The 115,343-nt window shown below is 45.5% G+C and carries 106 protein-coding genes, 1 tRNA gene and 1 pseudogene (1 of these 108 running past the window's edge); 64 read left to right on the forward strand and 44 right to left on the reverse strand.

Going from position 1 to position 115,343, the window contains the following annotated elements:
• Positions 1-64 precede the first annotated feature (64 nt).
• Positions 65-241 (forward strand): hypothetical protein, encoded by a 177-nt coding sequence (locus O3C58_01395; GenBank protein MDA0690518.1) that lies wholly within the window; start codon positions 65-67, stop codon positions 239-241.
• Between the two features lie 55 nt (positions 242-296).
• Here the strand turns inward: O3C58_01395 and O3C58_01400 are convergent, their stop codons facing one another.
• Together O3C58_01400 and rocD are read right to left on the reverse strand one after the other, a co-directional pair.
• The gene (locus O3C58_01400) at positions 297-1,022 is read right to left on the reverse strand and encodes a hypothetical protein (GenBank protein MDA0690519.1); all 726 of its coding nucleotides are present in this window, start codon (positions 1,020-1,022) and stop codon (positions 297-299) included.
• A pseudogene (gene rocD / locus O3C58_01405) lies at positions 1,019-2,214 on the reverse strand (ornithine--oxo-acid transaminase). Before rocD ends, O3C58_01400 begins: the two are co-directional and overlap by 4 nt.
• Positions 2,215-2,410: 196 nt before the next feature.
• On the opposite strand from rocD, the gene O3C58_01410 reads away from it, so the two are divergent.
• Entirely contained in the window at positions 2,411-3,376 is a 966-nt protein-coding gene (locus O3C58_01410) for a chlorite dismutase family protein (protein MDA0690520.1), read from the forward strand.
• Here the strand turns inward: O3C58_01410 and accD are convergent.
• From accD to ilvN, 5 genes are all read right to left on the reverse strand, one after another.
• A complete protein-coding gene (gene accD / locus O3C58_01415; GenBank protein MDA0690521.1) occupies positions 3,373-4,236 on the reverse strand; it encodes an acetyl-CoA carboxylase, carboxyltransferase subunit beta in 864 nt (287 codons plus the stop codon). The genes O3C58_01410 and accD overlap by 4 nt on opposite strands.
• A gap of 62 nt (positions 4,237-4,298) precedes the next feature.
• The gene (gene pssA, locus O3C58_01420; protein MDA0690522.1) at positions 4,299-5,084 is read right to left on the reverse strand and encodes a CDP-diacylglycerol--serine O-phosphatidyltransferase; all 786 of its coding nucleotides are present in this window, start codon (positions 5,082-5,084) and stop codon (positions 4,299-4,301) included.
• 45 nt (positions 5,085-5,129) lie between these two features.
• Entirely contained in the window at positions 5,130-5,846 is a 717-nt protein-coding gene (locus O3C58_01425; GenBank protein ID MDA0690523.1) for a phosphatidylserine decarboxylase, read from the reverse strand.
• 195 nt (positions 5,847-6,041) lie between these two features.
• Positions 6,042-7,043 carry a ketol-acid reductoisomerase gene (gene ilvC, locus O3C58_01430; GenBank protein ID MDA0690524.1) on the reverse strand — a complete coding sequence of 334 codons (1,002 nt, stop codon included), beginning with the start codon at positions 7,041-7,043 and terminating at the stop codon, positions 6,042-6,044.
• A gap of 23 nt (positions 7,044-7,066) precedes the next feature.
• Positions 7,067-7,555, reverse strand: a complete 489-nt coding sequence (gene ilvN / locus O3C58_01435) for an acetolactate synthase small subunit (GenBank protein MDA0690525.1) — start codon at positions 7,553-7,555, stop codon at positions 7,067-7,069.
• Between the two features lie 159 nt (positions 7,556-7,714).
• Here ilvN and O3C58_01440 point away from each other — a divergent pair, with 159 nt between their 5' ends.
• Complete coding sequence (locus O3C58_01440; protein ID MDA0690526.1) at positions 7,715-8,368, forward strand: endonuclease III; 654 nt, start codon at positions 7,715-7,717, stop codon at positions 8,366-8,368.
• Between the two features lie 53 nt (positions 8,369-8,421).
• On the opposite strand, the gene rph is transcribed toward O3C58_01440, so the two are convergent.
• Positions 8,422-9,144, reverse strand: coding sequence for a ribonuclease PH (gene rph / locus O3C58_01445; GenBank protein MDA0690527.1), 723 nt, complete (start codon positions 9,142-9,144; stop codon positions 8,422-8,424).
• Positions 9,145-9,444: 300 nt separating this feature from the next.
• Here rph and O3C58_01450 point away from each other — a divergent pair, with 300 nt between their 5' ends.
• Complete coding sequence (locus O3C58_01450; protein MDA0690528.1) at positions 9,445-11,502, forward strand: tetratricopeptide repeat protein; 2,058 nt, start codon at positions 9,445-9,447, stop codon at positions 11,500-11,502.
• On the opposite strand, the gene O3C58_01455 is transcribed toward O3C58_01450, so the two are convergent.
• The 3 genes from O3C58_01455 to O3C58_01465 all read right to left on the reverse strand — a co-directional run bounded on the left by O3C58_01455 (position 11,503) and on the right by O3C58_01465 (position 14,164).
• Positions 11,503-12,444, reverse strand: a complete 942-nt coding sequence (locus O3C58_01455; GenBank protein MDA0690529.1) for a calcium/sodium antiporter — start codon at positions 12,442-12,444, stop codon at positions 11,503-11,505.
• A 167-nt stretch (positions 12,445-12,611) separates the two neighbouring features.
• Entirely contained in the window at positions 12,612-12,932 is a 321-nt protein-coding gene (locus O3C58_01460) for a hypothetical protein (GenBank protein MDA0690530.1), read from the reverse strand.
• A 203-nt stretch (positions 12,933-13,135) separates the two neighbouring features.
• Positions 13,136-14,164 carry an SPOR domain-containing protein gene (locus O3C58_01465; protein MDA0690531.1) on the reverse strand — a complete coding sequence of 343 codons (1,029 nt, stop codon included), beginning with the start codon at positions 14,162-14,164 and terminating at the stop codon, positions 13,136-13,138.
• Positions 14,165-14,514: 350 nt separating this feature from the next.
• Between O3C58_01465 and O3C58_01470 the strand changes: the two genes are divergently transcribed.
• Positions 14,515-15,438, forward strand: a complete 924-nt coding sequence (locus O3C58_01470; GenBank protein MDA0690532.1) for a dihydroorotate dehydrogenase — start codon at positions 14,515-14,517, stop codon at positions 15,436-15,438.
• 50 nt (positions 15,439-15,488) lie between these two features.
• On the opposite strand, the gene O3C58_01475 is transcribed toward O3C58_01470, so the two are convergent.
• The 3 genes from O3C58_01475 to O3C58_01485 are packed head-to-tail and all read right to left on the reverse strand — an operon-like array spanning position 15,489 to position 17,908.
• Positions 15,489-16,232 (reverse strand): MBL fold metallo-hydrolase, encoded by a 744-nt coding sequence (locus O3C58_01475; GenBank protein ID MDA0690533.1) that lies wholly within the window; start codon positions 16,230-16,232, stop codon positions 15,489-15,491.
• A 9-nt stretch (positions 16,233-16,241) separates the two neighbouring features.
• On the reverse strand, positions 16,242-17,399 hold the full coding sequence (gene alr, locus O3C58_01480; GenBank protein MDA0690534.1) for an alanine racemase: 1,158 nt from the start codon (positions 17,397-17,399) through the stop codon (positions 16,242-16,244).
• A 26-nt stretch (positions 17,400-17,425) separates the two neighbouring features.
• On the reverse strand, positions 17,426-17,908 hold the full coding sequence (locus O3C58_01485; protein MDA0690535.1) for a DUF1566 domain-containing protein: 483 nt from the start codon (positions 17,906-17,908) through the stop codon (positions 17,426-17,428).
• Between the two features lie 225 nt (positions 17,909-18,133).
• Between O3C58_01485 and O3C58_01490 the strand changes: the two genes are divergently transcribed.
• A complete protein-coding gene (locus O3C58_01490; GenBank protein MDA0690536.1) occupies positions 18,134-18,418 on the forward strand; it encodes a hypothetical protein in 285 nt (94 codons plus the stop codon).
• A 127-nt stretch (positions 18,419-18,545) separates the two neighbouring features.
• Positions 18,546-19,604 carry a hypothetical protein gene (locus tag O3C58_01495; GenBank protein MDA0690537.1) on the forward strand — a complete coding sequence of 353 codons (1,059 nt, stop codon included), beginning with the start codon at positions 18,546-18,548 and terminating at the stop codon, positions 19,602-19,604.
• A gap of 278 nt (positions 19,605-19,882) precedes the next feature.
• On the opposite strand, the gene O3C58_01500 is transcribed toward O3C58_01495, so the two are convergent.
• Complete coding sequence (locus O3C58_01500) at positions 19,883-21,046, reverse strand: hypothetical protein (protein MDA0690538.1); 1,164 nt, start codon at positions 21,044-21,046, stop codon at positions 19,883-19,885.
• A 48-nt stretch (positions 21,047-21,094) separates the two neighbouring features.
• On the opposite strand from O3C58_01500, the gene O3C58_01505 reads away from it, so the two are divergent.
• Positions 21,095-21,940 (forward strand): SUMF1/EgtB/PvdO family nonheme iron enzyme, encoded by an 846-nt coding sequence (locus tag O3C58_01505; GenBank protein ID MDA0690539.1) that lies wholly within the window; start codon positions 21,095-21,097, stop codon positions 21,938-21,940.
• Between the two features lie 6 nt (positions 21,941-21,946).
• Here the strand turns inward: O3C58_01505 and O3C58_01510 are convergent, their stop codons facing one another.
• The 6 genes from O3C58_01510 to O3C58_01535 form a co-directional block, all read right to left on the reverse strand.
• Positions 21,947-22,291: a DUF2784 family protein gene (locus O3C58_01510; GenBank protein ID MDA0690540.1), complete on the reverse strand. Its 345-nt coding sequence runs from the start codon at positions 22,289-22,291 to the stop codon at positions 21,947-21,949.
• A 94-nt stretch (positions 22,292-22,385) separates the two neighbouring features.
• Positions 22,386-23,276, reverse strand: a complete 891-nt coding sequence (locus O3C58_01515; protein MDA0690541.1) for a pentapeptide repeat-containing protein — start codon at positions 23,274-23,276, stop codon at positions 22,386-22,388.
• Positions 23,277-24,071, reverse strand: coding sequence for a MotA/TolQ/ExbB proton channel family protein (locus tag O3C58_01520; GenBank protein MDA0690542.1), 795 nt, complete (start codon positions 24,069-24,071; stop codon positions 23,277-23,279).
• 8 nt (positions 24,072-24,079) lie between these two features.
• Positions 24,080-26,155 carry a class I adenylate cyclase gene (locus O3C58_01525; GenBank protein MDA0690543.1) on the reverse strand — a complete coding sequence of 692 codons (2,076 nt, stop codon included), beginning with the start codon at positions 26,153-26,155 and terminating at the stop codon, positions 24,080-24,082.
• 139 nt (positions 26,156-26,294) lie between these two features.
• Positions 26,295-27,128, reverse strand: coding sequence for an OmpA family protein (locus O3C58_01530; GenBank protein ID MDA0690544.1), 834 nt, complete (start codon positions 27,126-27,128; stop codon positions 26,295-26,297).
• 53 nt (positions 27,129-27,181) lie between these two features.
• Positions 27,182-27,889, reverse strand: a complete 708-nt coding sequence (locus tag O3C58_01535) for a hypothetical protein (GenBank protein ID MDA0690545.1) — start codon at positions 27,887-27,889, stop codon at positions 27,182-27,184.
• 333 nt (positions 27,890-28,222) lie between these two features.
• Between O3C58_01535 and O3C58_01540 the strand changes: the two genes are divergently transcribed.
• The 6 genes from O3C58_01540 to O3C58_01565 all read left to right on the forward strand — a co-directional run bounded on the left by O3C58_01540 (position 28,223) and on the right by O3C58_01565 (position 32,396).
• Positions 28,223-29,476: an MFS transporter gene (locus O3C58_01540; GenBank protein ID MDA0690546.1), complete on the forward strand. Its 1,254-nt coding sequence runs from the start codon at positions 28,223-28,225 to the stop codon at positions 29,474-29,476.
• Between the two features lie 72 nt (positions 29,477-29,548).
• On the forward strand, positions 29,549-30,217 hold the full coding sequence (locus O3C58_01545) for a hypothetical protein (GenBank protein ID MDA0690547.1): 669 nt from the start codon (positions 29,549-29,551) through the stop codon (positions 30,215-30,217).
• Complete coding sequence (locus O3C58_01550) at positions 30,214-30,810, forward strand: HD domain-containing protein (protein ID MDA0690548.1); 597 nt, start codon at positions 30,214-30,216, stop codon at positions 30,808-30,810. The genes O3C58_01545 and O3C58_01550 overlap by 4 nt, the downstream gene beginning before the upstream one ends.
• A gap of 62 nt (positions 30,811-30,872) precedes the next feature.
• On the forward strand, positions 30,873-31,313 hold the full coding sequence (locus O3C58_01555; GenBank protein ID MDA0690549.1) for a helix-turn-helix transcriptional regulator: 441 nt from the start codon (positions 30,873-30,875) through the stop codon (positions 31,311-31,313).
• Positions 31,314-31,469: 156 nt separating this feature from the next.
• Positions 31,470-31,820 (forward strand): hypothetical protein, encoded by a 351-nt coding sequence (locus O3C58_01560; GenBank protein ID MDA0690550.1) that lies wholly within the window; start codon positions 31,470-31,472, stop codon positions 31,818-31,820.
• A 9-nt stretch (positions 31,821-31,829) separates the two neighbouring features.
• A complete protein-coding gene (locus O3C58_01565; GenBank protein MDA0690551.1) occupies positions 31,830-32,396 on the forward strand; it encodes a response regulator in 567 nt (188 codons plus the stop codon).
• 10 nt (positions 32,397-32,406) lie between these two features.
• Here the strand turns inward: O3C58_01565 and O3C58_01570 are convergent, their stop codons facing one another.
• From O3C58_01570 to O3C58_01625, 12 genes are all read right to left on the reverse strand, one after another.
• A complete protein-coding gene (locus tag O3C58_01570; GenBank protein MDA0690552.1) occupies positions 32,407-34,614 on the reverse strand; it encodes an FdhF/YdeP family oxidoreductase in 2,208 nt (735 codons plus the stop codon).
• Between the two features lie 217 nt (positions 34,615-34,831).
• Complete coding sequence (locus tag O3C58_01575; protein MDA0690553.1) at positions 34,832-35,596, reverse strand: SH3 domain-containing protein; 765 nt, start codon at positions 35,594-35,596, stop codon at positions 34,832-34,834.
• Positions 35,593-37,386 (reverse strand): BatD family protein, encoded by a 1,794-nt coding sequence (locus O3C58_01580; protein MDA0690554.1) that lies wholly within the window; start codon positions 37,384-37,386, stop codon positions 35,593-35,595. The genes O3C58_01575 and O3C58_01580 overlap by 4 nt, the downstream gene beginning before the upstream one ends.
• A gap of 11 nt (positions 37,387-37,397) precedes the next feature.
• On the reverse strand, positions 37,398-38,276 hold the full coding sequence (locus O3C58_01585) for a tetratricopeptide repeat protein (protein MDA0690555.1): 879 nt from the start codon (positions 38,274-38,276) through the stop codon (positions 37,398-37,400).
• Between the two features lie 59 nt (positions 38,277-38,335).
• Positions 38,336-39,010, reverse strand: a complete 675-nt coding sequence (locus tag O3C58_01590) for a Bax inhibitor-1/YccA family protein (protein ID MDA0690556.1) — start codon at positions 39,008-39,010, stop codon at positions 38,336-38,338.
• Positions 39,011-39,216: 206 nt separating this feature from the next.
• Complete coding sequence (locus O3C58_01595) at positions 39,217-40,224, reverse strand: VWA domain-containing protein (GenBank protein ID MDA0690557.1); 1,008 nt, start codon at positions 40,222-40,224, stop codon at positions 39,217-39,219.
• A 1-nt stretch (position 40,225) separates the two neighbouring features.
• The gene (locus tag O3C58_01600; GenBank protein MDA0690558.1) at positions 40,226-41,224 is read right to left on the reverse strand and encodes a VWA domain-containing protein; all 999 of its coding nucleotides are present in this window, start codon (positions 41,222-41,224) and stop codon (positions 40,226-40,228) included.
• Positions 41,221-42,189 carry a hypothetical protein gene (locus tag O3C58_01605; protein ID MDA0690559.1) on the reverse strand — a complete coding sequence of 323 codons (969 nt, stop codon included), beginning with the start codon at positions 42,187-42,189 and terminating at the stop codon, positions 41,221-41,223. The genes O3C58_01600 and O3C58_01605 overlap by 4 nt, the downstream gene beginning before the upstream one ends.
• Positions 42,190-42,231: 42 nt before the next feature.
• Positions 42,232-42,714, reverse strand: coding sequence for a hypothetical protein (locus O3C58_01610; protein MDA0690560.1), 483 nt, complete (start codon positions 42,712-42,714; stop codon positions 42,232-42,234).
• 2 nt (positions 42,715-42,716) lie between these two features.
• A complete protein-coding gene (locus tag O3C58_01615) occupies positions 42,717-43,655 on the reverse strand; it encodes a DUF58 domain-containing protein (GenBank protein ID MDA0690561.1) in 939 nt (312 codons plus the stop codon).
• 105 nt (positions 43,656-43,760) lie between these two features.
• Complete coding sequence (locus tag O3C58_01620) at positions 43,761-44,273, reverse strand: hypothetical protein (protein MDA0690562.1); 513 nt, start codon at positions 44,271-44,273, stop codon at positions 43,761-43,763.
• Between the two features lie 131 nt (positions 44,274-44,404).
• On the reverse strand, positions 44,405-45,397 hold the full coding sequence (locus tag O3C58_01625; GenBank protein ID MDA0690563.1) for a MoxR family ATPase: 993 nt from the start codon (positions 45,395-45,397) through the stop codon (positions 44,405-44,407).
• Between the two features lie 324 nt (positions 45,398-45,721).
• Here O3C58_01625 and O3C58_01630 point away from each other — a divergent pair, with 324 nt between their 5' ends.
• The 20 genes from O3C58_01630 (at position 45,722) to trmFO (ending at position 66,557) form a co-directional block, all read left to right on the forward strand.
• The gene (locus tag O3C58_01630) at positions 45,722-46,630 is read left to right on the forward strand and encodes a hypothetical protein (GenBank protein ID MDA0690564.1); all 909 of its coding nucleotides are present in this window, start codon (positions 45,722-45,724) and stop codon (positions 46,628-46,630) included.
• 295 nt (positions 46,631-46,925) lie between these two features.
• Entirely contained in the window at positions 46,926-47,762 is an 837-nt protein-coding gene (locus O3C58_01635) for a hypothetical protein (GenBank protein ID MDA0690565.1), read from the forward strand.
• A gap of 87 nt (positions 47,763-47,849) precedes the next feature.
• Positions 47,850-48,059 (forward strand): hypothetical protein, encoded by a 210-nt coding sequence (locus O3C58_01640; protein MDA0690566.1) that lies wholly within the window; start codon positions 47,850-47,852, stop codon positions 48,057-48,059.
• Complete coding sequence (locus tag O3C58_01645) at positions 48,056-48,724, forward strand: HNH endonuclease (GenBank protein MDA0690567.1); 669 nt, start codon at positions 48,056-48,058, stop codon at positions 48,722-48,724. The genes O3C58_01640 and O3C58_01645 overlap by 4 nt, the downstream gene beginning before the upstream one ends.
• Positions 48,725-48,864: 140 nt before the next feature.
• Complete coding sequence (locus O3C58_01650) at positions 48,865-49,692, forward strand: hypothetical protein (protein MDA0690568.1); 828 nt, start codon at positions 48,865-48,867, stop codon at positions 49,690-49,692.
• A gap of 181 nt (positions 49,693-49,873) precedes the next feature.
• A complete protein-coding gene (trpE, locus tag O3C58_01655; protein ID MDA0690569.1) occupies positions 49,874-51,370 on the forward strand; it encodes an anthranilate synthase component I in 1,497 nt (498 codons plus the stop codon).
• A complete protein-coding gene (locus tag O3C58_01660) occupies positions 51,367-51,948 on the forward strand; it encodes an aminodeoxychorismate/anthranilate synthase component II (GenBank protein ID MDA0690570.1) in 582 nt (193 codons plus the stop codon). The genes trpE and O3C58_01660 overlap by 4 nt, the downstream gene beginning before the upstream one ends.
• Entirely contained in the window at positions 51,945-52,961 is a 1,017-nt protein-coding gene (gene trpD / locus O3C58_01665) for an anthranilate phosphoribosyltransferase (GenBank protein MDA0690571.1), read from the forward strand. The genes O3C58_01660 and trpD overlap by 4 nt, the downstream gene beginning before the upstream one ends.
• Positions 52,962-52,990: 29 nt before the next feature.
• A complete protein-coding gene (gene trpC, locus O3C58_01670; GenBank protein MDA0690572.1) occupies positions 52,991-53,803 on the forward strand; it encodes an indole-3-glycerol phosphate synthase TrpC in 813 nt (270 codons plus the stop codon).
• Between the two features lie 302 nt (positions 53,804-54,105).
• Complete coding sequence (locus O3C58_01675) at positions 54,106-54,735, forward strand: phosphoribosylanthranilate isomerase (protein ID MDA0690573.1); 630 nt, start codon at positions 54,106-54,108, stop codon at positions 54,733-54,735.
• 20 nt (positions 54,736-54,755) lie between these two features.
• Positions 54,756-55,967 carry a tryptophan synthase subunit beta gene (trpB, locus tag O3C58_01680; GenBank protein MDA0690574.1) on the forward strand — a complete coding sequence of 404 codons (1,212 nt, stop codon included), beginning with the start codon at positions 54,756-54,758 and terminating at the stop codon, positions 55,965-55,967.
• The gene (gene trpA / locus O3C58_01685) at positions 55,964-56,761 is read left to right on the forward strand and encodes a tryptophan synthase subunit alpha (protein MDA0690575.1); all 798 of its coding nucleotides are present in this window, start codon (positions 55,964-55,966) and stop codon (positions 56,759-56,761) included. Before trpB ends, trpA begins: the two co-directional genes overlap by 4 nt.
• A gap of 16 nt (positions 56,762-56,777) precedes the next feature.
• Positions 56,778-57,461 (forward strand): glycosyltransferase family 2 protein, encoded by a 684-nt coding sequence (locus tag O3C58_01690; protein ID MDA0690576.1) that lies wholly within the window; start codon positions 56,778-56,780, stop codon positions 57,459-57,461.
• 32 nt (positions 57,462-57,493) lie between these two features.
• Positions 57,494-58,297, forward strand: a complete 804-nt coding sequence (locus tag O3C58_01695) for a hypothetical protein (GenBank protein ID MDA0690577.1) — start codon at positions 57,494-57,496, stop codon at positions 58,295-58,297.
• Positions 58,298-58,320: 23 nt separating this feature from the next.
• On the forward strand, positions 58,321-59,628 hold the full coding sequence (locus O3C58_01700) for a glutamate-5-semialdehyde dehydrogenase (GenBank protein ID MDA0690578.1): 1,308 nt from the start codon (positions 58,321-58,323) through the stop codon (positions 59,626-59,628).
• Between the two features lie 22 nt (positions 59,629-59,650).
• The gene (locus tag O3C58_01705) at positions 59,651-60,457 is read left to right on the forward strand and encodes a site-2 protease family protein (GenBank protein ID MDA0690579.1); all 807 of its coding nucleotides are present in this window, start codon (positions 59,651-59,653) and stop codon (positions 60,455-60,457) included.
• Positions 60,458-60,881: 424 nt separating this feature from the next.
• The gene (locus tag O3C58_01710; protein MDA0690580.1) at positions 60,882-61,769 is read left to right on the forward strand and encodes a TolC family protein; all 888 of its coding nucleotides are present in this window, start codon (positions 60,882-60,884) and stop codon (positions 61,767-61,769) included.
• 64 nt (positions 61,770-61,833) lie between these two features.
• Positions 61,834-62,928, forward strand: a complete 1,095-nt coding sequence (gene dprA / locus O3C58_01715; protein ID MDA0690581.1) for a DNA-processing protein DprA — start codon at positions 61,834-61,836, stop codon at positions 62,926-62,928.
• 21 nt (positions 62,929-62,949) lie between these two features.
• Entirely contained in the window at positions 62,950-65,214 is a 2,265-nt protein-coding gene (gene topA / locus O3C58_01720) for a type I DNA topoisomerase (GenBank protein ID MDA0690582.1), read from the forward strand.
• 11 nt (positions 65,215-65,225) lie between these two features.
• Complete coding sequence (gene trmFO / locus O3C58_01725; protein ID MDA0690583.1) at positions 65,226-66,557, forward strand: methylenetetrahydrofolate--tRNA-(uracil(54)-C(5))-methyltransferase (FADH(2)-oxidizing) TrmFO; 1,332 nt, start codon at positions 65,226-65,228, stop codon at positions 66,555-66,557.
• A 24-nt stretch (positions 66,558-66,581) separates the two neighbouring features.
• Here trmFO and O3C58_01730 read toward each other — a convergent pair whose 3' ends face one another.
• The 5 genes from O3C58_01730 to O3C58_01750 all read right to left on the reverse strand — a co-directional run bounded on the left by O3C58_01730 (position 66,582) and on the right by O3C58_01750 (position 79,821).
• On the reverse strand, positions 66,582-69,446 hold the full coding sequence (locus O3C58_01730; GenBank protein ID MDA0690584.1) for an ATPase, T2SS/T4P/T4SS family: 2,865 nt from the start codon (positions 69,444-69,446) through the stop codon (positions 66,582-66,584).
• A gap of 1,165 nt (positions 69,447-70,611) precedes the next feature.
• Positions 70,612-73,710: a GspE/PulE family protein gene (locus O3C58_01735; GenBank protein MDA0690585.1), complete on the reverse strand. Its 3,099-nt coding sequence runs from the start codon at positions 73,708-73,710 to the stop codon at positions 70,612-70,614.
• A gap of 276 nt (positions 73,711-73,986) precedes the next feature.
• Positions 73,987-75,876: a DNA gyrase subunit B gene (locus O3C58_01740; protein ID MDA0690586.1), complete on the reverse strand. Its 1,890-nt coding sequence runs from the start codon at positions 75,874-75,876 to the stop codon at positions 73,987-73,989.
• Between the two features lie 11 nt (positions 75,877-75,887).
• Positions 75,888-78,206, reverse strand: a complete 2,319-nt coding sequence (gene parC / locus O3C58_01745) for a DNA topoisomerase IV subunit A (GenBank protein ID MDA0690587.1) — start codon at positions 78,204-78,206, stop codon at positions 75,888-75,890.
• A gap of 601 nt (positions 78,207-78,807) precedes the next feature.
• Positions 78,808-79,821, reverse strand: a complete 1,014-nt coding sequence (locus O3C58_01750) for a hypothetical protein (GenBank protein MDA0690588.1) — start codon at positions 79,819-79,821, stop codon at positions 78,808-78,810.
• A 762-nt stretch (positions 79,822-80,583) separates the two neighbouring features.
• Between O3C58_01750 and apbC the strand changes: the two genes are divergently transcribed.
• Both apbC and O3C58_01760 read left to right on the forward strand, forming a co-directional pair.
• A complete protein-coding gene (gene apbC, locus O3C58_01755; GenBank protein MDA0690589.1) occupies positions 80,584-81,678 on the forward strand; it encodes an iron-sulfur cluster carrier protein ApbC in 1,095 nt (364 codons plus the stop codon).
• A 3-nt stretch (positions 81,679-81,681) separates the two neighbouring features.
• Positions 81,682-82,041, forward strand: a complete 360-nt coding sequence (locus O3C58_01760; GenBank protein MDA0690590.1) for a DUF971 domain-containing protein — start codon at positions 81,682-81,684, stop codon at positions 82,039-82,041.
• Between the two features lie 197 nt (positions 82,042-82,238).
• Here O3C58_01760 and O3C58_01765 read toward each other — a convergent pair whose 3' ends face one another.
• Complete coding sequence (locus O3C58_01765) at positions 82,239-82,490, reverse strand: hypothetical protein (GenBank protein ID MDA0690591.1); 252 nt, start codon at positions 82,488-82,490, stop codon at positions 82,239-82,241.
• Positions 82,491-82,773: 283 nt separating this feature from the next.
• Here O3C58_01765 and O3C58_01770 point away from each other — a divergent pair, with 283 nt between their 5' ends.
• Positions 82,774-83,226: a helix-turn-helix transcriptional regulator gene (locus O3C58_01770; GenBank protein ID MDA0690592.1), complete on the forward strand. Its 453-nt coding sequence runs from the start codon at positions 82,774-82,776 to the stop codon at positions 83,224-83,226.
• Positions 83,223-83,534, forward strand: coding sequence for a hypothetical protein (locus O3C58_01775; GenBank protein ID MDA0690593.1), 312 nt, complete (start codon positions 83,223-83,225; stop codon positions 83,532-83,534). Before O3C58_01770 ends, O3C58_01775 begins: the two co-directional genes overlap by 4 nt.
• A gap of 83 nt (positions 83,535-83,617) precedes the next feature.
• On the opposite strand, the gene O3C58_01780 is transcribed toward O3C58_01775, so the two are convergent.
• The gene (locus tag O3C58_01780) at positions 83,618-84,190 is read right to left on the reverse strand and encodes a MarR family transcriptional regulator (GenBank protein MDA0690594.1); all 573 of its coding nucleotides are present in this window, start codon (positions 84,188-84,190) and stop codon (positions 83,618-83,620) included.
• A gap of 117 nt (positions 84,191-84,307) precedes the next feature.
• Here O3C58_01780 and O3C58_01785 point away from each other — a divergent pair, with 117 nt between their 5' ends.
• Both O3C58_01785 and O3C58_01790 read left to right on the forward strand, forming a co-directional pair.
• The gene (locus O3C58_01785) at positions 84,308-84,790 is read left to right on the forward strand and encodes a cytochrome P460 family protein (protein ID MDA0690595.1); all 483 of its coding nucleotides are present in this window, start codon (positions 84,308-84,310) and stop codon (positions 84,788-84,790) included.
• 64 nt (positions 84,791-84,854) lie between these two features.
• The gene (locus O3C58_01790) at positions 84,855-85,088 is read left to right on the forward strand and encodes a thioredoxin family protein (GenBank protein ID MDA0690596.1); all 234 of its coding nucleotides are present in this window, start codon (positions 84,855-84,857) and stop codon (positions 85,086-85,088) included.
• 44 nt (positions 85,089-85,132) lie between these two features.
• Here O3C58_01790 and O3C58_01795 read toward each other — a convergent pair whose 3' ends face one another.
• Together O3C58_01795 and O3C58_01800 are read right to left on the reverse strand one after the other, a co-directional pair.
• The gene (locus O3C58_01795) at positions 85,133-85,444 is read right to left on the reverse strand and encodes a nitrite reductase (NAD(P)H) small subunit (protein MDA0690597.1); all 312 of its coding nucleotides are present in this window, start codon (positions 85,442-85,444) and stop codon (positions 85,133-85,135) included.
• Positions 85,389-86,396 carry a rhodanese-like domain-containing protein gene (locus O3C58_01800; protein ID MDA0690598.1) on the reverse strand — a complete coding sequence of 336 codons (1,008 nt, stop codon included), beginning with the start codon at positions 86,394-86,396 and terminating at the stop codon, positions 85,389-85,391. The genes O3C58_01795 and O3C58_01800 overlap by 56 nt, the downstream gene beginning before the upstream one ends.
• Before the next feature lie 277 nt (positions 86,397-86,673).
• Between O3C58_01800 and O3C58_01805 the strand changes: the two genes are divergently transcribed.
• Complete coding sequence (locus O3C58_01805) at positions 86,674-87,645, forward strand: hypothetical protein (GenBank protein ID MDA0690599.1); 972 nt, start codon at positions 86,674-86,676, stop codon at positions 87,643-87,645.
• Between the two features lie 82 nt (positions 87,646-87,727).
• Positions 87,728-88,054 (forward strand): LapA family protein, encoded by a 327-nt coding sequence (locus O3C58_01810; protein MDA0690600.1) that lies wholly within the window; start codon positions 87,728-87,730, stop codon positions 88,052-88,054.
• A gap of 59 nt (positions 88,055-88,113) precedes the next feature.
• On the opposite strand, the gene O3C58_01815 is transcribed toward O3C58_01810, so the two are convergent.
• The gene (locus O3C58_01815) at positions 88,114-89,166 is read right to left on the reverse strand and encodes an agmatine deiminase family protein (protein ID MDA0690601.1); all 1,053 of its coding nucleotides are present in this window, start codon (positions 89,164-89,166) and stop codon (positions 88,114-88,116) included.
• Complete coding sequence (locus O3C58_01820) at positions 89,159-90,043, reverse strand: carbon-nitrogen hydrolase (protein MDA0690602.1); 885 nt, start codon at positions 90,041-90,043, stop codon at positions 89,159-89,161. The genes O3C58_01815 and O3C58_01820 overlap by 8 nt, the downstream gene beginning before the upstream one ends.
• Before the next feature lie 236 nt (positions 90,044-90,279).
• On the opposite strand from O3C58_01820, the gene O3C58_01825 reads away from it, so the two are divergent.
• The 22 genes from O3C58_01825 to metF form a co-directional block, all read left to right on the forward strand.
• Entirely contained in the window at positions 90,280-90,645 is a 366-nt protein-coding gene (locus O3C58_01825) for a hypothetical protein (GenBank protein ID MDA0690603.1), read from the forward strand.
• An 89-nt stretch (positions 90,646-90,734) separates the two neighbouring features.
• Positions 90,735-94,181, forward strand: a complete 3,447-nt coding sequence (gene mfd / locus O3C58_01830) for a transcription-repair coupling factor (GenBank protein MDA0690604.1) — start codon at positions 90,735-90,737, stop codon at positions 94,179-94,181.
• Positions 94,174-95,163: a peptidylprolyl isomerase gene (locus O3C58_01835; GenBank protein ID MDA0690605.1), complete on the forward strand. Its 990-nt coding sequence runs from the start codon at positions 94,174-94,176 to the stop codon at positions 95,161-95,163. The genes mfd and O3C58_01835 overlap by 8 nt, the downstream gene beginning before the upstream one ends.
• Positions 95,138-96,403: a peptidylprolyl isomerase gene (locus tag O3C58_01840; protein ID MDA0690606.1), complete on the forward strand. Its 1,266-nt coding sequence runs from the start codon at positions 95,138-95,140 to the stop codon at positions 96,401-96,403. The genes O3C58_01835 and O3C58_01840 overlap by 26 nt, the downstream gene beginning before the upstream one ends.
• 114 nt (positions 96,404-96,517) lie before the next feature.
• Positions 96,518-97,942 carry a tRNA lysidine(34) synthetase TilS gene (gene tilS, locus O3C58_01845; GenBank protein ID MDA0690607.1) on the forward strand — a complete coding sequence of 475 codons (1,425 nt, stop codon included), beginning with the start codon at positions 96,518-96,520 and terminating at the stop codon, positions 97,940-97,942.
• A gap of 84 nt (positions 97,943-98,026) precedes the next feature.
• Complete coding sequence (gene ftsH, locus O3C58_01850; GenBank protein ID MDA0690608.1) at positions 98,027-99,961, forward strand: ATP-dependent zinc metalloprotease FtsH; 1,935 nt, start codon at positions 98,027-98,029, stop codon at positions 99,959-99,961.
• Positions 99,962-100,124: 163 nt separating this feature from the next.
• Positions 100,125-100,946 (forward strand): dihydropteroate synthase, encoded by an 822-nt coding sequence (gene folP, locus O3C58_01855; protein MDA0690609.1) that lies wholly within the window; start codon positions 100,125-100,127, stop codon positions 100,944-100,946.
• A gap of 26 nt (positions 100,947-100,972) precedes the next feature.
• Complete coding sequence (locus O3C58_01860; protein ID MDA0690610.1) at positions 100,973-101,716, forward strand: pyridoxine 5'-phosphate synthase; 744 nt, start codon at positions 100,973-100,975, stop codon at positions 101,714-101,716.
• A gap of 110 nt (positions 101,717-101,826) precedes the next feature.
• Positions 101,827-102,618, forward strand: coding sequence for a hypothetical protein (locus O3C58_01865; protein MDA0690611.1), 792 nt, complete (start codon positions 101,827-101,829; stop codon positions 102,616-102,618).
• Positions 102,619-102,951: 333 nt separating this feature from the next.
• Positions 102,952-103,968 carry a type I glyceraldehyde-3-phosphate dehydrogenase gene (gene gap / locus O3C58_01870; protein ID MDA0690612.1) on the forward strand — a complete coding sequence of 339 codons (1,017 nt, stop codon included), beginning with the start codon at positions 102,952-102,954 and terminating at the stop codon, positions 103,966-103,968.
• 6 nt (positions 103,969-103,974) lie between these two features.
• Positions 103,975-104,730, forward strand: a complete 756-nt coding sequence (gene tpiA / locus O3C58_01875; GenBank protein ID MDA0690613.1) for a triose-phosphate isomerase — start codon at positions 103,975-103,977, stop codon at positions 104,728-104,730.
• A gap of 27 nt (positions 104,731-104,757) precedes the next feature.
• A complete protein-coding gene (gene secG / locus O3C58_01880; protein MDA0690614.1) occupies positions 104,758-105,069 on the forward strand; it encodes a preprotein translocase subunit SecG in 312 nt (103 codons plus the stop codon).
• 23 nt (positions 105,070-105,092) lie between these two features.
• Positions 105,093-105,174, forward strand: a tRNA-Leu gene (locus O3C58_01885).
• Positions 105,175-105,292: 118 nt separating this feature from the next.
• Positions 105,293-106,330 (forward strand): GGDEF domain-containing protein, encoded by a 1,038-nt coding sequence (locus tag O3C58_01890; GenBank protein ID MDA0690615.1) that lies wholly within the window; start codon positions 105,293-105,295, stop codon positions 106,328-106,330.
• An 879-nt stretch (positions 106,331-107,209) separates the two neighbouring features.
• Positions 107,210-108,589, forward strand: coding sequence for an NAD(P)/FAD-dependent oxidoreductase (locus O3C58_01895; GenBank protein MDA0690616.1), 1,380 nt, complete (start codon positions 107,210-107,212; stop codon positions 108,587-108,589).
• A gap of 141 nt (positions 108,590-108,730) precedes the next feature.
• Positions 108,731-109,300: a Rieske 2Fe-2S domain-containing protein gene (locus O3C58_01900; GenBank protein MDA0690617.1), complete on the forward strand. Its 570-nt coding sequence runs from the start codon at positions 108,731-108,733 to the stop codon at positions 109,298-109,300.
• A 73-nt stretch (positions 109,301-109,373) separates the two neighbouring features.
• Positions 109,374-110,207, forward strand: a complete 834-nt coding sequence (locus tag O3C58_01905; protein ID MDA0690618.1) for a cytochrome b N-terminal domain-containing protein — start codon at positions 109,374-109,376, stop codon at positions 110,205-110,207.
• Positions 110,208-110,251: 44 nt separating this feature from the next.
• Positions 110,252-111,004 (forward strand): cytochrome C, encoded by a 753-nt coding sequence (locus O3C58_01910; protein MDA0690619.1) that lies wholly within the window; start codon positions 110,252-110,254, stop codon positions 111,002-111,004.
• 25 nt (positions 111,005-111,029) lie between these two features.
• A complete protein-coding gene (locus O3C58_01915; GenBank protein ID MDA0690620.1) occupies positions 111,030-113,753 on the forward strand; it encodes a c-type cytochrome in 2,724 nt (907 codons plus the stop codon).
• A gap of 77 nt (positions 113,754-113,830) precedes the next feature.
• Positions 113,831-114,013 carry a hypothetical protein gene (locus tag O3C58_01920; protein MDA0690621.1) on the forward strand — a complete coding sequence of 61 codons (183 nt, stop codon included), beginning with the start codon at positions 113,831-113,833 and terminating at the stop codon, positions 114,011-114,013.
• Entirely contained in the window at positions 114,014-114,508 is a 495-nt protein-coding gene (locus O3C58_01925) for a restriction endonuclease (GenBank protein ID MDA0690622.1), read from the forward strand. It begins immediately after the preceding gene.
• Positions 114,509-114,706: 198 nt separating this feature from the next.
• Positions 114,707-115,343, forward strand: partial view of a methylenetetrahydrofolate reductase [NAD(P)H] gene (metF, locus tag O3C58_01930; GenBank protein ID MDA0690623.1) — the 5' portion only. Its footprint extends 227 nt past the window's final position; the window shows 637 of its 864 coding nt (coding positions 1-637); its start codon is at positions 114,707-114,709; its stop codon lies off the right edge, out of view.

Below are 115,343 nucleotides of genomic sequence, written 5' to 3' on the forward strand. Positions count from 1 at the left end.
ACAGGCAGGAAAGCCTGTCCTACTAAAACAAAAGACGCGTCTTTGAATTGGCGATTCGGCGTCGTTGTCAATATTTAGAGATGCCCATGATAGTATTTCTGTATTGGGTGAGGAAAAACACGCCCGGGAGATGTTGGCCAGGGAAACAAGATATCATCGGATCGTCATTGCGAGGAGCCAACGGCGACGAAGCAATCCAGAAAGCCTGGATCGCCGCGCCGCTTATAGCGGCTCGCGATGACGAGTTAGACGATTTGCAGATAACATGTGTGGCCAAACGGCTCAACCCCTTATGCTTAAGAATCTTCATTATTAGTTTCCCCAAAATGTATAAGGATAAATTTATCTTTCGGGTAGAGTTCTTTCATAGTGTTCCGAAATTCATCATGTGCTAATTTCAATGATTCTATATCTTCATCCACATTTTTTATGATGCCAGAGAATAATTGTTTTAGCATGTGGACTTTATCAATCCCAATAATCTTTTCTATTTCTGGTTGTGTGAGCTTCCCTCCAACATGGACCCCTGCGCCTCCTAGCGTAGGATGGACATGATTTAAAATAATTGATGACCGCTTTTCAATCAGTTGTATTGCCAATAGGAAACGCTCTTCTTCTAGCAATAGGTTTGAAAAAGTATTTGAATACTTGGTTTGCAATAAAAACGCTAATTCATCGGCTTGAAATGAAGTTAACCCATAACTTGGTGACTGTGGAGGGGATGCAGGCATATTAATCCATGTATCAGTTTTTTCTCGGCAGGGATCGATAATTTCCTTTTGGAACTGAAATAGAATGTTCCATAAGTTAAAAACTGTGTAAAGTGCTCGGTTAGCTGCCGCGATGTGTCGGCCTTTTGTTTCTTTCTTTCTCCTGTAATTTTCGAGTGCAAAGGCCAAGAATGCGCCAACGAAAACAGAAGATATAGTGGTAATTGAATTTACAATAAGATCGGAAGTTATACTCATTTTCTCAGTAGAACAATAAAGATTATCTAGCAACCACAGCTTGTCGAATATCAAGCCAAAACCTCCTCAATCCGCTCCAGTGCCCAGTCGATTTCCTTTTGCTGGATGATCAGGGGAGGGGCGAAGCGGATGACGTTTTGATGCGTCTCTTTGCACAGCAGACCTTTTTTGAGCAGGGCTTCGCAAAATTTCCTCGCGCCTCCGGCTTCGGGTTTCAGTTCCACGCCGATTAATAATCCTTTACCGCGCACTTCCTTGATATGCGGAGATTGGATTTCCTTCAGCTTCTTTTGAAAATATTCTCCTTGAGTGGCGGAGTTTTCGATCATCTTTTCATCGAACAGGACATTCAGGGCTTCCCGCGCCACGGCGCAGGCCAGCGGATTGCCGCCAAAGGTACTACCGTGATCTCCCGGCTTGAACACCCCCAGCACTTCTTTGTTCGATAATACGGCTGACACTGGATAAAACCCGCCCGATAGGGCTTTGCCTACCAGAGTCAGGTCGGACTGGATGCCTTCGTGTTCTTCGGCGAACAGTTTTCCGGTTCTGCCCAGCCCTGTCTGGATTTCATCCAGAATCAGAATCACGTCATGCCTGGTGCAGATTTCCCGCACGGATTTGAGATACCCTGCTGGCGGCACGATGACCCCGCCTTCGCCCTGAATGGGTTCCACCAGAAACGCCACGGTATTGAGGGTGATGGCCCTCTCCAAGGCTTCGGCGTCTCCATAGGGTATTATCTTGAATCCGGGGGTGAACGGGGCGTATCCGTCCCGGTAGGCGGGCTCACTGCTGAAACTGATGATGGTCAACGTTCTGCCGTGAAAATTGTTCTCGCAGACGATGATTTCGGCCTATCCGGGGCGACTTTTTTCATCTGATAGCCCCATTTGCGCACGGCCTTGATCGCCGATTCCACCGCTTCCGCGCCGCTGTTCATAGGCAAAACGGTATGAGATTTGGTCCGCGCGCAGATTTCCTGATAAAACGGCCCCAACTGGTCATTTCTGAAGGCTCTGGAGACGAGGGTCAGTTTTTCCGCCTGTTTCTTCATGGCCGCAAGGATTTTAGGGTGGCAATGGCCCTGATTGACGGCGGAATAGGAAGACAGGCAGTCCATGTATTTATTGCCTTCAACGTCCCAGACCCAGATGCCTTCGCCCCGGTTCAGGACGACATCCAGCGGCTGGTAATTTTTCGCCCCGTATTGATTCTCCAGTCGGATATAATCTTCTGTTTTCATAATCGGATTTAGTCATGTTTTGAGGTTGAAATCTTGCTGACCTCAATATATCATGGGTTCACGTTAAAATCCGGTCTGGATACTTGAAGCGTAAAGGGTTATTCCGCATTTGCCAGAGGCGAAACCTTGTTGGTACTTATGTTCTGGCTTTAGATTTGCACCTATTTCACTAACCTTTTCCAAAGAGAAAACAGTTATGGCTATTGATGCTAAAGAATTGGCAGAATTAATGCCCGCCACGGAATTAAACTGGACGGACGATGCCGTGGTGCGCATGAAAAATGTTCCGTTTTTTGTCAGGAAAAGTGTTGTTCGTGGGATAGAGCAGTTCGCCAAGGATAAAAATATCGATGTGGTGGATGATGGGGTGGTATCCCGAGCCCGTCAGGAACGGGAAGGCGCCGCCATGGATAACCTGAAAGCGCAACGAGCCGCCGAAGTCGAGAGAAGAAAACAAGCGGGTGAAAAAGAGGTGAAACGCCAATTCGTCAACTTTGCTTTTTATAAGCTGGACCCCGCATTCCGTCGTCTTCCCGAAGCCGAACGCGAAAAAGGAAAAAAGGAATTTTTGGATGTTCTTGAGGATTACGATACCAACGATGACATGATCGTTCTCAGCTATTCGATGGTGGGGATTCGCGCTGATACGGACCTCATGCTTTGGCGGATCAGTTATGAACTGGAAAAATTCCAGGAAATGTCCGCACGCATTTTTAGAACGGGGTTGGGGAAATATTTAAGCACCACTTATTCCTATCTGTCGCAGACCAAACGGTCCATGTATCAGGACATGTTGAACCCAGAGCACGAAGAAGACCGGACCCATATCATCCCCGGCAAAGCCAAATACCTGTTCATTTATCCTTTCGTCAAAACCCGCGAATGGTATTTGCTGACCCAGTTCACGCGCCAGGGAATCATGGACGAGCACATCTTCGTCGGCAATAAATTTCCCTCAGTCAAACTGAACACCAGCTATTCGTTTGGAATCGATGATCAAGAGTTTGTGGTGGCGTTCGAGACGGATTACCCGGATGACTTCGTTGATCTGGTCATGGAGCTCAGGGAAACGCAGGGAAGCCTGTATGTTGAAAGGGACGTTCCTATTTTTACCTGTATAGCTACGTCTCTGGAAGATGCGGTGGAGAGCCTGGGCTGCTAAGCCGCTAATTGCGGGATGGGCTTGTTGCCAAACAGGCTCAAGAGATTTCCCAGCATCTTTTTCAAGTCCCTGCGATGGACCACGTTGTCGATCAATCCGTGGTCGAGCAAAAACTCGGCCGTCTGAAATCCTTCCGGTAATTTTTGCTGAATGGTTTGTTCGATCACGCGGGGACCGGCAAATCCGATCAGGGCGCCCGGTTCAGCAAGGATCACATCGCCCAGCATCGCAAAACTTGCAGACACCCCTCCGGTGGTCGGGTCGGTCAATATCGATATGTAAGGGAGCTTATGCTCCGCCAGCTTTCGCAAGGCGGCGGAGGTTTTAGCCATTTGCATCAAGGATAAAATCCCTTCCTGCATGCGCGCCCCACCAGAACAACTCACAATAATCATGGGCGTTTTGTTTGCGATCGCCCGCTCAATACTTCGCGTTATTTTTTCTCCCACCACAGAACCCATACTGCCGCCCATAAACTTAAAATCAAAAATGGAAACCTCCACCGGATGATCGCCTAAAATTCCAGAGCCTGCGATGAGCGCATCGAGAGACAATCCCTTTTTTTTGGAGGCTCGAATCGTGTCCTTGTATTTTTTTTTGTCTTTAAATTTTAGCGGGTCCGTGGAAATCAAATCCTGATCGTGCTCAACAAATGTTCCAGGATTGATCAACTGACTGATTCTCTCTCTGGCGTCGACACGGAAATGGTAATCACAACTGGGGCAGACCTTGAAGTTTTTTTCAACCTCAGCGATATATAACTGGTCTCCGCAACCTTTACATTCAACCCAGATAACTTCCGGCTTGGCGATTTTTGTTCCGATGCCGGTTTTAACTTTAAGTGTGTCAAGCCAGGACATAGAGCAACCCTTAGAATGGGAGTGAATCAGAAATTGATGTGGTAATAACTGGTACTAGTTTATCAAGAATTTGTTGGAGGTGGGTGAATGTTTTCAGAAACATCTGTAACATCGATGGTTTTCTTAGGTATCAAATAACTCAAAGGGCCCATCATAACGTAAGTAAAACTCAGAACGAAAAGCGCGATTCTGGGAATGGTTGCCAGTACATAAATAAAGAGGATGACAAATAAGAACCGGGGAAAGGCCACCCGTTTTTTGAATTCCAATTTTTTCATGGCGGGATATTTGATATTACTGACCATGAGAAAGGCCAGCAAATAAACAACAATGACCATCACAATTGGATTGAGACGGGTCGCAAATAAATCCTCAAAACCGATGACGATGGATGCCAGAATCGCCGCTGCTGCCGGCGTTGGCAGGCCGAGAAAATGCTTGCCCTTGACATCCGGCTTGGTGACATTGAAGCGTGCGAGTCTTAGCGCCGCGCAAAGTAGAAACAGGAAAGCCGCCATCCAGCCCACGCGGTCAAAGGGTTGCAATACCCAGGAGTAGACCAAAAAGGCAGGAGCCATGCCGAAGGAAATTATATCGGCCAGTGAATCGTATTGAACGCCAAAAGCACTGGTGGTTTTGGTCATCCGCGCAATGCGTCCGTCCAAAATGTCAAAAACTATCGCCAGAACAATGGCCCATGCCGCCACATAATACATTTCCTTGAAAACGGCAATAAAGGCATAAAATCCGCAAAACACATTGCCTGTGGTGAACAGGCTGGGGAGAATGTGAATTCCCTTTTTCAGTTTTACTTGCATTTTTTGATTTGGTTTGCTGTAAGGTTTCATAATATCCTTAAACTCGTTGGGTTCAAATCAGATTGGATGACAACATTACGATCGATCCCCTGAATTCAGATACCCTATAATGCTTTTTCCGCCCGCAACTTTATCGCCCTCTTGAACTACGATTCGGGTGTCTGTGGGAAGCAGGAGATCGACTCTGGAGCCAAAACGGATCAATCCATAACGTTGCCCTCGTTCGCAGGAATCGCCTTCTTTGGCCCAACAAACGATTCTGCGAGCGATCAAACCGACAATCTGTTTGACGACGACGGTCGTGTCTCCATTTTTAATGACCAAAGCGTTTTGGACATTTTCCACAGAAGCGGCCGGCATGTCTGCAACCAGATACTTTCCGTCTTTTTTGAGATCAATCCGCTCAATGGTTCCCGCCATGGGAATGCGGTTGATATGCACGTCCAGCACGCTCAGAAAAATAGTGACTCGCTTGCAAGGCTTTCCTGTAAAGGGGTTGTCTTCATTTTCAATAATATGATTGATTGTCCCGTCAGCCGGCGACGCCAGGGCATCGGGGGAATCATCATCGATGGTGCGTTCCGGGTCGCGAAAAAAACAAATGATAAGACCCATGATGAGCAGACACACTAAAAAACCAGCAAACGGCGAACAAATGGAAATGACCAACAGAATAAATGCCAGTATTCCCAAAGGGAAAAGGAAAATGAAAGCGTCTTCCGCGAAATTTGGTACGAGCCTTAGAACTTTTTTCTGAAACAGTGCTGCCAAATCGGCAAATAATTTAACCATGAAAAAAAGAATTCCTTTAGAGCATCCCTAAATATTAGTTTTTACAGAAAGTAGAATCGTGTGCAAAATTTACTTAAATCAGTGGCACGGGCAACCTATCCTTAAATTTAAGGGTAGGTCGCCTGTCCTACTAAAACAAAAGACGCTTCTTTGAAGCGGCGATTCGGTGCCGTTGTCAATTTTTAGAAGTGCCCTTTATTTAAGTTTTTCACCAACGAATGGCATCATGCTCCGCAACTTTTCACCGACCGTCTCGATCATGTGATTCGCATCCTGCTTGAGTCGCGCGTTGAACACGGGTTGGTTTACCATATTTTCAAGAATGAATTCCCTGGCAAAACTTCCGTCCTGAATTTCTTTTAAAATTTTCTTCATTTCAGCGCGGGTTTCCTGGGTGATGAGGCGCGGACCACGGGTCACATCACCATAGGCGGCAGTGGTGCTGATCGAATACCGCATGTTGCCGATGCCACCCTCATATATGAGGTCTACGATCAACTTCAGTTCGTGCAGACATTCAAAATAAGCAAGGTCCGGATTGTAACCGGCTTCAACCAGCGTGTCGAAACCTGCACGAATGAGTTCGGTGACGCCGCCGCAAAGAACCGCTTGCTCACCAAAGAGATCGGTTTCGGTTTCTTCCTGAAAGCTGGTTTCCAGAACCCCGGCTCGTGTTCCACCGATTCCCTTGGCATAAGCCAAAGCGACATCTTTGGTGTTTCCACTGGGGTCCTGATAGATCGCCATGAGACAGGGAACTCCAGCGCCCTGTTCATACGTTCGTCTCACCAGATGGCCTGGACCCTTGGGAGCGATCATGAATACGTCCACATTTTTTGGCGGCACGATCTGGCCGAAATGAATGTTGAACCCATGCCCCCAGGCGAGAGCCATGCCTTTGCTCAAATTTGGTTCGATGTCTTTTTCATACATGGCCCTTTGTTTGTCATCAGGAATCAGGATCATGAGGATATCGGCGGCTTTGGTCGCTTCTGGCACGGTCATCACGTTCAAGCCGTCCTTTTTGGCCCGGTCCCAAAATGCGCTGTCTTTTCTCAACCCGACCACGACTTTGATGCCGCTGTCGTGAAGGTTGCGGGCGTGGGCGTGCCCCTGACTGCCATAGCCTATAATAGCTATTGTTTTATCCTGGATGTGCTTCAGGTCCGCCTGCTTTTCATAATAAATGTTCGTCAATTTTTTTTCCTTTTCGCAAAATTTTAGTTAATTGATTTGGTGCCACGGCTGATGGCAATTCTACCTGACCGGACCACTTCCTGGATTCCCAACGGTTGAAGAAGTTCCATGAAACCGTTTAATTTAGATTCGTTTCCTGTAATTTCAATCGTATAGGTATGGGCGCTAACATCCACTACTTTAGCCCGAAAAATTTCTACAATTCTTAAAATTTCTTCCCGAACACGGGGTTCAGCATTCATTTTAACCAGAATCAATTCACGGTCGACAAAACTTTCTTCAGTAAGGTCCACCACTTTGATAACATCAATGAGTTTGTTCAATTGCTTGGTGATTTGTTCTACTTTTGCTTCGTCTCCACGTGTGACGATGGTCATTCGCGAAACGTTAGAATCATTGGTCTCGGCAACATTCAAGCTTTCGATATTGAAACCCCGGCCACTGAATAAACCGGAAATTCTGGATAGAACTCCAAATCGGTTGACGACTAGAACAGAAATTGTGTGTTGCATATGTTTTATGAGTGGAGGGGATTCATGGCTGAACCCCCGGAGTTAATAAGCTTAAACAAATGAACGGGTTCCACTACTAATAGCCCCAATATTTTACTATAGATTGTGACGCCCCCGTTGTCAACGTGCCCTGTAAATTTAACATTAAAGGCCGATCAAGTGGAAAACTCACAAATTGCCAATATGATTCGCAAAATCAAACGCGCATCGGTTCATTGGAAAACACCTGTGGTGACCGAAATCAGTTGGAAAAATGACCCTTTTCGGGTACTCATCAGCTGCATCCTCAGTTTACGAACTCGTGACGAAGTGACGGGTGTCGCCTCGGAACGGCTGTTTGCATTGGCGGACAGCCCACAAAAACTGGTGGCCTTGCAAAAAGATGTCATCGAAAAAGCCATTTATCCCGCCGCCTTTTACCGCAAGAAGGCCGAGACTCTCACTAATTTGTGCCGGGAGCTGATCAGTCGCTATGATGGCGCGGTTCCCGCTACCCTGAATGAACTCCTGTCATTTAAAGGAGTGGGAAGAAAAACGGCCAATTTGACCCTGACCCTGGGCCACGGCAAACTGGGCATCTGTGTTGACACGCATGTCCACCGGATATCGAACCGCTGGGGTTATGTGGCAACAAAAAACGCAGACGCGACGGAAATGGCTTTAAGGCAAAAACTTCCCAAGAAATACTGGATTGAGTTTAACGATCTCCTGGTTTCCTTTGGGCAAAACTGTTGCAAGCCCCTTTCACCTTTATGCAGTCAATGCTGCGTGTCTGAACAATGTGAAAAAATCGGGGTCGGCAAGCATCGTTGATGGACCGGGAAATATTTTTTAGAAAGTATTTTCCTCCCCATTTTCAAGGGGTATCAATCAATCTCAATAACACTTTTCTGAATTTCAATCAGCTCCTTAACGCCTTTGTCCGCCAGAGAGAGTAAGGACGCTAATTGTTCGTTATTGAAAGGCTCTCTTTCTGCCGTTCCCTGGATCTCGACAAATCCGCCGGAACCCGTTTTCACAATATTCAAATCCACACCGGCGGTGGAGTCTTCACTGTAATCCAGGTCCAGAATGTTGTTGCCCTCGGCGATGCCCACGCTGATGGCCGCAACGTAATCCCTGATCGGGATCGTTTTAATTATATTATCATTTTTAAGCTTTTTAAGAGCCAGGGCAAGAGCGATAAAAGCTCCGGTGATGGAAGCACACCGGGTTCCCCCATCCGCTTGAATCACATCGCAGTCGATCCAGACGGTTCGTTCGCCCAACTGATCCATATCCACCACGGTTCGCAGGGAACGGCCTATCAAGCGTTGAATTTCCTGAGTTCTTCCTGATAATTTTCCCTTGCTGGCTTCGCGTTGCGTTCGTGTGTGCGTGGAACTGGGCATCATGGAATACTCAGCGGTGACCCAACCGGTTTTTTTGTCTCTCAAAAAGGGAGGAACCTTATTTTCCACGGTGGCTGAACAGCTGACCTTTGTGTTCCCCACCTCAATAAGTACGGACCCTGCCGGATAAATAATAAAATCCTTGATGATTTTAATCTTTCTCATTTCGTTATTTGCCCGACCTTCGTTTCTTGCCATATTTGTTCCCCAATAGTTCGCGTTGCAGATAATTTAGAAAAAATGGTAAAATTATAGAACCTAAATCCAAGTTGGCTAAAATAACAACAATTTTCTCTTTAATCAACCTTAGGGGGTAATTTCACCTAAATTTAATACCGATTGTTAAATTTTATTAAAAGGGGTTGATATAACTGCTTTTATGAATTACACTAGGGGTAAATTGAAAATTGTAACATATTAATAAATTTGGCATTACAATGAATATCCAAGCGTTTCCCATGGATTTATTCTTTCCCATTTGAACACAAAGGGCAGGTTATGGACGCTTATTTTGAAGGTGGAGTGAAGTTGAAGGGGACTCTCAAGGTCAAGGGAGCGGTTCATTTTGACGGAGAATTTGAAGGAGATGTATTTTCTTCAAACCACTTTATCGTTGGAAAGGCCGGTAAACTTTATGGAAATATAAATTCCCATAACTGTACAAATATGGGTTGTATCCAGGGTAATATTTTTGCTGAAAACAGGGTGACCTTGATGAATGGTAGCCAGTTGAAAGGGGATATTTCTTCCTATCATCTGGTTATAGACGAGGGTTCTAATTTTGAAGGCCTCTCGAAAATGATCAATCCCCCCAAAAACCCTAAAGAACCGGAAGTAATTCCCGAGCACCCCTCCGCTGCAGTTTACATTCCCAATACAGTCATTAAACCCGTTCTCAAAAACGCCAAAGTAAAAAACCAAAAAGCCAGGGCCGCTCTAGTGGGGTTGGGGCTTTTAGCGCTTGGGGGAGGGGGGTACCTTTATTTGACGCCGAACAATGATCTTGAAGCCCTTGTCAGCAAGGGCCACAGGCTAATGGCGGAAAGTAAAGTCGCCGATGCGGAGGCTTTGTTTAAAAAAGCGTTGAGGTTATCCAGGGGCAACCCGGAAGTTTATGCCGGTCTCGGTGAAGTTTATTACAGCAAAAATCGTTTTAACGAGGCATTGAATCAGTTTCAACGTTCCATAGACTTAAATCCTTCCAACAGTGATTATCGGGTCAAACTGGCTAAAACTCTGACGGCCACGGGGAAAATTAAAGAGGCCAAGCTTTCATACAAAACGGCGATTGAGATGGAGCCGGAGAATTACCGGGCGTTTTACGATCTGGGATTACTTTACCAAAAGGAGGGGGACTCCCAGAGTGCCTATGAAAACCTCCACATGACGGTTAAATTGAATCCGAATTATTATAAAACTTACGAGACCCTGAGTGAGCTTTATGCCGGGGAAAAGAAATTCCCGCAAGCCGTCGAGGAGCTTCGCACAGCCGTTCGTATTAAAAAAGATGACCCCAAACTGCATTTGGCTCTGGCAAAATTACTGGCAGAAAGTGGTGATGAGAAAGAATCGATCCAGGAATACATAAAAATTGCCGCAAAATTCCCTGAAAATATTGAGGCTCAAAAACGCCTGGGGGACTGGTATTACCAGCAAAAAGATCTGGAAAAATCCTTAAAATACTATGAAGCTTCTCAATCGGCGGATTCCAGGAATGCGGAGGCTCTCATTCATATGGGAAGAATCTATACCGATCTCAATCGTACCGATGACGCTCTTGGAGTTTATCAGAAGGCAGTCAAGTTACAAGCGAAGGACCCTGAAAGTTATTATCAGATAGGAAGGATTCTGGCGGACCGAAAACAATGGGAACAAGCTGAATCCAATTTAAAAACGGCGGTTACCCTGCGAAGCAATCATGCAGACTCAAATTATTACCTGGGAAAAGTATTGATGGCTTCTGGTCAGCAAGATGAAGCGGCTAAGGCGTTTCAAAACGCGGTTGACGTTGAGACAAAAAATCCCACGTATCTTTTGGAATTGGGAACGGCGTTGGTTGAAAATAAGAAAGTGGACGAAGGACTCAAAAGGCTTTTGGCGGCGATGGAGATCGAACCCGATAACCATGACATCGTTTTTGCCGTGTGCAATGTGTATAGCAAGAAACGTTATTTTTCAGTTGCCGTTGGTCACTGCGAAAAAGCGTATGAACTTGCTCCCAAAGATTTTTCGACGATGAACCGGCTCGCCTGGCTTTACGCGAAGAAGACAATCAATTTGGACAAAGGAATAAAGCTTTCTGAGGAAACCCTGGGAGCCTTTCCAAAAAAGGCTGAGTATATCGACACCCTTTCAGAGCTTCATTATGCAATGGGTGATGTGGATAAAGCCGTGGAGAACATTCAGGCGGCCATAAATCTTGTTCCAGACGAGCCGTATTATAAACAGCAACTCTGGAGATTTAAAAATGTGAAGCCGCCGGTTCGGTCCGTCTCTAAAAATAACAAAAAACCGGAGCAGGAAAAGGAAGAATCGAAAACGGAAATCAATGGTTGATTAAAAACCACCCACCCCTTTCATTCCCACATAAATTGCGTAGCAAACCAACAGGATAAATCCATCCCTCTTGGTCAATGCGTGCTCCATTCGTATCAGTAAAATAAGAAAACAGGAAAGTCCGGTGGTGAATATTAAATCCGCATGGATAGGTTCCTGGATGGCAAGCGGCTTGACCATAGCCGTGGTGCCAAGAACCATCAGTAGATTGAAGATATTGCTTCCAAAGACATTGCCGATAGCTAATTCGCCGTGGCCTCGTTTAGCGGCCAGGATCGAGGAAACAATTTCTGGCAGACTGGTGCCGACGGCAACGATCGAAATGCCAATAAACCACTCACTGACTCCAAGGGTATGGGCAATACCGACAGCACCTTCAACCATAAGCCTGGCTCCAAAAACCAATAAACCCAACCCAAAAATAATCAGCAGGAACTGAAAGAAGACTCCTTTTTCTGCCCAGAATCTTGTTTCTTCTTCGATTTCAATTTCCGTTTCCTCCTTTTTACGGAAAGAAATCCAAAGGTAGATGAATAACAGGAAGATCATGCATCCCCCTTCCCACCGGTTTAAATTAAAGTTCCAGAGTAGAAACGATATCAGGAAGGTGGTGAACAAAAACGCCGGGGCTTCATCCTTTAAGCATTTTTTGCCGATGGTGAGAGGAATGAGAACCGCCGTCAATCCAAGAACGAGTCCTACATTGGCCACGTTACTGCCGATCACGTTTCCCAGGGCCAATTCCGGCGCACCCTGAATTGCGGCCAGGACTGAGACGGCAAGTTCCGGAGATGAAGTCCCAAAACCGACGACCGTCGCCCCTATGATAAATGGGCTGAGCTTAAACCGTTGGCCCAGACGAATACTGCCAGTGACTAAAAAGTCGCCGCCGTAATAGAGTATGGGCAGGCCGGCCAGTAATTGCAGTAAATCGATCAGCATGGGATTTCCAAAATTGGGCTTGATGTGAGGGGCCTGGAACAGCGTTTCATTTTTTGTTTGAGTTTTATGGCTGGTGAGAGAGGTTGAAGAGCCCCCTATGGGGCGCTATCACTTTTTACTAGTCCGGCGGGTCCCTATTATGAGAACTGGCTTGGGTCTATTCGCAATCAACGGCTTCCGCTTCCTTCTTCCTTTTCATGAGATTCTTTTTCCATAGCCTTCTTTTCATTCATTTCTTTTCGATGGCGTTTATAGGAAAAGCTTCCCTCTTCTTCGGCTTCCTCATGACCGGATTTGTACTCTTTACCTTCGTGGGAGGGTTCCACTGCCGATGACCCGCTACCTTCTTCATATTGCTGACCTCCCTTGGATTCCTTGCCATGATCTGAAGATTTGTCATGCTCGCCTTCATGAGCGAAACTCATTGAAGGTAGAATTAAAAACAGGGAGAATAGAATTGTGGAAATTGATAAACCGACTTTTTTCATTAATCGCTCCTTTATTCAAGACAAAGATTTTTTGGGTTCCTGATAATATAGATTACCCCAAACCAGAAAAGAAAATTCCAGAAAAGTGAGGGAAGTTTCCGGTAAACAAACCGTCAGGTTTTTATTATATAACTAAAAGGATTCTCGAAAGGAAGAAAACCCCCGAATTTTCATTCAGGTCGTAATAAACGGGGATTCTGTTCTCAACGAATAAAGGTGTTCTTGAAGCCTGCGCGTTCTATAGAGTCTTTGGATTTTTGGGCTTGAGGTAGGCTGGTGAAGGGTCCGAGTTGAATGATGTGGATTTTTGTTTGACCCTGAGTTTTTTTGGCACTGGAGAGAAAGCCATGAATACTCAGTTTATCTCTGAGAGCAGCCGCTTGACCCACATTTTTGAATTTCCCGAGGACGATGGTATTGGAATTATCTTCAAATTTTTCCATAACCGGTGAATATCCTTTGGATTTTAATTCCGAAATTGCCTGATTTCCGTCCTCTTTGTTTGAAAACCCACCCAAAAATACTACATACATGGAAGCCTCGGTTGACTTCGTTAGAATGGACGGTTTGAAGCCTTTGGCCTTGATATTATTCAGCAGTCTGTTGGCATTTTCTTCAACTGAAAAAACACCCAACTGAACATGATATTGTTTTGCGGATGTGACCGGTGCGACTGCCGCAGGTGAAGGTTTGACAGGTTGCTTTATGACTTCCGCCACTTCAGGTATTTTCGCCGGTTCAGAGGCCGGAGCTTTAGGTGGCGCTTGAACCACGACAGGCGCTTCCAGTTTTTCTACAGGAACTACAGGTGCCGGGATTTTAGCTTCAGCGATAATCTCTTCGGTTTTCGGTGTTGCCACATTTTCATCGCCAGCAGTTGCAGGCTTGGTTTCATTTTCAGTTATTGGAGCCTGAGCGATACTGGGGATTTGCTCAGGGGAAACAGGAGCTTGCTCAACAGCAGGAGCCTGTGCCAGTTCGGGAAGAGGGCTGGTCTCATTACTCTTTGGCGAAGTGGCTAGAAAGCCGGTTTTAACCTGCAAATATAAAAAGGCGATCAGAGCGATGGCGACCAATGAGATGGTTAAAAGCCGGGTATTTTTCGACCGGACCTTTTTTTCAGTCTCAATTTCCGCTTCAATCTCGGCATCTTCTAATAAATCTTCGATGCGCTTATGATAGATGCTGTCCTCTTCCTTTAATTCTTCCTGTTTCTGGCTGACTTGTGGCATAGGAAAGTGTAGTTGAGTTTATTAAAATTTATATTAATTTTATGATTCAAGTTATTAAACATTCTGCGGTGAGTCAATTAAAAAATTTAATTCAATTCTGGTTAAGATACTGTTTTTTGAGGAATGTTGTGGGCGTGAGTGTTAGGATGTTTTTTATTTTCTTGGAATTGCATCCACCCACCTAACTATTGATAATTATATATTTGTTGTTAAGTAGAGTCAATACTTTGATAACAATTTTTACGGTCAATCTTATTGTAAAAATGAAGGTTATTTTAAAGCCCGTCCTGATTTCCGGGTTTTCCACGAATGATTGTTACACCTTAATCAGCCATTAAATTGAGAGGGAAATGACAACTCGCGGCAATGTAGATCTTTCAGTGAAAATAAAGGGGCTGGAGTTTGATAATCCCGTGATCGCGGCTTCCGGCACTTTTGGCTATGGTCTGGAGTATCGGCCGTTTGTGGATTTGAACCGTTTGGGAGGCTTTGCCACCAAGGGGCTTTCCATGCAACCAAGGGTTGGAAACGCCGCTCCCCGCATGGTGGAAACCGCGTCGGGCATGTTGAATGCCATCGGTCTGGAAAATATCGGTCTGGAAAAATTCCTCAGCGACAAACTTCCCCTCCTGCAAAATTACAATACCCGCATCATCGTGAATTTTTTTGGCGAAAACAAGGCCGAATATGTGGAACTGGCCGCCGCTTTGTCGGATGTCGATCGGGTGGACGCGCTGGAGATGAATATTTCCTGCCCGAATGTAAAAGAAGGCGGTGTGCGGTTCAGTTCCGATCCCGCCACGGTGCGGGATCTGGTGGGAGCGGTGCGAAAAGTTACCGAGAAATTTCTGATCGTAAAACTCTCTCCCAATGTCACCGATATCACCGTAATCGCCAAAGCCGCCGAAGAAGGTGGAGCCGATGCGCTTTCCCTGATCAACACCAAGATCGGCATGTCCATTGATCTGGAAACAGGTAAACCCTGGCTGGCCAACAAAACCGGAGGGCTCTCCGGTCCCGCCATCAAACCCATTGCGCTTCACATGGTGTACCAGACCGTCCGTGCCGTAGAGATTCCGGTGATCGGCATCGGTGGCATCGCATCGACCGAAGACGCGCTGGAATTTTTAGCCGCAGGCGCCACAGCCATTCAAATCGGCACCGCCAATTTCATCGACCCTGCGATTACGATGAAGGTCATCGACGGTATTCGCGACTACTGTCAAACCCACGGCATTCAAAAGATAGGCGATTTAAAACTGAAGGAGGAGTGAAGTTAATTTCCTTTGTCGATAATGATCAATGAACCTAATTGGGTAAAAAGTTAAAGGGCACTTTCTGATAGGGAGTCGGCGAGAGCGCGGAGAAGTTTGGAACCGTCGCCTCGCCACGTGCTGCCGTGCATGCAGGCCAATGTGGTGGGTGCGGTCGAGGCCAGCCGCTCCAGAAGGGTGCGGGCGTTCTTGGTATGAGAAAAATAATCCATCTCTCTGCGAAAAGCTTCGCTGGGACCCAGGATATCTGCCTCCGTTATAGCGGGGAGGTTGTCTCCCTTCTGCGTGAAAAGGTCGCCGCACAGGAGGGTTTTGGTATGAGTTTCAAACAGAAAACCACATTCCCATGCATGCGGCAAGTGCGGAGTATCGAGCCATTGTACGGAATGCTTTCCAAGGGCAAGCACTTCTCCGTCCTGCAGGGTTCGAGGCGGTCGATCCGCGATGTCACCGATCGAAACCATGGCGGCGACTTGCCCGCACAAGGGCACGGAATTCGGGGCCGCAGCCAGCCATTCATTCAGTGAACCGCATTCATCCGCCTCCACGTGGGAGAAAGAGATGTAACGAAGACGTTCAACCGGCATCACTTGCTTCACAGCTTCCTGCACCAGAGGGAACATTTTACGAGGTCCGGTGTGGAAGAGCAGGGGATCGTCGTCCACAATCAGAAACTGGTTGAATGAAAAACCGCCTTCCATTCCAGGAAAAGAAACCGGGGTATTGATCCGAAAAATTCCCTCGGCAATTTCGAAAATATTAGTCCCTGATTGAGCATTGGTGATCACCGGCATATAGGCTCCTTAGAGTTTTCCATTAGTCAAATACACCCTCGGCACCCGCTTACTCACGTTGCACAGAATTTCATAAGAGATGGTTCCGCACTGCTCGGCCATTTCATCGACGGTGATCGTTGCCTCTCCCTGCTGGCCGAATAGGACCACTTCGTCTTCGCATTGCACGCCCTCGATATTCGTCACATCGATCAAACACAGATCCATGCAGATCACGCCCACTTGCGGGGCTCGCTGCCCCCTTATAAGAACGTCCATGTTGTTCGATAGTGCGCGGTTCAGGCCATCGCCATAGCCGACGGGGAGGGTGGCAATCAGGCTCACCCGCTCAGTGATGAATTGCCGGTTATAGCTTAACGGAGTCCCTTTGGGCACTTTATTGATCTGTATGATTTTAGTTTTCCAGCGCATGACCGGACGGAATTGAACGTCGTGAGCTTTCAGCGCGTTTATCGTTGGTTTCAGGTCGGGCGAGGGAAGGGCGCCGTAAAGGATGATTCCCGGTCGCACCATGTTGAGGTGACTGTCGGGAAACATCAAAATCGCCGCGCTGTTGGCGGTGTGAATCAGTGGCAGAGATATACCCTTGGCCTTCAACGGAGTCAACGCATCAACCAGCCGGGAAAATTGAAACTGGGTGAATTCCGGGTCGCCTTCGTCAGAGGAGGACAGGTGAGTGAAGATCCCCTCAATGCGCAGGTTGTTTGAATATTGGATCTTCTCCACAAAGGCGAGCAAATCTTCAGGATGCATCCCCAGCCGCCCCATACCGGTATCGACTTTCAGATGCACACCGACCGTTTTGCCTTGTTTTTCCGCTTCTTGGGAGAGACTCTCAGCCAGAGGCAGAGTGCTCACGCTGGTGGACAGATCGTGGCGGATGAGATCCGCAACCTCATTGGGGAAAATACCTCCCATCACCAGAATGGGCGCGGAGACGCCGTTTTCCCGCAGCTCGATACCTTCTTCGAGGATGGCGACACCGAGCCAGTCGGCGCCCGCTTCCAACGCGGCTTTAGCGCAGGGGACCGCGCCGTGCCCATAGCCGTCTGCCTTGACGACGGCCATGATCTTGACCTTGGGAGCCAGAAGGGAACGAATCGCTTTCAGATTGTGCCTGATGGCGCTGAGGTCGATTTCAGCGACGGTTGCCCTGTGTTTTGCCATAGAAGTGAAAGGAATTAAGGTTCAGGTCATTCGCGCCGGGATCTTCCCGTGGCGGAAAGACGGCCCTGCTTTTTGACATCAGGACCGGAGGACCGAATGGGTCGGCACGTCATATTGCCTTCATCCGATGATTTTTTGCGCACCTGATACCCCCGGTCGCTGTAAAAATTATAGGCCATACCGTTGATCCCCGATTCCTCGGCGCACCAGTAGGTGGAACCTCCGCCCTCCGGGAAAATATAGTCGATGTGGACGATGTCCCCGTCGAAATCGGTGTTTTTGCATTCGTGATCGTACAGATTCCGGCATTCCTGATTATTGGGCACGCGCCAGTCGTCGTAACCGGCGAATTGCTGCTCGTTCAGCCAGTTGACGAATTTGTGGGAGCCTTTCCAGGTCAGCCATTTGCCGCGCATCTGGTAGCTGTCCTCTTTCATCCACATCTTATTGTATTTGGTGTCCGTGATGGTGCCGTCGCCGTTATCGACGAAGCGTTCGCCTTCTGCCATAGATACGACCTTTATTTCAATAAATTAAGTGTTAAACTTGAGCCCATAATGATTATTGCAGGAAAAATCGCGATTTCTTACGGAATATATTAATATTAATGAAAAAATAATGCGAAAAAAAATAATCCCTTGTCGGTTACGGCGTTGTTGCCTCGCAAAGGCAGGGTGCATTTTTCAAGCTGATAATACTTCCAATAATCTCCATTTATTAAATAAAGGTGATCCATGGCCAAGATTGAAATCCAAAGCTTTTTTTACGACCTGCTCCACTGCAAAGACAAAATTCTATCCACATTCGAAGAATTTGATGAAAAATATGAGGATGATGAACGCGGTCCTCTGGTCGCGGGGATGCGGGAGATCCCGGATGCCAAACTCATCACCCTGCTGGTCAATATTCAAAAACTGGCGGCAGGATACGAGCGCATCAAGGAACTGATCGACCAGGCCGAACAAGCCCAGGTGGACGAAGCCATGATCGAAGAAGATGACGACGACGATGATTTTTGATTAATGGAATCGTTTAAGGTGTAAAAACTGAGACTTTATCTGATAGACGGTGTCAGATACCGAGTGACCGGATTCGAGCTATAGTGGACATAATTTGAACTTTTAAGTAAAAAGGCAAAACTGCTCTATGGACCCTGTACTTAAAGATTCGAGAAAAATAATAGCGACCTTAGCTAACCTTTTAAAAAGGGAGGAGTTGATCGCTGAGTTTCAGGTCTTATCTCAAGGATCACCAATAATTGAAGAGGAAGGATACGATAATTGGAATGGAGGAACCACGGAGTATGGACTATTTTGTAAAGTTCCACTTGACCTCTATTCTAATATACAAATGAATTTACAGGCAATTGAACAAAACATTAAAAACAAAGCTGAAACCTTGTTTAGGGCGTATCCCCAATCATGGATAGGAAAAGTTACAATATCCCCCGAGCTAACCAATGAAATCCACGGCAAGGTATATAAAACCACCCACCAAGAGCTAACAAAACTCTTGGAGTCACAGAAAAGCATAATGGTGTCAGTCTCAACTGGTGGCGCTCGCATACAAAGTGAGAACGATGATTATATAACAAGATTTCAGGAAACCTCCGAAGGATTAAGAGAAAGAGGGCTGGAAAACCCCAATCCTTTTAAAGATCTTTGGGCGTGGTATGGAAAGTGGAATGATGGAAGTCTCCCATCATATCAATCTCGGCGCAACTTTCTTGGAAAGATGTTTGATCCACTGATTGAAGTATTAAAAGGCATGCAATCAGCTTCTATAAATCCAGTATTCGAAAAGCCAACAGGCTGGAATCGTGTTGATCGAAGTATGGGGGAAATTAAACTCCAGCTTGCGCGGGCGTCCTCTGAGGAAAATTTTCAAGCAATTGGATTCCTAGCAAGGGAAACGTTGATTTCCTTGGGGCAGGCAGTTTATGATAGCAGGTTGCATCCAACTTTAGATGGAATAGTAGCCAGCACAACGGATGCTAAACGCATGCTTGCGGCTTATATTGCTAAGGAGTTGGAGGGAAAACCAAACGAGAATATTCGGAAACACGCTAAGGCAGCGTTAGATTTAGCTAATGATCTGACCCATAGGCGCACAGCAGATTTTCGTTTGGCTGCTCTGTGCGCTGAGTCAACAAATGCAGTAGTCAATATAATCTCTATCATTTCGGGAAGACGAGATCGTGAATAAAATCTCTAGGACTTGCACATCTCTCCTCATCGAGATCCTCTCCTCAAAGGGGCAAGGGATTTATAATAATTTCCTCTCCTCTCAGAGGAGAAGATTAAGGTGAGGATTGATTTAATTATTATTGGTTTCTCTGCGTCCTCTGCGTCTTTGCGGTGAAATCACCCCTCCCAGCCGTCACCCTTCACAGAAGGGGGAGCATGATTTCCCCCCTTTACTAAAGGGGGTTAGGGGGATTTTTTTTTATCTTGTCTATCCTGTTAATCCTGTCTAATTTTTTTTCAATCCATCTTCATCAACCCGCGACCCTCAGGGGCAAACTTGAAACGGTTCATGCCTCTATGACTCCCCATCCACAAGGAGTGGTCCTCCCCAAAGGCGATGCTGAATACATAGGCGCCGATCATGCCGTTATGCTCGGAATAGTTTGTAAACGCCTTCCCGTCAAAGCGGCTCAAGCCGCCGTTGGAGCCGATCCACAGATCTCCATAGGGGCCTTCTTCAATCGCCAGGACGTAATTTCCCGGCAGTCCGTCCTGCACGGTGAAATTACGGAAGGTTTCCGTGCGGGTGTCGAGTACGCTCAAGCCTCCGCCCCAGGTCCCGATCCACAGCCGTTGTTTTTCATCCAGCAGCATGGAGACGACATAGTTGGGGCGGTAATCGGCGTTCTCCACATTGGGCAAGTCAGTTGCGTGCTGGCTGTGGTGGTTGCCTGCGAATTGCGACATGACGCCTTGATTGTCGCTTTTTACGTGTTTGAGTTCCGCCCCCATTCCATTCGCATGACTCCACGATTTCCACTTTTTCCCATCGTACATTGAGACGCCGGATTCAGTGCCGAACCACACGCGCCCGTCATCGCCCACGTCAATGGCGTAGACCCAGTCGTCGATCAACCCGTCGTTGGTATTTTCCTTGGTGAAAGACTCCCAGGACTTGCGATCCCACAGGTCGCCGCGTACTCTATTCGCGCCGCTCCAGGTAGCGATCCATAATGTGTTATCAGCCGGTGAAAACTCCAGATCGTAGACGAACGAATCGCACAGCCCCTGCGGGGTGTTGATGTTGTGCCACTGTGCCCCATCGAAATGACTGAGGCCGCCGCCGTAGGTGGCGATCCAGGGATTGTCGTTGCCATCCAGGACGATGCCGAAAATACCGTTGCTCAGAAGGGCGTTCTGGTTATCGAAAATTTCATAATGGTTGGCGGTGGTGGTATCGTATTTGATGACTCCATTTGAGGTGCCAACCCACAGGGTTTTTCCCTGGGAAGTAAGTACTTTTACATTGCGGGTGTTCAGTGAAAATTCATCAGACTTCAGAATATGCGGGGAGGCATTTCCCGTGGTTTTATCGGCAAGGGGTTTTTCAAAAGCCTCGGCCTGAACAGCCGGAAAACCCGCAAGGATTGAAATTATTAGGAGAACGAAGAATCTTTTCATATAGTGATACGTTTGGTAGTTATATTCAAAAATTAATGGGACTTGAAAATGTTTGTGCTTCGAAAAGTTATTATACCTTGTTTAATTTGTCTTTTGATTTTCCTGCCGGGATGCGGCGACGGGCCTTTAAAACCTGTAAAAATCTCCCCGATTGATAACAAGGAAATGGTTTTGATCCCTGCCGGAGAATTTATCATGGGGACGAACAAAACCGACCTTGAAAATACCCAACAAAAAATCGGCACAGTGAAACCGCTGTTCCTCGATCAGCACCCGGAGCTAAAGGTTCATCTTGGCGACTATTATATCGACCGTTATGAAGTCACCAATGCGGAATACAAGGTGTATATGGAAGATACCAAATACCCGGACTATCCAGCGCATTGGGTGGACGGTACGTACCCTGAAGGCCAGGGCGATCACCCGATCACCAATGTTATCTGGCAGGAAGCTTTAGCGTATGCATTGTGGGCGGGCAAGCGACTGCCGAGCGAGGCGCAATGGGAGAAAGCTGCCCGTGGCCCAAACGGACTGTCTTATCCCTGGGGCAATGAGTATGTGAAAGGAAAAGCCAATGTTGGCGTTGAAGGAGAGAAGACGACTCTTCCCGTGGGGAGCAAACCGGAGGATGTCAGCCCTTATAATGTTTATGATATGGCCGGTAACGTCATGGAGTGGACGCTGGACTGGTATGAGGCGTATCCTGGGAATACCCATAAAGACGCTCGCTTTGGAAAACAATTTAAGGTCCTGCGGGGGAACGGGTTTCAAAAATCCGGGCACTATTTTCTCGATGCCTACCGTTTCGCCTTCAACCGCACGGAAGTGCCGCCGGATGAATTCTTTGAAAATGTCGGTTTTCGCTGTGTGACTGCAGTAATTCAGAAGAAATAAATTTTCTCATTTCCCTTTCTTTTTGATGGGGTACCAGATGAAGGATGAAAACACGAGCAGGGCGAAACATACGTCCAGAATCAAAACATGGACAGGTTCGAACCACTCCAGATAAATAATACGATGCAACCAGAAGGCGATGAACGATCCTTCATAGGATGAACCTGTCAAGCCTTCCTCCCAAACGGTGAGAGAGCAGGGGATGCCCAGCACCATGAACAACGTCACCAGAGCGAGGGCCGCACCGTGGAAATATCTGAACCCTCGATGATTCAGTTTGAGCCCTATGGGAAATCCCACGATAAAGAAAATAATAACTAAAAGATGAAGGACTAAAATGAAGGTGGCCATCAGCTGTTCCGCCTAAGAGCAGTCAGGTTCTTTTGATTTTCCTCATTTTAGGCTGGATGCCTATCCAGGAAAAGGACATTCTGCAAAAAGAATATTACTGCAAAATGGTATTTTCCAGATTGGCTCCGGTGGTATTTGCCTTGCTGATGTTGGCGTCCACAAAATAGGCGTCTTTGAGATTGGCGTTGGTCAGATTGGCGCCGTGCAGATTGGCTTCCAGGAGAAATGCGTTTTGCAAGTTGGAACCTTCCAGGTTGGCGTAGGTCAGATCCACTCCTTCCATGTTCGCTTCTTTCATCGTAATTTCCTGACAATGCGCGTCCTTCATCTCGGCCCCCACCAGGTTGGCATTACTGAGGTTGACTTTCTTGAAGGTGCATGAATTGAGATCGGTATATTTTAATACGGAACCGCTAAAGTCCGTCCCCTGAATTTTACAGAAACTTAAATCCGATCCCCTGAGGTTGATTCCCTTCAATTGTGAATCACTGATTTCAATTTTCCGTAAGTATCCATACATCAATCTTGCGAAAGAGAGGTCGCATTTAATTAATTTGGCAGAAGAAAGGTTGGCGTGGTTGAGGTTACTTCCCCTCAGGTCGCAATTTTTCAGTGTTGCTGAGTTTAACGTCCCGTTTTCCAGCGATGCATTTTTGAAATTGCAGTTGACCAGCAGGGCCTCTTGAAAATTAACGCCCTGGAGTTGTGCTCCAGAGAAATCCACATCCTTTAACTTTGCTTTATGAAACGAGACATTTTTGAGCTTCGAGTTGGAAAAATTGATTTCGATGAGTTCAGAAAACTCAAAGTCTGTATCGTCAAAAATGGTGTTTACTAATTTAACTCCATTTAAACTGATTCCCATGAGTTGCTGGGAACTGAAGTTGCCTCCTTCCTGATCCATGTTTGAACTGATTATTTTTAGAAAATTATCGACCGTGGACATTATTTCTTCACCTTTGTTGATCTGGAGGAAGTAACGCATTCATATTTTTTCGGATTTTTTGTGGATTTGCTTTTTTTGAATGCCCAATATTCCCACCTTGATGGCCTTATACAGCATCGTTTCACTTTCCGTCCGCGTGTGTAATTTGGAAACGATCGGCGTGATCACCAGATTGGCCAATATGAGACCATAAAACGTGGTGATCAAAGCGGTTGCGAGTGAGGGGCCGATGGTGGCAGGGTTGTTCACATTAATGAGCATCTGAATAAGGCCGATCAGGGTCCCGCACATTCCGAAAACCGGAGCCTGAACTCCCATGAATCGGAGAATTTTTTGTCCAGCGTTATGTCTTTCAATCATTGAGGACAGTTCGCGATCCATGATTTCATGAATTTCGCGAGTATTGTACCCATCCACAACCATCGCCACCCCGCTTTTTATTAATCTGTTGTTAAGAAACTGTTCTTCCGATTCCAGTCTTTTTGTTCCGCCGGAACGGTAGGTGGAGGCAAGGTCTATTATTTCTTCAACATATTCTGAAGGATGGTAAATCTCCGGTTTGAAAGCATTGATTGTTACGGGAACCATCATGAATATGTTTTTTGATGGAAAGGCAATGAAGGTGGTAGCCGCTGTGCCTCCAAACACGATGAGAGCGCTGTTCAAGTTGACGAAAACCTCGGGAGACCCACCGTTAAGAATGGCAATAACGATCAAAATAATACCCGCGAATACTCCAAGCACCGTTCCCATATCTGCTTTTAATTCTTGTTGGGGGGTAACGGCCGGTATGTCGGCGATGATTTCAGCTTTATTTGCGAGAGTATTTGCCATAATATTTATTAGCTGGCCTTTTGGTTAGCGAGTGGTATTTTTTTGTTTTTCATCGCGCGGAGCAGATATTTAGTCAACCATGGAACCTGTAAAATTTCACAATGTTTACTGGGAATAAATACTTTCAAAAAATTATTTTCCGAATTATTTTCGAGAACGATCTGGCTGCTTAATTCTTCCACGCAACGATTAATTAAGTTGGGTCCTGAATAGGTCTTGCAAAATAATTCTCCCCAGGAAGTCAGATATATCGTCGTTAGATTTTTGATTTTATCAATTCGCGGGGTGATGAATCGCTTCAGATCTGTATTGGATTTGCACTGGTGTATATCTCCCAGGATAATTTCACTGGGATCAATAATTCCGAAGTCGACTATCATATAAAGCTTGGTGATGCGTACTGATGACAATAAATCATCGTTGTGAATGGCGTTTATGCTTACCTGTCCCAGGAAAATGTCTATCTGGTTAAGCATAATATGTAAGTTGCTTGTAGTGATCGACAGGGATTCCGGCCTGATGAAAATGTCCGTGGATTTTTGAAATAACTTGTTGAAAGCCGTGAACGCTATCAGGAACTGTAAAGAAGATGCCGTTTTGATGATATTTTCCGGTTTTAGCTTATCGACATTCATGGTTTTTCCCCGAACCAAATACCAGACGGGATTTTTTATAGGGCTATTCTTGTCCAGGAGAAAGGTTAGGGCAGTTTCCGCTGTATTTCCCTCGACCAGAGAAAACAGGTTTTCGACTTTGTTAGGTATTTTGCGGTAAAAACTGAATAATTTGCGGCCCAGGAGGTGAGTGTCCTTTTTCGTAATTAAAGTATCCGAAGGATCAAGCGATTTGTTTCTTTCAGAGATAGCTTCGTACGATTTCATAAGTATTTTATTGACTCGGTTTCCCATTGCCACTTTTTGGTTCATTTGCCAGTTTTTATAGGTGTTCAAATGTTCTAACTTGGAAATGGGCCAACCCCACAGATCAAGCTTATTTTTCAAAATAGTAAGTTTTGAGTCATTGGATGCCGTATCCAGTTGATCCAAATCAACCTGGGTTCCAATTTTCATATAAAAGGCAACTCTCAAGGCATCCATTTCCTTGCTGGACTTGGTTTCCTGGAAAAAGTTTTCCACACGCTCATATAACATGAGGTAAGGGTCTACCTGATAAGAGTGATCACCGGAGAAAACTTTTTCCTTGATCTGGTGGCACAGAAGATTGAATGAGGTTTTGTTGAACATGTATTCCTCAAGCAGTCCCATTTTCAATAATGTTTTAAAAGGAGAATTGAAGGATTTAATTAAAGTCCAGATAGATCCTCCAAAAAACTCTCCGTCAGAAATATCAGCAATATTTCCGATATCTATAAAATCATCCCCATCAAGAAGGGTTTCTCCTTTACTGACCCGTTGAAACAGGTTGTCATATTCATTGTTATCCGTTCTTACCGGGACAATCCACCAGAAGGGAATTTTCCCTGCGGCAACGATCATCGTCCGGTACATTTCTTCCTTCAACAATTTCGCCAGTGCAGAACCCGTGCTTTCGCTGTCGCTCTCTCCGAAGATATTATTTTTTACTTCCTGGATATCGTTAATAAAAAAATGGGTTTCCAGGTCAAACTCGAACATGACCCACCTTTCAATCAATTTTAGTTTTCTTTTCAAGAGCGCGATGTCATTTTCCGAAAGCCTGGATTTGTCCACCAGGAGGGTGTAGTCCAGGTCGGATTTTTGGTTTTGCGCAATGGAACCAACGCTTCCTACCAACAACAACGAATGGATGGCAGGAGTGAGAGTTTCATGGCGTCGGATGATGACCGCAGGAAATAATTTTTCAGCAAAAAATAGAGTTTGCGGGTCTATTGTGTAGTTATGAATTCCGCAGGGAACATCTTCCCCCAGATAACCCGGTAATCCCTTCTGATTGACATGAAGAAGCCTGGGAATAACCATAAATATCATCCGGTCGGGCTCGGAAAATGTATTAAGAGCTCGTTCGATTTTATGTTGATTGAATTGAAGAAAAAACCTTCGGTTTTTCAACAGATCAATGGCGTCTTCCTGCGGCGATAAATGCATATCGTTTGATCAGCAATCCGATAGTGAGAGGCGCACATCCGCCCCCTTAAAGTTTATAAATATATATATATCAATATTATAAGGGGGTTTCAGGTAAAGTAAAAAGATATTATTTTGCCTGAAAATTTCTATCGGAATATTAAGGATTTTGGAAATAAGTCTTTATGGGGAGGAGGTTGGGGGTGGATAAATTTTGTTCTGATTCAGAGTTTTTACTTTGGCTTTTGGTCGGTTTAGTAGTTAGATTTTCTTCAGTGACTTTGACATCTTTTAGTATTTTAATTTCCACTCGGCGGTTCAAGGCGCGGTTTAAATCATTATTGTTCGGTTTTATAGGGCGGTATTGACCGTATCCGGCGACAACGATACGTTCTGGAGAAAATTTAAACTTATCAATGATCACTCTGGCGACATGCGAGGCACGAACTGAGGACAGTTCCCAGTTTGTCGGGAAATTTTGGTTCTCTTTCATGGGAACGTCATCGGTGTGTCCATCGACATGAACCTGTTTAACCCCATCCTGCATATCCTTTCTTATAGAATTGAGAATCAATTCTTCTGCTCCTTGAATTAAGTCCGCACTGCCAGGAGCGAAAAGGTCTGATGACTTCAAGCGAATCAGAACCGTTCTGACATCGCTACGAACCAGGCTTTCAGGGTCGACATTATCCTTGACCAGCTCCCGTACCCGTTTGAGCATTTTTAATTCATCATTATTTAACCGGGTATTATTGGTTTCATAACGGAACTCTTGTTCCTGAAAGGAGGAAAATGCCTCTGAAAATTTCTCAGGGTCTACCTTGGATATCGAATACAGTAAAACAAAAATAACCAGGACCAGGGTGATGAGGTCTGAATAGGTGACGAGAAAACTTCCCAGCCCGTTAGAAAACTCAGCGGTCACAGCAATACGGGTTTCTGTATTGGGCCTGTATTCGGAAGCGTCAATAATATTTTTTTCCTCCAGAAACATAATTTTGGATTCCAGCTCTTTAATTTCTTCATGAAGAAAATCCGTTTGTTGAATTAAATTTTGGTTGTCATTTTCTTTTTTTCCAGATCCCTTTTTAAACTTTTAATGATGGCAGAAGGCGGGGTTCCCTTCTGGTCAAGAACGGTTTCTCCGTAGAGAAATTGTTCGTATCTTTTAATTAACAATTTGTTCTTCAGAAAAATCTTATCGTTTGCCTGTTTGCCGCTCCAGTTTGTGGAAGTCTCTTTCCTGAATTGAGATTTCAGCAGTTCAATTTTTTCTCTCAGTTTATTTGCTTCGTTAATTTCGTCGTGCGACCGAACCAACTCTCGTTGAAACTCATAATTTTCTTTTTTAATTTTTCTATTATTTTCTTTTTCCCTCTCAGACTGTTCTTTTAAAGCTAGAGCCTGATTCGTGAGGGATTTAATCTTACTTTTTAGAACCGGTTTCAGGAATGATGGTAAATCGGATAGATATTCTTCATCTGCTTGTAAATTTCCACCTTCGCTATTATTGCCGGAAACTTCCTGAGGAGAATTTTGTTTTCGAGTTTCAAAATTAAAGGATCGCCGTAAACCAATTTCCTCTTCGTTTTTTTTGATGGTTTCTTTGAGTAAATTTATTTCTTCCCGGTTACTGGCCACTAAATCGGTCAGATTTTTTATAGACTTCTCTTTTTCCTCTTTGAATTTATTCAACTCAAGAGACTGTAATTTATATTGTTCTTTAAGTTTCTGAAAACTTGCCGGGTTTTGCATTTGCTGGTGTCCAGAATATTTATGTAACCTTTGAGGCCTCTGCGGTGACTAAAGTTACTGCGAAGCTAAAGGTTAATATAAAAGGAATAATTTGGGTGTTCATTGATTTTATTAGACGTATCTTTATATTGCAATTGACTTTTGGATTGAAATCCCTTGAATGGCCAAAATAAGCTGGTTTTTCAATGGAAACCTATAAGTTTTAGATGGTTAGATTAAATTGGTTGTCAGGAAATTTCTTCCATAATTTCTTAAAATTTGTTGAAATTTTATTTAACCTATTGAAAATAAAGGAATTTCTGTTATCCTTTTGTTGTGGATAACAAACAGCCCTTGCCGACATTCAGATCCCTGGCCAATATTCGCATTGGGACGGTCTTATTTCTGGGTTTTTCCTCAGGTTTGCCCCTGGCTTTAACAGGGGGGACGTTGCAAGCCTGGATGACGGTAGAGGGCGTGGATCTGGGAACCATAGGAATATTTACTCTGGTGGGTCTGCCTTACACTCTCAAATTCCTTTGGGCTCCACTTTTAGACCGGTTTGTTCCCCCGATTTTTGGCAGACGACGGGGTTGGATCCTGATTTTTCAGATTTCACTCATTGTTCTCATTGCAACGATGAGTGGGTTTTCGCCGAAAAATGTCCCCTGGGTTGTGGCTTTTCTGGCGGTGATGATCGCTTTCATGTCGGCATCGCAGGATGTTGTTATTGATGCGTACCGAACGGATATATTGAGGGAACGTGAGCGCGGGCTCGGCGCCGGGGTCTTTGTGACCGGATACCGGGTCGCCATGCTTATCTCAGGCGCCTTGGCTTTGATGTTTTCGGAGTTATTAGGTTGGCGGCTGACCTACCTTCTGATGGCGGGTGTGATGAGCCTGGGAGTGTTGGCCACTCTTTTCGGGCCTGAGCCTGAAGAAAAAGTGGTGCCTCCACGGACGCTTGCTGAAGCGGTGGGAGGACCGCTTAAGGAATTTTTTTCAAGACCGGGAGCCTGGGTGTTCCTGGCCTTGATCGTTCTTTATAAGCTGGGCGATGCATTTGCGGGAAGCCTGACGACGGCCTTTTTGATACGCGGCGCGGAGTTTTCTGTTGGTGAGGTTGGGGCCATCAATAAAGGGATGGGGATGATAGCCACCATCCTGGGAGCTCTTTTTGGCGGGCTGATTATGGCTCGCCTGGGAATGTTTCGGTCGCTCCTCTATTTTGGAATTTTGCAGGCGATATCAAACCTTTCATTTATGGTTCTGGCCTATCTGGGAAAGAATTACACAATGATGGTGTTTGCGGTGGCTTTTGAAAATCTTGCCGGAGGCATGGGCACTGCATCGTTCCTTGGTTTTTTAATGGCTCTTTGTAACCATCGGTACACGGCGACCCAGTTTGCCTTATTATCGGCGTTGGCGGCTTTGGGAAGAGTATTTGTGGGACCGCCTTCTGGATATCTTGCTGAATTCGCTGGGTGGCCGGTTTTCTTTTTCATTACTTTTCTGGTGGCTCTTCCCGGTCTGGGTCTGTTGTGGTGGATGCGTGCAGCCGTTGATGGCCTGAATCATGGAGGACCGGAAAAAGAATTGAGCCCGTGATGGAAAAAATTAGTAGAGGTCCATGAACATGAGGAATGTTTCCAAAAGCTGGCAATTGCAGGTGAAATAATCGTGTCTAAAATTATATATTTGCATGGGTTTGCTTCCGGGCCGGGATCGAAAAAGGCGACTGAATTTAAAAAATCCTTTGATCAGATTTCCGTTTCACTGGCAATTCCAGATCTGGAAGGCGGGGATTTTCAACGGTTATGCCTATCCAGCCAGATAAATATCATTAATGACTGTATGGACCAAAATCCCGGTGATCAATTCGGATTGATTGGAAGCAGTATGGGGGGGTACCTTGCCGCGCTCGTGGCACAAAAGCGAAAAGATGTGTCTGCCATTTACCTGATGGCGCCGGGGTTTAACTTTCTTAAAAGATGGAGTGTCTTAATTCAAGGGCATTTAAAAGGCTCTAACGCCACTCCCGACTTGATCAAAGTGTTTCATTATCGGTACAATAAAGAGATGGAATTGAGTGCGGATATTTTCAGGGATGCCGCAAAATGGGATCGGCTGGCATTGGACAGGAAATTACCCACGCGGATTGTGCACGGCATCCATGACGATACGGTGGATATTTTAGAGTCCCGAAAATTTACTCAGACGCGTCCCTGGTGCCAATTGCAGGAACTGGATTCCGACCATCAACTGCTTTCCCATATCAAATGGATTGTTTCGGACTGTATTGAATTTTTTCGGAGTGAGTCTCTGATTTCTCAAAATAGTCCGCAATGAGTGAAAGTAATTCTATTGGGCGAATTAAAGAAGCTATTGCTCTGGCAAAAAAGCTTCATGCCGGGCAGGTTCGAAAGGGACCAAAAGGTGAAGCGTTTTTTAACCATCCCCGTCGTGTTTGCAAATGTTATCTAACATTCAAACATAAGTCCGTAAACGGGATGGTCGCTTCCTTGTGTCACGATCTGATCGAGGACACGGTTCTCAACATTGAAGAACTTGACGGCCTGTTTGGACCCCAGGTCCGAAAAATAGTTTGTGATTTAACCAAGCCGCATAATTTTTCCAGCGATGAGTATGCGGCTAAAATCGGCGACTGGACTCTGGAATCAAAGAAAATTAAGTTGTGTGATATAGAGGATAATATTTTGAGTTCCCGCCAAATTCATTTTGGCCAGCGAATCCCAATGCTGGTCAAGTGGAGAAAATATTTGGATCAACTGAGAAGGGTTTCTCTTGGGGGATTGGCGGAGGAAAAGGAAATTTGGGAAAGATGGGACGCCGTTAATGAACTGGCCGCCGGAGAATGGAAACATCTGACTGCGGGTTTGGTCCTTAACAGGGAACAAAATAAGGGAAACTTTCCCTTCTGATAAATCCTGATATATAATCATGATTTATTAAATGAAAACTTTTAACTTTAAGGGATATCACGATGATGGAAGTTATGACGAATGAAAGCAATGGCTCAAAGGAAACTATCACAAACACGACGGTGGGCAAGCGATTGAAGACCTGGCGCAAACATTCTCTGCTCAAACTGGTCGAACTGTCCAAGAAAATCCGGGTTTCTCAGGGTTCTCTTTCGGATTTGGAAAACGATAAATCTCTTCCATCAGCCACCACATTGGCAAATCTCTGCTTATTTTCCAATATTAATCTCTACTGGCTCCTGACAGGGCGAGGTTCCATGATTCGTCAAGATTCCGACGGCATGGAAAAAACCATTTTTCAAAAAGAATTTGTTCATCTTCTACAGGATCAAAAGTTACGAGAATTGATCGAAAAGGTGATTCGTGTCTACCGCCAAGGAGATTCCGGAAAAAGAGCCCATTTAAAAGGTTTTTTAGTGGGTGCAGATCCTGATAATTGCTAGTTAATGGGGGTTAGTCCAATTCCCCGGAGGGACGATATTTACTTCCCCCTTTGGGGATAAGTGCCCTGGGAGTTAATAGGTTCTAACCGTCTTATGAAGTGTAAAAAATTGCATGTATTGACTCAGGTCTAATCTGTAAATATTGAGTGCAAGAGAATGAAAAGTTTTATAAAAAAATATTTTCTAGGCTCCATGGCTCTATTGGTGTTGATCATAATATCATGCCAAACGGCATACGGATCACCTCAAAATGCTGGCACTAATAAAACCGGAATTAATAAGCATGATCTTAAAAAACTAGCTATTTCGCATTCGCTTAAAGATTTAAATCAATGCGAAACTTCTTGCTCTACAGATTCATTGGGTTTCTTTAAAAAAGAATGGCTATCCTATAAAGATCGAATAAATTTAGCGGACAAGATGCATTGGCGAAAATTTTGCAAAATGAAAATTGTTCTATGTAAAAAGGAATGCTTAATGGATCGCGAAAAAAATGCAAACCCGTGAAATTATCTAATGGCTGCCAATATGAAAAATGATGTTGAAAGAACTTATATATTGATTGTTGAGGACTGTCAGGAGCAGGGAGAGCTTCTGCGCCACACTCTCACCAGGCACGATTACACTGTCAAGGTGGCCATGAATGGGTATGATGCTTTGGCAATGATGCACGAGCAGGCCCCGAATATTGTTTTCACTGATATAATGATGCCGGAAATGGATGGATTTGAGTTGTGTCGAGAGATTAAAAAAAATCCCGTCCTGGCACATGTTCCCGTCGTTTTACTCACTGCATCGTGGGATATGAATACTCTTCTGGAGGGTCTTGAGTCAGGAGCGGATCTTCATTTCTTCAAACCGTGGGACAAAGGCAGTTTGTTGTCCCGGACTGCGGAAATGGTACAAAAAGGGTGCTTTACAATTGAGGAAAAGGATACAGAGCATTTAAGAGTTCAATTTGATGGAAGGTCCATTTCCATTCCATTGAATCGGCAGCAGATATTGCATCAATTGATTTCGACCTATGAAGTCGCGGTTAAAGAAAGAAAGAAAAATATGAAGTTGCAGTTGAAGTCGAAATAACCACCGGCACTCAACCCTCCTTGTTTACCCGCACCCGAACCGATTTAAACGAAGGTGTCTTGGATTGATTATCGTAATGCCTTGGTACCAGAACATTTGCTTCCGGGTAGTACATCAAAATATTTCCTGGTTTTATTGAGAAAGAAGTAATTTTTAATCCCGACATCTTACCCGTAGCGTTCTCCACCGTTACTTTTTCTCCCTCCTGGAATCCCAGGGATTTTATATCCTCCGGGTTCATCAGCACCACTTCTCTCGATTCAATGCCACGGTAACGATCCTGTAATTCGTACACGACGGTATTGAATTGACCCTCCGACCGAACAGTCATGAGTTGGAAGGCGTTTTTTTCTTCGCCTGCATGGAACATTTCAGGAACAGAACATACCTGAAAATTAGCTTTTCCATTTTTAGTTGGGAACTGTGGCGAATGTAAAATTCTTCCTTCAATATGAAATTCCTTACGGCTTTTATCTATTGCTTTCAACTTTTCAAATCCGGGAACAATGGAGCCGATCATTTTTCGAATATTTTCATGCACCTTGAGATCATTCCAGGAAACAGGATGCCGTTCAAACAGCTTTGCGGCAACGTCTGTAATCACGCTCACTTCGCTTCGAGGCCCAATATGCCGAGGTTTGCCGCCATCACTCATACGGACATAACTGAACATGCTCTCCTGGGTTGTGGGTTGTTGTTCTTCATCGCGTGCCAAAACCGGGAGGATGAGTGTGGTTTTGCCCCGGCCTTGAAAATGACCCGTGTTTAAAGTAGTGTTCATGTATAAAACAAAATCAATAGTGCTGAGAGCTTCCCTGGAAAAATGGGAATCGGGATTGGACCCAAACAGGTTGCCTCCCAGATTCCAGGCGAAATCAAATTTCCCTTCGTGACTGGCTTCCATGCATGCCAACGTGTCCAAACCTTTTTGGGACGGCAGGGAAATATTGCCAAAAGATTCCAGGTTGTCAAAAAATTGTTTCTTTAATTCCGGGGTGAATCCAAGGGAACCAATTCCCTGCACATTGCTGTGGCCTCTCAAAGGTAGAAGACCCGCATTTTTACGGCCCACCATGCCGCGCATCAATGCCAGATTGACGATAGATTGAACATTTGCGACGCCGTGAGAATGATGGGTGATGCCCATCGCCCAGGCGAAGACGACATTTTTGGCCTTTTCGTATTGATTGGCAAGTTCCTGCATGAGTTGCCGGGAGACCCCGGAGTGAGTCTCCAGAGACTCCCAGGAGGTTTCCTCAAGATCGTATTTATAAGCGGAATAATCATTGGTGTGGTTTTCAATGAAATCGCGGGCGAGGATTTCAGGTTCGTTTTCCGAAATGCTCAATAGCGCTTTGCCGATTCCCTTTAAAAGCGCGATATCGCCGCCGATATGAGGTTGAATGTAGGTGCTGGCAATTTCCGATCCAAAGAGCAGGCTTCTGATATCCGAAGGCACGGCAAAATTTTCAAGTCCCGGTTCCTGGACCGGATTGATGACTATGACCTTGCCGCCTCGCCTGCGGATTTCCATGAGTGTGCGCATGAAGCGAGGATGATTGGTTGGGGGGTTGGCTCCAATTAAAAAAATCAGATCCGCAGAATCAAGGTCCTCCAGTTGGACCGTAGCCGTACTGGTGCCGATGCTTTGGGTCAAGCCGACTCCAGAAGCCTGATGGCAATAGTAGGAACAGTTGTTTACATTATTTGTTCCGAAAGACCGGGCAAAGAGCTGGAGAAGGAATCCGGCTTCATTGGAGGAGCGTCCGCTGGAGTAAAAAAATGTACGATCTGGAAGCGTTGTTTTTAATTTTTCAACGATGTGGTCAATCGCCTCATCCCATGAAATGGCGCGATAATGGGTGGCGTCCGGTTGGCAGAGCATCGGCTGAGTCAAGCGTCCGCTCAGTTCAAGATCGCGAGCAGACCATCGGGATAAAGCCGAGACATCATGATCGTCGAAAAAACTGGATGGTATGGCGCCTTGCATATCCGACGCCTGGGCGAGAAAGGACTTATTACATACTTCCGGAAAACTTCCCTTTTCGTTTCGCATTCCCCCTTGTTGTCCGCCCATGCCGAGGGCGCAACTCTTACAGCTGTTTCGGGTCGCCAGGGCCCGCATCATGGGCAACAATCCTCCTGCCCGCCTGGCCCATTTTAAGGAGGAAAGGATGGCTCCCCAGCCTCCTGCCGATCGGCGCTTTTTTAAAGCCATTTCAACCCTCGCTTCGCATAGGTTTAGCAGGTTGCTGAAAAAGTCCTAAACACGAGCGTTTCCACTGTTGTCATGCTGAGCCTGTCGAAGTATGACCTTGATAATAAAGCTTGGTTTCACACTTCGACATACCCCTGCGGGGCATGAAGGCAATTGTCGAATATCACAGGCTCAGTGTGACAGTTGCGGGTGGCAAAAATAGTTTTTCAGCAACCTGTTAGATCCCGATAAATTTTTTCTGTGTCCAACCTTTTTTGCCATCGCTTAATTCAATTTGAACCCAGTCATTTTTCCGATCGATGATGGTTACAACAGCGCCTTCGTGTAATTGAAACAGGGTCACGTTGTCCTCACCCTTTGCCGATTTTATTTCAATTTGTTGGGCCATGACGACGGCTGGTAAAGATTCGGTTTCCGCAACCATTTTAACCCCAAATGATAAAACCGCGACCATAAGAATCGCCAGGAGGGTTTTTCGCGTTAGACTCCAAAACTCTGTTCTGCGGACGGTCCAGACCCCCATCGCCGACCAAAACAGCAGGTTGACGGTCAGTAAAAACTTCAAATGTTCATTTTGATTGAAATTACGAGTCCAGAAAAAAAGGGAACTCAATCCTGCGGTTGCTTGCGGTTCCAGTTGATCCTGGGTTTTCTGAATGGCGTATTTCAGGTTGGCGGTCAAAGATTCGTCACGCGGCAGGAGCCGTTGGGCGCGAATATAATTCAGGATTGAAGGCCCGGTTTTGCCGAGGCGCAGGTATGCATTTGCCAGATTATAATAAAGATAGCCGTTTTTAAAACCTCGGTCGACCAGATCTTGATACAAGCCCGCCGCTTCATTGTATTGGCTCTTGGTATAATGATCGTTGGCCTGAGCAATTTGGGCAAGGGTCGCGTCATCCGTGGCTGAACAGGGAAGAGCCGGGATCAGGACAATAAAAACGAGGAGGAGACAGGAGAAAACAGGTTTGCAAAATTTCATACCTGTTTCTCCAATTGATTTAACAAATCTCGCGACTCGTCGATCAGGTCGTCACTTGTGGTGAAATTATTGGGAGCGTATTGCAGACTTTCATATTTCTCCAGCAGCTTGCGCGTAGAAATGGCCTGTTCCTTCGGGAAATGACGCTCCATGAGTTTGCGTTCCACTTCCATTGAGGTGATGGCCTTGCCTTGCAGGTTCAGTTTGTTGCCGATATATTCCCGGAATATTTCCGATAAAATTTTGGCAAACTCTCTGGAATTATTTTCAGGAGAGGATGAAAGGTGTTTTAATTTCTGATTGGCAACTTTATAGGCCTTGCGGTTGCGAACAAAGGCCGTGTCATATTTGAGCCGAAGGTTGTAGCGGACGTAGCCGGTGAACAGTAGGAATAAAACAGGCGGAATCACCAGCCCCGCTGTGTAGAGACTAATATCAGACAGGGGCTCCTCTTCAAAATCATCGAGCCGGGTATGGATGGGCAGGATATCTTCTCCCAGGATTTTAATATTATTTCCCGCTTCGTTTTCATTGGAACGTGTTGATTCGGTTGTATTCAATTTCTCCTTGTCACCGGCAGGAAGGATGGTGAGCGTAGTCGGCGGGGTCATTGCCTTTTGATAAGCTTCTTTCACCGGATCAAAATAGGGCAACGTAATGGACGGCAGGGTGACCTGCCCACTTTTTAAAGGAACCAGTGCAAATTTGAAAATCTTCTCACCAATCAGGTCATTTTCCTTTGAGATGGTACGGGATTCGGGCTGGTCGGGATAAATTTTGAATGCATCTTCCATCTCGGGAAGATCCAGTGATAATCCCTTGACGAGCCCCGGTCCGGTTACCGTGACCGTCAGGGTGGTGGTATCCCCCACTTCCAATTTATTTTTACCCAGGGTAGCTGATAGGTTCACTTTTCCCACCAGGTTGGAAAAGTTTTTGGGTTTACCGTTTTCAGGCAGTGGACGGACGTTGACCCGCAGAGGGTCGGATCGCAAGATTTTATGCACGGATGAGCTTCTGGAGCCAAAAAAAGAATCGTCAAAAAAACCGGGGAACGGGTTCCGTCGTTGAGAATTTCTTGATCGGTTGATGAGGTCGAGTTCCAGCGTTGCCGGAGGAATTTCGACTTGCCCGGAATGAATAGGAATAAGGGCAGAAGACAGTTCGTGCACCTGGTATTGAATGCCATTGATAACCCGCGCAACAATTTTTGCATCGCCCAGATCTTCCTTACGGAAATCTTTTTCTTCATAAGCCATGCTCAGGTTAAAATTTCTTGCTTCCACTCTGCGGTAGAGCTTGAAGGTATATATCACCTGCTCATTAACAAATGGATTCTCATTTGAAATAGATGTCTCAACGAATGCAGGAGAGGACTCTTTTCTTGAGGTTTGGTCCAATAGGGAAACCGTCAGGGTGATGGGTTCGGTTCCATAAGTCACCCCCGCCAATTCGAGGGTAGCGGGTCCTATGGTAAAGGTTCCCGTGTTTTGTGGCACGAGCAGATAGTTATGGGTGACCGCAACACTCATTTGGCCATTGATGATTTGCGTGGAAGAGGACGTGCCGCCCGATCGTATTTTAAAGTCGGGAAGCTCCGGCAGATAGGGTTCCGGGGCGTTTTGCACTCCGTGTACCGTGACCGAAAGCTGAACGCTATCCTCCAGGGAGAGTTGGTTTTTATCAACACGGGCGGAAATGCTGATTTCTTCGGCATGGGCCCAGCTCGCTATTCCCACAAGCATGGGAAGGACGAATAGCAATATTAGTTTTAAGGGTCTTGGATTCATCGAATGGGTTGCTACCAATCCCTGCTTTGATTTGGGCGACCGGCGGTTTCTTTACTGGCCTGTTTCTGACGAAATTTTTTGAGATCTTCATTGAGGGCGCTCAACCAATGGTCTGCCTGGTCTTTGGAAATGGCACCTTCTTGAGCTTGGGCTGTCTCCTGTTGTTCAGCAGGGGAGGGCTCCTCTTTCTTAGGCTCTCCTGAAGCATTTGGGTCCTGCGGGTCGGATGGATTGCCCTGATCGTCCTCCTTATTGCCGGGAGGGTCTTTAGGTTGCTGATCCTGCTTGTCCTTAGAATTTGAATTTTGGTCCTGTTTTTTCTGTTCCTCCTTTTTCTTTTTTAACTGTTCCCGGACAAATTCCAGATTGAATTTGGCGTCCATATCTTTAGGGTCCACTTCCAGAGCTTTTTTATAAGCCGTGGCCGCTTCCTCCAGTTTTCCTAATCGGAAAAGAGCGTTCCCCGTATTGTATAAGGCTTTCCCTTTTAACTCAGGCGGGGACTCCTCAACCATTGCCTTTGTGTAAGTTTGCAGGGCTTCCTTAAATTTTCCGGCTTTGTACTGACTGTTGCCAAGGTTGTAGTTGAGGTTGGGATTGTCGGGTAGTTCTTGGGCCGCTTTGGAAAAATTCGATTCGGCTTTTGCATAATCTTTTTGCTGATAGTCAACGATACCCTCCTGAATAGCGGAACTGGCAGATGCGGCCCAACCGGCTTCTGTTCCAAACAATAATAACAAAGTCGAGAGAGTGAAAAACAGGACAGGGCTGGGTGGGGAAATTTTAATAGCTTTTGCTACGAGATGGAACCCGAACATGGTCACTTTCAGGAGTTTTTCGTATTGATGATAGTTGGGGAGTTGAAAAAAGAAAACGCATATTAAGAGCATCCCGCTTGGAGAAAACTCTTAATATGCAATTTTCAAAACGACTTCATTAGGTAAAAATACTAGCGTCTGTCTCCCATGATTCTGAGAAGCATCAGAAAGAGGTTGATGAAATCCAGGTAAAGCGTCAACGCGCCGATGATCGCTTCCTTGGTATCTTCATCCGTGCCTTCGTTGCCCAGAATATTCATTTCCTTGATCTTCTGAGTGTCATAGGCCGTCAAGCCGACAAAAATCAGCACACCGGCGTAGGTGATAATCCAATGCATGGCTTCACTCTGCAAAAACATATTTACCAGAGAAGCGATGATGATTCCGATCAACCCCATAAAAAGGAAACTTCCCATGGAAGTGAGATCCCTTTTGGTCGTGTAGCCGTAAAAGCTCATCGCCGCAAACGTGCCGGCAGTCACCATAAAAGCCGAGGTGATTGAGGCCGTCGTGTAGGCAATAAAAATAAAGGAAAAAGTAAGACCCGTTAACCCGGCATAGAGCATGAATATGCCGGTGGCCTGACTGGCGGACATTTTTTGAATCCAGCCTGAAAGGTAAACCACCAGACCCAATTGCGCGACAAACAATACGATGGGAACAATAGGGTTACTGTGGATAATATTCATCATCGTCTCACTATTTGAGACGTAAAATGCGAGAGCCCCGGTAACGGCCAATCCTCCCGTCATCCAGTTGTAAACCCGAACCATGAAGCGCTGTTGCTCTTGGGCGACCGCGTCCATGCTCATTGTTCTTGGCATATTTTGCATAATAGCGTTAATCCTTTCAAATAGTTATAAATACTGCGAATATCGAGTTTAACTACAGTTGCATTGATATCGTTGTTAAATAAGATCAGTGTCCCCAATTGTCAAGCCACCTTTGCGGGGAAGCCGTTTTTTTAACTCCTTCCATTTTACCAAAAACAGAGAGTCGCGTGGATTAATTATTATTTAGAAAGCGTTTGTCGATAGGGCCTCTCACGGAGGGTAAATTCAAGCAAAAGACAGGCAATGGCTAGAATAACAAACCATTGGAAACGCTCTGTCCAAAGCTTGCGGCGTTGGGTTTGCAGTTCCTTTTTGTCAATTTTTGGTTTGATGTTCTCCAGATATATTTTGTCGAGGTCGAGATCTCCGGTCACGGACCGCACATAAGTGCCGCCAGTTTCCAGTGCGATCTGTTGCAGGGTGGGTTCATCCAGTCGGGTCAGTACGATTTCACCTTTCGCATCCTTTTTGAAACCACCCCCAGCATCAGGGATGGGAGCGCCTGTGTCCTTGCCAATTCCAATGGTAAAAATTTTAACACCTTGCTCTGCGGCCCACTTTGCGGCTTCCAAAGGATCGTCACCGTGGCTCTCGCCATCAGTAATAAGGATGATGGCTTTGGATTTTTTATCCTGCGACCTGAAAGCCGCTACACTTTTGCGGATCGCCCCGGCCAGAGCCGTTCCCTGGTTGGAAAGCAGGTCGGTGTCGGTGGCGTCCAGAAATAATTTAGCGGCGGAATAGTCAAGCGTGAGCGGGCACTGCACAAAAGCCGTTCCTGCAAAGGCCACCAGCCCGACCCGATCGCCCTCCAGCATGTCCAGCAAGTCAGAAATTTTTCGCTTGGCGCGGCTGAGCCGATTGGGTTTAATGTCTTCGGCCAGCATACTTTTAGACACATCGAGAGCGACGATGATATCCACCCCTTCCTGCTTCATATCTTTCCATTCGTACCCCCACCGGGGTTGAGTGAGCGCCACGATCATGAAGAACAGTGCTAGAACAATGAAAACTACTTTCATATTCTGCCGACGGTGAATTTGTTCGCCGACAAATTTTGGAGCGAGGGCCGGACTGCAAAACTCTATGGTCAGGGCGCGTTTTTTTCGCAGTGCCCACAGCAAAAAAAAGATCAATGCGGGCAACAGCCAGAGCAGGTTGAAATAAACCGGTTCTCCAAATCGCATGTCAGGGAATCCTCCGTAACCGGGTATGGGTCAAAATCACTTCCAGAAGCACGAGGAAAAACCCGGGAATGAGAAAATAATGAAAAAGTTCATTGTATTCGGAGCGATCCAGAACTTTGACTTCCGATTTTTCAAGCCGGTCAATTTGCTGGTAAATGGTTTTCAGAGATTCCAGGTCCGTGGCCCGGAAGTATTGGGCTTCGGTTTTTTCGGCAATTTCTTGCAGGGTTTTTTCATCAATCTCGACATCCTGATAGATGTATTGTTTGCCAAATACGGAATCCACAAGGAAAGGCGCTTTGCCCCGCGTTCCCACGCCGATGGTGTAAATTTTTATGCCGTAGGTTTTTCCGATTTCCGCCGCCTGCAAAGGAGACAAACTCCCGGCATTGTTGCGGCCATCGGTTAATAGAATGATCACTTTGGATTTGGATTTCAGGTCTTTCAGACGTTTGACCGCAATGCCGATGGCGGAACCAATGGCGGTGGAGTCGCCCGCAACGCCGATTTCCAAATTTTTCAAAAATGAAAGTAAAATGTCCTGATCGAGCGTCAGGGGGCATTGAGTGAACGCTTCGTCGCCAAAAACAACCATCCCCATGCGGTCGTTTTCCCGGTTTTTTATGAATCCGGAAACGACATCCTTGACCACTTCCAAGCGGTTGATGCGATTATTATCTTTCATGAAATCGAGTGCCTGCATACTGCCGGAGGTGTCGATCGCCAGAACGATGTCCACTCCCGCCGACAGAATTTCGTTTCTTTTTTGCCCCTCTTGAGGTTGCGCCAGAGCCAGGACCAACAAAGCGAACGCCATGGCCCTCAGAATTCTTGGCAAGGCCAAAAGCAATCGCATCTGAGGGGATTGAACCGTTTTCAATTGGCCTATGGAAGAGTAGGGGAGAACCGCCTCCCGGTTTTTGCGGGTCCATCCCACAAATAAGGGAAGCAGGCAAAGCAATAGTAAAAACCAGGGATCGGCAAAGCGAAAAAATGTCATGAATTAACCGAAGTATTTTTGAGGGCGGGATCGATTTCTTCTATTTTGGAAGTTGCTTGTATAAAAATAATAATTTCTTCCATCATATTTTCTGCTGGAATGACTGGGGCTTTAGCGAATTTAACCAAATCTGTGCTTTCGAGTATTTTGCGAATTTTGTCCTTAAATATCACTTCTATTGCAGGGGTAATTATTAAATGGTCTTTAATCTCTTCGGTGGTCCAGTCCAGCGCCTGGAATTCATATCGAGCCCCAAGGTAGCGTCTGAATATCTCCGACAACTCGAAATAGTATTCCCGGACGAGTCCCCTTTCGAGGAGTTCCTTATTTCTTAAGAATTCCAGTTTCCGTAAAGCAAGTTCCTGGGGCGAAAGGTTTTCAACGACGTTTGATAACGTTCCCTGGGTACGTATGTGTCTTCGGCGTAAGTATAAAATGACCATAGCAATGGCAATGAGGACTGCCAGCACTCCCAATATCCAGGGAAGCCAGCTCTTTTCGATGGCTTCAAGAGATTTAATATCCCGGATGTCGGTGGGTTCGCCCTGGAGATGGAGAATCGATTCAATTTCCAGTTCAGCTTTTGGAGTTGCAATCTGTCCAGGTATTTTTTCACTTTCATCTCTTGTGGCTTCAAAGGGCAGGGTAATGGATGGAAATTCGTAGAACCCCACCTGATCCGCGCGCACACGAAACCAGAACTCCTGCTCTTTCTGTGTTCCCACAGGCGGGAGTTTTTTTATTCCCTGATCGATGGGTTCCAATCCTGCGGGAGGTATAAACTTTGGCGGCAAGGGTTGAATATTGGGATCATGCCGGACCCTGATCGAATAAGTGATGATGTCGCCAATAGTGGCTTTGGCTGGTGCGACGTGAACCTCTACAGAAACCGGGGATTTATTCTCCTCCTCTTGTGTAAATCCTGAAACGGGGATCAACAGCAAGACTAAAAGCCAAAGACCCATAAGGCATCGGTATTGATTTTTAAAAAGCACGAAAACCATACCTCAAGGCCGCTCAGGTTTTACAACTTTGAGACAAGCGGCGATCTGCGCTTCCAGTGCCTGCATGTTTTCGGCAGGGGGGGCGGCCACCTGTGCCCGGTACAACCAGACCAGACCTTGGCGGCAATCGCCAAGCTCTACATAGAGTTCGGCCACCGTCTCGGAAACTTGGGCGCGAGTTTTGGAATCCACGCTGGAGTGATGCAAATATTGCGAATACTGCTCGATGGCCTGCTTTTTGAGGCCGGCCTTTTTTAGTTTGTCCCCCACAATTTGCAACTCGTGAGCCCAGGAATTTTCTACCACTGGTGAAGCCACTTTCACTGGCGATGAAGTTTTGAGTGCCGATGAAGTTTTCGCTGAGGAGGAAATTTTACTGACCAGTTTGAAAAAAAACACACTGAAGGCGACCACCGTTGCGACGGTCAGGAGTATCACAGAAACTTTGATTTTCAGACTGACACCGGTAGTAGGAATTTTAGTCATGGTCAGTGCCGTTTTTCTCTCATTTTGAAATATTTAATGATGGGCTCGGTCAGCGAGCGGTCGGTGCGGATTTCAATCATGTCGATGCCGATGGAGTTTAAGAACCGTTTCACTTTTAAGAATTCTTTTTTAGCAAGTTGCGTAAACTTTTGCACCATTTCCTTGTCGGAGGTGTCCACAAGGAGGGTTTCGCCGCTTTCCGCATCCTCCAGATGGACCAGCCCTACATTGGGAAGATCTCGTTCATGCGGATCGCTGATCCACAAAGCAATGATGTCGTGCTTCTGCTTGGCCAGCTTCAGGGCATTTTCGTAGCCTGTATCCTGAAAATCCGAAATTAGAAAGGTTACGGTTTTTCGTTTTTGAATGTTTACCAGGTATTCCAAAGGAATATGTAGTTTGGTGCCTTTTCCTTCGGGATTGAAATCCAGAATCGTGCGGATGATATTCCAGACATGGGCCTTGCCCTTTTTGGGCGGAACATAATGTTCAATTTTATCCGAGAAAACAATCAGACCGATCTTATCGTTATTCTTAATGGCCGCAAAAGCCAGAATGGAAGCAATTTCGGCGGCGATTTCACTTTTAAGCTTTCCCGCTGAGCCAAACCCGCCTGAAGAACTGACATCGACGAGCAACATCAAGGTCAATTCCCGTTCTTCCTTGAACTCTTTGATGAAAGGCAGGCCCATACGCGCCGTGACGTTCCATTCAATCAGGCGAATATCGTCCCCCGGTTGATATTCCCGAACCTCACTGAACTCCATGCCCCGGCCCTTGAAGGCTGACACATACTCGCCGGTCATGATGTCATTGACCAGATAATTGGTCTTTATCTGAATGGCGCGAATTTTGTGAAGCAATTCCGGAGAAATCCCTGCCTCGGTTTCGGCAACGGGGGGGACATGGAACCAATCCAGAAAATTTGTGACGAAATTCAAAATGATGACCTGTAATAGTTTGAAAGTGGCCTGACAGACAGTGCCAGATGTTCTAGAGTTTCAAAAGACGGCTATCGTCCATAAGCAGGCATCAAATCGTTCCTACTAATTATAAGGTGGCGGAAGATGATGACCGTAGCCCCACAAAATTGTACCGGCTACCGCAGTAATTATTATTCCACTCAAGATAATCTTTTCCACCCGCCAAACGGTATTTCTATAAAACCACTTAGCATACTCGTCTGACGACCTTTTTATTTCATAGTCCTTGGCGAGGGATAATAAAGCCCCCATCCTTCCGCCCCAAGCAGGCCCATAAACATCACCGCCCTTCAGTTGTGCTCTCTCATATTGGTCTGGAATAATCTGAATATAACCCTGAGGCCCTATGCCTGGCCTTCTTCTCCAATGTAGCCCTTCGAACATTATTTCAGAAATCAATGCACCGCATACAAGCACAGCCCCCGAAGATGGAACCTCGAATTTTAGCATCGCTGAAACTGCAACAAAAATCCATACCAGCGCGAGGATAAACCATAGGTGTGGAGCAACTTTGATAACAGCCCACACGCAGTTGTATTGAGGCATGACGAATTGGAATTTTTTGAGTGTAGTCATTGCTTGATTGAAAGGTACGCTGTTCGTTACTACTTGTCCGTCAGTCTGTTGATCGATAACAGGCAATCATCACATGGTGCTAAGTTTTATCCACTTCGATTCAACTCCACCCATTCAATAACCGACACTTACTAAGGAACTTCCACCGTATCGAGAATTTTTTTCAAAATGTCATCGGTGGTCAGGTTCTCAGCCTCGGCTTCATAAGTGAGGACGATGCGATGCCTGAGAACATCCCGTCCGATGGTTTTTATATCGTGCGGGACCACATAACCCCGTCCTTGCAGGAAGGCATGCGCTTTGGCCACCCGGTTCAGAAAAATGGAAGCCCTGGGGGAGGCTCCGTACTGGATGGTTTTCGTCAATGCCCCCAGATTGTATTCTTCCGGGTTCCGTGTGCAGGAAACGAGGTTGATGATGTAATCCTGAAGGTTGTCGTCAATATAAATGGAATCGAGCACCTCTTTAGCTTTAATCAGGTCGTCGGGATGCAGTACGGGATTGACCTTGCAGTGATTATTGGCGCTGGACATCCTCTGCATGATGAGTTTTTCTTCTTCCTTTGAAGGATATTCAATTTTCAGTTTGAACATGAACCGGTCCACCTGCGCTTCGGGAAGCGGATAGGTTCCCTCCTGTTCGATAGGATTTTGCGTGGCGATGACCATAAAGGGTTCTTCCAGAGTAAACGTTTCACCGCCAATGGTGATTTGTCGCTCCTGCATGGCCTCCAGAAGAGCGCTTTGCACCTTGGCGGGAGCCCGGTTGATTTCGTCCGCCAAAATGATATTAGCGAAAAGAGGGCCCTTTTTAATAGTGAACTCTCCTGTTTTGGGCTGGTATACTTGAGTTCCCAAAAGATCCGCCGGCAACAGGTCAGGCGTGAACTGGATGCGTTTGAAATCGGCCCGCACCGTCCGGGCAAGGGTTTTGACGGCGGTGGTCTTGGCCAGACCGGGTACGCCCTCTATGAGGATGTGTTCACCCGTCAACAGGCCCAGAATCAGCCGTTCGGTCAAATACTTCTGGCCGACCAGAACCTTTTCCAGTTCTGTTAGGAGTGGGGGTATAAAAGCACCCGCTTCTTTGACATTTTGTGTTATTTCGTCGATCTTATGAGGCATGAGATAGTGTTTGAGTTTTTGGGTTCAGTTTTGGAGAAGGGATAATTTTGCCCCTGGAGGGGATAAAAGTTAAATAGCACATAAATTTATAAAAAAATAATTATAAAATTCATCAAAAAAATGTTTAAATTATTTTAACCTATTGTTTTAAAATTTCAATCCACACATTGAACGGGCCTTTGCAGAAACAGATTTTCCTGGAAGCTTGGGTCTGCTGGCTAATTTGGGCTTTACAATATTGAAGACTTACTTAAAATAAACCACTTGTACGGGTAACATATTATTCTTACTTAAGACTAATTTAAATCCGAAGGATAGGCACGCATGGTTGCAAAAACCGAAAAAGATATCGAAGGTTTGATCGAGCAAAGTCTGAATGTGGAAACCAGCGAACTGGACCTTCGTGAAAAAGAAATAGATGACGAAGATCTTATCGCCATCGTCAAGTCCGACAAACTCAAAGGCGTAACCGCCGCATTTTTGGAGTTCAACGATATTGGCGATGAAGGTTTGATGGCTCTTCTGGAATCGGATCATTTAAAGCATCTCACCGCGCTCAACCTGTTTAAGAATAAAGTGACCGATGTGGGTGTGAAAGCCTTGGCGGCCTCGAAAAAGGTCCTCAATCTTTCCGAACTCATTTTGAGTGACAATGAAGTGGGTCCTGAAGGAGCGCGAGCCATTGCCGAATCCAAACCCCTGAGCAGTCTGGTTTCATTGTGGCTGGGCGACCGGCTTGGAGATGAAGGGGTGGAGGCGCTGGCGACATCCAAGACGCTCACCAAGCTCAACCTGCTGTCCTTATACCGAAACAATATTGGCAATGAAGGTATCTTAGCCATCGCCAATTCTAAAAATCTGGCCTCGCTGACGGAACTCAACCTGAACTGGAATTACGTAGAAGGTGCGGGGGTCGAGGCACTGTCGCGATCGGAAACGATAACAAATCTGACGCAATTGACCCTGACCTACAATGCGATAGGCTCTCAGGGCGGAATCGCCATCGCCAATTCGCCGGTCTTTAAAAACATAACGCTTCTCGATCTGTATGAAGCGGAAATAGGCGACGCGGGGGCACGGGCCATTGCCGAGTCCAAAACCCTGGGCAACCTGGAAACGCTGATTTTGATTCGTAACGATATCAGTCCGGGAGTTCAGGAAATGATCCGCACTTCAAAAAACCTGAAGAAGCTCACCAAGGTGATGTTTAAACCGGAAGGCGAACAAGCCTGACTCCAGTAACAAATCCATAAGGGTTTGCTAACTATTAAAAAGGGTTCCTCGTGCCGGAGTGCCGGGGAACCCTTTTTTTATTTCAGGAAGAGAAATCCCCCTAACCCCCTTTATTAAATGGGGGAATTTGCTCCCCCTTCTGTGAAGGGGGCTGGGGGGATTTAGGTTCACCGCATAGACGCAAAGAGGTGTTAGAAGATTTTCCTTTCCTCCCCCTTCGACAAGCTCAGGATGACAGGGGAGAGAATTAAGGTGAGAGGGATTTTCTTTATATAAAGTGAAAAGGTGAAATACCATGTTTACAGGCGAAAAGCCGGATCTGCTCGATCTTTGGGTTTTTAACGAAAGTAAAATATATGTTGTGGGGAAGGATGGCATTCCCCAGTATTATGACGGCGATGAATGGTTCCCCGTGCGTACGGAAAATACCAACCCGCTGATGGGAATCTGGGCCGCAAATGAAAACTGTATTTATGCCGTTGGCATCGGCGGTGTGGTTTTAAAGTATGACGGCAAAATATGGGAGCAGATCGATACCGGCAGTTACGACTCCCTGAACTCTGCTTTTGGTTTTGATGAAGACCATGTTTTCCTCTTTGGCGTCGGTGGCCGTATGTTGTACTGGGAAGATGGAAAATGGGGGTACCGGGAGCCGAATACCATTCACGATATTTTCGGCATGTGGGGAGAAGACATCAACCACATCCATGCCGTTGGCGGCGAAGGCATTTACCGCTATTACGACGGCAAACAATTTCATCGCAAGGAGGAGTTGACGGAAGAGACCATTTCGCTTTTCGGGATTTGGGGTGCCCGCAACGATAGCGTTTATGTCGCAGGTTCCCACGGAACCATCCTTCATTTCAATGGAGAGGAATGGACGACTATGAAGTCCGGCACCGAGGAATACCTGCTGAGTATCTGGGGAACATCCGACGACGATATTTTTGCGGTTGGAGACAACGCGGTCATTCTCCATTACGATGGCAAGAGCTGGGAGCCAATGCAATCCCCGAAAGAAGATTACTGGACCAAGGTGAAAGGCCTGCGGCCGGATTGCGTGTATGCAGTGGGGGACAACGGAGCCGTCATCCATTACGATGGAACGAAGTGGAACGATATGTCGATTTAACTCCTGCGCGGAGAAACTATAAATCGAAAATTGTCATGGAATTTACCCTGAACCTATCCGAAACGTCATCGCGAGCCGCAAAGCGGCGTGGCGATCCAGAGTCTTTCATGGTTTCCTGGATTGCTTCGCTACGCTCGCAATGACGGGTTGGGCAAAGGTCTTCTTCCCGGAGGGCGGATTGTTAACGGTGGACAAAGTTTTTTGGTAATGGTTCAACCTTTATCTGACAGACAGAGTCAGTTATTGAATGGCCGGAATCGACCCAAAGCGGACATTCTGATAGATAAGGAAAAATGAAATTTCAACTTGAATCACATCATCGAAATATCGCAAATCAAGAATTGATCGATGATTTAATTCGAGTAGCGAAAGAGCTTGGTAAGGATAAAGTCACAATAGATCAATACAACGAAAAAGGTCGTTTTCATAATACAACTTTTAGTCGTAGGTTTGGCTCATGGTTCAAGGCGCTCGAAAAAGCTGGGTTACAAAAAGCAAGAACTCTAAATATTTCGAATGAAGAGCTATTTGAAAATCTTGTCGACACATGGACAAAGTTGGGCCGCCAACCAAAGTACAATGATTTGACAAAAGATGTTTCAAAATACTGTTCTGGCACCTATGAATACCGATTTGGCGGTTGGCGTAAAGCATTAGAAGCATTCGTAGTCTGGGTTGATGAAGGAGAAGTACCTGGCCAACCCAAAGAAAAGCAGCACCGAAAAACAAAAAGAACACCTAGAAACATAAATTGGCGTTTGAGGGCAAAGGTTCTAATGCAAGACCGTGCTCGCTGTAAGTTATGTGGGGTAACTCCACATGATGGAGCTAGATTACATGTAGACCATATCGTTCCATGGGCTAATGGTGGTGAAACCATACTTGAAAACCTACAAATTCTTTGTGAAAAGTGTAATATAGGCAAAAGTAATATGGAAATTAAAAACGGCGGCAACAAGTAGAACCGAACTTCCGCTTCTGGCCGATAGCAGTCATTCAGGACTCTAGAACGTTTAGTCCAGTCGGTCAAATGGGATGTCGATTAATACACTTAACCTGGTTCCTGCGTTTATCACGCAGGGCATGAAAACTAGGATCACTTATGTCAAGTCTTACCGAAAATCACTTGCTATCCGTAACCGGGTTTGGTGAAAACGATATTTTTGTCGGTGGTGCGGAAGGCACCATGCTCCATTTTGACGGCAGTCAATGGGAGAAAATGAACCTGGCGGGCCGTTACGCCGTCAAAAATATGTGGGGCAGTTCTCCGGATAATTTGTATGCCGTGGCCACCGATGGCGTTATTCTTCATTACGACGGAAACTCCTGGTCCAGGGAAGATACTGAAAAACTGCCGCCCATGACGGGCATTTTCGGCTTGGCAAAAGACGAAATTTACGCCTGTTCGCGGTTAGGGAAAATCCTGCGTTACGATGGAGAGACCTGGAAATACACCAAAACCGGAACGGACACCGATGTCACTCGCCTGTGGGGAAGCAAGGAAACCGGGATGTACGCGGTCGGCTTTGACGGTCTCATTCTCAGGCAGGAAGGCGACCACTGGGTTCGCTTGACCGTGAACTCCAACGCAGAGTTTTATGGTTTTTATGGCTTTGGTCCCGAAGATATGTATATTGTCGGTTCCGAGGGTGCCATCTTTCAGTTTGATGGTAAGGAGATCACGGAAATGCCGTCCCGGACGATGGAGTTTTTTCTCGATGTCTGGGGGCCGTCCAGCGATATGGTGTTTGCCATTGGCGATGAAGGCATGATTCTGTTCCGGGAAGGCGACCAATGGACCCGCATTGAATCCAATACCAAGGAATACTTGACCGCCATTTGGGGCACTTCGGAAGAGAATATCTACGTCGTCGGTGATAATGGCCTGATTTTGCACTGGAATGGTGAAGACTGGAAGCCGGTTGATTGATTTTCTCCGGCGGTCTCTTGACACTTTCTAGGGGTAAATGATAGTGTCTAGTTTCTAAGTTATTGATAAGTTTAGTATCTTTATGTATTTAGCCAATTGAGGCAGAATTTTAGTCAATCGGTGATTTGTTTATTTGGCCAATTTAGACACCAATTTTTAAGCTAGTTTCTTAATAAACGTTATGTATAAACCCTCCCTGGAAGAATTCAAACGGTACGCAGAGCAGGGCAACCTGATTCCCGTTTATAAGGAAATTGTTGCTGACCTCGATACGCCGGTATCCGCTTTTATGAAAATCAGGGGAGGGGATTATTCCTTTCTTCTGGAAAGTGTGGAAGGTGGCGAAAAATGGGCGCGATATTGTTTCCTGGGTTGCGACCCGTCCTTAATCGTCCGCACCAAGGGAAATACCTTCAGTATCCAGGATAATGGCAGGGAGGAGACCGGGCAGGTCGAGGGGGATAACCCACTGGCCGTCATCAAGAAGATTTTAGCCAAATACAAGCCGGTTTCGGTGGAAGGGTTGCCCCGGTTCACTGGAGGTGCGGTGGGGTTCATCGGCTATGACATGGTCCGCTATTTCGAGAATCTTCCCGACCAGACGACCGATGATCTCGATGTTCCTGATTCCCTGTTTGTGGTCACGGACACCTTACTGATTTTTGACAATGTTGCCCACACCATCAAAATCGTTTCCAATGCGTTTAATGAGGGTGGCGATCTGGATAAGCTGTATTTGCAGACGATTAAAAAAATTGAAGCGCTGGAGAAAAAACTGCGTGCCAATATTCCTGCAACTTCTCAAGGAAATAGGGCTAAACAAGCCATTGAAGAGGGAGGTAAGTTTGAATCTAATTTTGAGGAAGAGGCTTTCAAGAAAGCCGTTTTAAAGGTAAAGGAGTATATTCTCGAAGGGGATGCCATTCAGGTTGTTTTATCCCAGCGGCTGAAGTATCCGATCAGCCAGGACCCATTCAATATATATCGTGCCCTCAGGACCATCAATCCATCGCCTTATATGTATTTTCTAAAGTTTGGAGATCTGGAGGTGATCGGGTCCTCCCCGGAAGTTTTGGTGCGGTTGGAGGAGGGCAAGGTCGAGGTCCGTCCCATCGCCGGAACCCGCAAGCGGGGGCAAAATGAAGAAGAGGATTGTGCGTTGGAAAAGGATCTTCTTCAGGATGAAAAGGAACTTGCGGAGCACATTATGTTGGTGGACCTGGGACGCAACGATCTGGGACGGGTGGCGCAAACCGGCACTGTGGAGGTGAATGAGAAATTCATTGTCGAGCGCTATTCCCATGTGATGCACATTGTTTCCAATGTCCGGGGAATATTGAAAAAAGGTTTGGATTGTTTTGATGTATTGAAAGCCGCATTCCCGGCTGGCACGCTCTCCGGTGCGCCAAAGATACGGGCGATGGAAATCATTGATGAACTGGAACCGACTCGCCGAGGGCTATACGGCGGAACCGTGGGGTACATCAGTTTTAACGGCAACATGGATACCGCCATTGCCATCCGCACTCTCCTGGTGAAAGATAATATTGCATATCTGGGGGTGGGCGCGGGGATCGTTGCTGATTCCGTTCCGGAAAATGAATTTAAGGAAACTATGAACAAGGGAAAAGCTCTCTTGAAAGCCATTGAGATTACCGAAGAGGGATTGTTTCTATGATCCTGATGATCGACAACTACGACTCGTTTACCTATAACCTCGTGCAATACCTGGGAGAACTGGGGGCGGATATCAGGGTGCATCGCAACGATGAAATCACCCTGGAGCAGATCGAAGCTCTGCAACCGGAAAGAATTGTTGTATCCCCAGGGCCGTGTACTCCCGAGCAGGCGGGGGTGTCTGTTGATGTAATCCGTCGCTTTGCGGGTAAGATTCCCATTCTAGGTGTGTGCCTAGGGCATCAGTCCGTGGGCGTGGCCTTTGGAGGGGAAGTGATAAAAGCCGGTCGGTTGATGCATGGAAAAACGTCGATGATTCAGCATGACGGTAAAAATCTTTTTGAAAACCTCGCTAATCCTTTCCAGGCCACCCGTTACCACTCACTGGTTTTGAATCGAAAAAATCTTCCGGACTGCTTTGAGATTACCGCCGAAAGCGAAGATAAAGAAATTATGGGAATCCGGCACAAGGAATTGTTTGTGGAGGGAATTCAGTTTCACCCGGAATCTATTTTGACCACCTGCGGCAAGGAATTGCTGGGAAACTTCCTTCGCATGCAGTTCACCAGCCGCGCATGAAAATTCGGGAAGCCTTGCATCGGGTGGTAGATGGTGAAGATCTGACTGAAGAAAAAATGATCTCCGTGATGGAGCAGATCATGAATGGGGATGCCGGCGATTTGCAATTAGGCGCGTTCATAACCGCTCTCAGAATGAAGGGCGAAAGTTTGAACGAAATTACCGGCGCGGCCCGCGTCATGCGCAAGAAAGCCGAATCGCTGAACGTTGCATCCACGAACATTGTTGATACCTGCGGGACGGGAGGCGATGGTGGCAATACATTCAATATTTCCACTGCTGCGGCCTTGGTCGTCGCCGGGGCGGGAATCACCGTGGCCAAGCACGGCAATCGGGCGGTCTCCAGCCGGTCCGGCAGTGCGGATGTTTTAAAATCCCTGGGAGTCAATATCGAAGCGGATAAAACGGTGGTCGAAAAATGCCTGGAACAAGTGGGCATTGGCTTTCTGTTCGCCCCGCTCATGCATGGGGCCATGAAGCATGCCGCCGGAATCAGGAAGGAACTGGGGTTCAGAACGATCTTCAACTTGTTAGGACCACTGACCAACCCCGCTCATGCCCATGCTCAAGTGGTTGGGGTGTTCAGCCCCAAATGGGTTGTTCCCATCGCTCAGGTATTGAAGAACCTGGGATGCCGACATGCCTTGGTGGTGCACGGTGACGATGGACTCGATGAAATCACCTTGATGGATAGAACCAGTGTTTGCGAGCTGTCGAATGGCAGTATTCGAGAATACACCATCAGCCCGGAGGATTTCGGTCTGGATCGTTGTTCCCCGGATAAAGTTCAAGGGGGATCGCCCGAAGAAAATGCGGCCATCATCAGGACTGTGCTGGATGGAACTGTTGGTCCCAAAATGGACATCGTTCTATTAAATGCTGCCGCGGCCATTTACGCCGGGGGGAAAGCGGATTCCTTAAAAGAGGGTCTGGAAATTGCTCGGAAGTCCATTTTGTCTGGCGCCGCCCGTCAAAAACTTGATGACCTCATAAGAGTCAGCAACTCCAATTGATCGGGAAACAAAGAAAGCGCATTTAAAATATGACCACCGTGCTCGATAAAATTTTTGCCCATAAAAAAGAGGAACTCGATAGTACCAAGCGCAAGTTTCCTCTCTCGGAAATCAGGGGTAAGATAGGAGAACAACAGGCTCTCAAAGATGTTGGGCAGGCTTTGGGAGGGGGGGCATCGACAAGAATCATTGCCGAGATAAAAAAAAAGACGCCGTTCAAGGGGGAGTTGCGACCCAATTGTGACGGGTTGGAAATAGCCCGGACCTACGCTGAAAACGGGGCCGCCGCGATTTCTGTTCTCACCGAATCCAACTACTTCGGCGGCAGTATTGAATTTTTGAAACAAGTCCGGGCGGAGGTTGATATCCCATTACTGCGCAAGGATTTCATATTTGACGAGTATCAGATTTACGAGGCTCGAGCTTTTGGAGCCGATTTTTTTCTCCTGATTGCTACCTGGCTGGATAAAAATCATCTTCAGGATTTATTGCAATTGGGAAAAGAATTGGGAATGCCCACTTTGGTAGAGACTCATTGTGAGAAGGATATGGAAAAAGCCTTTGCCGCTGGAAGTCATCTGCTGGGAATCAACAACAGGGATCTGAAAACCGGAAAAACCGATCTGGGGATCTCGCATCGTTTGCTAAAAATGGCAACGGCGGTGCCGGAGACTGTTCTGGTATGCGAAAGTGGTATTCACACGTCCCAGGAAATTCAGGCATTGCAAAAACTGGGGGCGCACGCCTTTTTGATCGGGGAAAGTTTGATAAAGGCGGATAATATTGCGGAAAAATTATCCGAACTGGTGGGAGAGAAACAGCAAGAGAAGGGGGAAGAATGATGGGGTGAAATGCTGGAGTGATGTTCCCTTAATTTGTTTGCGAGAGTATCAGTGATAAATTAGGAACTGAAAAGGCCTTTGGCTTCCAGAGCGAGGGCGGTTTCCTTGATGATTTCTCGGGCCATTTCTTCATTAGTGTTCATGAAAAACCCCCTCCCTCCTGAGCCGCAACTCGCATCTTGGAAATTTTGAGCCCGATTTCTAACCAGTCAATGAGGAGCCCTTTGGTCCTGACGGTGACCTGGTAGTGTTTCCATTTTACTGAATGTCATGCGTCATAGGACACTAACAATTGTAAAAAAATGAATAGCCATTTGCCTGTTGTAAAAATAAAAATCTGCGGCATGACCTGCATCGAAGATACCCTGTTGGCTGTTGAAGGCGGAGCTGATGCTGTGGGGTTTATATTTTACAAGAAAAGTCCTCGCTATGTTTCCGAGAAACTGGTGAAAAGCATCATTTCCAAACTGCCCCCGTTTGTAGAGACGGTAGGAGTTTTTGTTGATGAATCGGAGGATCGCATCAACCGCATCGTGGATTCCTGTAAATTGGATGCGGTGCAGTTGCATGGCGATGAGTCACCGGCTTTCTGCAATAAAATAAACAGGAAAGTGATCAAAGCAGTCCGTGTCAAGGGTCTGGATTCTTTTATTGACTTACCTTCTTACAAAGTCAGTGCGTTTTTACTGGATACCTACTCTGAGGGGCAGCAGGGAGGGACGGGTCAGGTATTTGATTGGGGGCTCGTGAATGAAGGGAAAAAATACGGTCCGGTGATTCTTGCCGGGGGTTTGGACCCTGCCAATGTGACGCATGCGATTCAGAAGGCAAAACCCTATGGGGTGGACGTTTGCTCGGGAGTTGAGAAAACTCCGGGAGTCAAAAGTCCGGTAAAATTGAGAGCATTTATAAAAACCGTAAAAGGTTGGTGAATTAAATTAAGGAACGAATGATGGAACAATCAATGAAGCAAACCCTGTTACCGGATGCGCGGGGCCATTTTGGAGTTTTCGGCGGCAAGTATGTGATCGAGACGCTGATGCCTGCCTTGAAAGAACTGGAAAAGGTTTTCACGTCTGCCTGGAGCGATCCTGCTTTTCAAAAAGAATTAAAATTTTACTTGCGGCAGTATGTGGGTCGTCCCACGCCTTTGTATTACGCGGAAAATCTGACTCGGCGTTTGGGAGGGGCAAAAATTTATTTGAAGCGGGAGGATCTCACCCATACCGGCGCACACAAGATCAACAATACCATTGGCAGTGCTCTTCTCGCAGTCAGGATGGGCAAGAAACGCGTGATCGCGGAAACGGGTGCGGGACAACATGGCGTGGCAACAGCTACCGCAGCTGCGCTTTTCGGTTTGGAGTGCGATGTTTTTATGGGCGAGGAGGACATGAAACGTCAGGCGTTGAATGTTTTCCGTATGCGGTTGCTCGGCGCCAACGTGATTCCGGTATCCACTGGGACGCGCACCCTGAAAGACGCCACCAGCGAAGCCATCCGCAATTGGATCACCACCGTTGAAAGCACGCATTACATCATCGGCTCCGTTGTGGGTCCGCACCCGTATCCAATGATCGTTCGCGATTTTCAGAAAATCATCGGCGAGGAAGTCACGGGGCAGATCATGGAAGTTGAAAAGAGACTGCCGGATGTTTGCGTTGCCTGTGTGGGCGGTGGCAGTAATTCAATGGGACTGTTCTATCCCTTTATTGAGCATGAGCAGATAAAATTGATTGGGGTGGAAGCGGCAGGGCTGGGGGTCGATACCGATAAACACGGAGCCACATTGAGTCTTGGAAAACCCGGTGTTCTGCACGGAATGATGAGCTACCTTTTGTACAACGATGACGGGCAGATTCAGGAAGCACACTCCATATCGGCGGGGCTCGATTATCCTGGAGTCGGGTGCGAACACAGTCACCTGCACGAAACGGGAAGAGCGCAATACGTTTCGATTACCGATGCAGAGGCTTTGGAAGGCTTTCAAATGCTCTCCAGAGTGGAGGGAATCATCCCGGCGCTGGAATCGGCGCATGCGATCGCCCACGTCACCAAGCTGGCTCCACAAATGAAAAAAAATGAAGTTATCGTCGTGTGTCTTTCAGGCCGAGGGGATAAAGATGTGAATCAGGTCGCCGAGAGAATGGGAGTTCAATTGTGAGCCGAATCGAAAATTGTTTTAAAAAGTTGCAGGAGAAAAAACAAAAAGCCCTGGTGGCGTTCATCACAGCAGGCGACCCGGACTTGCAGACTACCGGACATATTTTCTCTCTGCTGGAAAAAAACGGAGCCGATATCATTGAACTCGGCGTTCCATTTTCCGATCCACTGGCGGATGGACCTGTCATTCAGGCATCGGCCCTTCGTGCTCTAAATAGCGGTACCAACCTGAAGAAAATTATCCATCTGGTCGTTGACATTCGCAATAATTCCCAGCTCCCCATTGTTTTGATGACCAGCTACAACCCGGTTTTCGTTTATGGACAAAAACAATTTATAGACGATGCCATTAAAGCCGGGGTGGACGGGGTGATCATTCCCGACCTTCCTACCGAAGAAGCGGAAGAGTTTCAGGCAATCGCCGATCCCAAAGGATTGGACGTGATTTTTCTTGTGGCTCCCACCAGTACGAAGGATCGGGTCGAAATGATCGCCAGGAGAAGTCGAGGGTTCATCTATTATATTTCCCTGACCGGGACGACGGGAGTGAAATCGACGGTTGCTGAGAATCTTCAGCCCAAGGTTCAGGCCATTAAAAATGTCGCTGAAATTCCGGTATTGGTCGGATTCGGTATTTCCGGACCCGAGCAGGCCAAAGAAGCGTCGGCAGTTTCTGATGGTGTGATCGTCGGGAGCGCCATTGTTCGGTTGATCGCAGAGAATAGCGACCCTGCAGAACGGGATGCTAAAATCAGCCAACTAGTTTCCAGTGTGAAGCAGGCAATTTCCTCCTAGCCTGTGGAATGGATGCATGAAACCACGCGTATCGGTCATCATTCCCGCATTCAACGAAGAGTCTTCTATCGGCTTGGTCTTAAGCGCTCTTCCCAAAGAAATCCTTCACGAAATCATCGTAGTCGATAATGGTTCCACCGATGCAACCGCTCGTGTTGCCCGTGAGTCCGGTGCGCGGGTGGTCGAAGAAAAACGCAAAGGCTACGGGTCGGCTTGTCTCAAGGGTATCGAAGAATTAAATCAACCCGATATTGTGGTTTTTCTCGATGGGGATTTTAGCGATTTCCCCGAAGAGATCACCCGGTTGGTGGAACCCATCGCCTCAGGGCAAATGGATTTTGTTCTGGGGAGCCGCATGATTCTTGCCGAAAGCCGCGCGGCTCTTCTGCCTCAAGCTCGGTATGGAAACTGGCTGGCAGTATTTTTGATGCGGTTGTTTTTTGGTGTCCGATACACTGACCTCGGGCCATTTCGGGCCATCCGCTATGAATCCCTGAAAAAAATCGGCATGCAGGACACCAATTTCGGCTGGACGGTAGAAATGCAAATCAAGGCGGTTCAACAAAAATTGAGAACCTTGGAAATCCCGGTACATTATCGGGAAAGGGTGGGGGTGTCGAAAATCACCGGAACGGTTTCTGGAACGTTTAAGGCCGGAACGAAAATAATTTATACCATTTTCAAATATCTGATAACCTAGAAATTCATATTATTCCCATTGCCGGGTCGGTCATGCGTGACTCCGTTTATACAATGAAGAAAATCGTTGCGGTATTATTCTGGTTACAGATTTTTACAGGTTTTGTCCCCCCATCCGGGGCAGTTGAAAACCTGCAGGCGGTGGTGCAAAAGCGGCTGGGCGAAGGTGGGGAAGTGTTGGATTTGAGCCGGGTGGTCATTGGTGAAAAAGGAGCCAGGGAACTTGCCAAGATGAAGGAACTGGCTTCTGTCACCACTCTCATGTTGCAAGGCAATAAGATAAAGTACCGGGGGCTGAAAGCTCTGGCAAACTCCCCGCATTTGGAAAACCTGAAACATCTCGATCTCTGGGGGAATCTGATCGGCGACCTCGGGATAAAGGCTCTGGCGGAATCTCCTTATCTAAAAAACCTTGAATCTTTAAAGTTATGGAAAAATGAAATCGGCGATGAGGCGTTTGAAATTGTCGGGCGGTCGAAAAATTTTCTGAAGATCAAAACGCTACTGCTGAATGATAACCTGATCACAACCAGCGGCGCCGTCGCTTTGGCGGCTGTAACAACTTTACCGCAGTTGGAAACGCTTAATTTGTTCCGCAATGAATTGGGAGATGACGGTGCGATTGCGATTGCCAATTCTAAAAACTTTCCCAACCTTAAGGCCTTATATATAGGGCAAAATAATATCACGGATGCAGGGGCCGGGGCCTTATTGGAAGCGGTATCCTTCCCGAAATTGAAAATACTTGACCTGATCATGAACCCTCTTTCAGAAAATATTTACATCAAGGCTTATAAAATGAGTAAGGAAAGAGATGTTCAGGTAATTCTCCGATGAATGGACTCTATTAAAGGATCAACATGACTGTTACCGAAATAACTGTAAGAGCCAAAGCCGCCGCACTCAAGCTGACCCACCTCTCCACAGTCGAGAAAAATTCAGCCCTGGAAAAAATGGCTCAGGCGTTGGAGGCCAATAGCTCAGTTATTCTGGAAGCGAACCGTAAGGACCTGGAATTTGCCAAACAGGAGAACATCCCCGGTCCGTTGTTTGCGCGCCTTGTTTTGGATGAGGCAAAAGTGAAAAGTATGGCCAGGGGCATCCGCAGTGTCTGCCAACTTCCCGACCCTGTTGGGTTGGATAAAAGCGTGATGGAAATGGATAAGGGGTTGGTATTACATCAGGTGACCTGTCCCATTGGTGTCATCGGGGCTATTTTTGAATCGCGTCCCGATGCGGTCCCGCAAATTGCCTCATTGTGCTTGAAGTCTGGAAATGCAGTGATTCTAAAAGGCGGTAGTGAAGCGCAACACACCAACAAGGTCATCGTTTCCCTTTTAGCGGATGCCATTGCCGAGGTTCCTGGAGTTCCAAAAACCGCGATCCAGATGATAGAGACCAGGGCTGAAGTTGCGGAGATGCTCAATGAGGACAAATACATCAACCTGATCGTTCCCAGAGGAAGCAATGCCTTTGTCCGCTATATTCAGGAAAATACCAAGATTCCCGTTCTCGGGCATTCGGGAGGAATCTGTCACGGCTATATAGACCAAAGTGCGGATATCGAAATGGCGGTGCGAGTGGTCCTGGATTCAAAACTTCAATATCCGGCGGCCTGCAACGCTATGGAGAATTTATTGATTCATCAGGATGTCGCCAAGAAAGTATTGCCCGTTTTGGTGGAAAAATTCCAGGAACAGAAAGTGGAACTGGTAGGCTGTGAAAAAATTTGTCAATTGGCCCCGGAGATAAAAAGAGCTGATGATAGTGAATGGGACACCGAATACAACGACCTGAAACTGGCCCTGAAAATAGTTGCCGATATTGATGAGGCGATTGAGTTTATCAATGCTCATGGTTCCGGTCATACGGATACGATTCTCACGGAAGATCCTTTAAGAGCGGAAATGTTTATGAATGACGTGGATTCCGCCAGTGTCTTGTGGAATGCTTCCACCCGTTTTGCCGATGGTTTCCGTTACGGCCTTGGGGCTGAAATTGGGATCAGCACCAACAAAACCCATGCCCGAGGTCCGGTAGGTCTGGAAGGTTTGATCATTTATAAATACAAACTCTTCGGCAAAGGTCAGACGGTTGGGGACTATTCTGGAGAAGGAGCCAGAGAATTCACTCACCGGCCGTTAGCTCAGGGTAAAGGCCACTCCTAACCTCATTAACCCGGAAAAACCATTGTCGGCTTCATCTCCAAGCACCAAAAACTGGATCATCTTTTTTCTGCTTCTGACAGGAACTCTTTTCACTACCTATCTGGCAGGTGGGTTTCTATTTTCAATTTTTCTTATTCTCATCCTGGGAACGCATGAATTTGGTCATTATTGGGCCAGCAGAAAAAATGATGTCAAAGCGACACTTCCTTTTTTCATTCCCGCACCGCCCATGTTTATTGCCGGGACTTTTGGAGCGTTTATTCAAATAAAAGAACTGATTCCGAACCGGCGGGTGTTGATGGAAATAGGAGCCGCTGGCCCTATTGCCGGATTCATCGTTGCGGTTCCGACGTTGATCCTGGGGCTTTTTCTCTCCGAGACCACACAAGCGGAAACCATTCACGGATTAACCTTCGGAAGTTCAATTCTTCTTATTGTTCTTTCCAAGATGATACTGGGAGTGACGCCGCTTTCGACGGAAATCAATATCCACTTCCATCCCATTGCCTTTGCCGGTTGGATCGGACTTCTTGTCACTGCCTTGAATCTATTGCCGATAGGTCAACTTGATGGCGGTCACATCCTTTACTCACTGTCCAACAGAAGGTATGGGGTGCTCTCCAAAGCATTTTTTGCTTTGCTGTTTCCTCTGGGGTACTTTTGGCCGGGATGGTTGTTTTGGGCCGTGATGATCCTTCTGATGGGATTCAAACCCGCACCTCTGATCAATGATTCCGTAATTCCCGACAGGAAACACCGAATCATAGGTTATATTTCCATAATTATTTTCCTCCTGACCTTTATCCCTGTTCCTTTTTCCGTGATTTAGAGTGATAAGTACAATAAAACAAATAGTTATGTTGTTTTAGGGGCAAAATTTGCTCAATTTTGGTTCCCCCAGCAGGGGTATTTTCCCGCTCACATAACCTACTGTTTTATAAGGTTATATGGGGCTCTCCGGTGAAGGCGTTGTTTTGGGTTTTTATGCAAGTTATTGTAAATAAAAGGGTTGAAAATTTACAACCACCCAAAACCCGCCTGAGTTTTCCTATAATTGTATTGACAGGGTATGGGTCATATGATAAATTTTTCTTATCCCTAAGGGGTGCTGAACTTCTGTCCAAAAATATTTGGGCATTTCCTTTAAGAGAACGATCTTGGTTGCCATCAAGGTTTCTTTGGGGGTTCAGCGCCCCTTTCTTTTTAGTTTCCCAAAAAATTACTTCCTCTAAAAGTTCACTAAAGGTCGTCTTTTGTTTTGTTCCCTCAAAGTAATCCGTTTAGAAGGATCAAAGTTTAAGATTGAAGCCGCCGGTCGAAAACTGGTTTCTCTTTTCAAACTTGGATTTTCCGCATTACTCCTGATTGTTTTTACAGTCAACGCCTCTGAAGCGGGAGGGGGGGTATTCACTATTCCACCTCTTGATAAAATTATTCCTCTGGCGCTTGAAATAGAAAAGAGCGGGCCTCGGTCGAAAAGTGAAATTATATACCTTGTCAAAGAACACTATTACCAGATTCAATATAAGACCAACCAGTTGGGTGTCGCCGAGGAAGTGAAGAAACGCTTTGGGACGGCCATCGAAAAGGCCGAGGAAAGGTACGACAAAGGGGAAGGGGAGGTTACGCAATCCGACATTACCAAGCTCAAGCTGGGGCTTTCCGGGGCATTAAATGACATCATCGAACTGGAGGATGAGATCCTTATCAATAAACTGGCTTTAGCGGGGTTGACGGGTTTGGATTTTACCAATAAAAGTGAGTTGGAAGAAGATACCATCCAGCCGGTTCAATTTCCCAAACAGGATTTTGGGAAAGTTTTTGGGGAAAAATACAGTTTTGCTTTGTTTCACCTCAAAAAGGCCTTGCTAAAAGTTGAGGAAAACCGCAGTAAGATGAATCTTGCCCAAGGCAGTCGAAAAATAACTCGCGCTCTATTGATCACCGAAGTGGCTAATTATGATTTTGGCATTGGCAATTCAGGAGACCTGTTTCAAGCGCTCGTAATTTATACCCGTGTGCTTAGCGGTTATTATGAAGCCGTATACAACTTTAATATTTCAGTGGCAGGTTTGAAACGTGAAATCGGTAAAAAAAATGATCCAGCATTCCTTGGAGGAGGAAAAATATCCTCCCAATGAGTGGAAAAGCAAGCTGTTTTGAATAAACTCAACATCATCTTCACTTCCCCCTAACTGATTTCTCATGGACCCCAAAAAATATTGGGTAGCTTTAAACATGGTGGTGGGGGTTGGTAAAACCCTGTTTCACCGTCTTGTGAATTCTCTGGGGTCTCCTGAAGAAGTTTTCCGCTCTTCCAGGAAAGGTTTGTTGCAGGTCGAAGGCATCGGGGAAAAGGTTGCCGCTGAGATTCTAAAATTTGATATTGAAAAGCATGTAGAACGGGAATGGCATTTTGTAGACAAATTGGGGCTGAAGGTTGTCACCTCGGAGTGCCCGGATTATCCCCGTTTGCTTAAAGAAATTTATGACCCGCCACCTATTCTGTATTTTAAAGGAAAAAGTCTCGATCAATTTCAGGTCCCGCTTGCTGTCGTAGGAACACGAGCCCCTACGAATTATGGAAAAATTGTGACCGAGGCCCTTTGCGAATCCCTGGTTTCCATGGGAGTATGCATTGTGAGCGGGTTTGCGCGCGGCATCGATACTTGCGCGCATAAAAAAACCTTGCAATCCGGAGGGGAGACCCTCGCGGTATTTGGTTGCGGTTTGTCTCATACATACCCGCCTGAAAACCTGTATTTGCGGGATAAGATCATTGAGCAGGGAGCCATCATCTCCGAATTTCCGGTCACCATGAGGCCGGAGAGAAATAATTTCCCGGCGCGTAACCGGGTCATCAGTGGCCTTTCTTATGGAACGCTGGTCATTGAGGCAGGAGAAAAAAGCGGAGCGTTGATCACCGCTCAGTTTGCGCTGGAGCAGGGACGGGAAGTCTTTGCGGTTCCCGGAAACATCAATTCACCCAAAAGCCGGGAGACCAACCGCTTGATCAAAGCCGGGGCAATACTTGTGGATGGCCCCGAGTCTATTGCGGAAGAACTGTCAAACTCAGTTCGGAATTATCTCCAGCCGATTCAACTAAAAGCTTCTGATACAACGGATTTGACGATCATTGAGCGGCAGATCATTTCCGTTTTGACGAATGAAGAAAAGCATATTGACCTTATAATTGAAAACAGTCGATTGTCACCGGCGGAAGTTTCAGCTACACTGGTTCAGCTGGAATTGAGAGGTTTGGTGCGGCAATTGGAAGGTAAATTGTTTGTTGTTGTCTGAAAATTGAAGGGGCGAAATGTTATGGCAAAATCTTTATTGATTGTAGAGTCACCCACTAAGGTAAATACCTTGAAGAAAATTGTGGGGAAGGACTTTGTCATCAAGGCATCCGTAGGTCACTTGAAGGATCTGCCGAAGAAGAAACTGGGCGTCGATGTCGATAATGATTTTGCTCCTGAATACATCACCATTCGCGGAAAAGGGAAGATTCTCAGCGAACTCAAGGCCGCGGCTAAAAAAGCAGATCATATTTACCTGGCTCCCGACCCCGACCGGGAAGGGGAAGCCATTGCCTACCATATTGGTAACGAAGTGGCCAAATTCACCAAGGGAAAAATTTACCGGGTTTCTTTCAATGAAATCACCAAAAAAGCTGTAAAGTTTGCCCTGGATAACCCTACAGAACTCAATATCAACAGGGTAAATGCACAACAGGCAAGACGCATCCTGGACCGGCTGGTGGGCTACAAAATCAGCCCAATTCTCTGGAAAAAAATTCATCGCGGACTCAGTGCGGGCCGAGTGCAATCCGTTGCCCTCAGGCTGGTGGTTGATCGGGAACGGGAAATTCAAGCCTTTAACCCTGTGGAATACTGGTCGATCACTCTGGATGTGGAAGGGAAAATCCCTCCGCCGTTTGAATCCAAGCTATTTAAAATCAATGATGAAAAAGCGGAAGTAAACAACCAGGAAGAGGCGGATAAAGTTGTTAAAGCCGTGGAGGGAAAAGAACTGGTCCTGGAAAGCATCACCAAAAAGGAAAGAAAGCGCAATCCGACAGCGCCCTTTATCACCAGCACCCTGCAGCAGGAAGCTTCACGGAAACTGAATTTCTCCCCCAAAAAAACCATGATGCTGGCGCAACGGTTGTACGAAGGGCTGGCGCTGGGATCAAAAGGTACGGTGGGTTTGATCACCTACATGCGAACCGATTCGGTCCGTCTTTCTGATGACGCCTTGGAGGCGGTACGCGCATTTATTCCCGAACGCTACGGTAAGGAATATCTTCCGGCTTCCCCCAACGTATATAAAAGCAAAAAATCCGCGCAGGAAGCCCATGAAGCTATTCGCCCGTCTGATGTGACGATAGATCCCCAGTCGATCCAGGAATATCTTGAAAAGGATCTTTTCAACCTTTATCAATTGATCTGGTCGCGTTTTGTTTCCTGTCAGATGGTTCCGGCATTGCTTGATACCACGCAATTTGATATCCGCACCGGCGACTATTTATTCCGCAGTAACGGGTCGATCTTGAAATTTGCAGGATTCATGAAAGTTTATGTAGAAGCGACCGAAGACAAGTTGGATGCAGATTCTGATAAATCCAAAAGTGACAGTGACCGTCTTTTGCCTGAGCTTGATAAGGGGGACATTTTAAAATTATTAAAAATTTCTCCCGATCAGCATTTCACGCAACCGCCTCCCCGTTTCACAGAAGCTCTGCTGGTAAAGGAACTCGAAGAACAGGGCATCGGTCGACCCAGTACCTATGCGGCGATCATAAGCGTTATTAAGGACCGCGATTATATCCGCACCGAGGAGCGCAGACTGTCTCCGACTGAATTAGGATTTTTAGTTTCGGACGCCCTGGTGGAAAATTTTCCGGATATCATGAATTCTGAATTCACCGCCAAGATGGAAGGCCAACTGGATGCAATTGAAGAAGGAAAAATGGAATGGGTGCAGGCGCTAAAAGATTTCTATAAGCCGTTTGCGATCGATCTTGAGGAAGCAGAAAAGAAAATGAAGGACTTGAAAAGTCAGGTAGAGGAAACCGACGAAGTCTGTGAGAAATGCGGCGAGCCGATGATCATCAAATGGGGCCGTTTTGGGAAATTCATGGCTTGTACTGGTTATCCCGAGTGTAAAAGTACAAAGAACTTAGGTGCGGATGGTACGGCTTCGGCAGAAGTTGAGGAAGTGGAGGGCAAATGCGATAAATGTGAATCTCCGCTGATGATGAAAATGGGTCGTTTTGGGAAATTTATTGCCTGCACGAATTATCCGGAATGCAAGTTTACGAAACCAGTAAGCCTCGGCATTTCCTGCCCCGAGGAGGGTTGTGAAGGAGAAATCTCTCCTCGAAGAACCAAAAAGGGCAGAACCTTTTATGGTTGCAGTAAATACCCGGATTGTACATTCACTTCCTGGGAAAAACCTGTCGCAGAAACCTGCCCGGCCCCGGACTGCAAGCAACCCTACCTGGTGGAAAAATTTAAAAAAGAAGAAGGCCTCTCCATCGTTTGCCCTCAGTGCGGTTTCAAAAAAGCCCATGTGGCGGCTTAAAGACCTTTAAAATGAAATCCTATTTGACAGTGGTAGGTGGTGGGTTGGCCGGTTCGGAAGCGGCATGGCAGGCGGCGGAAAGGGGGGTGTCAGTCGTTTTATACGAAATGCGTTCCCACACACGCACCCCGGTTCATAAAACCGATCAATGTGCGGAACTGGTATGCAGTAATTCCCTGGGTAGCAATCTGCCTCCTTCAGCTCCCTTTCTTCTCAAAGAAGAACTGAGAAAATTCAACTCTCTCGTTATTGGCACCGCTGACCGGCATTCGGTTCCCGCCGGCGGCGCCCTTGCCGTAGACCGGGATTTGTTTTCCCAGGAGATCACCCAACGGCTGGAATCTCATCCCAACATAACTATTAAACGGGATGAAGTGACAGAGATCCCTGACGAAGGTCCTGTCATCATCGCCACCGGTCCTTTGACCTCTCCTAAGCTTTCCGAAGACATCAAAAGAATCATAGGGCAGAAATATCTTTATTTTTATGACGCTTTATCGCCTATCGTCGATGCCAATTCGATTGATTACGATAAGGCTTTTTTTGCATCCCGTTATGGCAAGGGAGATGACGATTACTTGAATTGTCCGTTGAACGCAGAACAATATCACCGGCTGGTGGATGAGTTAAATAAAGCCGAGAAAGTTCCTTTTGCCAGTTTTGAAAAACCGATTTATTTTGAGGGATGCCTGCCTGTCGAGGAGTTAGCGTCCCGTGGTCTTAAGACCTTGGCGTTTGGCCCACTCAAACCTGTGGGGTTGCCGGATCCAAAAACGGGAAAAATTGCTCATGCCGTCGTGCAGTTGCGCCGAGAGAATAAAGAGGGGACGGCTTTCAACCTGGTTGGGTTCCAGACAAAAATGACCTATCCTGAGCAGAAGCGAATATTGAAAATGATTCCGGGGCTTGAAAATGCGGAAATTTTCAGGTACGGAGCGATTCATAGAAATACCTATATCAACGCTCCTGATTTGCTAACGAAGGAGTTGGATCTGCACTTCCGACCTGGTGTTTATTTTGCCGGTCAGATTACCGGAGTGGAAGGGTATGTGGAGTCATCAACTCTGGGACTGCTGGCCGGATTAAGTGCGGTCAAGAGAATTTCCGGGGAAAAATTTGTTCCTCCGCCAATCGATACGGCGATGGGAGCCCTGCACAATTACGTCACCACAAAACGGCCACAAAATTACCAGCCGATGAACATTAATTTTGGGCTTTTTCTCGTCAAAGAGATGGGAATTCGTAATAAAAAGGAAAGAAATCAGAAAATATTCGAAAACGCCTTGAACAGCCTAAGTCACTGGATGGACCCAGTAACTGAAAAAGTGGATTCGGCTGTTTAAAAAACCTCTTCAGCGATTGGTACTCTAAAACCTTCCTGGGAGGAAAGCTTCCTGGATTTTTTTGAAATCGCAATCTCCATTCATGATCTTGTAAATTCCATCCTGATTCAAGCTGATCATGCCATCCTTTAATGCCTGATTATGAATTTCTTCCATGGGAGCGTTCTCTGAAATGAGCCGGTTTAATTCGGGCGTTCGCTCCAAAACTTCCTGAAGGGCAATCTGACCTGAATATCCTGTGAAAATGCATTGTTTGCATCCGACCGCTTTTTTCAGGGTCAAGTTATCGTTGTACTGGAACCCCAGTTCGGAAAAGTTTTTATCGCCATAAAATTTTCCCAGCATATCATATTCGTCTTGAGAGGGATGGTAATCCTCCTTGCAGTGGTTGCATAAACTGGGAACAAGTTTTTGTGCCATGATCAAAACAATGGCATCGGCAAATAGGACTGCATCGATGTTCATTTCTCTCATCTTGCGGATAGCATCCATGGTGGACTTGGCTTTCAGGGAAGTGAAAATCAGACGTTGTTGTGCGGCTTGAGTACAGAGTTTCAAGGTCGCATCGTTATCGATTTCTCCGATCATAATTATATCCGGATTTCCCAATAAGAAAGTTTCCAGAGCCAACTCATAATCAAGACCATTTTCTTCATTCATCTGCAATTGTCGTAAACCATTCTGTACGATGTCCACCGGGTTTTCAGCAGTCACAATTTTTTTATCGGAAGTGTTCAAATGATTCAGAAGGGCATGTAGAGACGTGGTTTTTCCTGTTCCTTCGGCTCCCGCAATAAGGATCATTCCTTTTGTCGCATGGATGCGGGACATTATTTTATCCAGATTCGGATCGGAAAATTCCATATCTGTCATGGACATAAAACCGGGGATCGCTTTTCCTATCGGGGAAACCCGAATCATTGCATCTTCAAGATCGCCAATGGTGGGAAATATGACGACATTGAGTTCATATCTATTAGGACCCAGTGACCATACAAATTTTCCATTTTGAGGAAGTTTGTTAACGGCAGGGTCCAGGTGGGCCAGCGCTTTAATGTGGCTTAGAATTTCTTTTTGGCAATTTGCGGGAATTTCTTCGAAAACCCGGCATGCGCCTTCTTTTCGAAGCCTTACCAGGAGATTTTTACCGTTCATCCCAGGTTCAATATGGATGTCGGTGACCCTCTGCTTGATAGCGATGGAGATAATTTCATCAAAAAATTGACCGGTAGAATCTGCAGTTGCATTTTGTTCTTCTGCATCGACGGTCTCGTATTCTTCAGCTATTGTCAGTTCCAATTTATTGTCTCCCGGTAAAACTTGCGTTTCAACGGATTCAGATACTTCCTCCGCCTCATCATAAGAACTAATATATTTTTTAATGTCCATTTTTAGGCCCACTCTGATATCGATATTTTTATGAGGGAAAATTTCTTTTATTTCTTTAATTGCATCCTGATCGGATGGGTCGTTGAGCAATACCACCACTCCGGAGTCATCAGCTTTTAGCGGAACCCACAATTGACTCTGCAGGGTTTTATGGTCTATATAAAAACCCTCCAGATTAGGCGGAACGATAGATTCATCGTAACCGGTGTAGGGGAAGTCGTAATAACTTTCCAGAGATTTACCTACATCATGTGAACGTAAGTACAGGTCTTTAATAAGTAACGTTTCAACATCCGATTGGGTATCGTTGGCTTTACTGACTACTTGGCCTAATTCTTCTTCGGTCAGGAATTCATTGTCGATCAGGTAGTTGAATTTTGTGGATTCTGCTTCAATATAAATTTTCAGCCTCTGAAATGCCTGAGCCAGGGGTTCTGAAATGTTTAAAGCGTTTTGTTCATCCTTTGTCTCAAAAACATTTCTAGTATTTTTGTTCACTAATTGCAATACACCCATGAGTTTATTAGCTTGCCGCAAGGGAATTGCTAAGATAGATTTGGTTTTAAAACCTGAATTTAATTCCCAGGACCCGTCGAATTGTAGATTCTGATGATGCAGATTCAATTCATTGACATCGCTAACATCCACTATGTTGAGCAATTGATTATTGGCTACTGCAAATCCAGCAATGTTTGAGTGATCAATGGGAAGATGAATTTCCTGTTTATATGGGTTCCAATTCAATTTGGAAAAAACTTCGCTCTTTTTTCGATCCACTGCAAAAAACACAACCGCTTCAGTATCAAACACTTCAATTAATAGTTGTTTAAGGTCAGAATATATTGCGTTAGGATTTTTTACGTTGTTGATAGCTTCGAAGAGTTCATTGAGCCTATTTTCCTGATTGATAAACTCCTGAGGAGACGCGCCGTTTTTATTTTCTCGCTCCCCAATATTTATTAAAGCCAGACCGATGACCAATGAAATTGCTTTGGCTTTAATAAAATCCGTTTCAGGAAAAGGTTTTCCGCCATTCTTATTGATAATTTCCATCACTCCAACCAGCTTGTTTTTATGGGGCAGTGGGATCAACATTGCCGAGTGGGTCTTAAAATTCAGCTGTTCATCAATGAAACTATCATTTTTTAAATTTTTATGTAATCGCTCCAGTTCTTCCTTGGAGTGGACGTCATGGATATTGAGGGGTTTGCCGGTAGCGGCCACATAACCAATAAGATTGTTCTCAGAAATGTCTACGTAGATTTTATTACTTTCCCCAGAAGGTGATTTTTGAATGGAAAGCTTTCTCTTGGAATGATCGTAGGTAAAAAGGGCCGTGGCCTCACAATTAAATATGTTCTTAAGGTTTTCGGTCAATGAATCCAGTGAGGTGTTGGTGATGTCAATATTTCTAACCTGAGACGCAAATGAATCGAACTCCCCCTTGCTATTGGGCTTGCCATTCTCTATTACTGGGGCGTTAATGTGGCTTGAAGTCATAGGGGTGCGGTATCGGTACACCTAACAATTCAATGGTAAAGAATTTTAATAGGAACGCTTATCGATTTCGGACTGATTAATTGAATAAATGACAGTTATCTATAAAATGTAATACCATATATTTGAATTTTTTTGGGAATTAAAAATGTGGAAGGGGCAATAAAAAATATTGAAATTCCGGAAGCCCAATATTTTTAGGTGATTAGACCATACAAACAGAAAGTACCTGTCTCAAGTCGCAATAACCATTCAAAACATTTTGGATGCCATTTTGTTTGAGGGTTTTCATTCCCTCTTCAATGGCTTTTTTTCTGATATCCTCCTCCTCTTTATGGTTGGAGTTGCCTCCAGAATTTCGTGGATGCCAATCCGGTCTGCATAGCGGTTTTGATTACAGACCCAGCACATCCCATCGGTTTTTTAATTTGAAAGCAGAGTTGTATTCAACTCTAAGCCTACCAAATAATTCCTCCCCATATTCGCTCACAAGAATATTGTTTTCTACCCTTAAGGTATCAGAATAATTCAACGGGTTCAGTCCCATGTCCAATAATAGGCGAGTGATGGTTTCCGCAGGCAGAGTTTGTGGGGAGAGTACTGAAATTCAGATGACCGGTTAAAGAAGCTTCAAGACTAGGAAGGCTGCTTCCTCATCGCGTATTTCCCCTGCAACAATTATTGTGTATTTCCAATACTTCAATAAGGTTCTGATTGAAATGAATTGGAACAACAGTCGTCGATCGAAATTCTTTTTTAATAATTAATCCCAGATGGATCATGAGCCAATTGAGGATGGTGCTTAGCCAGTTCAAGCGGACCTTTAACAATTTTGGTGTTTATTGATTTGTCAGTGACTGCTATAAGCCCGACTAAGTTTTTGATGGAAATCTCGAGGCGGGGACCCGCACTAATATTTTGGTGAGGAGTTGAATACAATTGATTGTTGGGTTTGCCCAGAGCAAAGAGTGTAAATTGCATCACAACTAAAATATAATTTTAAAACCTAAATCATTTTAGGGAGGGACTCCTTATATTTTACGTTGAGTCCTGACCTGCCGAATGATGTTCTCAATTGTTTCTTCATTGTCTTTTTTAAATGATACGTTTTGTAAGTCTTCTAGCATTTTTCCACCGGGGTGAATCATAATAGATGGCGTTTAATTTTTTAAAATGCGGAAACAGTTAAAACTTGTTTCAAATCGCAATGGCCCTGAAAAACCTTTTGTATCCCATCCTGTTTCAGGGTCGTCATTCCTTCCTGTTTTGCCAAATCCCTGAGCTCAGTCACGAAGGCTTTGTGCATGATTTTACTCTTCATTTCCGGAGTTCCCTTAAGCACCTCGTGCAAAGCCATTCGCCCTGAATAACCCGATTCCATACATTTTTGACAGCCAACGGGTTTTTTTAATTGCAGTTCTTTGGTGTATTTAATATCCAGCTTTTTAAAATCCTCTTCGCCATATTCCTGCACCAGTATTTCGAATTCACTCTTGTCAGGGTGGTAATCCTCCTTGCATTCCTTGCAAAGCGTTTTGACAAGTCTCTGCGCGACGATCAATAAAATTGCGTCGGCAAAATTGAGCGCATTCATGCCCATATCGATGAGGCGGGTGATTGTTTCAGGGGCTGAGTTGGTGTGTAGGGTGCTGAAAACCAGATGTCCTGTCAGAGACGCTTCCAATGCAATGGCCGCGGTTTCCGAGTCTCGCATTTCACCAACCATGATCACATCCGGGTCTCCGCGGAGAAAAGACCGCATTGCTCTGGCAAAATTCAAACCAATTTTGTCTAGCATCTGTACTTGTCGCAAACCTTCCTGAGTGATTTCAACAGGATCTTCAGCCGTCCAGATTTTTCTTTCCGAAGTATTTATGTGTCCCAGACAGGAGTGCAGAGTGGTTGTCTTTCCCGAACCAGTGGGGCCAACCACCAATATAAGGCCATAAGGCATGGCAATTTTTTCTTTGATCCAGTTCAGGTTTCCAGTGCTGAAACTCATCTCCTCCAAGGGAATTGGTTTGCTGGAGGCAAGGATTCGCATAACAGCGTCTTCATTTCCCCCAACGGTGGGACAAGTCGCGACGCGAAACTCAATTTCTTTTCTTCCATACTTCATTTTTATTTTTCCGTCCTGGGGCATCCTCTTTTCAGCGATGTCCAGCCGGGCCATAATTTTCAGACGGGAAATTATTGCCTGCTTATAAAGATAGGGTATTTGTTGGTAGATACGGCAGGTACCGTCCTTTCTAAAACGAACCTTGACATCTTTTTTACCCACTCCAGGCTCCACATGGATATCGGAAATTCCCTGGTCATAAGCATCAGTCATAATTTTATTAACGAGGCGCACAATAGTGCTGTCTGTTTCACTGATGGCATTTACAGCATCATCATCTGAAGACCCGTAATCAGCTGAGGAATCTGATTGCTCGTCCACCAGAGCGTTTAAAAGGGTGGATAACTCTTCTTTGTTGTTTTCTTCGCTTTCCTCTTCAAGCGGGCTTTCTCCTGAGATTCCGGTATTTAGAAAGTCTCGGATATCGGCTTTCAATCCGACATGAAAACTAATATTTTTCTTTGGAAGAATCATTCTTATATTGTTGACCTTGTCCTGATCTGTAGGGTCATCGATAAGAATGGTAATATTGGAGGGCGAGTTTTGAATGGGTACCCAGTCGTGTTTGGCGAGATAATTTTTATTTAATCCGGCAAAGACATTGGGATGTAAAACGACTGAGTCGCTATAACCTGAATAGGGGATCTCATAATAAAGTTCCAGAGATTTCCCTATATCCTTTCGCTTTAACTTCAATTCTCCCAATAAAACATCTTCAATATTTAACTTGTTCTCACGTGCTTTCAATATGGCTTCATTTAACTCTTCCTGGGAAACGATCCCATTCTCCACGAGGTATCCGAATTTACTTTTCTTCTTTTGGGAAGTATTTTGTTGATTGTTAAAAGCCAGGGCCAGATGGTCTGCAATGATCAGGATGTTTTTTTGATCAAACTTAGTGAAACTTTCTCCATATTTCTTGTTGATGAGCTGTAAGACTCCCATGGTCTTGTCATTGTGGACTAAAGGGTAGACAAGCATGGATTTTGTTTTGAGGCCGGATTTTTTATCCCACGAACTGTCAAAGGTGATTTCCGGATTGTATTTTTTCAGGTCTTCCTGATTATAAACATCAGCAATATTTATGGGTCTTTTTTCCAGTGCCACCCAACCGGCAATGCTTTTTGATGAGATGGGAACCCGGATTTCTTTGATTATGTTATCCGATTTAAATTTAGAAAAAATTTCATTTTTTTCCGAATCGATCGCGTAAATGGTTATCATCTCGGCATCAAAAAGGTCCATAATGGTTTCCTTGAGGCCCAGAAGAATGTCATTTGAATTTTTCGCGGAATGGATTGCATGCGCGGTCGCCTTGAATTTTGCTTCCACTTCTTCGATTTCCAACTTGACCATTGCATGGCCCAGCGTGGTTGCCAGTTCTTTTGCCTGCCGCAAGTCTCCTTCACTAAACCGATCTTCCCCTGTCTTATTCAGAACCTGCAGGACACCCACTACTCTTTTCTCATAAGGTAAGGCCACCACCAGCGCGGAACTGGTTTTGATGTGAGTCAAATTGTCCCAGGTCTTGTTGTGTATCAGGTTAGGATCATATTGCTTGAGTTCATCGGAGGAATAAACATCCACAATATTGAGTGATTTTCCAGTTGCGGCACAAAACCCAGCCAGGCTTTTGGGTGAGATATCCAGACGAAAATCCATCTCCCCGGGATTTTGGTAGTTGCACGCGTAAAGCTGTCTCTTTCCCCTGTCAAGGGAGTAGATTGATACTGCTTCGCTTTTAAAAATATTTTTTAGGTCCTCGGTCAGAGAAAAGAGGAGGTCTTTGGTGCTTACAGCTGAAAGGATCTTGTTGATCAGAGGTTTGATTTGATCCGAAGCTCTTCGGCCCTCTCTTCTTTCTTGCTGAGGGGCCGGCTCTGAGATTCCATTTTTGTCTGGACGTACTGTTGCCTTCTCGTTCTTTTCTTCGAAAGTAGTTTCCCTTTGCTCCTGGGTTGTTCCCGTTTCGATAAGAACTTCTAACTCTGCGTTGATTAAAGAAATATCGGCATTTTCAGATAAACTCGTCCCGTTAGTTACCGTCTGATCCTCGAAATCGTGGGGAAAAGAGTCTTCGCTTGAGGCAGAGCCGTACCTTGGGTCCCTTGGTTTTGCAGACCGCATGAGTTTAGAGAAAAATGCCATATTTCAGCAGTTAGGAATATGAGAGTAAATTTGATTGATTGATTTCCTATTTTACAATCATACCCCTGCTATTACAAGCCGAAATAATAATTTACCAGTATAAATGTTATTGATTTTATTATGTTTATAAGATATTTGTTTATATATAATAACTATCTATGTAAATAAATGTAATTGCTGGAAAAATGAAGGGAATGGTGGGTTCGCTGGGCAAAAGGTGGGAAAAATCAGACTTTTTCGCTTAACTGTTTTATCTGGAGGAATGAGGGAAGCGGATCAAATATCGAGGTCTTTGACGAAGATAGCCTTCTCCTTAATGAATTTGAAACGAGGTTCCGGGTCTTTGCCCATGAGTTGATCGAAAGTTTTATTAGTCTCCTCCGGGTCTCCGATTTGCACACGGATCATGGAACGGCTTTTTTTGTTCATGGTGGTTTCTTTTAAATCGGATGCGGGCATCTCGCCCAAACCTTTAAAACGGCCAATTTCGTAGGCAGACCCGTTTAATTTTTCTATGATGTCATCTTTTTCTTTTTCATCGATGGCATAAAATAATTTTTTCCCGGCATCTATTCGGAACAGAGGGGGTTGGGCTATGAAGAGATGGCCCTTTTGTATAAGCTCAGGCATATAGCGATAGAAAAATGTCAGTAACAGGGTGCAAATGTGGGCGCCATCGACATCAGCGTCAGTCATGATGATTACTTTCCCGTAACGCAGCTTGCTGTACTCAAACCTGGGTTTGATACCCGCTCCAATGGCGGAGATGATATTTTGAATTTCATTATTTGCCAGTGCCTTGGCCGTGGTAGCGGTTTCGACGTTTATAATTTTCCCCCGGATCGGCAAAATAGCCTGGGTTTTACGATCCCTTGCCTGTTTGCTGGACCCGCCGGCAGAATCTCCTTCACATATAAAAAGTTCAGCATGCTCTTTATCGACCGTTGAGCAATCTGAAAGTTTTCCAGGCAGGTTGAGTCGGTGCGATACGAGCGTCTTGCGCTGAACCGCTTCTTTGGCCTGCCTTGAAGCGATGCGGGCCTGGGCCGAAAGCACAACCCGGCTGGCGATTAAATCCCCTATGGTTTGGTTGTTGTGCAGTTGGTGCTCGAGAGAATGTTTGACGACAGACTCCACCTGCGACGTGATATCGGAGTTTAATCGGCCCTTTGTTTGCCCTTGAAACTCCACATCTCCCTGCAGGTAGACATTGACTATAGCTACGAGTCCTTCTTTGACATCGTCACTGGTGACATTGGTGACGCCTTTTGGCAGTAAGTTTCTGCGTTCAATATACGTCCTGAGCGCCTTGGTGATGCCGTTACGGAAGCCGGTTTCATGAGTACCCCCATCCACCGTTTTGATGGAATTGGCGTAGGACAAGAGGGTTGTTTCGGTACTTGAAGTCCAAAGAAATGCGGTTTCCACTTTCATATTCGAATCTTCTTTCTCGATATAAAAGGGATCTTCCATGAGAGTTGGAAGTTTGCTCACAATATTCTGGATATAGTCCTTGATTCCCTGAGGGTATTCAAACGTATGTTTGTTGTTATTTTCCTGGACAATTATCTTGAGGCCTTTATTTAAAAAAGCCTTGGACTCCGCCTGCTCCAGAATTAATTTTGGATTGAATTCAATTTTTTTAAAAATTGTTTTATCAGGCTTGAAATAGATTGTGGTGCCATAATTGCGGACGGGTTTGCCTTTTTGTAGCTTCGAGGTCGGTTTTCCGCATGAATAAGTTTGCGTCCATTCAAACCCGTCTCGACGCGATGATGCTTTCAAGGTTTCCGACAGGGCGCAGACCACAGCCATGCCGACGCCGTGAAGACCGCCGGAGACTTTGTAATTGTCCTGGCTGAATTTCCCCCCGGAATGCAGGGTGGTAAATAAAACCTCCATTGCGCTTCGCTTGGTTTTGCGAAACATATCCACTGGAATGCCACGCCCGTTATCACTGACCGTGACACCGTGATCCTTGTCGAGAGTGATTTCAATCATGTCGCAGTGCCCGTTCAAAGCCTCATCCACGCAGTTATCCAGAATTTCCCAGAGCAGGTGATGCAGTCCCGTTGAAGAGGTGGACCCTATATACATTCCCGGACGCCGTCGTACCGGCTCCAGGCCTTCAAGAATTTGTATGTCGTCCGCGCTGTATGTTGCCATGTTCCCTTAATCTAAAGAATGTTGATGATTTTAACTCGCCTGGCAATGATCACTCCCTGACTGCCACGTTTGTAGACAGGAACGCTGTTGACTCCTATTTCCTTTTCATTGCCGCTTTCAAAAATAAGGGTGACTTTATCTTTTTTGTTCACAACTTTAAAACCGGCCAATTGACCGTCTTGAATTTTAATTAACTTAACGCCCATACCCGATCCAGTGAGTTTGGGAACATGATCGGTGAGAATGACCAGTCCCTTTCCATCAGTTGTGGCCATGAAAACATGATCCCCTTGAACCAGAGAAACAGCCGCCATGCGATCGGTTTTCTTCAAACTCATGATCTTTCTTCCCGCTTTGGTTGTTTCTGTCAGGTTTGATGCGGGGAACCGAAACGCATATCCGGCTTCACTCATGACCATGAACTCCAGGCTCTCCATTATGGAGTCTTCACTTGAATCACTATCGGAAAAATTGAGCGAAGTTTGTGGGGTTTTCAGTTTTTCCCTGGACTTCTTTTTTACCTGACCCTCTTCAAATTTTACCAACAGATCCTGAGGATTCAAGGCCATCATTTTCAGTACCCGCTCGCCGTCGCTAAATTTGAACAGGTTTTGAATGGGTTCGCCAAAACCGGTGCGGGTATGCGGTAAGTTGTATATTTTTTGAACGTAAACCGTTCCAAATGAAGTGAAAAAAGCGACCAGCTCTTTTGTATTCGATTTCAGGATTTCTTGAAGCTCATCGTTTTCCTTGAACTTCAAGGAACTCGGATCATTAATTGTCTTTAATTTTCTCAACCATCCATTTTTACTGATCACTAAAGAAACATCTTCATGCTGAATAAAATCCTCAGCGTTGTATTCGACACTTTCAATTTGCTTGATGGTCGTTTTTCGTTTATCACCATATTTTTCGGTGATCTCCTGCAATTCCTCTTTGACTAAGGCCCATATCTTTTTTGCCGAACTTAAAATGCCCTCAATGCGCTTTTTCTCTTTCAACTTCTCCTGTTGCTCGGCGATTATTTTGTCGATTTCCATTGAAACCAGCCGGTAAAGAGGAATTTCGAGAATAGCGTGGGTCTGCTCATCATCCAGTTGAAAGGCGTTTGAAATTTTTTCGTGCGCTTCTTTGCGTGATTTAGAAGAACGGATCAATTGCAGGGCTTTATCGAGGTTGTTAAAGATAATGGCAAAAGCCGCAAGCAGATGCAGGCGCTTGTCAATCAGAGCCAGTTCATACTTCAGCCTTCTGGTAACCACCTCTTTGCGAAAATCCAGAAAGAACTGGCAGATTTCCAGGAGGGACAACCGGCCCGGTTCTCCGTTGGGCTTTAAACAGGTGAAATTGAGCTGAAAATTGGATTCCATATCGCTATGCTTGAAAACATAGCTCATGACCTTATCCGCGTCCGAATTGGCTTTCATTTCCAGAACAACACGAATTTTTTCGTCACTTTCGTCCCGGATGTCAATGAGAGGCGGCAGTTTCTTGCCGATGATGATTTCGGCAATTTTTTCGATCATTTTGGATTTGTTGACGCCATAGGGAATGGACGTGAGGATAATTTGCTGTCTTCCTCTGGGAAGGTCTTCCAGCCTCCACTCTCCCCGTATTTTTACAGCACCCGAACCAGTTTCGTAAGCCTTGCGAATTTCTTCTTTGGAAGTAAGGATGATAGCGCCTGTCGGAAAGTCCGGCCCTTTGATATGTTTCATCAACTGAGTAACTGTACTTTTCGGGTTATCTATGAGATCGATGAGGGCGTTGTTCACCTCGCGCAGGTTGTGACTGGGAAACGAGCAGGCCATGCCTACTGCTATTCCTGAAGATCCGTTTATTAATAGATTGGGTATCCGGGAAGGAAGAACCACCGGCTCTTTTAGCGTATTGTCATAGTTTTGCTTGAAGTCTACCGTCTCTTTTTTGAGATCCTGCAATAAATAAGTTGTTATCGATTGCAGTCTCCCCTCTGTATATCTGTAGGCCGCAGGCGGGTCTCCATCCAGGGAGCCAAAATTTCCTTTTCCATCTACGAGTGGATAACGCAGGGAAAAATCCTGGGCCATACGGACCATGGATTCATAAGTCGAGGCGTCACCGTGTGGATGATATTTACCTAACACTTCCCCAATAATTTTTGCGGATTTGACGTATTTTGCCGCCTCATTCACCCCCATAGCACTCATGGCATATAGAATTCTTCTGTGAATGGGTTTTAAACCATCGCGAACATCGGGAAGAGAACGAGAAACGATGGTGGATAAGGCATAAGTGAGAAACCGGTCTTCCAGTTCCACTTGAATATCAGAAATGTTTTCCTTCGCCATGATTTTTAGGTGATGTTAATTTTTGTTTGATGAGAGAAAATTGAAAAAGCCAAAGCGAGTAAACCAGCACTATGGTTATTTTTCGGGAATGAACGATTGTAAAAATTCAGTTTGAGATATAAAAGGGGGGCTAGGGTATCGTTGATGTAACGTTTAAAGATAAATAATGGGTCGACTGTAAACTTGTCGAGAAGCTGTAGCTTAAGTTTCTGTTGTTTTAGGAATTATCTCGTTCTATTTAGTTATTCGGAAGAAAGTTTCCTTAACCTTATTTAAATTACATAGTATCAAAATAAATCTGAAAATATAAATTTTAATTTGTATTTACTTTTCTCGGATCGTTCGAGAGCCATCAACTGCGATTGTTGTATCGGAGAAATTAATAGTATGGAAGGCATCACTGTAAGGGAGTGACTTCTCAGGTAAAATTTCACAAATCCTTTGTTCTTCAAATTCATTTTCTGAAAGGGTTAATATTTCAAAAAAAATAACTGACCCCCGTATCGCTTCAAACCATTTTGGGCAGGGCGGATAATTTTACCGTTCTTTAAGAAGATATTCCCAGCCATGCGTGATCCGCGGATATCCGTTTTAACAGGGTTTAGCGTATGTGCTTTCCATTCTCCCCACAAACTATCGGAATGATAAATGAATAAATTGTTTTCTTTATTACAGGGCTCAACCCGGGTTGTGAAGAGCCACCATTTATTTTTATAAAAGTGAATAACCGTATCCGCAGCTGGAAAGTCATCGAACAGAACTTTTTTTTCTCCCAAGTCCTTGAAAAGTCGGTACACTGATATAGAACAATCTGATTAGATTGAGACTGCTCAGGAATCATATACAATTCATTATCATGTTCTAAGATAAATGGAAAAGAAAGATGAAAGTCTGTTTCCAAAACCGGATAGGGTTTAGAAAAATTGTAATTTTTATCCATCTCTACGACAGCGATATGGCCGCGTTTATTTTTATAGATATAATCCTCAACAAACAAATAAACCTTACCGTTTCTGATAAGAATAAAAGGATCGGCAACAAAACGTGATTCATCGGGTGCAAACCAGTGTACATTTTCTAAATGTTTCTTATTCATATCAAGGTCATTTCCCGGTATGACCCCGATATTCCATTGCTCTCGTTTGCTGTTTTTGAGAACACGCTTCTTGAAGAAGCGAAAAAACATTTTTCCAATGAAAATAAACATTTGCCAGTTTTTAGGCCCTCTATAGAGCTTTTTATTATAGGGCTTTGTACTTTCGGAGTAGTGGGCGAAAAAAAGTTCCTTCGTAAAATTTTGCAAGGCCACGAAATTTAGGGTTTCCATTAACAACATGACCCCGGATTCTTGCAGAGAATACCTGTTTCTTAAGGGAGAGGTGAAATCCGTTCTCCGATTGATTTTATTTAATATCATGCCTCCATCAAGTTTTTCACTCAAGACCTGCAGGGTGACTCCGGAAAGAGGATTGTTTTCATAAAGTTCCCAGAAACCCGCCGGTCCCCCTCTATATTCATCATTGTCCCCGTGATGATAGCTCCAAACTCCGAAACGGGCGATATTCAGAATTTCACCCTTTATAATTTTAAATCCGAATCTCAGGATGACATCCAATTGAAATTTCTGAATTTCTTTAACGTCTTTCGGATCGAACCGATGTATAAACTTTTTGCCAATGGGGATAACGGGCAAGCAGGCAATGTCGTCCAGTTTTTGTGAAATGTTGCAGTCCTTCAGAGTTTCGAGATAACTGGCGATCCTCTTTCGTTCCCAAGCCAAATAGCGGTGATAGAGAAATTTATTTTCAATCACCTTCTGCCATAATGTGCGTTTTTGAGATGATTGATCTCCATTATTCAGAATGACTAGTTTTAATTCAATATTGGGATTATCCGAAATCTTGTCTATGATGGTGTTTACCCAAAATGGAACATCATAACTATCCAGCATGATTCCTAGTTTAAGAGTCATTTATTCGCTCATTCATTTGATTTATTAAGCTTTTGGACATAATATTTGAAAAGAAGCACCCATTGGCCACAAAATCCAACACATATAAAAGAAACTCCTAAGTATCTGTAAGCTCGCACATAAAGCTTTTGTAATCAATAAGTAAAAGTTAATTAGATTTAAATTTTTCAAAAATACAAAAACTTATAGACAGATTTATATAAAAATGTAAAAAATAATCATTATTTAAGTGTAGTTTTTGAAGGAACATCTTAGGCAAAAGTTTCAGAATTTAAACCTTTTTAGCTATTTGACCATCTTATTGGACAAAAGACCAGTTGCAACAAACGGGTCAAGACGGTGAGTAGGTATTTTACTAGAATCGAATCCAGTTCTTTACTGGTTAAATTTATCGGGAGTTAACTGATGTCAGATCAAGCGTTGCAGGAAAAAGTTATTGAGGCATTAAAGACCGTGAAAGATCCGGACCTTCATAAAGATATTGTGAGTCTGGGGTTTGTGAAAAATATGAAGGTGGAGAATGGCAACGTCAGCTATGACGTTGAGCTGACCACCCCGGCCTGTCCTGTAAAAGAACAATTGAAAGCCGAATGTGAAACCAAAACCCAGGCTATTGAAGGGGTTGCCAAAGTGGATGTCAATATGACCGCCGTGGTGCGTTCTTCACAGCATAACCAGCCGATTCTGACCGGGGTAAAAAACATCATCGCGGTCGCCAGCGGCAAAGGTGGTGTGGGTAAGTCAACCGTTGCCACCAATCTTGCGATCGCCTTGAAATTATCAGGCGCCAGTGTCGGGTTGATGGATGCGGATATTTACGGACCCAGTATTCCGCAAATGCTGGGCATTCCCATCACGTCTCCGAAAACTGGAGCGGATAATAAATTTTTCCCCCATGAGAAATACGGCATTAAAGTGGTGTCTGCCGCTTTTTTGACCAAGCAGGGCCAACCTTTGATGTTGCGGGGACCCATGCTGGGCGGCATTATCCAGCAGTTTCTACAGAATGTCGAATGGGGAGAATTGGATTACCTGGTGATCGACCTGCCTCCTGGAACCGGGGATGTGCAATTGACCCTGACCCAGAAAGCACCCATTTCAGGAGCCGTTGTGGTCACCACACCGCAGGAAGTCAGTTTGATCGATGCGGATAAGGGCGTGAAGATGTTTCAGCAGGTAAAAGTTCCTTTGCTCGGCATCGTGGAAAATATGAGCTACTTTATCTGTGACGGGTGTGATAAAAAGCATCATATTTTTAGAAGCGGCGGCGGGAAGACGTTGGCTGAAACTTTTAAAATTCCATTTTTAGAAGAAATCCCCATCATCACGGAAGTGGCTGAAGGCGGAGATTCTGGAGTTCCAATCATAATGAGCAACCCGGAGTCTCCGGCAAGTATTGCTTATAAGCAACTGGCAGGCAAAGTGGCGGCGCAATTGAGTATCCAGCAGGCGAAGGAAGACAAGCCTGAAGCCACTTTTGAAATGGCCTGGAAGGAATAAACGATGACTGAAACTGCCAAAGTGGACTCAAACCATCCCTCACCAAAAAAAATTTCGCAGATCGATCCCACCACGTTGGGGATTGTCTGGACCGACGGTCATGAGTCCGTTTATTCCGTCAAAATGTTGCGGGAAAAATGCCCGTGTGCAAATTGTATCGATGAATGGACCGGCGAGAAAAGGATCAAGCCAGGGATGATTCCTGACACCATTCGTCCCAAGGGTCTCAAATCCGTGGGCTTATATGCAGTCCAGTTTACCTGGAACGATGGACACGATACAGGGTTGTATCCGCATGAATTGCTGAGAAAGCTGTGCGAATGTGCGGCTTGCAAAAAGGCCCGAACCGCTGGCCAGGGTTGAGAAACTTCGCAAAACTTTTGTTTTCCCGAGGAATAGCTTATTACAGATTTATCCCAGCCACGAGGACGAGGATGATTCTTTTCCGGAAAAGGAAAAGGGCCGTTCAACCATAAAATTCCCTGACCAGGAGCTTGCCCAGGATTTGCCTCCAGATGCCGATTTCAAGCAGTTTCTTGACCGAAATCTGTTTCTCCTGTTCATTTCAATACTCCAAACGACTCGATCGAACTGATCTGAACGTACCAGTCCTTGGGAAGGTTTTGCGCGTCCTTCCACTTTTTAGTGCCCAGTGGCCCCGTTTCGAAAACGATGGCCGGGTCGGTTAAAATGACATAGGAATTGTTCACACCGGTGAGTTTCCCCGTATAGATATAATTGACACAAAAAAGAGTGACCCGCTTTCCGACCAACGTCCTCAACCCGCCACCAATTTCCATGTCCATATCCATTTGGTTCTCCTTTTATCAGGTGCCTTCAATGAAATATCGATTTATTAGTAAGTTTCATAATTAATTTGCGGATAATTAACGATTTCAGGCTCTAAATTTGATATGAGGTGAATTTATGGTAATATTGGCAAGAATTTAATTGCGATATTACCTAATATGCCTTGATTGTTTGGAACTTTCTTGGTAAAATTGGATAGTTTTTTTACTGTTACTGTTTGTAACATGACAAATATTAGCATTTACACTAATTATAGATCAAGTTAATTATTTTTAATGTTTGCCAATGAATAGCATAGGTTCCAGAATTGTCAGCCGCAGGAAAGAATTGGGTCTTAAGGGCAAGGAGCTTGCCTTGCGGGTGGGCTGTCATCCGCCCGATATCAGTGATTGGGAAAAGTGTAAAAACGTTCCCAGCGTTGAGTCCCTTATAAAACTGGCTCGTGCCTTGAATACCACTGAGACCTGGTTGGCGTCTGGTAAAAGCCCTAAAAACCCAGGGGATGGGCAGGGAAAATCAAAAATTACACAATTACCTGTTGAAAACAGCTTGCCGGACGCGGAGAATCATCCTGACATCTATTGGGAGGCGGAAATGATAAAAGATAAAAACCAGATCATAGAACTGCAACAAGATAAAATTGAACTGCAGAATGAAAGAATACGGGGCCTGGAAGCTCGTCTGGCTCAACTGGAAGAGGGAAAGGGTAACAAATCGTCAAAAAAGCAGGCAGGTTGATTGAGCTAGGCAATCCGCAGAGTTTGATCGTAAAACAAATCCCTGGAACAACCCATTCCAGTATCAAGATCGCCGCGGCTTCATTAGTTTTTATTCTGATGCTGTTCCTGTCAGCGGGAAGGGTGGATGAAGTCCAGATAGCACTTCCCATTCAGAACGATGCCGTGCCCGTTTATTCACAAATTCCGGGAGAGGATGAAATCGATTATCAGGAATTTATGAATCGGGTTCCCTTGCGGAAAGCGGCGCCTAAACCCCACTGGCTGGATTGGCTGAGTGAAAACAGGCATCTGGTGATTTTCAGCTAGGGGAGGGGGCGCTTACAAGCTCTTGGCCTTGCTAGACATGTTATCAGCCCCAGCTAATTCAGCCGCACACAAACATCTTCCTTCTACGCTTCAACGGGCCGCAGGTATTCCCGGCAGATGAGCGTTACATCCGTCTTGCTCAGGTTTTCCTGTGTCAGTTCACAGAAAAATTTCCCTTCCCCCTTTTTGCTGTTGTAGTGGCAGGTCCGGCACAGGCCAAAGGGTTTCATTCCGTTTAGCTGCTGCATCCTCTGTAATAGCTGTTGGAGCCCATCGGTCAATTGGTTTTGCTCCGTCTCCGGCACGTCCTCCCAAGCCCTAACCACCGTCTGAGCGGGCAGGGTATCCCCCAAAAGCTTCAGGCCCCTCTTCGTTACATTTAAATGAACCATCCTGCCGTCTTTTTTATCCGGGCTTTTCTGTATGAACCCTTTTCTTTCTAAAGCCATGAGGGTTTGAGACACCGTTCCCTTGGTCAGACCAAAATATTCCGTCACGCCTTGGGGAGTGTTTGAATACCGATTGGAACGACTCAGAAATTGCAGGGCACTCAGCTGTATGGGCTGAAGGTCGTAATCAGCCCCTGCCTGGCGGGTCTCTGAGCGAAGTAATTGGGATATTCGCTCAATGTATTCATGTAATAGGGAAGCGCTCATAATTATTTATTGTATCGAATCAAAACTAATTTGACAAATGAATTTCCATAGGCTATATTTCATTTAAGTATCGAGTCAATACTAAATTAGCGGTCTAAATTTAAGGAGGTAAAGCCAATGAAGTTTATTGCGGCATGTTTAGCAGCGGTATTTCTCCTCAGCTCTGCGCCCGAAGGGGTTGCGGACAGTGGAAAGGTTGATTATCCAGAAGGTTATAGGCAATGGACGCATATTAAATCCATGCTGATCGAGCCTGGACACCCATTGGAGAACCCGTTTCAGGGATTGCACCATGTTTACGGCAATAAAAATGCAATAAAAGGACTTAAAGCGGGAAATTTTCCGGATGGATCGGTCCTGGTTTTTGATCTTTTGCAATACAGCCAGGGCGACCATGCCATTCAGGAAGGGGAGAGAAAGTTAATAGGGGTGATGCAAAAGGATAAAAAGGCATTCAGTGCCACCGGTGGATGGGGCTTTGAAGCGTTTCCCAAAAATTCTAAAACGGATCGTGTCGTGGGAGATGGCGGAAAAAGTTGCTATCAGTGCCACACCTCCGAGAAGGATCACAGTCTTGTGTTTTCCCGATTAAGAAAGTGAGTGTTTCTACCAGTTCATGAGGTTGTTGGGTAATTTAAATTTAACCATGAAAGGAAAAAGAACAATGAATAAAGCTATTTTTTATCACGCGGGATGCCCTGTTTGTGTCGAGGCGGAACAACGGTTTGTCTCTGCCCTGAACCCATCGGAATATCAGGTGGAAGAAGTTCATTTGGGCAATGAAAAGGGTCGCATCAGCGAAGCCGAAGCGGCGGGAGTGAAGTCCGTCCCCGCTTTGGTTGTCGGAGGCACTCCTTTTCACATTAATTTTGGAGCTTCCATCGACGCATTGAAATAAGGTTTGGTGAATGGCCGGTGGCAGGCGCCGCTGCCGGTTTTTTACTAATCCATTCGCACACAGATATCATCCCCTTGAACCACGACAGGGAAAACCTGGGTTTTGAGAGCAGGGTCGATGTTGCAGTCTCCCGTCTTCAGGTCGAAGCGGTAGCCGTGGTTGGGGCATTTGATACCGAGACCATCCAGCGATCCCCGTATCAAGGGTGCGGTTTTTTTATGTGGGCAGGTGTCAAAGATGGCGTAATATTCTCCCTCAATATTGAAGATGCTGATTTTCTTGCCGTCCACCTCCACCCGTTTACGGGCATCCCGTGGAATTTCCTCGACTTTGGCGACGGGAATGAGTTCGCTCATTTATTAGCCCCCCCTCTACCGGCAAATCCGGGTTTGCGCTCCAGTCCCACCAAGAGCCGTCGTAATTACGCACCGAATACCCCAGTCTGCGGAACGCATAATAGGCCATGCCCGAGCGTACGCCGCCGGTGCAATACACAACGATCTCCTGATCGGCACGAATGCCTTTTTCAGCCAACATGGTCGTCAAATTTTCAATACTTTTTAACACCCCTTCATCCGTGAAAAATTCTTCCCAGGGAATATGAATGGATTTAGGAATATGGCCCCCGCGTTTCGATTCATAGGGCGTGGCGCCATCGTATTCTTTTTGGGTCCGATTGTCGATGATTGCCAACTTGCCTGATTCGAGATTGGCATGAATCCACGAACTCACTGCAGAAACCTGGTCATTCAAGCGGATATCTTTAGCGGTTAACGAGGAGGGAGTGATCGGATCCTGCTTTCCTCTTTCAACCTCGCCGCCGGATTGTTTCCAGGAATCCAACCCTCCAGTTAAAATTTGGACCGATTCAAACCCGAACCTTTCGAAAATCCATAAGAATCGCCCGTCTGTGCGCCAGCGGTCTGTCGGGTCTCCATAGATGACGATGGTTTTTTGATTGTCAATGCCCAGGGGGCGCAATTTGCTGACGATAAATTCATGGTCTTCGATCAACATTCCCTGAATGCCATCCACTTTGTTTGTGAAATCACGCCAATCAGAGAGATTCACAGCACCGGGAATATGACCCAGAAAATATTTCCAGCCGGTGCGTGTATCAATGACGACAATCTCATTTTTGGGACGGGATTGCAGCTCGTCCACGGTAATGGAAACGGATTTTTCGAGGGTATTTGAAAAGACCGGAGCGGCGTTCCCAGCTAAGTAAATAAGCAGAATAACGGCCCAAAAGACCTCTTTATTTTTTCTTGACAAATCCCGGTCATCATTAGTAAGATCATTTTTCATTTTTAACGCCTTTCAAGCAAAATAAGCGTAAGGAAATCCGCTATTTATTGCGGTCCGAATTTTAAATCAAAAAATTTTGGGCTTCCAATATTTATTGTTGTTTGAAGATTAATTTGAGTCCGGAAGTTATCAATTTATTTATTAGTTTGTTTTGTCCCGAGTGTCAGAAATAAGTAAAACCTGAATGACGGGCCAGAACAAGGAATTATTCTATTATAACGGTTATTATTAAGAGAGCAAAAATCAGGAATTGGTTTCCGGATTTTTGGGAGAAACTATGACGACGAGCGATAACAAACGAGAAAACGAATCCACCAAAGAAAACCAAGAACCGAAGAATGACCGGCTCGAGGAAATCAAAAAGGAAGAACAAGAGGACGCAAGCTCTTACTATGCTCAGGAAAAAGAAGAAGCTCCTGATACGAAAGCAGAGTTTGAAAAGCCTGTGCCGCCGGTAGGGAAGGCCGAGGAAGACATGAGCCTGTTGCGGACTGTGGCTTTTCTGGGGTTTGGACTGGCTGCTCTGGCAATCGTCTTTATTTTGTTTTTCATTCGAGACCTGGATGAAAGAGTGGGTGGGGTGGGTTCTGCCGTTAATAAGCTCGAAGGCACGATTGGTCCTTTAAAAACGGAAGTTGAAGGCAGTATCAAATCCGTTGAAGGAAGCATCAAGGCAGTTGAAGAAAGCCTTCAGTCTGTTAGCCAGACTGTCACCGGGTTGCAGGGCAAATTGGGCGATTATGAAAAAACAATGGCTATCATGGAGTTGAAACGGGCTCTGGTAATGGTACAGGGAATTTCGAATGGGTCTAATTCTGGCGTGAAGTCGAAATCCTCCGAAGTGGCGGCAAGTATCCAAACCCTTTTGAATGAGCTTGGGGGAGGGAATGCGTCTTCTGGACAACCTGCCGGCGAGATACAGGTAAAGGAAGCCTCTGAAGAGCCCGCCGCTCCCGCCGCGGAAGCAAAAGAAGCTCCTGCTGAAGATGCCGTAGAGCCCGCTGCAGAAGAGCCGGAAGCTGAAGAAGCGCCTGAGTCGGAAGAGTCTGCAGGAGAGGCTGAAGAGCCTGCCGCTGAAGAAACTGAAGAAGAGCCGGAAGCCGCACCCGTTAAAGCGGCCGTCACCGAAGAATCTCATGATGAGGCCGCGGCGTCTGGCTCCGATGGGCATGCCGGAGAAGAACATGCAGGCGCGGGGGGGATGGAAGAGCTACCGACAGTTGAAGAGCTTTTGAAAGAGTCCAACTAAGGTTCAAATTGTCCGGGGGTGTTTTTATTTAAAATCATTTCCACCCAAACTTTTGCTAGTTAAAGGACTCTGAATTGCCTTTATGTCATCGATCAAATTTATAATTTCTATACTTTTTCTCATTTTCATCGCCGCTTTCACGGTGGTGAATAGGCATTCCGTTCCGGTATTTTTTTACGATCTCCAATTAGTCAAGCAATCACTAGAGCTTCCTTTGATTCTTGTCGCGCTGATTCCGTTCGTTCTGGGGTTTTTACTTGCCTGGTCCTTCACTGTCTTGAACCGGGTAAAATCTAAAACCATGATCAATAAAAGGAACCGTACCATCACGTCCCTGAATGAAGAATTGGATAAACTAAAATCCCATTCCAAAATCTCCGAATCGGTTGGCAGTTCGTCTGGAAATTGACTCCCCCCACGTTACAACGTTGCATTTCCAAATAATTTAATTTTTTCTCAGATCCCGGTCTACAGAGGTTGTTGCTGGGTGACGCAGTGGATAGAGCCGAACCCCTGCACTAGTTCACGGCATGGGATGGGAACGATTTCCCGTTCAGGGAATGCTTCCTTGAGGATAGCCTCGGCTTTGGAGTCATTGGCTGTGTTGTAAACAGGGAGCAGGATAACCCGGTTGCCGATGTAAAAATTGGCGTAGCTTGCCGGAAGTCGACCTGAAGACGCTTCGACTTTCCCCGGCATGGGCAGACGAATGATGTTCAACGGATTACCATCTTGATCCGTGGCGGATTCCAACCTGTCGTAGTTGTCTTTCAAGCCTTCATGATTTGGGTCGGAAGGGTCTTCTTCGTAAGCGCACAGGATGGTAGTCGGGTTGACAAATCGGGCCAGGTTGTCTATATGCCCATCGGTGTCGTCCCCCTCCATTCCACCTTTCAGCCAGATGACTTTTTGAACGCCAAGGTAGTTTATTAGATAACCTTCCATCGCTTCCCGGTCCATTCCCCCGTTGCGATTGGGGTTGAGCAGGCACGGTTCTGTGGTTAAACAGGTTCCTTTGCCGTTGACATCGATGGCGCCGCCTTCCAGCACAATCCCAGGCTCGAAGGTTGGTATTTTAAAAATCTGCGCGATTTTGCCAGCGGCTTCATTGTCGGTCAATAAGTCATCGTATTTGCCGCCCCAGGAATCGAATCGCCAGTTATTGAAGGCGATCTTTCGTATTTCCTTTTCGCCGGACACCAGAAAATTGGGACCGTAGTCGCGAATCCAGGCGTCTTTAGTCGGAATGATGTGGAGCCGAATCCGCTCGAGAGAAATTCCTGCCTGAGTGATTTTCTTTTCAACGAAATCCAGAGTTGCCGCATCGTTGACAAGAATATGAACCTCTTCACCGGGTGCGAGCGCACGGATCATGGCAAGGTAGGTTCGTTCTACATCCGGCAATATGGACGGCTCCCAGGTTATCTGGTTATGGGGCCAGGAGAGCCAGGTGGCAGAGTGGGATTCCCATTCCGCAGGCATGCGAAACCCTTGATCAGCGGGATATTGAAGGTCAGTCATTTGGGTCGTTATAAATTTGAGTTATTCCCTGATAGGCGTCGATTCTGCGGTCGCGCAGAAACGGCCAGCTTTGGCGGGTGGTCTCTATTTTCGACAAGTCACAGGTGGCGATGAGAATCTCAGGAGAGTCACTCCCTGCCTGAGCCAATACTTCCCCAAAGGGGTTGCTCACGAATGAGCGGCCCCAAAATTTCAAGGCATCCTCCGTTCCCACCCGGTTGGCGGCGGCAAGGAACACCCCATTGGCGATGGCGTGGCCTTTTTGTACGGTTTCCCAGGCGGCAATCTGCTGGTTCACTTGCGAAGCATCTGCCTGCTGGAATCCGATCGCCGTGGGATAAAACAAAAACTGAGCGCCGGATAGAGCCGTCAACCGCGCCGCTTCCGGGAACCATTGATCCCAGCAAATGAGCACCCCAACCCGTCCATATCGGGTAGCAAAACTTCGGAATCCCGAATCTCCGGGAGTGAAGTAGAATTTTTCATAAAAACAGGGGTCGTCCGGGATGTGCATTTTACGGTATTTGCCGACGATCGAGCCGTCCGCGTCGATGACCACGGCGGTATTGTGATAAATGCCCTCAGTTCGTTTCTCAAATAAGGGTACGATAATGACGATTTCGAGCTTGGCCGCCAGTTTACAGAGTGCTTCGGTGCTGGGGCCGGGGATGGTTTCCGCCAGGGAAAACAATTCTGCATTTTCCGTCTGGCAAAAATACCGGGACCGGAACAGCTCTTGGAGGCAAACGATTTGCGCCCCCTTTTCAGAGGCCTCGGTGACCGCTTGAATAGCATCCTGCAAATTTTTAGCGGGATCGAGCGCGCAGGTTGCCTGAATCAGGCCGAGGGTGATTGCTTTGTTATTAGAGATAGACATTTTATTTATTGCAATGAATTTGACTGACGGTAGAAACGCCGAGTATAGGGGATGTCAGTTGCAATCTCAATCGAGAAATTCAACCGCGAAGGAATTCTTAAACCCATTGTTTCGCTTACTCATATATGCTACAAAAGAAGAACTGATAATGAAAAATTTAATAGAATTTACCCCTCATCCAGCTTTGGCTCAAGGGTACTTCAACAGTTTTACCAATCCCGAAAAATAGAAAAACCATGTGGGTTAAAGAAGCATTCAGAGATTATTACAAGCCGAAACTTCGCCGCGAGCTAAAACGCGATCCGAGCCAGGAAGAACTGGATCAGCGCTTCGAGGAAATTTACAGCCAGGTCAATTGCACTTTATTGGCTGGAGTTCGGGAAGGCGTGGGCATCTATTTTTATGAGATCGCCAGGTTCACCCTGGAGGAGTTCAAAGAGTTTCGCGATCGGACCGAAGAATATTTGTTTGAGCGGTTTGGCGGAGGTAATTACAAACTGAATTTTTATGAGGGGCCTTCCTTCATCGTTTGTGTCAATTTCAAGCCCGCAGGCGAGCCCAAGTGGCAACATCTTCTACCCAAAAAATCAGGAATCTCATAAAGACAAGAGAGATCTAAAGATCTACGGAAAAACTCCTCCTGATCACATTCATTCACTTCATCGCACTTTAATAAACTGAATTTTCATTGATGGAACAAACTCTTAATTTATCTCAGCCGGAAACCCTTGATTTTGCGGGCCGGATCAAGACGCTGACCAACCTGTTAAAAAACCCGGCGGCGCAAGTGACCGTGGAAGGATTTGCGAGTGCTTCGCGGGCCTTATTCCTGGCGCATCTCAAAAAAAATGTTCGTCGACCCATAGTTCTTCTTACTTCCGATCAGAATACCGGAGATGCCTTGTTGGGCGATTTGAAATATTTTTTCCAATACGAAAAAATTAAAGCGAAGCCGCAGTTTTTCCCGACCTGGGAAACATTACCTTACGAGCATATCTCGCCTCTGAAAGAAGTGTCTGGCGAACGGTTGTCGATCCTCGACCAGCTGATGCACGATGGTTGTCCCTTTCTTGTGGTTCCTGTGGAAGCTGTCATGCAATGCCTGGTTCCTAAATCCGTTCTTGCGAAACAGGTGTTCCCGCTGAAGAAGGCGGATTCTCTGGAGCGTGAACTGTTGGAAGCCTCTCTGACCGACAATGGTTATTCACGGGTTCACATGGTGGAAGACCGGGGCGAGTACAGTGTTCGCGGGGACATTGTGGATTTTTTCCAATCCGCAGCAGCCAACCCCATCCGCGTGGAGTTTTTTGGCGACCAGGTAGAATCCTTAAGAGAGTTCGATATCAATTCTCAGGTTTCGGTTCAGGAGGTTGCGGAAACAAAAATCCTTCCGGTATGCGAGGTCATGCTGACGCCGGAAGAGGTTGATCGAGGCGTTAAAAATATTCTTGCCTTCGCCAAAGGTAATGACTTCGACAGAACCCGACTCAAAGAAGTGGTGGATCGAATCGAACATTTGGGCGGATTTTCCGGGATCGAACGTCTGGCGTCTTTTTTTTATCCGCAAAAGGAGAATCTGTTTGATTATCTGCCGTCAGACACGCTGGTGGTTGTGGACGATGAAGACCTGGTTTTTTCCAAGTGCGAACAGTATGAAAAACTCATACAAACCGAGTATGAAAAGGCTTTGGAAAATGGGGATATTGCCGCGCCACCTGAAGATTTTTATTTAACTACTGAGGATATAAAATCCCGCCTGACGTCTATTGGCAAACTGGCCATGAATTCGATCAAGTTGAATGATGGGGCGTCTGCCCATGTGGTTCACTTTGATGTTCAACCGATTCCCTTGCTGAGAGGTAAATTCGATACACTGGCGGAGTATGTCGTCGAATGGGAAGAGGAGGGGATGGCAGTCACACTTGTGGCTCCCACCAAAGGTCATGTCAGAAGAGTCCACCAACTGTTGGAAGAATATGGAATTCAACTCGAGGTGGAGAAGGGGGTGATCAGTTCCGGGTTTCAGATCCGCGACTTGAAGAAAGTATTTGTCGCCGAGAGTGAAGTGTTTGGTCGTTCTCACAAGCACCGTCATCGACGAAAACCCAAGTCTCAAAGTTTTCAACGTGGGTTCAAGGACCTCCGGCCCAATGATTTCCTGGTGCATGTTGAATATGGCATCGGTCAGTACCTAGGGACCAGGGAACTGGAAACCGGAGTGGGAGGCGGAGAGTTTCTGGAAATCCTGTATGCCGATGACGAGAAGCTATATATCCCAATGAATGGCCTGGGATATATTCAAAAATATATGGGTGCCGGCGATGCGCATCCGCAGCTCAGCAAAATGGGAACCGTCACCTGGCAGCGGCAGAAATCCAGAGCCAAAAAAGCCATCCAGGAAATGGCGGCAGACCTGTTGAAACTTTACGCGACCCGGGCGGTTATCGAGAGACCTGCCTATTCTGGAAATCCGGTAGAAATGCAAGAGTTTGCCGATTCGTTTGAATTTGAGGAAACGGATGACCAGCTAAAGGCCATCGACGAAATCGAAGAAGATCTGGATCAGGATAAACCCATGGATCGCCTGGTCTGCGGCGATGTCGGTTATGGAAAGACGGAAGTGGCGATGCGGGCGGCTTTCAAAGCAGTCTCGGCTAAAAAACAGGTTGCCGTCCTGGTGCCCACCACGATTCTTGCACAGCAACATTTGAATACCTTTCAGGAACGGTTCCGCAGTTATCCCGTAACTATTGAACAGATCAGCCGGTTCCGCACTCCGAAAGAGCAAAAGGAAACCCTTGCCAAGCTGAGCCGGGGTGAGGTGGATATTTTAATCGGTACCCATCGTCTGCTTTCAAAGGATGTCAAATTCGCCGACCTCGGACTCATTATTGTTGATGAGGAACAGCGGTTTGGCGTCAAGCACAAGGAGAGTTTGAAAAAACTCCGCGCTTCCGTTGATATTCTAACGTTGACCGCTACCCCCATCCCCCGAACCCTGCATTTCTCTCTGATGGGAGTCCGGGACCTGAGTGTGATTGAAACCCCGCCCATCGATCGGCTGGCGGTTAAAACCTTTGTGCGTAAATTTGACGAGAAAGTGGTGCGCGAAGCTATCCAGCGGGAAATGGACCGTGGCGGGCAAATCTTTTTTCTGCATAACAAAATTCACAGCATTGAATCCGTTAAAGAAATGATCCTCAAACTTGTTCCTGGAGTGCGGATTGGCATCGCGCATGGTCAATTGCCGGAGCATCAGTTGGAGAGGGTCATGAAAAAATTCATGGATCACGAGATCGACCTGCTCTTATGCACGACGATCATTGAATCCGGCTTGGACATTCCAGCCGCCAATACCATTATCATCAACCGGGCCGACCAGTTCGGATTAGCGCAGTTGTATCAATTGCGGGGGCGGGTGGGGCGCTATAAACATCAGGCTTACGCCTATTTGTTGATTCCCGGCACGATGGCTATCACACCGGAAGCACGGAAAAGAATCTGCGCCATTGAGGAGATGAGCGAATTAGGGGCGGGATTTCAATTAGCGGCACGGGATATGGAAATTCGTGGGGTGGGAGATATGCTGGGTCACAAACAATCCGGACAAATTTCCACCATCGGGTTCGATTTATATTGTAAGCTGATTGAAGAAACGGTGAAGGAAATCAATGGGGAAGAGGTCGATACGAAAATTGAACCAGAAATCGATTTCATGGTCAAAGGCTATATCCCCAAGGATTATATCGAAAACCTCAACCAGCGCCTGGAGGTGTATCGGCGAATTCAGATGATCACGGAACTGGACGATTGTAAATCCCTGAGAGGCGAATTGCTGGATCGCTACGGGGTCTGCCCGGAGCCTGTAGAAAAATTGATGCAATTGCTTGAAATCAGAGTACTTTGTCAAAAACTACATATCTCGGAAGCCAAATTAAAGGATAACCATGCTTATTTGACGGTGGCGCCCAGCACTCCTATGAGTCCTGCGACCATTGCATCTCTGACAGATAAGAAGATGAAATTTTTATCCGAGTATAAGATAAGTATCAAGATCGACCGTAAAGAATGGAAGAAGGATTTTGAAGAGGTCAAATATTACTTGCAGGCATTACTTGGGCTCCCGCGACGTGATTGAGCGTATCCGTTTGTTGTTTCAAGGTGCTTTAACTCGATACTTTTTGTTTTTTGTTATAGTACTCATGGCGGCCTGTTCGTCCGATACGAGTTCCTCCGATGGTATTGAAGAAACCGTTGTTATCGCTAAAGTCAATGGGGAAGGAATCACCGTCCGGAAATTTCGAAAAAGTCTTGAAAAACTTAAGAGGAAACACAGGGTGGATACCAGTGAGCCTGTAAATTCAGATTCCTACCTCTGGTTGAAGACCGATGCGTTGAATGTGGAGATTCAAAATAAGTTGTTTCTGCAGGAAGCTGGGAAAAACGGAATTTCTCCGAGCCCGGAAGAAATTGATGATGTTATTATGGAGGCCAAGGAAGGATACGCGGATAATACTCTTAAAAAGTATCTGGAGCTGGAAAACATCTCCCAGGAGGAATGGGAAAACGGCTTGAAAAACAATCTGTTAATAAAAAAATTGATTGATAAAAGTGTCAATAGTAAAGTATCTGTAGGTGAAGATGAATTGCGCGAATATTTTGATGCGCATGAGAAGGAGTTTCACAAGGGCAAACAGGTGAAGGCTCTTCATATAATGGTCGAAACTGAAGAGGAAGCTCTGGGGATTAAAAAACAACTCGATGACAATGGCAAAGACTTTTCTGACCTGGCCAGGGAATTTTCACTCGGACCGGAAGGTGCCGAAGGCGGGGATTTGGGTTATCTGGAAGAAGGCCATATGCCGGCGGAACTCGAAGAAATCTTTAAGCTGAAAATGAATGAAATTAGTAATATCATAAGGACTCCTTATGGGAGCCATATTTTCAAAGTGGTGGATAAGAATGAAGATCGAAAAATGAGTTTTGAGGAGTCCAAAAAAATCATCCACGAACAGCTCATTCGAGAACGCCAGGATAAAGCGTTTCATGAGTGGCTTTCTGAATTGAAGGAAAAATCAAACATTGAGATTGAGCATGAAGTATTGGCAAAAATCAGTTAAACCGGTTGTCATTGTATTGGGTCTGGCACTCACCTTGGTGGCGGCTCAACCTGTTTTAGCCATGGTGGTGGACCGTGTGGTGGCGAAGGTCAATGGAGAAATCATTACCTTGAGTAACGTTGAAGAAATGGTTTCAGTTACTAAACAGCAGTTGAGTGCGTCTAAAACCCCTTCAGAGTTCTCAGAAAAGGAAATTACCGAGAAATCTCTGAATGGCATCATAGAGGAAAAATTACAACTTCAAGAAGCCAAGAAGTCGGGGTTGGAAGTCGATGATGAATCTATTCAGCTTGCACTTGACGATATCATGAAAAGAAATAACATCACTGAATCGCAAATGGAAGAGATGCTGGAAGCCGAAGGCCGTTCCATGAAACAATACAAAGAAGTGATCCGCAACCAGATCCTGGTGACGAAAGTAGTGCAGTTTCATATGGGGAAATCGGCTGGTGCGACTAATAAGCAAATCCAAAAATATTATGATGAACATCAAAAAGATTATTGGCAGCCGAGGCAACCTTTTGTGCGTCACATTTTGTTTATAGCGGATGAAAGTGCTACCCCGGAAGTGAAGCAATTAAAAAAAGTTAAAGCCAACGAGATTATTCGGCAAATTCGTGCCGGAAATGATTTTTCTGAGATGGCTAAAAAGTATTCAGAAGATGTTTCCGCGAACACCGGCGGGGAGGTCGGTTTGTTAAAGAAAGGCCATTTCGTTCCGGAGTTCGAGAAAGTTGCTTTCAGCTTAAAACCTGGAGAGATCAGTGACGTCGTTGAGAGTCGTTATGGGTACCATATCATCAAAGTGGATCGGGTGATTCCCGGTAAAGCCCGGTCTTTGGATGAAGTCAAAGAGAAAATTGAACAAGTTCTGCAATTTGAAAACAAGCAAAAAAAATATCAGAAATGGATGGATGAACTCAAAAATCACGCCATGATTCAAATAACTCTGTTTCAGGATGAAAATTTAATAGAAAGCCCGAAGCAGGATCTTTTTTTGAAAAAAGCCAAATCCTCACAAGATTCCCCTAAAGAGAATGGCCCGGCTGGAAAGCAGAGCCAATGGGAGGAGGCGTCCAATGTTAAAAGTAATAGGAGTGGAAAAAATTTAGGCCAGAATCAAAATAATTTTAAGGAAATCAAAAACAGGCTGGCTTTCATCAAAAGATTGAGAAAGAACGAAAAGATTTCAGAAGATGAATATCACTTAAGGAAGCGCAAATTGCTTGATCAATTATAATGATTTTTTTGTGTTAAAAAATAAAAGTATTTTCAGCCTTCCTTTTATAGTCAAGATTGAGCCGTTGAAGTCGATTTTCTTGCTTTAATCCCCGTCCTCATCGTTAATAGATTTATGAAAAATTTTCTGGATAAAGCCAGGCTTGCGATTTCTCGCATGATTGTCCCTGGAGATAGGGTCCTCACCGCTGTATCCGGTGGGCCGGACTCGGTCACCCTCTTGTACCTTTTGAATGATATGAGGGAAGAGTTCGAGATTGATCTTTGTATTGCCCATATGGATCATATGGCTCGGCAACAGGAATCGCAGGAAGACGCTCGCTTTGTGAAAGAGCTTGGCGAAAAATTGGGACTAGAGACATACATCGAAAAGATTGATGTTCTCAAGGAGAAGGAAATTTTAAAAACTTCCTTTCAGGAAGCCGCCCGGATTTTCCGCTATCGGTTTTTGCGATCCACTCTGAAGCGTGCCGAGGCAACGAAATTGGCGCTGGGTCATAACGCGGATGATCAAGTAGAAACTATTTTGATCAATCTCATTCGTGGGAGCGGCTTGAAAGGTTTGGGGGGAATGCCGGAAAGCCGGGGAGAAATCATCCGGCCTTTGATTGATTGCACCCGGACGGAGATAGAAGGCTATCTTGCAGACCGGGGCCTGGAAAGCAGGGTAGATAGCTCCAATGCCAGTAAAAAATACCTGAGAAACCGGATTCGACACGAATTAATTCCGACCCTTGAAAATTACAATGAGAATATTAAATCCAACCTTTTGGAAATGGCACAAATCATTCGCGATGACGATCATTGTCTTGACGAGCAAACCCGCCTTATATATGAGAGGATTGCCGTCCCTGGGATGGAGGGAAAAGAGGTCGAACTCAATCGGGAACAATTCAACCAGCAGCCCCCTGCTTATCAAAAGCGTCTGGTGAGACAGGCTCTTTTCAGTGTTCAGGGAAACTTGAGTCGTATCTCCACGGGTCATATTCAGCAAATTATTGGATTATTTCAGAGTTCCATGAAAGGGAAGAGCATCAACCTTCCTGATCGATTAACCGCAGTCAGGGGGCCGGTTGGCGTTAAGTTTCAGAAAAACTCCAAAAGACAGTCAGCAAGTACTTCAAAGGATGAACTCTATTCGACGGAACTGGTTATTCCAGGATCTACCAATATCAGAAAAGTCGGCATCAACCTGCACGCAAAGATTCTCACCCTTGGGAATTGGACGGACCGCGACAACTTTTCCCGGCGGGCATTTTTAGATTACGATAAAACCGGACCCTGTATCCAGACCCGATTTTTCCGGCCTGGAGATCGATTTGTTCCTCTGGGAATGACAGGAAGAAAAAAGCTGAAGGCCTTTTTTATCGATGAAAAAATTCCCAGGGAATCAAGAGAATCGATTCCCATCTTGACAACCCGGATGGGCGATATTATATGGGTTTATGGAAAAAGAATTTCGGAAAAATTCCGAGTCACCGATAAAACAAAAAATATTCTTCATATAGAAGGGGACAAAGGGGATCACCACGTTTCTTAATGAATAAACCCCTCCCCATATTCCAGGAATGTGGTAACATTACTACTGAATAGCAGACAGTATTTTCTTCAAAAGGAGAAAGTTTTGAACCAATTTTACAGAAATTTAGCACTTTGGCTGGTCATTGGACTCATTCTGATAGGCCTGGTTAATATTTTTAATAAACCCATCATCAACCAATCTGAAATCATTTATAGCGATTTTATGGGCAAGGTGGAAAAGGGTGAGATCACGGAAGTGGTGGTTCAGGGTGACAATATCAGCGGAAAATTGATGAATGGAAGTTCTTTTCAAACAATCACTCCGTCCCGTGACCCGGACTTAATCAAAATTCTAAGAGAGAAGGGGGTGCGCATTGTTGTGATGCCTCCCGAGCAGACCAGCTGGTATATGAATATCCTGATATCCTGGTTCCCGATGCTTCTTTTGCTGGGCATCTGGATTTTCTTCATGCGGCAGATGCAGTCCGGCGGTGGGAAGGCACTTTCTTTTGGCAAAAGCAAGGCGCGGTTATTGAGCGATTCTAAAAACCGCACCACATTTAAAGATGTGGCCGGGGTTGAGGAAGCCAAGGAAGAGCTTCAGGAAATTATTGAGTTTTTGAAGGAGCCGCAGAAATTCAGCAAACTGGGAGGAAAAATTCCCAAGGGAGTTCTGCTGGTGGGACCTCCTGGAACGGGAAAAACCTTGTTGGCACGGGCCATTGCCGGTGAAGCCAATGTGCCGTTTTTCAGCATCAGCGGGTCAGATTTTGTGGAAATGTTTGTCGGCGTCGGTGCATCGCGTGTACGCGATCTTTTTGAACAAGGGAAGAAAAACAGCCCTTGCATTATATTTGTCGATGAAATTGATGCAGTAGGTAGACACCGGGGGGCGGGTCTTGGTGGCGGGCATGATGAGCGCGAACAAACTTTGAACCAACTGCTGGTAGAAATGGATGGTTTTGAAAATAACGATGGCGTCATCATGATAGCGGCCACTAATCGTCCTGACGTTTTGGACCCGGCTTTATTGCGTCCTGGTCGGTTTGACAGGCAAGTGGTGGTCGGTCGGCCCGATGTTCGGGGACGAGAAGCAATTCTTAAAGTGCATACCCAGACCGTGCCCCTTGATGACAATGTGGATCTCAAGGTCATTGCCCGTGGGACGCCAGGCTTTACAGGCGCCGATCTTGCCAATCTGGTGAACGAGGCTTCTTTGCTCGCGGCGCGTCGGGATAGGAAATCTGTGACCATGGTGGATTTTGAGGATGCCAAGGATAAAGTGCTGATGGGAGTGGAAAGGCGGAGTTTGGTGATTTCCGATAAGGAAAAGAAGACTACGGCCTATCATGAAGCAGGTCACGCTCTGGTGGCCTTTCTTTTGCCGGGAACGGACCCCATCCACAAGGTAACGATTATTCCTCGTGGGCAAGCCTTAGGTGTCACTCAGCAATTGCCTACGGATGAACGGCACACGTACCCCAGAACCTATCTTCACAATACGCTTGCCATCCTGATGGGGGGTCGACTGGCTGAAGAAATTTGCCTGGGCCAAATGACCACCGGGGCGGGCAATGATATCGAACGGGCCACCGAGATGGCGCGTAAAATGGTTTGCGAGTGGGGCATGAGCGATAAGATGGGTCCGTTGACCTATGGGCACAAGGAGGAACAGGTTTTTCTGGGAAGGGATTTTTCCTCGCAGAAAAATTTCAGCGACCAGACTGCCAAACTCATAGACCAGGAAGTGAAGGCCCTGGTGATGGGGGGGTATAACAAAGCCCATGAGTTGATCACTACAAACATAGCTAAACTTGAAAGTCTTGCGGAAGCCTTGTTGGAACGTGAAACCCTGGACGCCAAGGAAATTCTAGAGATCTTTGAGGGTAAAAAACCGGACGACACCAGCAATAATGGTGAGGGAATTACGAACCTAAAGCCCCCCCTTGTGGACCTAAAGAAAGAATCCCAGGATCGATCGGGAGGGACCGGAGATATCGTTAGTGGCGGCGGTCTGCCAGACCCACACCCTGCTTAATGGTTAGAAACTAGTTTCCGATACCAAAAGCGTTTACTCAATTTGGCTCCATTTCCAAGATCTGTTTAGACTTGGGAGTGGAGTTTTTTTTGTCAAAAAAACGGTTCAAGCTTATAATCTCAAGATCAATATAATTAAAATTCTGAGAACATAGCAAAATATTATGTCCTTTTCATTTCAGAAGGGTGGGACTAACGGGTCCGTCGCTCTAATGGGAATCGTGAACCTGTCTCCTGATTCCTTTTATGAAGGGAGCCGATCTTTTTCTGATAGAGAGGCGTTGTTACTCGCTGAGCGTCATATTGAGGAAGGTGCCAGTGTTATAGATATTGGCGCTGAAAGTTCCCGCCCCGGCTCACAACCCATTTCTGAAGCGGTGGAACTTGAACGGTTGCTCCCTGTCGTCTCCGAAATTTGTAAACGGTTTGATGTTGCAGTTTCCGTGGATACTTACAAACCACGCGTGATTGATGCCGTTTTATCAGAGGGAGCGAGTATTATAAATGACATTACCGGGTTGCAGGGGGATGAGAGGGCGGCTGGAATCATCGCCCGACACCGGGCAGGGGTGATCCTCATGCACATGCGTGGAACCCCATTGACCATGCAGGACCAGCCTCAATACAGCGACTTGATTGAAGACGTCAGAAGTTATTTAAAGAAAAGCATCGAATTGGCGGAGAGTGCCGGGATCGACAAAATTGTGATAGATCCCGGAATAGGTTTTGGAAAAACCCGATCCCATAATCTGGAATTGATTCGTCGCTTGGAAGAGTTTAAGGAGCTGGGGAAGCCCATTCTTTTAGGAGTTTCACGCAAGTCGTTTATCGGCGAGACTCTAGATCTTCCTGCGAAGGAAAGGTTGGAAGGATCATTGGCTGCGGCGGCCATTGGCGTGTTGAATGGGGCGACAATCATTCGTACCCATGACGTTAAGGCAACGGGACGGGCTGTTAAAGTGGCCCTCGCCATAATGAATGAATAAATGAAAGATAGTGGAGTGGAAGAATCATGACAAGACTGTTTGTTAACGTGGACCATGTGGCCACACTCCGGGAAGCCAGAAAAACCGTGGAACCCGATCCTCTTGTTGCCGCTCTACTGGCGGAGAAAGCGGGAGCGGATGGCATCACCATTCACTTGCGGGAAGACCGCAGGCATATTCAGGATCATGATCTGGAAAGAATTCACTCGGCCATAAATACCAAATTGAACCTTGAAATGGCGCCTGTGGAAGAAATGGTGCAGATTGCTCTCAAGGCGCGCCCCTATCAGGTGTCCCTGGTTCCCGAAAAAAGGCAGGAAATAACTACAGAAGGTGGTTTGGACGTGTGTTCTCAGCTGGAAAATCTAATTCAAATGAAAGACCGAATGAAAGCATGCGGAATTTTATTCAGTTTATTCGTGGACCCAGATTCCAGGCAAATCGAGGCGGCGGCAAAAGTCGGAGCGGATAGCATTGAGATAAATACGGGTGCTTACTCGGAATTCAGGGATAAAGGACAAGTTGAGGAGGCTTTGAAAAAAATCCGCCGGGCCGCGAACCAGGCTTCCGGGCTGGGATTGCGAGTGTTTGCGGGCCACGGATTGACCAATAAAAATGTACGGCCCATTGCCGCTGTTGCCGAGATCGAAGAATTGAATATTGGTCACCACATTGTGTCCCGTGCGGTTTTTTGCGGCATCGAAAAGGCCGTTAGGGAAATGATTCAGGCCATCAGTCAACATTCTGTTCAAACAGTTGATAAATTTTAGACAAGTGCTTAATGTTTAGGGTAAGAGTAGGAATTTTTGGAAACGGCATAAAATTTGCTTTGAGTTCTTTTAGTTATATATTGCCAAAAAATTGACGGATAAATATACTCATGGTAATGAACCAGACAGATCCTCACATAGCGGAAGAAAATATCGCGGTTAGAGAGAAGGCTTTGATCGTTTCCCGTGAGTTTGACCGTATTGTAAATACGTTTAGAAGGGTTTTAGAGTTTAAGGAAAAATATGGAAAAAGCCTTGAAGAGAAGTTTGAAGATTTAAAAATTAAATTAAAAGACAATCTTGTTCAACTGGAAGAGGTTAACCAAAATATTGAAATATATGATCGCAATAGTGAAAAAATAATTTCAAACCTCAAACAATTGGATGATGATGAAAGAAAGTTTACCGATCAATATGAACGCCTGTTGCGGGGGCTTGGATTGGATGGAAAGGGGTTGGGGGCTGAAAATTTTGAAAACTCAATTACTTCATCCCCGAATGGGTCCGATGGTCAGAAACTTAGAGAAAGGTTAGCGAGCCGAAGAGGGGAATTTCTTGAAAATTTAAAACACAGTTTTGATAAATTGGATGAAAACCTGGCTTCGGTAAATGATTTAAAAACTGAACTCAATGAATCGCGAACCGACATTATGCAAAGGAGATTTCAAGCCCTTAAAAAAAAAGAAGCATTGGAAGAAATGGGCAAGAAAATTGTAAATGATGTGGGCAGGTTGGAAAATGAATTAGCAACAACCACTATTGAAGAAAAAACATTGATCGATGAATTTTCCAAGATTGTCAGTCATGTGGAAAGCTGTTTAGAACTGGATGAAGCAACAGATCATGCTTTGTTCTCCTCTTTGTCCATCGTAGAGTCTCCCGATAAGGTAGCAGTAGAGTAGAACAATTCCCCTTTGTAAATAAAATCACATCAGGACTTAAGTTATCGGAACTCCCGATAAACTAAAAGGTAATTGTTGACTTGGGTCTATAAATTTTGCATAATCTGCCCAAGAAAGCAGGAGGTTAGTCCTTTTTCCATGATTTTTCCTTGAAGGGACCCTGCCCGGGGACTGTCTTTTTACGATGGTTAGGTTTTTTATCGCAAAAATCCGCAATTCTGTTAATTTCTAGTCATAAATCCAATTTTCAATGTCCCAAAATTCTGGTTTGGAATTTGGGTTGTTGTGAATGTGTTTTTTTGTATTTTAGGTCTATAGGAGGTTGTGCAAATAATGTCGATTAAGGTTGCTATTAACGGATTCGGGAGAATCGGCAGAAATGTTCACCGATGTATCCTTAATGATAAAGGATGCGATGATATTGAAGTCATTGCCATCAATGACTTGACAGACGCTAACACCCTTGGCCATTTGTTCAAGCATGATTCCGTCCAGGGCTTAAACAAAGCCGAAGTGGCAGTCGAGGGAAATAATTTAATTGTTAATGGTAAATCAGTCCAGATTTTTTCCGAGCGCGATCCGGAGAAGCTTCCCTGGAAAAGCCTGGGGGTGGATATTGTCATAGAATCCACGGGATTTTTTACCAACCGCGCCGGCGCTGGAAAGCATATTAAAGCCGGCGCCAAAAAGGTGATCATCTCCGCTCCTGCAACCGATCCGGATGTGACTCTTGTGTTGGGCGTGAATGAACAGGAATATAATAAGGACAAGCACCAGATTGTTTCCAATGCATCGTGTACAACCAACTGTCTGGCCCCGGTGGTCAGAGTTCTGCATGAGAAATTGGGAATTAAAAGGGGCTTGATGACGACCATTCATTCTTATACCAATGACCAGAGTATTCTGGATTTACCGCACAAGGACCTGCGCAGGGCACGGGCTGCAAATCTGTCGATGATTCCGACGACCACCGGCGCGGCACGTGCGGTATCTTTAGTTTTGCCGGAACTTAAAGGCAAGCTGGATGGAATGGCTATTCGTGTTCCGACACCCAATGTGTCACTGGTGGACCTGGTTATCGAGGCGGAAAAGGACACCACTGCGGAAGAAGTAAATCAACTCTTCAGGGATGAGAGCGCCCACCGTTTAAATAATATCCTGCGTGTGGAGGACAGCCCTCTGGTTTCCGTCGATTTCAACGGTGATAGCTCATCATCTATTGTAGATAGTCTTTCTACAAAAGTTCTTGATAAAAGGATGGTCAAGGTTCTGGCTTGGTATGATAATGAATGGGGTTATTCCTCGCGAGTTAAGGATTTGATTAAATTTATTATCAATAAAGGGTTATAGAATGGCATGAGGAGACCTGTCATCGCCGGGAATTGGAAAATGAACATGCTCCAATCCGAAGCCGAGGATTTCGTCAAAAAACTGATAGAATGCGGAGGTTTTCCTCAAGGAGTTGATGTTATTATAGCACCACCTTATACTGCCTTGGGTGTCGTACGAAAGCTGATAACAAATTCATCAATACAACTTGCGGGTCAGAATATTTATTTTGAACCCAAGGGCGCCTGGACCGGGGAGATTTCCGCGGCAATGCTAAAAGATGCGGGATGCCAGTTTGTCATCCTTGGGCATTCCGAGCGCAGGCATTATTTTCACGAGGATGACGCTTTGATAAATCAAAAAATCAAAGCCGCTCTGGAAAATGAATTGCAGGTTATTTTTTGTGTAGGAGAAACTCTGGAGCAAAGGGAGCGGGCTCAAACTCAGGAGGTTGTGGAGTTTCAGCTGAAAATAGGTTTGCAGGGGTTGGACGCTACCGATCTGAAAAATCTTGTGATCGCTTATGAGCCGGTATGGGCTATTGGCACTGGTAGAACGGCGACTCCCGATCAGGCTCAAGAAGTTCATTGCTTTGCCAGAAAATTTATTGGAAAAGAATTTGGGGAAGCGACATCCGATAAAATAAGAATTCAATACGGCGGAAGCGTTAACTCTGAAAACAGCAAACTTTTGTTGCGGCAAAAGGATATTGACGGGGTCTTGGTAGGTTCTGCAAGCCTGAATATTGAATCGTTTACCGCTATTATCAATTTCGCCAATTAACCCCAAAATGGGAGGGTTTCACTGCTAATGCAGACAGTCATTACTGTTTTTCATGTTATTGGAGCGTTAATTTTAATTGTTGCCATACTTTTGCAGGCTGGAAAAGGGGCGGCTATGGGGGCAGGATTGGGAGGTGGAAGTAGCCAGACGATGTTTGGTAGTGGTGGCGCTGGAAACTTTTTGACCAAGTTGACTACAGGTGTGGCCATTTTGTTTATGGTGACCTCGTTAACGCTGGCGATACTTTCAACAAAAAAGGATTCTCGATCGATCATGCAAGGTATTGAACAGCCTGTTAAGAGCCAGGAAGCACCTGTTGAGCCTCTTCCCTCCAAATAGAGTTTACTGGTTTTATTGAAAGTGCCGATGTGGTGGAACTGGTAGACACGTGCGCTTGAGGGGCGTATGGAGCGATCCGTGGGAGTTCGAATCTCCCCATCGGCATTCATTTTCTTTGGTTGTATTTTCTGATTCTGGCTCATCAATTTAATTTCATCATTAGCGATGAATTGAATCTCTTTTTTATCTTTTTGGAGCCCGCCTTTTAAGCCGGAAAGTGATCATGGACATGTTCAGGAAAAATACGAAACCTGAAAAGAAAGTACCCGTGGAAAATTCCGCAACTAAGGAATTCAATGAGCGAATCTCCCGACTGCTCATGGTTTGTATCGAAGGAATTTGCAAACTGATCCCCAAAAAAGATGCTCTCTGTGAGAATTTGGAGAGTCTGGGGACGGTCGTTAAAAAAGTGACTCGCCCCAAACCCGTTTCCGGTCTCGCAAAAGATATTGAAGATTTTTTCTCTCGCCAGCATTTGGAAGTCAGTTTCCTGGAAACAAAAAACGATACGGTCAAACAGATTGTTCTTGATCTCACCGGCGCTATCCAGGAAATTACATCAACTACCATAGATTTTGATCAGAAAATGGAGTTGAGTATTGAAGAAATTCAGGCCGCAGGGAATATTGATGATATTTTGGCGCTTAAAGATGGGATCATCGCGGAAATTAAAAAAGTAAGAATCAGCTCCCAGTCCATTAAAAAGGAATTGAACGAATACCGAAGGACCACTCAATCTCTATCATCCAAACTAGAGCAAACGGAAGCCAAAGCGCTCGTGGATGCTCTCACCAACGTGCTGAATAGAAATGCCTATAACATGAAAATCAGCCAAATGATTCGTGAGTTCTCCAGAGTGAATGAACCTTTTTGCTTGTTGGTGATCGATATCGACCATTTTAAAAAATTTAATGATCAATATGGGCATAAGGCAGGTGATCGGGTTTTGAGATCCGTTGCCGCATCCGTTCAAGAGAGTCTTAGAGCTTCAGATTTGGTGTTTAGGTATGGAGGAGAGGAGTTTGTTGTCATTTTAGGCGGAGCCGACCTGGGAAATGCCGCAAAATTGGCAGAAAAGGTTCGTCAGGGAGTTGAGAAAGATTATTACATTGATAAAGAAAAAAATATGAAAGTCACGGTGAGCCTTGGTGTTGCTTGTGTCCAGCCAGAGGACACAGAACTCTCCTTGTTTGAAAGAGCAGATAAAGCTCTGTATGTGGCCAAGCGGAAGGGGAGGAATCAAGTGGAAATTGCAGAGTGATGGTTCTCGGAAGGCCATAGACGACTGGGAGTTTCATAAGGGCATTTCTAAAAATAGACTAAATGTTCCTAATCGTTAATTTAAGGAGATGGCTTTGTTATAGTGGGACAGGCGACCTGCCCTTAAAGGTTATACGGAAGTGCGGAATTTAATTCCGCCTTTCCAGCCTGTCCGCACGGGCTAGAAAGCCCGTGCCACCGATATAAGAAATCCTTGTGCCATGTTCGATTTCCCGTAATAAACTAATTTTCAGAGGTGTCCATAAAGTTTCTTTACGAAAGAGTGTCGGGCATTTATCAGTTAGCTTCTACGGACAGGCAGTATCTCGGTTTTTATAATTTGTAAGATTCATAGTTTTAAAAACTATAAATTTTTCTTCGGTGCAGGGAATCAGGCGCCGTTCTCCCATGCACATCACGACCCTAGAAGATTTATTTCTCAATCCAGGTTTTCTTTTCATATTCTGCGCGCTCCTGATGACAGTCTCCAATGTCATGGTGGGAGTCAGTATGCTCCCTGCAGATATGCGAAAGAAGCGGTACAATCTTCACCGCTACGTATTTTATTCTGTCCTTATTTGCTATTTGTGCTTTCTTGGGTGGAACCACTTTTATCAAGATAAAAACAGCCTTTTAAATTATCTTGTATTTGTTTACTTCGCCTTAATCATTCCCCTCAGCAGAAGGGCCAATGTTACAGCCCACGCAATCATTGCTTCGGTGGGGCTGGTTCTTCTCGCCCTTGCTGGCGTTCTCCACATGGGTTGAGGTTAAGTCATCCTTATTCTATTCTGTTGGGTCGTGCGCTTCAAAGTATCCCGAGCGTTGCAAGTATGGTCTAATATCTCGCGTTTCCCTTTAAAAAGAAGATTTCTGGTTTATGGTTGAATTTGATATTGCTATTATAGGGGCAGGCATTTCAGGCATTTCTGCGGCGAAACGAGCGGCGGAGTTGAATGCCAAAGTCTGTTTGATAGAAAATCACACCATAGGGGGCAGGTGCTTTCATAAGGGCCTGTATCCCTATCGGCACATGATGAGTCAATTGGAGAGAAACGGGTTCAACAGGCGACTCCAGAGGTCAGAGGGGAAAGAGACTGAGAATAAAACAGACGATTTTTCAGAATTATTTGAAGAAACGAGAAAGTTCGCTCAGTCGGTTACAGAGAAGTGGGAATCGACTCTCAAGGCGAAAGGAGTCCATATCGAGATTGGGGAGGGCTTGTTGGTTGGGGCCAATGAGATCCGGGTCCAGGGTGCTGATGAAGAAAAGATAATTAAAGCCCAAAAAATTATTCTCGCTACCGGCTCCGGTATTGAAGCCCCGGCAACGATACCATTTGATGAAGAGCGGATCATTTCTGTTGATGATGTATTTAATGTTGGAAAAGTGCCGAGAAGTGTTTTGATTCTAGGCGGTGATGGCGGTGGGTGTGAATTGGCCGCCTTGTACAATAAATTGGGTAGTAAAACCTTTTTGTGCGATGAGGCTCCCCGTCTGCTTCCAGAACAGGACCCGGATGTCATAGAAGCAATTGAAGGCGAGATGAAGAGGCAAAAAATTAAGCTTCTTCTTAATAAAAAAGTGATTTCAATTTTTAAAGATACGGATGCTATCGATATCTCCCTGGATGGAGGGGTGAAATTTTCAGTCCAAACCATTATTTTAAATACAAGCAGAAAACCCCGCGTTGAGGGATTGGACACTGAAATACTGGGATTGCGTCTTGGAGAAAAAGGGCAAGTCCTGGTTAATGAGAAACAGGAAACTACATTAAGCGGGGTATATGCTGTTGGAAGTGTTACAGGGCGACGTGGGTTTCACGGACTATCTGAAGAGGAAGGAAGGGTTGCTGCGGAAAATGCTTTGGGGAAAAAAGCGCACCTCAACAAAGATTGGATTCCCCGAATTGTCTATACCAGCCTTGAAGTTGCTACCGTAGGTTGTTATGCTGGCACCGCCCATCACAAGGGTTTCCGGGCGGTGGAGGGAAGATGCAATGAAGATCAGCTGGATTATTCTCTGATCCGTGCGGATGCTTCAGGGTTTATCAAAATTGTTGCTGATAAATCCTCCAAGAGTGTCATCGGCGGACAAGTCGTTTCAAGACATGCATCGGAAATTATCCCTTTGATATTATTAGCCATAAAAAAAGGTTTGCCGGTAAATTCACTGGCAAGTCTGTCTTGTGGGGTTTCCACCCAGTTGTTGGGGGTTAGGGAGGCGGCAAGGGCTTGTGTTGAAGCCCTGCGAAAATAAATAGTTAAGGAAAAAACTGATTTAACATCTTGTCTTGACTCGATTTTTCAATTATGTTAAAAACCAACTCTTTGATTAAATCTAGCTAGCGCTTAAACCCATATTTTTATAATTCATCCACTTGAATAATCAGGTTTTATTATGGCTGAAACCACCGAAGTAAAAAAACCCGAGCCTGGTACGGCAAAAGACAAAGGAAAAAAAGATAGCAAGGAAGCTGTTGTCGATAATCTTTACTCCCGCCGAGATTTTTTTTCGCTGGCGGGTTGGGCGAGTTTTTTAGGCGCCCTGGGATTATCATCAGCATATTTTTTGCGCCTTCTTTTTCCCAGGGTTTTGTTCGAACCGTCTCCCATATTTAAGGCAGGTTTGCCCAGTGATTACACGGTTGGCGAAGTGAGCACGAAATGGGTTAAAGACCAACGGGTATGGATCGTTCGCGATTTAGAGGGGATTTACGTTATTTTTGCCCTTTGCACCCATCTTGGATGTACGCCCAGGTGGCTGAAAACAGAGAGTAAGTACAAATGCCCCTGTCACGGAAGCGGATTTACCAAAATCGGCGTTAACTTTGAAGGTCCGGCACCCAGAGCATTGGAGCGTTTGAAAATTTCGCTGGGCCCGGATGGCCAGATTGAAATTGATAAAAGCAAAAAGTTTCTTTACGAAAAAGATGAGTGGGGCAAACCCGAAGCCAAGTTAAGAGTTTGAATTTTTTTTAAATTTACGTTGACCTTGAGTTTTAGCTTGAGTTCATTGCTTTTTTTTATGGGGGGTTAAAGTTTTGGCAACAAAACAACCTGAAATTCCAAATATCGCCGAAATAATGAATAAGATTAAAAGCGGCAAGATTTTTGGCGAAATTGCTAAATCAATTACAGAATCCCAGATTTGGACCTCTTCGTTTCGGCATGGATATGCCGATACGCCGAGGAATAGGGTTCTGCAAATTGCCAGTAATGTCTGGATGCACTTGCATCCCGTCAAGATTCACCGGCATGCGTTGCGCATCAAATTTACCTGGTGTATGGGAGGGATCACTTTTCTCCTGTTTTTGTCAACGGTAGTCACGGGCGTGATCCTGATGTTCTATTACCGCCCGGTGGGTGAGTATGCCTATTTCGATATGAAATATTTGCAGTATGACGTGCCCTTCGGGATGTTGATGCGGAATATGCATCGCTGGGCGGCACATGCGATGGTGATCACTGTCTGGTTGCATATGTTCCGGGTTTTTCTGACCGGTTCCTACAAGCCGCCCCGGGAGTTCAATTGGGTCATTGGCGTATTCCTCGTTACTTTTACCCTTCTGCTGAGTTTCACAGGATATCTCCTTCCCTGGGATCAATTGGCAATGTGGGCGGTAACAGTCGGAACTAATATGGCTCGCGCCACCCCGTTTCTTGGACATGAGGGGCCATTTCAGGAATTTGTATTTGGAGTCAGCCCGAGGTACGATGCCCGGTCGGTATTGATAGGAGGTAGTGTTGTCGGGCCTCCTGCGCTTCTAAGATTTTATGTGTTGCATTGTATATTTATCCCACTGGTTGCTGGCGCTTTAATGATAGTACATTTCTGGCGGATAAGAAAAGACGGTGGAATATCAGGTCCCCTGTAATTTTCCAGTATGCAATTTTGAGTTAATGGGAAAGGATTTGTTTTATGGCTGAGCCTGCCAGGAAAAAAATAGAGGCGGTTGCCGAAAAGGTCCATGTCTGGCCTTATCTGGTGCGGATAGAGTTTCTTTGCGCCATAATTACCATACTGCTTTTGACTGTATGGTCTATTTCTATCGACGCACCTCTTGAAGAGGCCGCAAACCCGACCAAAACACCCAATCCATCCAAAGCCCCTTGGTACTTCCTGGGCTTGCAGGACATCCTGGTATATTTTGATCCCTGGTTTGCAGGGGTTGTCGCGCCGGTTCTGATCATTGTCGGCCTCATGTTGATTCCCTATCTGGATGTTAATCCCAAAGGTAACGGCTACTACACCTATACCGAGAGAAAATTTGCGATATGGGTCTATAGTTTTGGCTTTTTAGTCTTATGGATTGCCTTGATTATTATGGGGGTTTTTCTACGAGGCCCTGGGTGGAACCTGTTCATGCCCTGGCAATTTTGGGACCCGCATAAGGTAGTAGCGCTGGTAAGTGTTGATTTGCCTTATGCGTTTGGAGTTCGTTCCTACAATATGGCAATGTTTTTCGGTGGCGTGGTGGTTTTGGGCTACTTTGCTGTAGGCACTGGCATTTACATGTTTATGGAAAGAAAAGCTCTCAAAAGCGTTGGTTTTGTTCGGATGTTTTTGAAGATCCAGCTGGTGCTCATAATGATAGGGATTGTGGTTAAAATTGTTTTACGCCTGGGTTTTAACATCAAATATATCTGGGTGACTCCCTGGTTTAATGTTTAACTAGAATTTTCTAAGGGTTAGATCATTGGACGATCAAGAGAAAAATGAAGGTTACATTCCTGTAGAAAAAGTTTCCTTTAGCTTTGTGTTCTTCCTTGTTTCGGGGGCCGCGCTGTTGGTTACCCTTTGGGCGCTTTGGGATGACGAGTATGCCCGGCGCGGGTTCAAGGAACACCAGGAGGAATATTTCAAGGTTCAGTATGCAAGAGCCGAGGGCGACTGGAAGAAAACAAATAGCGATCTTGCCTCCAAAGAAAACCAGATTAAAGAGGGCTTGCAACAGGAACTGGGAAAGCTGGAGGACTCCAAGGAGTACCAGACTTTGGTGGATCAGCTGAGTGTGGCTCAGGTAGCCCTTGCTGAGATCAAGGAAGAGAAGAAGTTTACCGGAAGTCGATTGGATGAGGCTTATTATTATTATAAAAAAGCATTGCATGGCGGCGAAAACTACGATGTTCAGCTAGCGACCTATAAATCCCTGGAAAAAGAGTTCAAGCAATGGGATCCGAAGGTTGCAATAGAGCAAAAGAAATACGACCTGGCAGAATCCAATTTGATGGAATTTAAGGCAAAATACGTCAATTTGGAGAAAGAGTTAAAGGGATTGACCCTCAAGAGAGAGCAAATCCAATTGACCATGGATTATTACAAACCCTTCCCTTTTATCTGGAGACCTGCGGAAGTTCTGCAGACGGTTATTCCTGGTTTCGGCATCAATAGTTTTTCTGAAATTATTTACCGGGTTGACAGATGCATGACCTGTCATACCTCCTATAAGGATAATTATTACAAGGATTTTAAAAACCCTCTTAAAACTCACCCAAACCTGGAAGGTTTGATAGATAATCATCCACCGGATAGAACCGGTTGTACCTGGTGTCATTTAGGGCAGGGTACTGCTACCGCACCTGCGGAAGACGCCCACGGATCTCATCACGAGACGGATCAGACCGCCGAGATCAATGAGCCTATACTGCAAGGAAAGTTCATGGAATCCAATTGCAGGAATTGCCATGCGGAGGTTTTAAACCTTAAGGGCGCCCCGGTTTTATCTAAGGGTAAAAACTTATTCGTGAAACTGGGTTGTCATGGATGTCATCTGGCTGACGGATATTCTCAGGAAGCCAAGGTAGGTCCCAGTCTGTTGCGAGTTGGATCTAAAGTAAATCCTAGTTGGTTGTATCGTTGGGTCAAGAATCCCAGAGAGTATTTACCCAAAACCCGGATGCCGGATTTTGGTTTCAATGATAAAGATGCTCTTGGTGTCACAGCCTATCTTCTGTCTGTATCGGATAAGGCCTATAAGCCTTCTTATAAATTAGAGTCCGGTGACCCTGAAAAAGGGCAAAAGGAATTTGAAGGTGTCGGGTGTCTGGCTTGTCATCAGTTGAACGGCAAGGGAGAGTCCTTTGCTCCCAATTTGAGTAATATAGGAAGCAAGGTCAATGCGGACTGGTTGGTCAGTTGGGTGGGAAACCCGACTCATTATAATGATAAGAGTAAAATGCCAGACCTCAGGCTTACCAAGGGTCAAGCGTCTAATATTGCAGCGTATCTGATGCAGTTTGGCAAACCGAAGCACATTGCAGGAATTGCGGCCCGGCTGAATCATCCAAAAATGATTGAGCATGGCGAGAGCGTGGTTCGTGCGCGTGGATGTTTTGCATGTCATGATATCAAGGGAATGGAAAATGAAGGGCGCATTGCACCGGAATTGTCCGCATTCGGGCGAAAACTTATTCTGGAGCTTGAGTTTGGCGATGCTCATATCCCACATACCTGGGAGTCATGGGTAAGGGCTAAATTGAAAGAGCCGAGCACATTCAGGACCGAAAGAGTTCTGGATAAGATGCCTAATTTTCACCTCTCTGAAGAAGATATTGATGCGCTTGTGGTTCTTCTTAAAGGGTTCAATGGAACCAAAGTTCCTGAGAAATATCGTAAAGTATTGACAGAAAAAGAGAAAACCCTGGAAACAGGGCGTCGTCTCATAGATCGATACAATTGTAAAGGATGTCACCACGTCGAGGGTGAAGGCGGCCGTATTCAGAAATATCTCAGTGGCACAGCTCAATATCCTCCGCCGCTCGATTATGGTTCGTATCACGTGGGGGAACGAATTAAAGGCTCGTGGTTATTCTCCTTTCTGAAAAATCCAACAGAAGTCAGAAGCTGGGTGAAAGTACGAATGCCCACATTCAATCTGACGGATACAGAAGTACGCGATCTCACTGCCTACTTTGAAGCGCTCGCGCCTCAAAAAATTAATTACGAGGCCGGGGTTAACATCAGGAAAGATAAATCCGTCGTGCAAACAGGTGCGGGAATCGTCAATTATATGGATTGCGGAAAGTGCCATGATGAAGGGGCAAAGGGCATTGACTTTTCCATTGCCAGTGCACGGTTGCGACAAGATTGGATTCCTCGCTGGCTGAAAGACACCCGTGAATTGATTCCCTGGACCAAAATGCCGGCTCACTGGGATAAGAAGGGTAATGAGTATTTGGTCAAGACAAAGTTTGATAAGCTGAAAACCGTTGGAAATGTCGATCAACAGATTGATGCGGTCAAGGATTTTATCATTGCTTATAATTTGGCGGATGTCGATTTTGATTGGGTTCTCGGTGATGAAGCAAGCGGTGGGGGTAGTAGCAATGGCGCCGTAGAATCCGGGGCTGAGGATGATGCTGGATCTGAAGGTGAGGAGGAAGATTTATCCGAGGATCAGGAAGAGGAGCCCATAGAATAGAATTTGTTTGATCGCCTAAATTAGGGTAAAATATCTCTATAGATTTTAATGTTTCAATATCTCGGTTAGAATAAATTATGGAAAATTCTGGATTAGAAAACTTTTTATTGATTGCCACCAAGCCGGATAATATCCCTATCGGAACGATGTTATTGTTTGTGGCGTGGGTTTTTTGGGTTGCCATAAAACAAATGATTGTTCATGACCGGCATATCAAAGAAGGTAAGAAAGAAAAAATCTGGGATGAAATGATAAAATAAGTGGGCATATTTATAATTGCATTCGGTGCTATCGTTTTGGGATTGGTTCTCATCCTTTTCCTGAAAAACACCTCTCCACCTCCCCCTGTGGAGCAGATTCACTATGCCAACCCCGAAGACAAACCCCTGTACCTGATTGAACCCGACGCTTTCAAAGAGAAATGCCTCGAATTTCTGAAAAAGTTTAACTTGGAATACGTCCATTCCGTTTGGGCAACCGACCATGAATTGGAGATATTCATGAATGATGAAACTCCAGTTATCGGTGGAACCTACCTTGCCCTCTGCATCATTGATCCTCCCAATCGAACCGTTGATATAATGAAAGTAAAAGGATTCCTGGATACCGTGAAAGGTGAGGGCGCTTCGCGTGGAATTTTTATAACTACGGGGTATTTTTCCGATGAGGCCATCCGGTTTATCGAGGAGGAGCCTGTCGAATTAGTCAACGTTGTTACCTTTGTTGGTTATTTGAAAAAATTTGATATCTATTAGGTCTCTACGTTCACACCCCTTCCAGTTACAAGGTTTCACTATCCCGAAGTTTCTACTATTTATTGGTCGATTTTTTGTTTCCTGTTATTATATTTATCCAATGGCTGCATTGTATTGAATAAGCCCAATCCCTTGCGATGTGAAAAGTTGATATTTTTCGTTTTAAGGGAGTTTTTTTTAATTATTTGAAATAACATTATGAAAATTAGTGAGATATTGAAGCAGGGTTTGCATCCATTTTCGTTTGAATTTTTCCCACCAAAAACTGATGACGGATTTGAACAATTATTCCAAACCATTGAAAACCTGAAATCCTGGAACCCTGGGTATGTTTCCGTCACTTATGGGGCGGGTGGCAGTACGCGGACAAAAACTCTTGATTTGGTTGGGCGGATCAAACATCAAATTGGCTTGGAGGGCATGGCTCATTTGACTTGTGTGGGCCACACCACCGATGAAATCAGGAGTATTTTAGATCGGCTGAAAGAAGATGGGATCGAAAATATTCTGGCTCTGAGAGGCGACCCACCAAAGAGAGAGGATAGTTTTGTAAAAACAAAAAATGGCTTTGGTTTTGGCAGTGAGTTGGTGGGCTTTATTCGCAAGCACTATTCGTTTTGCTTAGGGGTTGCGGGTTATCCTGAGGGACATATAGAGAGTCCTGATTTAAAAATTGACCTGGACAATCTTAAAAGAAAACTGGACGCGGGAGCCGACTTCATTGTGACGCAATTGTTTTTCGATAATCGGTATTTTTTTGATTTTCTTGAGCGGGCGCGTGCCAGCGGTATTCAAGTGCCCATTATTCCAGGCATTATGCCGATTATCAATGCGA

The sequence above is a fragment of the Nitrospinota bacterium genome (assembly GCA_027619975.1).
Taxonomy (GTDB): domain Bacteria; phylum Nitrospinota; class Nitrospinia; order Nitrospinales; family VA-1; genus JADFGI01.

Coding starts and splice junctions, on each gene's coding strand:
- rph (MDA0690527.1), bottom strand. CDS start 9,144: ATGGCAAGAAACGAAGGTCGGGCAAATAACGAAATGAGAAAGATTAAA.
- alr (MDA0690534.1), bottom strand. CDS start 17,399: ATGGCAAAACACAGGGCAACCGTCGCTGAAATCGACCTCAGCGCCATC.
- mfd (MDA0690604.1), top strand. CDS start 90,735: ATGGAACAAACTCTTAATTTATCTCAGCCGGAAACCCTTGATTTTGCG.
- trpB (MDA0690574.1), top strand. CDS start 54,756: ATGGAACAATCAATGAAGCAAACCCTGTTACCGGATGCGCGGGGCCAT.
- O3C58_01920 (MDA0690621.1), top strand. CDS start 113,831: ATGGAAAATTCTGGATTAGAAAACTTTTTATTGATTGCCACCAAGCCG.
- O3C58_01910 (MDA0690619.1), top strand. CDS start 110,252: ATGGCTGAGCCTGCCAGGAAAAAAATAGAGGCGGTTGCCGAAAAGGTC.
- O3C58_01590 (MDA0690556.1), bottom strand. CDS start 39,010: ATGGACGCGGTCGCCCAAGAGCAACAGCGCTTCATGGTTCGGGTTTAC.
- O3C58_01470 (MDA0690532.1), top strand. CDS start 14,515: ATGACAACTCGCGGCAATGTAGATCTTTCAGTGAAAATAAAGGGGCTG.
- topA (MDA0690582.1), top strand. CDS start 62,950: ATGGCAAAATCTTTATTGATTGTAGAGTCACCCACTAAGGTAAATACC.
- O3C58_01490 (MDA0690536.1), top strand. CDS start 18,134: ATGGCCAAGATTGAAATCCAAAGCTTTTTTTACGACCTGCTCCACTGC.
- O3C58_01825 (MDA0690603.1), top strand. CDS start 90,280: ATGTGGGTTAAAGAAGCATTCAGAGATTATTACAAGCCGAAACTTCGC.
- O3C58_01595 (MDA0690557.1), bottom strand. CDS start 40,224: ATGCGATTTGGAGAACCGGTTTATTTCAACCTGCTCTGGCTGTTGCCC.
- O3C58_01600 (MDA0690558.1), bottom strand. CDS start 41,224: ATGACATTTTTTCGCTTTGCCGATCCCTGGTTTTTACTATTGCTTTGC.
- O3C58_01645 (MDA0690567.1), top strand. CDS start 48,056: ATGAAATTTCAACTTGAATCACATCATCGAAATATCGCAAATCAAGAA.
- pssA (MDA0690522.1), bottom strand. CDS start 5,084: ATGAAACCTTACAGCAAACCAAATCAAAAAATGCAAGTAAAACTGAAA.
- O3C58_01780 (MDA0690594.1), bottom strand. CDS start 84,190: ATGAGCGCTTCCCTATTACATGAATACATTGAGCGAATATCCCAATTA.
- O3C58_01635 (MDA0690565.1), top strand. CDS start 46,926: ATGTTTACAGGCGAAAAGCCGGATCTGCTCGATCTTTGGGTTTTTAAC.
- O3C58_01815 (MDA0690601.1), bottom strand. CDS start 89,166: ATGACTGACCTTCAATATCCCGCTGATCAAGGGTTTCGCATGCCTGCG.
- trpE (MDA0690569.1), top strand. CDS start 49,874: ATGTATAAACCCTCCCTGGAAGAATTCAAACGGTACGCAGAGCAGGGC.
- O3C58_01700 (MDA0690578.1), top strand. CDS start 58,321: ATGACTGTTACCGAAATAACTGTAAGAGCCAAAGCCGCCGCACTCAAG.
- O3C58_01690 (MDA0690576.1), top strand. CDS start 56,778: ATGAAACCACGCGTATCGGTCATCATTCCCGCATTCAACGAAGAGTCT.
- O3C58_01455 (MDA0690529.1), bottom strand. CDS start 12,444: ATGCTGATCGATTTACTGCAATTACTGGCCGGCCTGCCCATACTCTAT.
- trpC (MDA0690572.1), top strand. CDS start 52,991: ATGACCACCGTGCTCGATAAAATTTTTGCCCATAAAAAAGAGGAACTC.
- O3C58_01625 (MDA0690563.1), bottom strand. CDS start 45,397: ATGCCTCATAAGATCGACGAAATAACACAAAATGTCAAAGAAGCGGGT.
- O3C58_01900 (MDA0690617.1), top strand. CDS start 108,731: ATGGCTGAAACCACCGAAGTAAAAAAACCCGAGCCTGGTACGGCAAAA.
- O3C58_01575 (MDA0690553.1), bottom strand. CDS start 35,596: ATGAAATTTTGCAAACCTGTTTTCTCCTGTCTCCTCCTCGTTTTTATT.
- O3C58_01410 (MDA0690520.1), top strand. CDS start 2,411: ATGGCTATTGATGCTAAAGAATTGGCAGAATTAATGCCCGCCACGGAA.
- O3C58_01570 (MDA0690552.1), bottom strand. CDS start 34,614: ATGGCTTTAAAAAAGCGCCGATCGGCAGGAGGCTGGGGAGCCATCCTT.
- O3C58_01740 (MDA0690586.1), bottom strand. CDS start 75,876: ATGGCAACATACAGCGCGGACGACATACAAATTCTTGAAGGCCTGGAG.
- O3C58_01555 (MDA0690549.1), top strand. CDS start 30,873: ATGATGGAAGTTATGACGAATGAAAGCAATGGCTCAAAGGAAACTATC.
- trmFO (MDA0690583.1), top strand. CDS start 65,226: ATGAAATCCTATTTGACAGTGGTAGGTGGTGGGTTGGCCGGTTCGGAA.
- O3C58_01785 (MDA0690595.1), top strand. CDS start 84,308: ATGAAGTTTATTGCGGCATGTTTAGCAGCGGTATTTCTCCTCAGCTCT.
- O3C58_01560 (MDA0690550.1), top strand. CDS start 31,470: ATGAAAAGTTTTATAAAAAAATATTTTCTAGGCTCCATGGCTCTATTG.
- O3C58_01770 (MDA0690592.1), top strand. CDS start 82,774: ATGAATAGCATAGGTTCCAGAATTGTCAGCCGCAGGAAAGAATTGGGT.
- O3C58_01610 (MDA0690560.1), bottom strand. CDS start 42,714: ATGACTAAAATTCCTACTACCGGTGTCAGTCTGAAAATCAAAGTTTCT.
- O3C58_01580 (MDA0690554.1), bottom strand. CDS start 37,386: ATGAATCCAAGACCCTTAAAACTAATATTGCTATTCGTCCTTCCCATG.
- gap (MDA0690612.1), top strand. CDS start 102,952: ATGTCGATTAAGGTTGCTATTAACGGATTCGGGAGAATCGGCAGAAAT.
- O3C58_01865 (MDA0690611.1), top strand. CDS start 101,827: ATGGTAATGAACCAGACAGATCCTCACATAGCGGAAGAAAATATCGCG.
- parC (MDA0690587.1), bottom strand. CDS start 78,206: ATGGCGAAGGAAAACATTTCTGATATTCAAGTGGAACTGGAAGACCGG.
- O3C58_01810 (MDA0690600.1), top strand. CDS start 87,728: ATGTCATCGATCAAATTTATAATTTCTATACTTTTTCTCATTTTCATC.
- O3C58_01795 (MDA0690597.1), bottom strand. CDS start 85,444: ATGAGCGAACTCATTCCCGTCGCCAAAGTCGAGGAAATTCCACGGGAT.
- O3C58_01660 (MDA0690570.1), top strand. CDS start 51,367: ATGATCCTGATGATCGACAACTACGACTCGTTTACCTATAACCTCGTG.
- accD (MDA0690521.1), bottom strand. CDS start 4,236: ATGTCCTGGCTTGACACACTTAAAGTTAAAACCGGCATCGGAACAAAA.
- O3C58_01485 (MDA0690535.1), bottom strand. CDS start 17,908: ATGGCAGAAGGCGAACGCTTCGTCGATAACGGCGACGGCACCATCACG.
- O3C58_01505 (MDA0690539.1), top strand. CDS start 21,095: ATGTTTGTGCTTCGAAAAGTTATTATACCTTGTTTAATTTGTCTTTTG.
- O3C58_01525 (MDA0690543.1), bottom strand. CDS start 26,155: ATGCATTTATCGCCGCAGGAAGACGCCATTGATCTGTTGAAAAACCGA.
- O3C58_01620 (MDA0690562.1), bottom strand. CDS start 44,273: ATGACTACACTCAAAAAATTCCAATTCGTCATGCCTCAATACAACTGC.
- O3C58_01425 (MDA0690523.1), bottom strand. CDS start 5,846: ATGGTTAAATTATTTGCCGATTTGGCAGCACTGTTTCAGAAAAAAGTT.
- tpiA (MDA0690613.1), top strand. CDS start 103,975: ATGAGGAGACCTGTCATCGCCGGGAATTGGAAAATGAACATGCTCCAA.
- O3C58_01520 (MDA0690542.1), bottom strand. CDS start 24,071: ATGGCAAATACTCTCGCAAATAAAGCTGAAATCATCGCCGACATACCG.
- O3C58_01895 (MDA0690616.1), top strand. CDS start 107,210: ATGGTTGAATTTGATATTGCTATTATAGGGGCAGGCATTTCAGGCATT.
- O3C58_01840 (MDA0690606.1), top strand. CDS start 95,138: ATGAAGTATTGGCAAAAATCAGTTAAACCGGTTGTCATTGTATTGGGT.
- O3C58_01730 (MDA0690584.1), bottom strand. CDS start 69,446: ATGACTTCAAGCCACATTAACGCCCCAGTAATAGAGAATGGCAAGCCC.
- dprA (MDA0690581.1), top strand. CDS start 61,834: ATGGACCCCAAAAAATATTGGGTAGCTTTAAACATGGTGGTGGGGGTT.
- O3C58_01860 (MDA0690610.1), top strand. CDS start 100,973: ATGACAAGACTGTTTGTTAACGTGGACCATGTGGCCACACTCCGGGAA.
- ilvN (MDA0690525.1), bottom strand. CDS start 7,555: ATGCAACACACAATTTCTGTTCTAGTCGTCAACCGATTTGGAGTTCTA.
- O3C58_01820 (MDA0690602.1), bottom strand. CDS start 90,043: ATGTCTATCTCTAATAACAAAGCAATCACCCTCGGCCTGATTCAGGCA.
- O3C58_01585 (MDA0690555.1), bottom strand. CDS start 38,276: ATGCTCTTAATATGCGTTTTCTTTTTTCAACTCCCCAACTATCATCAA.
- O3C58_01630 (MDA0690564.1), top strand. CDS start 45,722: ATGGTTGCAAAAACCGAAAAAGATATCGAAGGTTTGATCGAGCAAAGT.
- O3C58_01890 (MDA0690615.1), top strand. CDS start 105,293: ATGGACATGTTCAGGAAAAATACGAAACCTGAAAAGAAAGTACCCGTG.
- O3C58_01790 (MDA0690596.1), top strand. CDS start 84,855: ATGAATAAAGCTATTTTTTATCACGCGGGATGCCCTGTTTGTGTCGAG.
- O3C58_01805 (MDA0690599.1), top strand. CDS start 86,674: ATGACGACGAGCGATAACAAACGAGAAAACGAATCCACCAAAGAAAAC.
- O3C58_01475 (MDA0690533.1), bottom strand. CDS start 16,232: ATGCCGGTGATCACCAATGCTCAATCAGGGACTAATATTTTCGAAATT.
- O3C58_01735 (MDA0690585.1), bottom strand. CDS start 73,710: ATGGCATTTTTCTCTAAACTCATGCGGTCTGCAAAACCAAGGGACCCA.
- folP (MDA0690609.1), top strand. CDS start 100,125: ATGTCCTTTTCATTTCAGAAGGGTGGGACTAACGGGTCCGTCGCTCTA.
- O3C58_01695 (MDA0690577.1), top strand. CDS start 57,494: ATGCGTGACTCCGTTTATACAATGAAGAAAATCGTTGCGGTATTATTC.
- O3C58_01515 (MDA0690541.1), bottom strand. CDS start 23,276: ATGCGTTACTTCCTCCAGATCAACAAAGGTGAAGAAATAATGTCCACG.
- O3C58_01650 (MDA0690568.1), top strand. CDS start 48,865: ATGTCAAGTCTTACCGAAAATCACTTGCTATCCGTAACCGGGTTTGGT.
- O3C58_01510 (MDA0690540.1), bottom strand. CDS start 22,291: ATGGCCACCTTCATTTTAGTCCTTCATCTTTTAGTTATTATTTTCTTT.
- O3C58_01565 (MDA0690551.1), top strand. CDS start 31,830: ATGGCTGCCAATATGAAAAATGATGTTGAAAGAACTTATATATTGATT.
- O3C58_01760 (MDA0690590.1), top strand. CDS start 81,682: ATGACTGAAACTGCCAAAGTGGACTCAAACCATCCCTCACCAAAAAAA.
- O3C58_01800 (MDA0690598.1), bottom strand. CDS start 86,396: ATGAAAAATGATCTTACTAATGATGACCGGGATTTGTCAAGAAAAAAT.
- O3C58_01675 (MDA0690573.1), top strand. CDS start 54,106: ATGAATAGCCATTTGCCTGTTGTAAAAATAAAAATCTGCGGCATGACC.
- O3C58_01765 (MDA0690591.1), bottom strand. CDS start 82,490: ATGGATATGGACATGGAAATTGGTGGCGGGTTGAGGACGTTGGTCGGA.
- O3C58_01450 (MDA0690528.1), top strand. CDS start 9,445: ATGGACGCTTATTTTGAAGGTGGAGTGAAGTTGAAGGGGACTCTCAAG.
- tilS (MDA0690607.1), top strand. CDS start 96,518: ATGAAAAATTTTCTGGATAAAGCCAGGCTTGCGATTTCTCGCATGATT.
- O3C58_01465 (MDA0690531.1), bottom strand. CDS start 14,164: ATGCCACAAGTCAGCCAGAAACAGGAAGAATTAAAGGAAGAGGACAGC.
- O3C58_01550 (MDA0690548.1), top strand. CDS start 30,214: ATGAGTGAAAGTAATTCTATTGGGCGAATTAAAGAAGCTATTGCTCTG.
- O3C58_01530 (MDA0690544.1), bottom strand. CDS start 27,128: ATGTTTCTGGAGGAAAAAAATATTATTGACGCTTCCGAATACAGGCCC.
- apbC (MDA0690589.1), top strand. CDS start 80,584: ATGTCAGATCAAGCGTTGCAGGAAAAAGTTATTGAGGCATTAAAGACC.
- O3C58_01500 (MDA0690538.1), bottom strand. CDS start 21,046: ATGAAAAGATTCTTCGTTCTCCTAATAATTTCAATCCTTGCGGGTTTT.
- O3C58_01460 (MDA0690530.1), bottom strand. CDS start 12,932: ATGAAAAAAGTCGGTTTATCAATTTCCACAATTCTATTCTCCCTGTTT.
- trpD (MDA0690571.1), top strand. CDS start 51,945: ATGAAAATTCGGGAAGCCTTGCATCGGGTGGTAGATGGTGAAGATCTG.
- O3C58_01535 (MDA0690545.1), bottom strand. CDS start 27,889: ATGCAAAACCCGGCAAGTTTTCAGAAACTTAAAGAACAATATAAATTA.
- O3C58_01605 (MDA0690559.1), bottom strand. CDS start 42,189: ATGGGTCTTTGGCTTTTAGTCTTGCTGTTGATCCCCGTTTCAGGATTT.
- secG (MDA0690614.1), top strand. CDS start 104,758: ATGCAGACAGTCATTACTGTTTTTCATGTTATTGGAGCGTTAATTTTA.
- O3C58_01495 (MDA0690537.1), top strand. CDS start 18,546: ATGGACCCTGTACTTAAAGATTCGAGAAAAATAATAGCGACCTTAGCT.